Consider the following 115343-nt stretch of genomic DNA (forward strand, 5'->3'; position numbering starts at 1 on the left):
GACCAGGTTGCCGATCAGCGCGAAGGTGTCGGCGTTGCCGGCCCGCTCGCCGTAGCCGTTGGCGGTGCCCTGCACGTGGGTCACGCCCGCCTCCACCGCGGCGAGGGTGTTGGCGACCGCGCAGCCGGTGTCGTCCTGGCAGTGGATGCCCAGCTTCCCGGTGGTCCGCGCCCGGACGTCGGCGACCACCCGGCCCACGCCCATCGGCAGCATCCCGCCGTTGGTGTCGCACAGCACGCCCACCTCGGCGCCGGCGGCGAACGCGGTCTGCAGCACCTGGACGCCGTAGTCGGGGTCGGCGGCGTGGCCGTCGAAGAAGTGCTCGCAGTCGAGGAAGACCCGCCGTCCGTGACCGACCAGGTACGCGACCGTGTCGGCGACCATCGCCAGGTTCTCCTCCAGCGTGGTGCGCAGCGCCTCGCGCACGTGCCGGACGTCGGACTTCGCGACCAGGCACACCACCGGGGTCTGCGCGTCCAGCAGCGCCTGCACCTGCGGGTCCTCGGCCACCGCCACCCCCGCCTTGCGGGTCGCGCCGAACGCCACCAGCTGGGCGTGCCGCAGCTGCAGCTCGGTGCGGGCCCGGGCGAAGAACTCGGTGTCCTTGGGCAGCGCACCGGGCCAGCCGCCCTCGATGAAGCCGACCCCGATCTCGTCGAGCAGCCGCGCGACGGCCAGCTTGTCGGCGACGGAGTAGCTCACACCCTCGCGCTGGGCGCCGTCGCGCAGCGTGGTGTCGAAGACGTGGAAGTCGGCGGTGGTCTCGGTGGCCACGGGTCCTCCCGGGGAGTCGATTCTGGGCCCGGACACGAAAAAACCTCCCGGGGTACGGGAGGTTGCGCGCAGTCGGGGAGGTGGCTGCGCGCTAGCTGATGATGATCGTGCGGGTGGCGTCCATCACCGCTAGTCAAGCACAGCGCAGCCGCCGCGCGGGAGACCACCGCCGCGGGAAACCAGGTGACCGGGCTGCTCCCGGCGGTGCACCATCCGGGCCGACCGAGAGAGGAGGCCCGGTGACCACCAGCTGGGAGGTCGTCCACCGCACGGACGACGGCGAGCGCGTCGGGTACCTCGCGCCCGCGGCGGACGGCGTCGACCTCGTCGTCCCGATGACGCTGGCCGGCACCCCGGCCGGCGGGCCGCTGCCGGCGGACGAGGCGACCGCGCTGCTCACCGCCACCGGGCTGGCGCTGCTGGCCCGGCGCTGGTGGTGCCGGCTGCCCAGCCCGCTCCCCCGCGGCGTGACCGACGCCCGGCAGCCGGACGACGGGTGGTCGTGGCAGCCCACCCTGCTGGTCGAGGTCTCCCCGCACGAGCTGCGGGTGCGCCCCGAGTGGCCGGCCCCCGAGGAGACCGGCGCCCTGGCGGTGCTCCCCGTCCCGGCCGGCCGCCTGCTGCGCAGCGCGCCCCCGTGAGCTCGCGGTCGGCCCGTCCTGCGGACGGGCCGGCCGTCATCCGCCGGAGAGCGCCGCGAGGCGGTCGCCGACCTCGGCGGTGCGGATGGTGGCCTTCGGGTCGCGGGTGGAGAGGTCGAAGGCGACCGCGGCGTTGACCCGCTTGGCCAGCTCCGGGCGGCCGAGGTGCTCCAGCAGCAGCCCGACCGACAGCACGGTCGCGGTGGGGTCGGCGATGCCCTGCCCGGCGATGTCGGGCGCGGAGCCGTGCACCGGCTCGAACATGCTCGGGTTGGTGCCCGAGACGTCGAGGTTGCCGCTGGCGGCCAGCCCGATGCCACCGGTGACCGCGGCGGCCACGTCGGTGACGATGTCGCCGAAGAGGTTGTCGGTGACGATCACGTCGTAGCGGGCCGGGTCGGTGATGAAGAACATCGCCGCGGCGTCGACGTGCTGGTAGGCGACGGTGACCTCGGGGAACTCGGCCGAGACCTCCTCCACCGTCCGCGACCACAGCGAGCCGGCGAAGGTGAGCACGTTGGTCTTGTGGATCAGCGTGAGGTGCTTGCGGGGCCGGGCGACGGCCCGCTCGAACGCGTACCGCACCACCCGCTCCACCCCGAAGGCGGTGTTCAGGCTGACCTCGGTGGCGATCTCGTGCGGGGTGTCCCGGCGCAGCACGCCGCCGTTGCCGACGTAGGGGCCCTCGGTGCCCTCGCGCACGCAGAGCATGTCGATCTCGCCCGGGGCGGCCAGCGGGCTGCGCACGCCGTCGAAGAGCTTGGCCGGGCGGAGGTTGACGTGGTGGTCGAGCTCGAAGCGCAGCTTGAGCAGCAGGCCGCGCTCGAGGATGCCGCTGGGCACGCCGGGGTCGCCGACCGCGCCGAGCAGGATCGCGTCGTGCTGGCGCAGCTCGTCGAGCACCGAGTCCGGCAGCAGCTCACCGGTGCGGTGCCAGCGCGCCGCCCCCAGGTCGTAGGGGGTGCTCTCGATGTCCGGGGCGACCGCGCCGAGGACCTTCAGGCCCTCCGCCACGACCTCGGGACCGATGCCGTCTCCAGGGACCACTGCCAGGCGCATGAGGCCAGAGGTTAGTGGGCGGGGGGTGCCCGGCCTGCACCCGCACACGCCGGACGCCCTCCGCGGGTGCTGCTCGCGGAGGGCGTCCGGGTGGTGCGGCCCCCTCAGGGGGCGGTGCGGTGGTGCGTCCCGGTCAGCCGGCCGGGGTGGTGCCCGGTGCGGTGGTGCCCGGTGCCGCGGTGGCCGACGGCGTCCCGGGCGGGCTGCTCGCCGGGGCGCTGGGGGCCTCGGCCGGAGCCGGCGTCCCCGTCGGTGCGGCGCTGGTCGCCGGCGGCTCGCCCACACCTGCCGCCGGCTGGTCGCCGACCGGTGACGGCGGGGCGGACGTGCCGCTCGGCGTCCCGGTCGGCGTGCCGGCCGGCGTGCTGGTCGCGGCGGCCGACGGGACCGGCGCACCGGCGACCGGCACCGACTGCGCCCGCCCGGTGGCGCTGTCGTTCTGGTGCAGGACCACCAGCGCGCCCTTCTCCCCGCCGACCGCGGTGTCCGCGGCGTAGGCCGCCGGGTCCTGGGTGACGGTGATGGTGGTGCCGCCGTCCGCCGGGACCAGGAGGGCCGGCTCGCCCGCCAGGTCGAAGCTCAGGCCCGGCGCCGCCGGGTCGAAGCTCATCCGCTGCGCCGCGAGCTCCGGGGAGCCCGCGACCGTGGTCGTGCCGACGTCGTCGACCGTGCCGTACGCGCTGACCGCCTGGACGCCGAAGCCGATCCGGCCGGTCACCAGCGGCATCACCGACAGCGGCGCGGCCAGCACCTGGACGTCGGAGTAGAACGCGTTGGTGTCGACCGTCCCGTCGGCCACGTTCAGGAACCCGACGTAGGGGTCACCGGCCGGCAGGAGGGTGAACTCCCGGTCGGTGACGACGACCAGCGGCGCGTCGAAGTCCGCCACCCGGGTGGTGGTCACCTGGTAGTCCCAGGCGCCGTCACCGGTGGCGTCGATGAACACCCCGTAGTTGACGGCGGTCTCCGGGGAGGTGGACCGGCCGTGGGCCGACACCCCGAAGTACAGACCGCCCGCACCGTCGGAGGCGACCCCGACGCGGGCCAGGTCGACCGAGCGCTCCAGCTCCGACTTGTAGCAGGTCGGGGCCGGCGTGGAGGTGCACCGCGGCAGCTGCGGGCTGGTGCCCAGCTGCTCGAACGCCGACACCAGCGAGGTGTAGGACGTCGGCTCGAACGCCGGGCCGTTGGCGATGCCCTCGCCGGCGAGGGTGATCGCCGAGCCGTCCGCGGCGGCCGACGCGGTCAGCGTGGAGGCCGGCTTGGGGTTGGCGTGCACCGGCACCCGCAGGGTCGGCGCCTTGGACAGCACCGGGCGGAGCACGACCCGGCCGCTGGCCTCGCCGAGGAACTGCCGGCCCTCGTTCTCACCGTCGACGACCACCGTCGGGTCCGGCGTCTTGCGGAGCTGGTCCTGGGTGGCGGTCAGGGTGACCGTCACGTTCCGGCTCTGGCCGGGCAGCAGGACCAGCAGCGGCTGGCTGACCGTGTACCGCACGCCCGGCTGGCTGACCACCGCGTCGTAGCGGACCGTGTAGACCGCGATCCGCCGGCTGGTGTTCTGGACCTTGATGGTCTTGGTCTCGCGGACCTTCTCCGCGGCGACCTCGACCACGCCGAAGGACGCCGAGACGCCCCCCGACCCCGGCTCGGCGTAGGCGAGCACCTGGTTGCGCAGCGCCGCCTCGGCGTCGATGCGCCCGGCGCCGACCCGGTTGGGGCCGTAGACCTCGCCGGTCTGGCCCTGCTCGGTGTGCACGTCGTGGCCGGCGGTGTTCATCAGGTCGGCCTTGACCTGCTCGGTCGACCACTCCGGGTGCGCCGCGCGGATGAGCGCGGTGACGCCGGCGGTGGTCGGCGCCGCCATCGACGTCCCGGACTCGCTGACCCCCCGGCTGCCGGTGCCGACGGCCGCGGAGTACAGCGTGACCCCGGGAGCGGCGACGTCGGGCTTGACGCCGTTCTCCTGGCGGACGCCCCGGGAGCTGAACGAGGCGATCAGGTCGACCTGCTCGGGCGCCTCGAACACCGCGGCGTCCTTGAGGCTGGGCCCGAAGGTGACCGTGACGGTCTGACCGCCGGCGACGGCGCCCCGCAGGGCCGCCCCGTCGGTCGCGGTGACCAGGATGCCGGGGATCTGCGCGACGCCGGTGATCCCGGTCTCGAGCAGGTCGTCGTCCGCGATGATCATGAAACCGACCGCGCCGGCGTTGACCGCGTTGGTGCCCTTGGCGACCGACCCGCAGGCGAAGCCGTCGGCCTCGATCAGCAGGATGCGACCGGTGGCGTAGCCGGCCGGCAGCGGGGCGCACGCGTCCTCGTTGCCCGCCGGGGTGTTCACCAGCGCGCCGGTGACGTCGGGCTTGACGCTGCCGTCCGCGGCCCGGTCGCTGTAGGCGACCGACCGGAGCCCCGGGCGGGTGCCGTCGACCAGGCCGGCCGGGGAGGTGACCTGCCAGCCGTCGAAGACGCCGAAGCCGTCGTTGGTGGCCGCGACCCCGATGGCCCGCGGCGCGTTGCCCGGCGACCCGCCGATGTCGTAGCTGTCACCGGCGTTGCCGGCCGAGGCGACGGCGAGGACGCCCATCTTCATGGCCCGGTCCAGGGCGAGGGCGTCGGCGTCGTCGGCCAGGCCGTAGTCCGAGCCGAGGGACAGGTTGATGACGTCGAGGTGGTCCTTGGGGCTGCCGTCGCCGTTGGGGTCCAGCGCCCACTCGATCGCCTGCACGGTGACGTCGGTGGAGCCCTCGCAGCCGAACACCTTCAGCGCGTACAGCTCGGCCTCCGGGGCCATGCCCGGGCCGATCGACAGCGACCGCGGGTCCAGCCCCCGGTCGTAGCCGCCGGTGTAGGTGCTGCCGTCGGCGTTGACGCCGTAGCCGGCTGCGGTGCCCGCCACGTGGGTGCCGTGGCCGTTGCAGTCCAGCGGGTTGTCGTCCGGCCGGGCGACCGGGTCGTAGGCCGGGCTGGCCGGGTCGGCGTTGTAGGCGTCGCCGACGAAGTCCCGCCCGCCGAGCACCTTGGCGCTGGGGTAGACGCCCGCGGGGGCAGGTGCCGCCTCGGCGGCCTGCAGGGCGTCGAACTCGGCGACGCTCCCGCTGCCACCGAAGTCGGCGTGGGTGTAGTCGATGCCGGTGTCGATGATCCCGATCGAGACGCCCCGGCCGGTGTTGCCGAGGTCCTCCCAGGCCTGCACCGCCTCCACGACCGTGGCCGCGCCCGCGTTGCTGACCTCCTTGGGGCTGATCGGGTGGACGGCGGTGACGCCGGCCAGCTGGGTGAGCTGCTCGTAGTCGGCGGCGTCGGCGCGCACGGCGACACCGGGGAGCACGGTGCTGGTCTCGTAGAGGACCGCGGCCTCCGGCACGGCGGCCGGCAGCTGGTCGATCACCTGACCGGCCGCGGCCTCCACCTCGCCCTTGGCGGCGCTGGCCGCCGCGTCGGCAGCGGCCTCACCGGCCGGCAGCGCGTCCGCGTAGGCCTCCGAGCTGGCCTGCGGGGCCACCTCGATGAAGAACGACGTCGGGCCGCTCTCCGGCAGCCCGGCCGGTCGCTGCCCCTCGGAGCGGTCGGCGAGCTGGGTCTGCACCTGCTCCAGCTGCTCGCCGGTGAGCTCGGCCTGCGCCTGCCCGGTGGCCTGCCCGTCCAGCGGGCCGCCGGGGGCGGCACCGGCGACGCCGGCACCTGCCGCCGCGATCAGGGCCGTCGCTGCTGCGACGACCCCCGTCCGGACGGCGAGCCCTCGTCGCCCCGTCCGGGTCGTCCTCGATGTGGTCGGTCCCACGTGCACCCCTGTCAGCGATTTCGTGCGGGAGGCTCGCCCGGCCGCGGGGTGCCCCCACACCCACCGCCACGCCCGGTTTGGCAACGGAGCGTGTCCACTCGGTTGCCAATTGCGAGTCACGGTGAACGGTCGTCGTTGCTGCGACCAACGGCCAATAGGCCGTTCGGAGCAGTGCCGAGCGCCGTTCGGCGCAGTTGGCCCCGCTGTGCGGTCGCTGTGCCCCCGGTGCTGCGTCCAGCCCCGCCGACGCGCGCAGCCCGCGGCAGGTGGCCCAGTCCCGGTGGCGCGGATGCCACGGTGCTGCGCTGTTCAACCACCCGGGCGGCCGTCCAGCCCGTGGACGCGACGAGGCCGCGCCGTCCAGGGGACGGCGCGGCCTCGGGCCGGTGCGGTGGGTGCGGCGGGTGCGGTGGACCCGTCAGCTCGGCCGGAGGTCGGCGGCCTGGGCCTGGCCCGCGCCGATCCGGCCGGCGATGTCGGCCAGCAGCTCGCCGCTGACCGGGTTGTCGACGGTGACCGCCATGAGCGCGTCGCCGCCCTGGTTGGTCCGGCTGACCTGCGCACCGGCGATGTTGATGCCCGCCTCCCCCAGCGCCGCACCGACGGTGCCGACGATGCCCGGCCGGTCGGCGTAGACGAAGAAGAGCAGGTAGCCGTCGGCGGTGAGGTCGACGTCGAAGCCGGCGACCTCGGTGAGCTTGGGCACCTGGTTCTTGCCGTAGAGGGTGCCGGAGACGGTGACCGTGGTGCCGTCGGACATCGCCCCGCGCACGGTGATCAGGTTCCGGTAGTCGGGGCTCTCGGTGTTGCTGGACAGCGTGACGTCCAGCCCGCGCTGGTCGGCGAGCAGCGGGGCGTTGACGTAGGTGACCGCCTCCTCCACGACGTCGGTGAAGACCCCGCGCAGCACGGCCAGCTGGACCACCGAGACGTCGAACTCGGCGATCTTGCCCTGCACCTCGACGTGCACGGACTGGGCCAGGCCGCCGGCGAGCGCGGTGAAGACCCGGCCGAGCTTCTCCGCCAGCGGCAGGCCCGGGCGCACGTCCTCGGCGACGACCCCGCCGGCCTGCACGTTGACCGCGTCGGGGACGAACTCGCCCTGCAGCGCCAGCCGGACGCTGCGCGCCACCGCGGTGCCGGCCTTGTCCTGCGCCTCGGTCGTGGAGGCGCCCAGGTGCGGGGTGACGACGACGTTGGGCAGACCGAACAGCGGGCTGTCGGTGCAGGGCTCCTTGGCGTAGACGTCGATGCCGGCCGCGCCGACCTGGCCGGACTGCAGCGCCTCGGCCAGCGCGGCCTCGTCGACCAGCCCACCGCGGGCGGCGTTGACGATGATCACGCCGCGCTTGGTCGCCGCGAGCTGCTCGGCGCCGATCAGCCCGAGGGTCTCCGGGGTCTTGGGCAGGTGGATGGTGATGAAGTCGGCCTCGCGCAGCAGCTCGTCGAGCGAGACGAGCCGGACGCCCAGCTGGGCCGCCCGGCCCGGCTGGATGTAGGGGTCGTAGGCGATCAGCGTGACGCCGAAGGCGGCCAGCCGCTGGGCCACCAGCACCCCGATCCGGCCCAGGCCGACCACGCCGACGGTCTTCTCGGTGACCTCGACGCCGGTGAACTTCGACCGCGCCCACTTCCCCTCGCGCAGCGAGGCGTCGGCGGCGGGGATGTGCCGGGCCGCGGCCAGCAGCAGCGCGACGGCGTGCTCGGCGGCGCTGACGATGTTGGAGGTGGGTGCGTTGACCACCAGGACGCCGCGCTCGGTGGCGGCCGGCACGTCGACGTTGTCCAGCCCGATGCCGGCCCGCGCCACGACCTTGAGCAGCGGCGCCGCGGCGAGCGCCTCGGCGTCGATCTGGGTGGCCGAGCGGATCAGCACGGCCGAGGCCTCGGCCAGCGCCGGCAGCAGCGCCGCCCGGTCGGCGCCGTCGACGTGCCGGATCTCGACGTCGCCGCCGAGCACCTCCAGGACGCTGGGTGCCAGCTCTTCGGCGATCAGGACGACGGGCGTGGTCGTGGTCACGGGAGCACAGCGTAGGGACGCCGCCGCTCCGGTGGACCGCCGGTGCCCACCGGTCCCACTGGGTGGACTCCGCCGAGGTGGGGGCCTGCTTGCCCGCCCCCACCCGCACCGCCATCCTGAGGCCGAGCGCCGGTGCCACCGGCCCGTGCGGAGGAGATCATGAGCAACGACCGGGACGACGCCCAGGGCCGTCAGGAGACGACCCCCTTCGGCCAGCAGGCGAGCGGGCAGCCGGACCGGTGGCAGGCCCCGCCGGAGGGCAGCAGCTCCGGGACGGGGGCCACCGCCGCGGGGTCCTCCCCCGCCGTCCCGCCGGGTCAGGAGCCCTCCGGCGGGGAGGACGACCGGTACGGGCAGACCCGGTACGGGCAGCCGGCCCAGTACGGCCAGCAGCCGTACGGGCAGCAGCAGTACGGCCAGGAGCAGTACGGGCAGCCGCCGTACGGGCAGCAGCCGTACGACACCGCCCAGTACGGCCAGTACGGGCAGCAGCCCTACGGCCAGGCGCCCTACGGCCAGGAGCAGTACGGCCAGCCCGCGTACGGCCAGTCGCCCTACGGCGGCTCCCCCTACGGCGACGTGCAGCCCGCCCGGCCCGGCACGGTCATCACTGCGGCCGTCCTCGGGCTGGTCCACGCCGCCATGGGCCTGCTGGTGACCGTGGCCTTCCTGGCCGGTGGCGCGGTCATCGACGACCTCGTCGACGCCCTGGAGAACAGCGACCCGAGCTTCGACACCGGCGCCACCGAGTCCGGCATCAGCGACGTCCGCGCCGTGCTGGTGGTCCTCGCCCTGCTCGCGCTGGCCTGGACCGTGCTGATGGTCTGGGGCAGCGTGCTCGCGCTGCGCGGCCGCAGCCGGGTGCTGCTGCTCGTCGGCTCCTCGATCGCGGTGGCGGTGAGCGGGCTGTTCTTCCTCTTCGGGCTGATCGGCGCCGTCTCCGAGCCCGGCCAGTCCGGGCAGGCCGGCGGCATCGTGTTCCTGCTGGTGCTCTTCCTGGCCGCGCTGGCGATGCTCGTGCTGCTCTGCCTGCGCTCGTCGGCCCAGTACTTCGCCGCCCACCGGCAGCGGCGGGCCCTCACCGGCCGCTGAACGGGAACGGCCCCCGCAGCGAGCGCTGCGGGGGCCGTTCGCCGGAGTCCGCTGCTACCGGGCGGCGGTGCCGGTGTAGTCGTCGGTCGCGCTGACCCAGCTCATCAGGCCGCGCAGCTGACGGCCGGTGGCCTCGATCGGGTGCGCCTCGGCGGCGGCCCGCTTGGCCTTGAAGTCCGGGGCGCCGGCGTCCTGGTCGGCGATGAAGGCCGCAGCCCACGTGCCGTCCTGGATGGCGGTGAGGACGTCCTTCATCGACTCCTTGACGCGGGCGTCGACGACCTTCGGGCCGGAGGTGTAGTCGCCGTACTCAGCGGTGTCGGAGACCGACCAGCGCTGCTTGGCGATGCCGCCCTCGTACATCAGGTCGACGATCAGCTTGAGCTCGTGCAGGCACTCGAAGTAGGCGATCTCGGGCTGGTAGCCGGCCTCGGTGAGCGTCTCGAACCCGGCGGTGACCAGCGCGGACATGCCGCCGCAGAGAACGGCCTGCTCGCCGAACAGGTCGGTCTCGGTCTCCTCGGCGAACGTCGTCTTGATGACGCCGGCCCGGGTGCCGCCGATGCCCTTGGCGTAGGACAGCGCCAGGGACTGGGCCGCGCCGCTGGCGTCCTGCTCGACGGCGATCAGGCAGGGCACGCCCTTGCCGTCGCTGAACTCGCGGCGCACCAGGTGGCCCGGGCCCTTGGGGGCGACCATCGCCACGTCCACGCCGGCCGGGGGCTTGATGTAGCCGAAGCGGATGTTGAAGCCGTGGCCGAAGAACAGCGCGTCGCCGTCCTGCAGGTTCGGCTCGACCGACTCGGCGTACAGCTTCCGCTGCACGTGGTCCGGCGCCAGGATCATGATCAGGTCGGCCTCGGCGGACGCCTCGGCGGGGGTGACCACGCGCAGGCCCTCGGCCTCGGCCTTGGCCCGGCTCTTGGAGCCCTCGGGCAGGCCGACCCGGACGTCGACGCCGGAGTCGCGCAGCGACAGCGCGTGGGCGTGGCCCTGGCTGCCGTAGCCCAGGACGGCGACGGTGCGCCCCTGGATGATCGAGAGGTCGGCGTCGTCGTCGTAGAAGATCTCGGCGGCCATGCGGTGGTGATCCCTTCGGTGGAGCGTGCTTTATCGCGATAAAGCGCGGGGTGGGGGTGGAACGGTCTCGGGTTACGCGGAGCGCTGGTCGACCGGGCGCAAGGTACCGGCGCCGCTCATCGACCGGGGTCCGCGGCCCAGCGCGACGGTGCCGGACTGGGCCATCTCCTTGATGCCCAGCGGGGCGAGGACGGCCAGCAGCGCCTGCAGCTTGTCCGGGGTACCGGTCGCCTCGAGGGTCACGGTGTCGACGTTGACGTCGATCACCCGGGCGCGGAACAGCTCGGCGGTCTGCAGCACCTGCTGCCGGTCGGCCAGCGGGGCGCGGACCTTGACCAGCAGCAGCTCGCGCTGCACCGCGGCGCCGCCGTCCAGCTCGACGATCTTGATGACCTCGATCAGCTTGTTCAGCTGCTTGGTGATCTGCTCCAGCGGCGCGGACTCCGCGTCGGCGACGATCGTCATCCGGGACAGGTCGGGGTTCTCCGTCGGGCCGACGGCGAGGGACTCGATGTTGAACCCGCGCCGGCTGAACAGCGCCGAGACCCGGGCCAGCACACCGGACTTGTTCTCGACCAGGACCGAGAGCGTGTGGCGAGTCATTGTCCTACACCTGTCCCTCTCCGAAGACCGGGCGGACGTCGCGCGCGGCCAGGATCTCGTCGTTGCTGGCACCGGCGGCCACCATCGGCCACACCTGGGCGTCGGAGCCGACGATGAAGTCGATGACCACCGGGGCGTCGTTGATGGCCATCGCCTTCTCGATCACCGCGTCCACGTCGTCCTTGCTCTCGCAGCGCAGGCCGACGCAGCCGAGCGCCTCGGCCAGGGCGACGAAGTCGGGGATCCGGACCTGCTTGGCCGCCCCCGCGCCACCGCCGTGGGTGTTGAGGTGGGTGTTGGAGTAGCGGCCCTCGTAGAAGAGGGTCTGCCACTGCCGGACCATGCCCAGGTTGCCGTTGTTGATGACCGCGACCTTGATCGGGATGCCCTCGATCGCGCAGGTGGCGAGCTCCTGGTTGGTCATCTGGAAGCAGCCGTCGCCGTCGATCGCCCACACCGTGGTGCCCGGCATGCCGTACTTGGCGCCCATCGCCGCGGGGACGGCGTAGCCCATCGTGCCCAGCCCGCCGCTGTTCAGCCAGGTGCCCGGCTTCTCGTAGCGGATGAACTGGGCGGCCCACATCTGGTGCTGCCCGACCCCGGAGGCGTAGATCGCGTCCGGCCCGGCGATCTCGCCGAGCCGCTCGATGACGTACTGCGGCGACAGGGCGCCGTCCTCGGGCCAGTCGTAGCCCAGCGGGTAACGGGCGCGCCAGTCCTCGAGCTGCTCCCACCAGGCCGCGAGGTCGGGGGTGCGCCCGGCCTCGTGCTCGGCGCGCAGCGCGGTGACCAGCTCGGCGATCGTCGCCTTGGCGTCGCCCACGATCGGGACGTCGGCCCGGCGGTTCTTGCCGATCTCGGCGGGGTCGATGTCGGCGTGGACCACCGCGGCGTTCGGCGCGAAGCTGGACAGCTCGCCGGTGACCCGGTCGTCGAAGCGGGCGCCCAGGGCGACCAGCAGGTCGGCCTTCTGCAGCGCGGTGACCGCGGTGACGTTGCCGTGCATGCCTGGCATGCCCAGGTTCAGCGGGTGGCTGTCCGGGAAGGCGCCGCGGGCCATCAGCGTGGTGACGACGGGCGCGCCGGTGAGCTCCGCCAGCTCGGCGAGCTCCTCGCTGGCACCGGCCTTGAGCACGCCGCCGCCGACGTAGAGCACCGGCTGGCGGGCACCGGCGATCAGCGCCGCGGCCTCGCGCACCTGCTTGCCGTGCGGGCGGGTGGTCGGCTTGTAGCCGGGCAGGTCGAGCCGTGGCGGCCAGGAGAAGTCGGTGGTCGCCTGCAGCACGTCCTTGGGAACGTCGACGAGCACCGGTCCGGGCCGGCCGGTGCTGGCCAGGTGGAACGCCTCGGCGATGCGCTGCGGGATCTCGTCGGCCGAGGTGACCAGGAAGCTGTGCTTGGTGACCGGCATCGTGATGCCGCGGATGTCGGCCTCCTGGAAGGCGTCGGTCCCGATGTAGCCGGTGGAGACCTGGCCGGTGATCGCGACGACCGGGACGGAGTCCATGTACGCGTCGGCCAGCGGGGTGACCAGGTTGGTCGCCCCGGGGCCCGAGGTCGCCATGCAGACGCCGACCCGACCGGTGGCCTGGGCGTAGCCGGTGGCGGCGTGCCCGGCGCCCTGCTCGTGGCGCACCAGCACGTGCCGGATGCCGGAGTCGAACAGAGGGTCGTAGAGCGGCAGGATCGCGCCGCCGGGGATGCCGAAGGCGACCTCCACCCCGACCGCCTCGAGCGAGCGGACCAGGCTCTGCGCGCCGGTGATGCCGGCGGCCGGCTCCGCGGCCGCCTCGGCCATCGACCGGGCGGTGGTCTCGACGCCGAGGGTCGCCGCGGCGGCGGCCTCGGTCGGGCTGACCGGGGTGGCCGGTGCCGGACCGGCTCCCGGCGCGGCGGTGGGGCCGGGAGCCGCTGCGGTGCGGCCGGCGCTGCTGGTGGTGGTGCTCATCTCGACGATCTCCCTGGGCGCGGGGTGGGGTGCTGCGGCGGACGCCTGCCGCTGGTCCGGTGGGTCGGCCGGACGGTGCCCGGCCAACAAAAAACCCCTCGTGCCCATGGCACGGAGGGGTGGCGCGTCGGTCGGGGGGACCGGCGCGCTAGCGGATCGCTACGAGCAGACGAGTGCGGGGCACGGTCACACTGTGCGCCCCCGCGCGTCCGCCGTCAACCGACCCGTTCCACACAGTGGGACGGGGTCACTCACCCACTGGGACGGCGACCTCGACCGGGGCGAGCGGGCCGTCCAGCAGCCCGGCGTCGAACGCGTCGATGACCGCGGCCAGCTGCGCCGGTGCCGTCGGCCGCCCGAGCAGGAAGCCCTGCAGGTACCGGCAGCCCAGCTCCTGCAGCCGGGCGAGCTGGCCCGGGGTCTCGACGCCCTCGGCGACGACGTCGATGGACAGCCGGCGGCCCAGCTCGATGACGCTGTGCACCAGGGCGGCGCTGCGCTCGTCGTCCTCGATGCCGGCCAGGAACTCCCGGTCCATCTTGAGCACGTCGACCGGCAGCCGGGCGAGGTAGGCGAAGGTCGAGTAGCCGCGGCCGAAGTCGTCCAGGGAGATGACGCAGCCCATGTCGTGCAGCGTCTGCAGGTCGCCGTCGGCGCGGTCGGGCTCGCCGATGAACAGCGACTCGGTGACCTCGAGCATCAGCCGCCCGGCGGGCACCCCGGACCGGGCCAGCGCGGCCGCGACGTCGGGCACCAGGCTCCCGGACTGCAGGTGCCGGACGCTGATGTTCACCCCGAGCTGCAGGTCGCGGTCCTCGGCGAGCAGGCCGGCCAGCTCGGCGGTGGCCTGCTCGAGCACCCAGCGCTGCAGCGGCACGATGAGGCCGTCGTCCTCGGCCAGCGGCACGAACTCGTCCGGCGAGACCTCGCCGAGCACCGGGTGGTCCCAGCGGACGAGCGCCTCCAGGCCGAGCACCCGGCGCTCCACCGTCCCGACGACGGGCTGGTAGACCAGCCGCAGCTGGCCGCGGGACAGCGCGTCGGGCAGGTCCCGGGCGAGCCGGGTGCGGCGCACGGTCGCGCTGTCGGCGGTCTCGCCGTGCCGGCGGACGCAGTTCTTGCCGGCCGCCTTCGCCGCGCGGAGCGCCAGGTCGGCGTTGCGCACGGCCACCGGCACCTCGTCGGCCGGGTGCAGCTCGGTGACGCCGATGCTGCAGGAGACGTCGAAGACCAGGTCCGGGTCGGCCCCGGGGGTGGGCACCGAGCGGTGCACCCCGGCCAGCTCGACGAGGATCCGCTCGGCCAGCGCGGTGGACTCGTCGAGCCCGGCGCGCACGACGACGGCGAACTCGTCGCCGCCCAGCCGTCCGACCAGGTCCCGGTCGCGCACGGTGGCGCGCAGCCGGTCGGCCACCTCGACGAGCAGCAGGTCGCCGGCCTCGTGCCCGGCGATGTCGTTGACCGCCTTGAACCCGTCGAGGTCCAGCAGCAGCAGGCAGGACTGCTCGCCCTCGCCGGCGCGGCTGCGGGCGTTGCCCAGCGCCGCCATCAGCCGGGCCCGGTTGGGCAGCCCGGTCAGGTAGTCGGTGTAGGCCATCCGCTCGAGCTCGAGCTCGGTCTCCCGGCGGTCGTCGACGTCGCGCAGGTGCAGCACCAGCCCGGCGCTGCCGGCGGTCACGTCGGCGCCGCGGACCGGGCCGAGGAGCGCACCGGAGGCCACCACCCGCACGGTCTCGTAGCGCGGCCAGCGGCCGTCCCGGGAGCGGAGCCGGAAGGTCCGCCCGCGCCCCTGGTCGGGGTCGGCGCCGGCCGCGAGGGCCGCCGCCAGCTCGGTGCTGTCGTCCTGGTGCACGAACTCGGTGAGCCGGCGGCCCTCCAGCTCGCGCGCCGTCCAGCCGTGCGAGTGGCTGCCGGCGCCGGAGTCCCAGGTGATCCGCCCGTGCTGGTCGAGCACGATGGTGATGTCGGCGGCGCTGTGCACCAGCGTGCGGAAGTAGGCCTCGGTGCGCAGCACCTGGCGGGTCAGCCGGGCGCCGTCCGCGGCCCAGACCAGGCTGCGGACGAACGTCAGCACCAGCAGCAGCGAGGCGGCGACCGCCTCGAACGGCTCGATCGGCCGCCCGGCGATCCGACCGCCCAGCAGCAGCAGGACGACGCCGAAGGCCGCGCAGTAGCTGATGACGACGCCCAGCAGCGGCACGGCGGCGACCTCGTCGTCCGGGTCGGTCGACTGCCCCGGGTCGGCGGCGATCGCCAGCGTGCCGAAGGCCAGCATCGCCATCCAGGCGGTGCCGGTGACGACGTCCGCGGCGGCGGAGGGGCTGACCGCGGCGATGGCGCCGCTGACGGTCACCACCCCCACGGAGGCGAAGCAGGCCAGCAGCCAGCCGGCGGCGATGCGGCGGGCCTCGCCCACGCCGGCGAAGGTGACCAGGCCGACCGTGCAGAGCACCGCCCCGAGGGCGGGGTAGCCCAGCGCCATCAGGTCGTCGACGGAGCCGACGGCCCGGCCGAGGACCGCGTCGAGCAGCACGTCGAGCAGCACACCCAGCGCCACCAGGGCGACCAGGGCGTCCAGCACCACCCGCGCGCTGATGCCGGTGGCGGCGGAGCGCACCAGCCGGGCGCAGCCCAGCAGCGCGAAGGGGATGGCGGCCAGCAGCGGCAGGTCCTGCCACCCGGCGGAGGTGGCGTTCACCCCGACCCCGCGGAGGGCGGCGATGGCCTCGCCCAGCGCCAGCAGCAGGGCGAGCACGGCGAAGGCCCGCCACGGCGCGGCGGACACCCGGTCCAGGCGCCGCTCGTGCCGGACGACGAGCACGCAGATCGCCAGCGACGCGGCCGCGAGGACCGCGGGGGCCAGGTGCGCGGAGGCCTCCGGCCACACCGCCTCGGCGGCGGCCAGACCGACGGCGACCGCGGCCAGCAGGGACAGCACCGTGGCGCGCGGCCAGGCGATGACCGGGACGAGCGGGGTGGCCCCGGGCACCGGCCGGGAGATCGAGGTGGCGGTCACGAGGCCTCGACCCGGCCGACGAGCCCGGGCCAGAGCCGGCCGTCGTGCGCGTCCAGCAGCTGCGTCAGCCCGACCAGGCCGACCGGCCGGGACAGCAGGAAGCCCTGCGCGAACCCGCAGCCCAGAGCGGAGAGCACGCCCAGCTGGCTGGCGGTCTCCACGCCCTCCGCGACGACGTCGATGTGCAGGACGGTGCCCAGCGCGACGACGGCCTCGCACACCGCGCGGGTGTACGGGTCGCGGTCGACGCGGGACAGCAGCGCCCGGTCCAGCTTGATGATGTCGACCGGCAGCCGGCCCAGCCCGGGCAGCGACGAGCTGCCCCGGCCGAAGTCGTCCAGGGCCAGGTGCACGCCCATCAACCGCAGCGCGGTGACGTCGTCGGCGACGTGCTCGCCCATCAGCGCCGACTCGGTGATCTCCACGACCAGCCGCTCCGGGGACAGCCCGCTCGCCCGCAGCGCCGAGGTGACGTCGCCGACGAGGGTGCCGGCCGCCAGGTGCTGGGCGGAGACGTTGACCCCGAGCTTGAGCTCGACGCCGTGCCCGGGCAGCGCGACAGCGGCGGCGGTGGCCGTGTGCAGCACCCAGCGCTGCAGCTCGACGACCAGCCCGGCGCGCTCGGCGACGGGCAGGAACTCGTCCGGGGGCACGTCGCCGTAGAGCGGGTGCTGCCAGCGCAGCAGCGCCTCGACGCCGGTGACCCGGTGGTCGGCCAGCGAGACGATCGGCTGCCAGACCAGGGCCAGCTCGCCGCGCTCGCGGGCGCCGACCAGGTCCCGGCGCAGCTGCTCGCGGCGGTCCCGGGCAGCGGTCAGCTCGGCGCGGTAGCGGCGCACCGAGCCCGCGCCGGCGCTCTTGGCGTCGAGCAGGGCGAGCTCGGCGCGGTCGACCGCCGCGCGGTCGGTGAGGCCGGCGACCAGCGGGGCCAGCCCGACCGCGGCGGTGAGGTCGACGATGCCGGCCTCGGTGGTGATCGGCGCCTCGATGACCGACAGGCAGCGCGCGGCCACCCGGTCCGGCTCGTCGCCGGTGCCGTGGGCCAGCACGCTGAACAGCTCCGCGCCGATCCGGGCCACCTGGTCCTCGGCGCGCACGGTGGCGCGCAGCCGGCGGGCCACCTCGACCAGGGCGACGTCCACGACCGCCCGGCCGGCGTGCTCGCCGGCCTCGCGGAGACCCTGGACCTCGATCAGCAGCAGGGCGACGTCCTCGGCCGCGTCTCCGGCCGGGGCCGCCAGCTCGCCGAGCAGCCCGTCCAGCACCACCCGCTGTGCGGCCCGGTTGGGCAGCCCGGTCAGGGGGTCGGTGAAGGCCAGCGAGCTGAGCTCGTGCTCGCGGTCCAGCCGGGCGGTGACGTCGCGGCAGTGCAGCACCAGGGCCCGCACGTCGGCGTCGCCGCGCAGGTCGCTGACGCCGGCCTCGAGCACCCGCCAGCCGCCGGAGACGGCCCGCAGCCGGAACTCGCGCAGGCCGATCGGGGCGGCACCGGCCGACCCGGCGACCCCGCCGGCCAGCCACACCCGGACCGCCTCGGCGTCCTCGGGGTGCACCGCCTCGACGAGCGGGCGGCCGGTCAGCGGCGGCGCGTCGACCGGGGGCTGCAGGCTCGGTGCGGCCCAGGTGACGCGCAGCTCGCTGTCCAGGATGAGCACGGCGTCGCTGCTGGAGCGCACCAGGGAGCGGAAGTAGGCCTCGCTGCGGCGGAGCCGCCCGGCGACCCGCGACTCGTCGCGGGCGGCGACGGCGCGCTGGGCGGCGGTGAGGGCCAGGCAGCAGAGCAGGGCGACCCCGGCCGCCCGGGACGGGTCGGCGCCGGCGAGCGGCGCACCGAGGTAGACCCCGGCCGCCACGACCATGACGACGTGCGGCAGGAGCTGGCCGGCCAGGCTGAGCCGGGCGGTGGTGCGGGTCGGCGGGGCGACGACGTGGGCGCCCGGGTCACGCAGCGCGGCCAGGCAGAGCAGCAGCAGGGCGCCCAGCTGGGCGCCGGTGACCCCGCTGACCAGCAGCGGCAGGTCCAGGTCCTCCCCCGCGACGGCGAACCCGTGCGCGGCGGCCCAGGTGCCGGCGGCCAGCAGCAGCAGCGCGCCGCTGGCCCGGCGGGCCCCGGCGGACAGCGTGATGAGCACCAGGACGGCGGACAGGATCGCGGCGGTGAGCACGCAGGCGAGCTCGAGGACCTGGCGGTCCGGGGCGGTGAGCGGCTGGCCGCCCAGCGCGGGACCGACGACGAGCACCTGCGCGAGCACCATCGAGGCGCTGAAGAACAGCGCGGTCTCGGTGAGCAGCCGGGCACCGCCGGAGCGGAGCTGCTCGCGGGTGAGGAGGGTCAGCACCGCGATCAGGGCGAGGCCGACGGCGGGCAGCGGGGCCAGCTGGCCGACCGGGTCGAAGAGGCCGGCCCGCGGGGCGCCGCTCACGACCGCGACGGCCACGCTGCTGGCCACGCCGAGGACCACGGCGACGGCTAGCAGCCGCCAGCCGCGCAGGCTGCGCCAGCCGTGCACGCCGGGTGACACCCGGGCACCGCTGCGCCAGAGCACCACGACGGTGACCAGCGCGGCAGCCATCAGCACCAGGTCGGCAGCCATCGGGGCAGCACCGCCCGCGGCCCCGGTCAGCACCGGGACGGCGAGCAGCCACCCTGCGGATGCCCGCCTGCGCTTCTGCTGCACCTCAGGAAGGTCGGCGTCCTGCGGCCCGCACTCCAGTGCGGCGGGGAGCGCCTCACCCGTCCGGGCGATGCCCGGACGGGTGCGACGTCAGCTGGTGATGGCGCCCCGGGCCGCCGAGCCGACCAGCTTCGCGTACTTCCCGAGCACGCCCCGGGTGTAGCGGGGGGCCGGCGGCGCCCAGCCCTCTCGGCGGCGGGCCAGCTCCTCGTCGTCCACCAGCAGCTCGAGCGTGCGGGCGGCGAGGTCCAGCCGGATCGCGTCGCCGTCGCGGACGAAGGCGATCGGCCCGCCGTCGGTGGCCTCGGGGGCGATGTGCCCGACGCAGAGCCCGGTGGTGCCACCGGAGAACCGGCCGTCGGTGAGCAGCAGGACGTCCTTGCCGAGGCCGGCGCCCTTGATCGCACCGGTGACGGCGAGCATCTCGCGCATGCCCGGGCCGCCCTTGGGGCCCTCGTAGCGGATGACCACGACGTCGTTGGCCTGCAGCGTGCCCTCGGTGACGGCGTCCATCGCGCCCTGCTCGCCGTCGAACACCCGGGCGGTGCCCTCGAAGACGTCGGCGTCGAAGCCGGCGGACTTGACCACCGCGCCCTCCGGGGCCAGCGAGCCGCGCAGGATCGTCAGGCCACCGGTCTTGTGGATCGGGTCGCTCATCGCGTGGATGATCGCGCCGTCGGGGTCCGGCGGGGTGATCTCGGCCAGGTTCTCGGCCAGCGTGCGGCCGGTGACGGTGAGGACGTCGCCGTGCAGCAGCCCGGCGTCCAGCAGCGCCCGCATGACCACCGGGACGCCGCCGATCCGGTCGACGTCGGTCATCACGTAGCGGCCGAAGGGCTTCACGTCGGCGAGGTGCGGGGTGCGGTCGCCGATCCGGTTGAAGTCGTCGAGGTCGAGGTCGACGTCGGCCTCGTGGGCGATCGCCATCAGGTGCAGGACGGCGTTGGTCGAGCCGCCGAGCGCCATGGCCACGGTGATGGCGTTCTCGAACGCCTCCTTGGTCATGATCTGGCGCGCGGTGATGCCCTTGCGGAGCAGCTCGACCACGGCCTCGCCGGAGGCGATCGCGATGGCGTCGCGGCGGGCGTCGGGCGCCGGCGGGGCGGCGCTGCCCGGCAGCGCCATGCCCAGCGCCTCGGCCACGCTGGCCATGGTGTTGGCGGTGTACATGCCGCCGCAGGAGCCCATGCCCGGGCAGGCGGCCTTCTCGATGGCGGTCAGCTCGTCGCGGGTGATCTTCCCGGCGGCGCAGGCGCCGACGCCCTCGAAGACGTCGATCAGCGTCAGGTCCCGGTCGCCGAGCTTCCCGGGGAGGGTGGAGCCGGAGTAGACGAAGACGCTGGCCAGGTCGAGCCGGGCGGCGGCCATCAGCATGCCGGGCAGCGACTTGTCGCAGCCGGCCAGCAGCACCGAGCCGTCGAGCCGCTCGGCGAACATGACGGTCTCGACCGAGTCGGCGATGACCTCGCGGGAGACCAGCGAGGCGCGCATCCCCTCGTGGCCCATCGAGATGCCGTCGGAGACCGAGATGGTGCCGAACTCCAGCGGGTAGCCGCCGGCGGCGTGCACGCCCTCCTTGGCCCGCTTGGCCAGCCGGTCCAGCGAGAGGTTGCAGGGGGTGATCTCGTTCCAGGACGACGCCACCCCGATCTGCGGCTTCACCCAGTCGTCGTCGCCCATGCCCACGGCGCGCAGCATCGCCCGGGCGGGCGCCTTGGCGTCGCCGTCGGTCACCTCGCGGCTGCGGGGCTTGACGTCGACGGTGCTGTCAGCGGTGGGGCGGTCCTCGACGGTCGTCACGACCGGCGATGGTAGGCCGGTGCCGGCCGGCGGTGACGCGCCTGGTCGTCGCCGTCCCACGGTCTGGGATGATCCGCGTCGTGGCGGTCGCTCGGTTGCGGATGAGCAGGACAGCGCTGCTCCCCGTCGTCTTCCTGTGCTTCTGCGTGCTGCCGCTGGCCGCCGCGTCGCCGTGGCTGCTCCTGCTGCTGGCCGTGCCCGCCGCGCTGGCCGCGTGGGTGCTGCGGGTCGGCGTCGACGTGGCCGAGGGCGGGATGACCGTGCGGTCCCTGGTCGGGGCGCGCACCGTGCCGTGGGCCGAGCTGGCTGGCATCCGGGTCGGCGGGCGCGGCGACCTGTGGCTGGTGACGACCGGCGACACCCAGGTGCGGCTGCCGGTGCTGCGGGCCCGCGACCTGCCCCGGCTCTCCACGCTCTCCGGCGGCCGGATCCCCGCCCCCTAGCGACGTGCTGGAACGGCCCCCTCGCAGGGGCCCGCCGCGAGCGTGCGAGCGGTGGGGGGCGAGGGGGTCCTCCTAGTACATGGCCACCACGTTCTGCAGCGGCTCGCCGGCCAGGACGCGCTCGAGCTGCTCCGTGACCGCCGCGGCCGCCCGGGCGTTGGTGTCGGGCACCGCCCCGGCCACGTGCGGCGTCAGCAGCAGGCCCGGCGCCGACCACAGCGGGTGGCCCTCGGGCAGCGGCTCGGGCTCGGTGACGTCCACGGCAGCCCGCAGCCGGCCCGACCGGAGCTCGGCCAGCAGCGCGTCGCTGTCGACGACCACCCCGCGGGCGGCGTTGACCAGCAGCGCGTCGTCCTTCATGGCGGCCAGGAACGCGGCGTCGACCATGCCGGTGGTCTGCGGGGTGACGGGCACCAGGAGCACGACCACGTCGGCGTGCGGCAGCAGCTCGGGCAGCTCCTCGAACGCGTGCACGCCGTCCCGCGCGGTGCGGGCCACCCAGGTGAGGTCGACGTCGAAGCCGGCCAGCATGTGGCCGACGGTGCGGCCGATGTCGCCGGCGCCGACCATCAGCACCCGGGCGCCGACGACCGAGTGCTCGGTGCCCGGCGTCCAGCGGCCGGCGTCCTGCTCGCGGGTGAAGTGCGGGATGCCGCGCTGCGCGGCCAGCAGGGCGGTGACCGTCCACTCGGCGGTCGCCGGCGTGTGGGCCCCGCGGGCGTTGCACAGCGTGACCCGCTCGGGCAGCCGGCCGACGAACTTCTCCGCCCCGGCGCTGAGCAGCTGGACCAGCCGCAGCTCCGGCAGCGCGTCGAGCACCTCGGGCGCCACGTCGTCGCCGCCCCGCGGCACCATCACCTGGGCGCGGGTGGCCTCGCCGGTGGGCACGCCCTCGGCCGGGTCGAAGCGGTGCGCGCGGACCCGCGGGGACAGGGCCTCCACCGCCTCGCCGAGTGCGCGGGAGGGGACGAGGACGTGCAGCGTCTCCTCGGGACCGAGCGGCAGGACGGGTGCGGCGGCGGTGTCTGGCACGGGTCCCGACCCTAGGCCCGGCGCACCGGGGCCCGCAGTGCGGGCGGCGGTGCTCGCCCGCCGTCCGCCGTACTGTTGCTGGCGTGGCACGGCGGACGGCAGCACCCGGCGCGCGGCGACTGGCTGCGGTGGCCCTCGGCTGCCTGCTGCTGGCCGGCTGCGGTGGCGGCTACGTGCCCTCCGGGCCGTTCCGCGAGGTGCCGCAGGGCCAGCCCCCGCAGGTCGCCCCGCCCCCGCCGAGCGGCCCGGTGCCCGCGCCGGCCGACCCGTCGACGCCGGGCACCGACGACCAGCAGGACGGCGACCCGAACGTGGTGGCCACCGGGCTCACCGTGCCGACCGGCCTGGTGGTGCTGCCCGACGGCACCGCGGTGGTCGGCGAGCGCGACTCCGGGCGGTTGCTGCAGGTCTTCCCGGACCGCTCCCCCGCGCGCGAGCTGATGACGCTCCCGGGCGTCGACGCGGCCGGCGACGGCGGCCTGCTCGGGCTCGCGCTGTCGCCGACGTACGCCGAGGACGGCCTGGTCTACGCCTACCTCTCCACCGCCACCGACAACCGGGTGGTCCGCTTCCCGCTCGGCGGAACGCCCAACCCGGTGCTCACCGGCATCCCCCGCGGCGAGGTCGGCAACGGCGGGGGCCTGCTGTTCGGCATCGACGGCACGCTGTACGTGGGCACCGGCGACACCGGCAACGCGGCGCTGGCGGCCGATCCCGCGTCGCTGGCCGGCAAGGTGCTCGCGGTCGACGTCTTCGGCCAGCCGGTGGCCCCCGGTGGTCCGGTGTTCAGCCGGGGGCACCGCAACGTGACCGCGCTCTGCCAGGGCGCCGAGCAGCTCTACGCCACCGACGAGGGGCAGACCGGTGCCGATGCCCTGGACGCCCTGACGGCGGGCGGGGACGTCGGGCTCGGCGGGGCCGACCCGGTGCTCGAGGTGCCGGCCGCCGACGGCGGGCTGGGTGGCTGCGCCGTCACCGGCCCGTACGTGTTCCTCGGCGCGATGGACGGCCGGGAGGTGCGGGTCGTCGAGCTCGACGGCACCGGCGCCCCGGTGGGTGAGCCCGAGTCGTTCCTGCCCGACGAGTACGGGCGGCTGCGCACGGTGGTGCTCGACCCGCAGGGCGCGCTGTGGATCACCACCTCCAACCGGGACGGCATCGGCACCCCGGAGGCCGACGACGACCGGGTGCTGCGGGTCGTGCCCCCCGCGTCGGGCTCCGACTCCCCGCTCTGAGAACGACCCTCCGGCCCCCCGCCCCTGCAGGAGGGCCGTCACCGCACGAAGCGGTGGACGACGTGGTCCGGCGGGTCGACCGGGTTGTCCGGCTCCAGCTCGCCCTCGGCGTACCAGGTGGCACCGGCCCGGAGCAGCGCCCGCCAGGACGCCGTGTTGCCCACCGCCACCGGCACCAGCACGTCGGAGGCGTCCGGGTGGTCGGCGAAGCCGCGGGCCACGGCGGCCGCGATCATCCCCGCGCCCAGCCCCCGGCCGCGGGCCTCCGGCTCCCCGACCAGGTAGTCGATGCTCAGCGACCCCGGCGGCACCGGGCACACCGGCGCCAGCTCGGCGACGTACTCCGGGTAGGCCTCGATCGGGTAGACCTGGACCAGGCCGAACGGCTCGCCGTCGTGCATGCCCAGGTACAGCGCGGTGACGTCGTCCCCGTCGATGCTGGGGCCGAAGTCCCGCTCGACCGCCTCGGGTGAGCTGTCGTGGTGCCACCAGCGGGCGACCAGCGGCTCGGCCAGCCACCGGCACACCAGCGGGAGGTCCGCCCGCCGCAGCGGGCGGAGCTCGACCGGCGGCAGCCCCACCCGGGACAGGCTAGGAGCTGAGGACCCGCTCCTCGAGCATCCGCTTCACGGTGGCGGCGTCGGCCTTGCCACGGGTGGTCTTCATGACCGCCCCGACCAGCGCGCCGAGCGCCTGGACCTTGCCCGACTGCACCTTGGCCACCACGTCGGGTGCCCCGGCGATCGCGGCGTCGACGGCGGCGACGAGCTCGTCGCTCTCCCCCATCACCGCCAGGCCCTGGGCCTCGACGACCTCCGCCGGGCTGCCCTGGCCGGCCAGCACGCCGTCGAGCACCTGCCGGGCGAGCTTGTCGTTGATGGTGCCGGCGGTGATCAGGCCGGCCAGCTCGGCGACCTGGGCCGGGGTCACGCCCAGCTCGCCCAGCTCGGTGCCGGCCTCGTTGGCCCGGCGCGCGAGGTCGCCGAGCCACCACTTGCGAGCCTCGGCCGGGCTGGCACCGGCGGCGACGGTCTCCTCGACCAGGCCGAGGGCGCCGGCGTTGGCCAGCCAGGTCATCTCGGTGCCCGAGATCCCCCACTCGCCCTGCAGCCGGGTGCGGCGGGCCGCCGGGAGCTCGGGCAGCTGGGCCCGCAGCTCCTCGATCCAGGCGGCGTCCGGGGCCAGCGGCACCAGGTCGGGCTCGGGGAAGTACCGGTAGTCGGTCGCCTCCTCCTTGCTCCGGCCGGAGGAGGTGCTGCCGGTGTCCTCGTGGAAGTGCCGGGTCTCCTGCACCACCCGGGCACCGTCGTCCAGGACGGCGGCCTGGCGGCGCATCTCGAAGCGGACGGCGCGCTCCACCGACCGCAGCGAGTTCACGTTCTTGGTCTCGGTGCGGGTGCCCCACTCCGGGGCGCCGACCGGGTTGAGCGAGATGTTGACGTCGCAGCGCAGGCTGCCCTGCTCCATCCGGACGTCGGAGACGCCGAGGGCCTGGACGATCTCGCGCAGCTCGGTGACGTAGGCGCGGGCGACCTCGGGGGCGAGCACCCCGGCGCCGGGCACCGGCCGGGTGACGATCTCGACCAGCGGGATGCCGGCCCGGTTGAAGTCGATGAGCGAGTGGTCGGCGCCGTGGATGCGGCCGGTGGCGCCACCGACGTGCAGGTTCTTGCCGGTGTCCTCCTCCAGGTGCACGCGCTCGATCTCCACCCGGTACGTGCGCCCGTCGACCTCGACGTCGAGGTGGCCGTCGACGCACAGCGGCTCGTCGTACTGGCTGGTCTGGAAGCCCTTGGGGATGTCCGGGTAGAAGTAGTTCTTCCGGGCGAACCGCGACCAGGGGGCGATGCGGCAGCCCAGCGCGAGGCCGATCTTGATGGTCGCCTCGACCGCGGCGGCGTTGGCCACCGGGAGCGAGCCGGGCATGCCCAGGCACACCGGGCAGGTGTGGGTGTTGGGCTCCGCGCCGAAGGTGGTGGCGCAGCCGCAGAACATCTTCGACGCGGTGCCGAGCTCGACGTGGGTCTCCAGGCCGATGACCGGCTCGTAGCGGGTCAGCAGCTCGTCGTAGTCGACCAGTCGGTCACCGGCGGTCACAGCGGTGGTCACTTGCTCTCCTCGGGAGAGGACGGGGTGGGCCGGCCGGTGGCCGGCGGGGTGCGGAAGGCGAACAGCGCGGCCAGGCCGGTCAGCACCCCGAGCGCGATGAAGACGGCGAAGACCGGGCGCCCGCTGGTGGCCCAGCCGATGATGCCGGCGAGGACGACGAAGACGGTCAGCGCCCAGGCGGCCTTGAGGGCGCCGTTCACGAGGCACCCGCCAGTGCGGGGAGCTCGTCGAGCAGCCGGTGGCCGCGGGTGGCGTCCTGGGCGGCCTCCAGCGCGGCGGCGACCCGGTAGCAGCGGTCGTCGGCGAGCGCCGGCGCCATGATCTGCAGACCGACCGGCAGCCCCTCGGACAGCCCGCTGGGGACCGAGATCGCCGGCAGGCCGGCCAGGCTGGCCGGCAGCGTGCACAGGTCGGCGGCGTACATCGCGATCGGGTCGTCGACCCGGGCGCCGAGCGGGAAGGCCACGGTCGGCATGGTGGGGCTGACCAGGACGTCGACGTCGGCGAAGGCAGCGGTGAACTCGCGGGTGATCAGCGTGCGGACCTTCTGCGCCTGCCCGTAGTAGGCCTCGTAGTAGCCGCTGGACAGCGCGTAGGTGCCCAGGATGATCCGCCGCTTGACCTCGGGCCCGAACCCCTGCTCGCGGGTGAGCGCCATGACCTCGTCCAGGTCGTGGTCGCCGTCGTCGCCGACCCGCAGGCCGAAGCGGACGCCCTCGTAGCGGGCCAGGTTCGACGAGGCCTCGCTGGGCGCGATCAGGTAGTACGCCGGCAGCGCCAGGTCGAAGGACGGGCAGGAGACCTCGACGACCTCGGCACCCAGACCGGCGAGCACCTCGACGGCCTCCCGGGTGCGGGCGAGCACGCCGGGGTCGTAGCCGTCGGTGTGGCCGTCGCCGCCGAGCTCGCGGACCACGCCGACCCGGACGCCGCGCAGGTCACCGGCGGCACCGGCGCGGGCGGCGGCGGCCAGGCCCGTGAGCGGCTGCTCGATGCTGGTGGAGTCGCGCGGGTCGTGGCCGCCGATGACCTCGTGCATCAGCGCGGCGTCCAGCACGGTGCGGGCCATCGGGCCGGCCTGGTCGAGGCTGGAGGAGAACGCGATCAGGCCGTAGCGGGAGACCGAGCCGTACGTGGGCTTGTGCCCGACCAGGCCGGTGACCGCCGCGGGCTGGCGGATCGAGCCGCCGGTGTCGGTGCCGATCGCCCAGGGGGCGAGGTGGCCGGCGACCGCGGCGCTGGAGCCGCCCGAGGAGCCGCCGGGGATCCGGCTGAGGTCCCAGGGGTTGCGGCTCACCTGGTAGGCGGAGTTCTCGGTGGAGGAGCCCATCGCGAACTCGTCCATGTTGGTCTTGCCCAGCATCACCGTGCCGGCGTCGGCCAGCCGGGTGGCGATGGTGGCGCTGTAGGGCGGGCGCCAGCCCTGGAGGATCTTCGAGCCGCTGGTGGTGGGCACGCCCTCGGTGACGACGAGGTCCTTGAGCGCGACCGGCACACCGGCGAGCGGGCCGAGCGCGGCGCCGCTGGAGCGGGCCTCGTCGACCGCCGTCGCGGCGGCCAGCGCGGAGTCGTGCTCGACGTGCAGGTAGGCGCCGAGCTGGTCGTCCTCGGCGGCGATCCGGTCCAGGTGGGCGCGGGTCACCTCGACGGCGCTCACCTCACCGGCGGCCAGCAGCCGGGACAGCTCGGCGACGTCGACCGTCGTCAGCTCGGTGCTCGGCGTGGTCACTCCTCCTCCTGCAGGATGCGGGGCACGCGGAAGCGGTCGTCCTCGGCGGCGGGTGCGCCGGCGAGGACCGCGTCGCGCGGCAGGCTCGGGGTGACCACGTCGGGGCGCAGCACGTTGGTCAGCGGCACGGCGTGCGACATCGGCGGGACGTCGGCGACGGCGGCCTCCCCGACCCGCGCGACGGCGGCGAGCACCTGCTCGAGCTGGCCGGCGAACCGGTCCAGCTCCTCGTCGGTCACCGCGAGGCGCGACAGCCGCGCGAGGTGCGCGACGTCGTCCCGGGAGATGGTGCTCATGCTGTGCCGTCCATGCTGGGTCAGGACCCTCTTCCGTATCGCTCCAGGACCCTGCCACTGTACGTGGGGGCCCGATCTCCCCCGATCGCGAGCCGGGCTGGATACCGGGGCCCGGATGCGGGAGGCTGGCGGTCGTTCACGATCGACGACGATCGGCCGCGCAGCACGGCACCGGAGGGATCCGTGTCCTACCTCTTGCGGCTGGTCGTCCCCGACCGGCCCGGCATCCTCGGCGCGGTCGCGACCGCGCTGGGCGCCGCCGGGATCGACATCGTCTCCGTCGACGTCCTCGAGCGCGGCAACGGCGTGGCCGTCGACGACATCGTCGTGGAGCTGCCCGCCGACCGGGTCGCCGACAGCCTGATCACCGCCGCCACCGCCGTGCCGGGGGTGCAGGTGGAGTCGCTGCGCCCGTTCGCCGGCCCGCTGGACACCCACCGGGAGCTCGACCTGCTCGAGGCCCTGGCCCCGGCCGGGGAGGGCACCGCCAAGGTGCTCGCCGCCGAGCTGCCCCGGGTGTTCCGCAGCGGCTGGGCGGTCGTGCTCAGCGGGTCCGGCTCCGACGTCACCCTGCTCGCCGCGTCCGACGCCGCCCCCTCGCTGGACGGCCTGACGCTGCCGTGGCTGCCCCTGCGCTCGCCGTTGCTGCTGCCCAGCGACGCGGACTGGGTGCCGCAACGCTGGCAGGAGATGGCGGTGGAGATGATGGCCGCGCCGCTGGACCCGGAGGGCACCGCGGTGCTGCTCGGCCGCTCCGGCGGGCCGGCCTTCCGCCGCTCGGAGCTGCTGCGGCTGGCGCACCTCACCGGGCTGGCGGCCACCGTCGCCCGGCTGCCACCGGCCTAGTCGCAGGACCCCGCTGCCCCCATCCTGGGGCGGGGCCGATCAGCCCTCGGCCGTCGCGTCGCCGATGGTGGCCACCTCGCGGGCCGCCTCGGGGCCCTGCTCCAGCAGCACGGCGAACCCGTCGTCGTCCAGGATCGGCGCCTTCACCGAGACCGCCTTGTCGTACTTGCTGCCCGGGTCGGCACCGACCACGACGAAGCCGGTCTTCTTCGACACCGAGCCGGTCACCTTGCCGCCGCGCTCCTGGATCGCGGCGATGGCGGAGTCCCGGCTGTGGTCGCGCAGCGACCCGGTGACGACGACGGTCACGCCGGTGAGCGGGCCGGGGCCGTCGTCGGACTCCGGGTCGGCCATCCGGACGCCGGCCTGGCGCCACTTCTCCACGACGTCGCGGTGCCAGTCGACGGCGAACCAGTCACGGACCGCGGCGGCGATGGTGGGGCCGACGCCCTCCGCGGCGGCGAGCTCGTCCTCCCCCGCCTCCTGCAGCCGGTCCAGCGAGCGGAACTCGCGGGCCAGCGCCTGGGCGGCGGTCGGGCCGACGTGCCGGATGGACAGCGCGACCAGCACGCGCCAGAGCGGGACGTCCTTGCGGGTCTGCAGGTTCGCCAGCAGCTTCTGCCCGTTGGCCGAGAGGGTGCCGTCCTTCTTGGTGAAGAAGTCGGTGCGGCGGAGGGCCTCCTCGTCGAGGGAGAAGACGTCGCCCTCGTCGGTGAGCAGCCGGCTCTCCAGGAGCGCGATGGCTGCCTCGTAGCCGAGCACCTCGATGTCGAAGGCGCCGCGGCCGGCGACGTGGAAGACCCGCTCCCGCAGCTGCGCGGGGCAGGACCGGGCGTTGGGGCAGCGGATGTCGGCGTCGCCCTCCTTCTCCGGGCGCAGCTCGGTGCCGCACTCGGGGCAGTGCGTGGGCATCTCGAACTCGTGCTCGGACCCGTCGCGGGCGGCGACGACCGGGCCGAGCACCTCCGGGATGACGTCGCCGGCCTTGCGGATGACCACGGTGTCGCCGATCAGCACGCCCTTGCGCTTGACCTCGCTGGCGTTGTGCAGCGTGGCCAGCTGCACCGTGGAGCCGGCGACCTTGACCGGCTCCATGTAGGCGAACGGGGTGACCCGGCCGGTGCGCCCGACGTTGACCTTGATGTCGAGGAGCTTGGTGGTCGCCTCCTCCGGCGGGTACTTGAAGGCGATGGCCCAGCGCGGCGCCCGGCTGGTCGAGCCGAGCCGGCGCTGCAGCGAGACCTGGTCGATCTTGACCACGACCCCGTCGATCTCGTGCTCGACGGAGTGCCGCTGCTCGCGGTAGCGCTCGATGAAGGCCCAGACGCCCTCGAGGTCGTCGACGACGGCGTAGCGCGAGCTGACCGGCAGTCCCCACGCCTTGAGCTGCTCGTAGGCCTCGGACTGGCGCTGCGGCTCGAAGCCGCGGCGGGCACCGATGCCGTGCACGACCATGCTCAGCGGGCGCTTGGCGGTCTCGCGGGCGTCCTTCTGCCGGAGCGAGCCGGCGGCGGCGTTGCGCGGGTTGGCGAAGGGCGCCTTGCCCGCCTCGACCAGCCCGGCGTTGACCTCGGCGAACGCCGCGACCGGGAAGTAGACCTCGCCGCGCACCTCGAGGAACTCGGGGACGTCGTCGCCGGCCAGCTGCTGCGGGACGACCGCCATGGTGCGCACGTTGGCGGTGACGTCCTCGCCGGTGACGCCGTCGCCGCGGGTGGCCGCGCCGACCAGCCGGCCGCGCTCGTACACCAGGTCGATGGCCAGGCCGTCGACCTTCAGCTCGCAGAGCCAGCCGGCGCCGGTGGCGCCGTCGCGCTCGGCGCGGGCGGCCCAGGCGGAGAGCTCGTCGGAGCTGAACACGTTGTCCAGGCTCTGCATCCGCTCCGGGTGGGTGACCGGGGCGAAGGTGGCACCGAAGCCGCCGTTGACCTTCTGGCTCGGCGACTCCGGGGTGACCAGCGCCGGGTGGGCGGCCTCGAGCGCCTTCAGCTCGGCCATCAGCTCGTCGTACTGGCCGTCGCTGACCAGCGGGGCGTCCTGCACGTAGTAGGCGAAGGCGTACCGGTCGAGCTCCTCGGAGATGTCGCGGTGCCGGGTGCGCGCGTCGTCGGGGACCTCGGTGAGGTCCTCCCGCTCGACGGCGGCCTCGACCGACGGCTGATCGGGCCTGTCGACCGCTTCCTGCTCCACCTCTGCCTCGGTGCTCACGGAGCAGACCGTAACCGGCCGGTCCGACGGGAAACCGACGGCGACGCACGGTCACCCGAGGGGGTCACCGGGCCAGGGCGCGCACCGACCAGGATCCGCACGGGGTCCGGACCGAGGCGGATCTCGGTGCCGTCGGGTCGCCAGGTGCGCCACCGCCCGCCGGGATCCCGTTCGACGCGGAAGCCGTGGTGGACCTTGGTGTGGTGCCGCTCGCACAGCAGCGCTGAGTTGTGCAGCGAGGTGTCGCCGCCGTGCAGCCAGTGCACCAGGTGGTGCACGTCGCACCAGTGGGTGGGGGCGGTGCAGCCGGTGAACACGCAGTGCCCGTCGCGCTGCTCCACCGCCCGCCGGATGTGCGCGGGCACCACGCGCTGCGTGCGCCCGACGTCGAGTGGGAGCCCGTCCGGGCCCATGACGATGCGCGAGACGGTGCCGTCGCAGGCCAGCCAGCGCGCCCGGGCGGCGGAGATCCGGGCACCGAACCCGGTCGCCGCCGCACCGGGGCCGGTGGCCGAGTCAGCGAAGTCGTCCATGTCCAGGGTCACCACGACGTGCGGCTTCACCGTCCGCAGCGTCGGCAGGCTGCCGGCGGCCAATTGGTTGTCGCAGAGCTGGACGAGGGCGTCGGCGTTCCGCTGCCCGCGGGTCCGGTCATCCCCCTTCGGGCGGGAGGCCTGCACGATCGACTCGATCGCCGCCTGCACCTTCTCCCCACCCACCGCGTCCAGGTCGAACCGGCCGGTGACACTGCCGTCGGTGTGCCGCGCAATGGTCAGCCGGCGTCCCTCGGTCGGGTCCGGCTCCACACCATCGGGGTCCAGGGCGGCCCCGAACGCCTGCACCGCGGTGACCAGCATCGCGTGCGGCGCACCCTCGGCCACCGCCGTCCACGCCTGGTCGAACGGCGCGAGATCCACCCCCTGCTCGGCCGCCTGACCGCGCTCACGCTCGCCAACCACCGAGGCGACCACATCGACCTGCGCCGCGGTCACCGCACCCTCGGCGAACCCCGCGGCCAGCGCCGGGAAGTGCTCCAACGCTCGCCCCGACCGCACCACCCGCGACGCCTCCGCCGGCGCCAGCCGGGCATGGCCGATCAGCCACGACCGCATGCTCTTCAGCCCGTCGTGCTCCGCCGCCTGCGTCGTCTCCGCGTGCCGCACCGTGCGGGTCAGCTCCGCAGCGACCCGGTTCCCGACCGCGACCAGCAGGGCGACCCGATCCAACACCTCACCGTCGGTGAGGTCGTGCAGGTCGTCGCCAGCGAGCGCGTCCAGGACCGACCGCAACTCGCTCACGACACCTCCCGACCGACTCGAACACGTGTACGAAGTCTAGCCGAACAGGTGAGCCGCGACCACCCGTATCCCCAGGTCAGAAGCCCGTCCACAGATGCACAACGCCCGTTGACACCGCGCCGAGGGAGCCAACTCGGTTGCGGTCACCTGCAGGCTCGTCGGGTGGACCCGCAGCTGGAGACAGCTCTCGTGCCGGTGCTGCGCGACCTCCGCCGCACCGGGGCACCGCTGCCCGCCCGGCTCGAGGACAGCGACTGGGACCAGAGCACCGACTCCGCCACGGCGATGCTCTGGAGCGCGGGCGGCAGCGGCGTCGGGATCCGGGTGTTCCGCGATGCCTCCCTCGTCGACCAGGTCGTCGACGTGACCGACCAGGTGCAGGAGTGGGCGGTCGAGGAGCTGGCCGTCAGCGGGCGGACCGACTGGCCACCCTGCCCGAAGCACCCGGGCACGCACCCGCTCCGGGCCGAGCGGCACGACGGCGCAGCGTGGTGGGCGTGCCCGCGCGACGGGACGCCCGTCGCCGAGGTCGGCACCGTCGGCTGAGGGTCACTCCGGCAGCAGGTACCTCGCCGCCTCGCGCACGTGCGCCATGGCCGCCCGGGCGTGCGCCGGGCTCGCGCCGGCCAGACCGCAGGCCGGGGTCAGGGTGACGGCGGTGTGCAGCTGCTCGGCCGGGAAGCCCAGCTCTCGCCACCAGCCGCCCAGCCGGCTGGCGGTCGCCTTGGGGCTCGGCAGCGTGGCGTCGGTGCCCGGGACGACGCCCACGAGCAGGTGCGTGCCGGCCTCCACGGCGGTGCCGACGGCGTCCAGGTCCTGCACCGTGCCCAGGTCGAAGGAGAGCCCGGCGGCGCCCGCGGCCCGGAACAGGTCCAGCGGCGCGCGCTGGGCGCAGCAGTGCACGACCACCGGCGCGGGCACCCGGTCGACCAGCGCGGTGAGCTGCTCCTCGACGACGTGCGACTCGACCGCCGGCAGCTTGCCGAAGCCGCTGGCCGTCGGCAGTCCGCCGATCAGCACGGCCGGCACCGACGGCTCGTCGAGCTGGACGACGACCTGCGCGCCGGGCACCCGGGCGGACACGTCGGCGACGTGCGCGGCGATGCCCTCGACGAGCGACTGCGCCAGGTCGCGACGGGCGCCGGGGTCGACGACCGCCCGGTCGCCGCGGGTGCGCTCCAGCCCGGCGGCGAGCGTCCACGGGCCGGCCACCTGCAGCTTCAGCGGGCCGGTGTACCGCTCGGCGACCTCGAACAGCGCGTCGACGTCACGGGCCAGCATCTCGCGGGCCCGGCGCAGGTCGGCGCCCGGCCGGGAGACCAGCCGCCAGCCGGCCGGGGTCAGGTCGACGTAGAGGTCGACCAGCAGCGCGGCGGTGCGGCCGATCATGTCGGCCCCGGCACCGCGCCCCGGCAGCTCGGGCAGGTGCGGGAAGTCCGGCAGCTCGCCGGCCACCAGCCGCATCGCCTCGACGGGGTCGGTGCCGGGGAGCGAACCGACGCCGGAGGCCGGCCCCCAGCTGAGGGGGACTGGCCTCCGGTCGTTCTCGTCGAGCTCGCTGCCCGGCGCGCTGCGGTCGTCGGGGAGGTCGGTCGGCGGGGTCACGGTCACGACCGTAGCCCGCTCGACCGACGCTCCCCGAGACGGTCAGCGTCCCCGGCAGCGGGTGGGGCTCAGCGGCCGAGCAGCTCGGCCAGCCGCTTCAGCAGCTCCCGCCACACCGGGTCGAGGGTGAACGTGTCGCTCGCCGTCTCCCCCGTGGCGGAGCCGGTCAGCGTCACCGTGTACGTGCCGGCCGGCAGGACCACCGGCACGCGCTTGGTGACGACGACCGTGCCGTCGGCGCGGACGGTGGCCGTGCCGAGCACCGCGCCGGTGTTCAGCGTCGCGGTGACCTTCTCCCCCGGGGCGAACGCCGTCCCGGTGACCGTCAGCTTGTCGCCGCGGAACGGGGTGTCGTCGCTGATGACGGCGGCGGCGTCGCAGTTCGGGCCGACGCCCTCCGGGCCGGTGAGCCCGCTGGTGCCCGCGACCGTGCCCACCTCGGCCGGCGGCGCCGTCGTGCCGCCCAGACCGGTGGCCGGGGCCGGCGCGGTGGTGAAGGTGACCGCCGTGCCGTGGTCGGGCGCCGGCGGCGACACCGGCGAGTTCGCCTCGAAGTAGGCGACCGCGGTGTCGACGTCGACCGGGCCGGTCGCCGGGTCGGTGCCCCGGGTGAAGGCGGTGAAGCTGTCGCCGCCGCCGATCAGGAAGGAGTTCGCCGCGACCCGGTACTCGGCGGCCGGGTCGATGACCACCTCGTCCAGGGTGATCGTGGCCGGGTCGACCCGCTGCCCGTAGGGCTGGCTGAGGTCGTACTCGTAGGCGAAGCCCTGCGAGGTGCCCAGCTGCAGCCGGCTGCCCCGCGGCCCCCCGGCCTGGAACTGCTGCTCCAGCACGGCGCGGATGTCGGCACCGGTCAGCGTGACGACGTTGACGGTGTTGCCGAACGGCTGCACGTTGAACAGCTCGCTGTAGGTGACCTCACCGGCGAGGACGTCGGTCCGCAGCCCGCCCGGGTTCATGAAGGCGATGGCCGGGTCACCGAAGCTCGGGTCCTGCCGGAGCGCCTGCAGCTGCATCTCCGCGACCAGGTTGCCCAGGCTGGACTCGCCGTCCCGGACCGCCGTGAACGTTCCGTCGGGGTTGAAGAAGCCGGCCCGGCGGATGTCCGCGGTGGCCTCGCCGACCACCCGGTTGCCCGCCTCCGCGGCCTGCGCGGTCCAGAAGCCGACGATCCCGGCGATGCCGGCGTCCTCGCCGTCCCGGACCACCAGGGTGTTCGCCGCCCGGTAGTCGGCGCAGTACCGCTCGACGTCACCGGTGGTGCCGTCGATGGTGAGCCGGATGTCGGTGAACATGCGGCCGTAGTACTCGGCCTGGGTCACCAGCCGGGGCTGACCGGCCGGGTCCTCGAGCAGGCAGTTGTAGGCCTGGTGGCTGTGCGCGGTGACGATGAGGTCGACGGCCGCGGACGCGTCCTCGTTGATGCCCACCACGTCGCCGCTGAGCTGGTCGCAGCCGTTCGGGTCGGCACCGTTGGCGCCGGTGTTGTCCCCGCCCTCGTGCACCAGGGCCACGATCGCCTCGACGCCCTCGGCCTGCAGCTCGGGCACGTACCGGTTGATCGCCTCGGCCTCGTCGAGGAAGTCGACGTCGGCGATCCCACCCGGGGAGACGATGGTCGGCGTCGTGTCGGTCACGACACCGATGAAGCCGATGCGCTGGCCGCCGCCGACCTCGATGACCTCGTACGCGGGGAGCATCGGCTCCCCGGTCTCCTTCGAGACCACGTTGGCCGCGAGGTACGGGAAGTCGGTGCCGCCGAACTGCTCGCCGGTGCTGTCGGTGAAGCACCCGGTCACGCCGGGGTCCACGCCCTCGCAGGCGGTGACGTCGTCGGTCGCCTGGCCGTCGGTCGCCCCGGAGATGCGGCGCAGTTCCTCGGTGCCGCGGTCGAACTCGTGGTTGCCGACGACCGACACGTCCATGCCCATCGCGTTCACGACCTCGAGCGTGGACTCGTCGCGGAAGACGCTGGACTCGAACGGCGAGGCACCGACCACGTCGCCGAGCCCGACCAGCAGGGACGAGCTCTCGGTGCCGCCGGCGGCGACGAACGCTGCCGTCGCCTCGTCGACGGTGGCCGCGAGGGTGGCCGCGCCGCCGACCGGGACGGCGACGTCGTCGGCGGTGCCGTAGGCGCCGTCCACACCGGGCTGGATGCCCTGGCCGTCGGCACCGGTGGGCTGGTTGATCCGGCCGTGGAAGTCGTTCACGGTCATCAGCTGGACCGGGACGTCGGCGGCCGGCGCCGCCGGCTTGCCGGGACCGGCGGGGCTGGCAGAGGCCACCGCGGGCAGGCCCACGACGGCGGCTGCGGCCACCGTCAGGGCCGCCACGGAGAGGCGCGTTCGGCGCAAGGAGTCCTCCACTGGACAGGCAGGACAGACCACCCGACGGGCGGCCTGGGCATGCGGGTTCGCTAGGACAGCTCAGTAGCGGGGCGAACGACCACGGCCGTTTCGCGCTGCACAGCGAAGCTAGCTGCTGGCTGTCAGTCAGCCAAGAGCGAGCCGGAACTCGCCCGGCGCCGTTCACCTGCGCGCAACACGGCGCCCTGGCCCAGCACCCGGTCGCCCCGCTCGGCGTCCGGCGCGTAGAGCACCGCGGACTGCCCCGGGGCCACCCCGCGCTGCCGCGAGCCGAGGGCGATCCGCAGCCCGCCGTCCTCGGCCGCCGACACCTCGCACGGCACCGGGGCGCCGTGCGCGCGCAGCTGCACGGAGGCACGGAACGGCAGGTCGGGCACCGGGCCGGTCCAGCTCGGCGTGCCGGTGAGCACCTCGTCGACCTCGGCCTGCTCGGCGGTGCCGATGGTGACCGTGCGGCTGACCGGCTCGATGCCCAGCACGTACCGGGGCCGCTGGTCACCGGCGCTGACGCCCAGCCCGCGGCGCTGCCCGATCGTGAAGCCGTAGGCGCCGGCGTGCGTGCCCACGGTCGCCCCGGTGGCGGCGTCGACCACCGGCCCGGGCTGCTCGCCCAGCCGGCGGGCCAGGAAGCCGCGGGTGTCGCCGTCGGAGATGAAGCAGATGTCGTGCGAGTCGGGCTTGGTGGCCACCGCGTAGCCGCGCTCGGCGGCCAGCTCGCGCACCCGCTCCTTGGTCATCGAGCCCAGCGGGAAGACAGCGCCGGCGAGCTGGTCGGCGGTCAGCACGCCCAGCACGTAGGACTGGTCCTTGGCGGCGTCGACCGAGCGGCGCAGCTCGCCGTCGGCCAGCCGGGCGTGGTGGCCGGTGACGACGGCGTCGAAGCCGAGCGCCCGGGCCCGGTCCAGCACCGCGGAGAACTTGATCTTCTCGTTGCAGCGCAGGCACGGGTTGGGCGTGCGGCCGGCGGCGTACTCGGCCACGAAGTCCTCGACGACGTCCTCGCGGAACCGGTCGGCGAGGTCCCAGACGTAGAACGGGATGCCCAGCTCGTCGGCGACCCGGCGGGCGTCGTGCGCGTCCTCGACGCTGCAGCAGCCCCGGGCGCCGCTGCGCAGCGTCTGCCGGTCCGGCGACAGCGCCAGGTGGACGCCGGTGACGTCGTGCCCGGCCTCCACGGCCAGCGCGGCGGCGACCGCGGAGTCCACTCCCCCGCTCATCGCGGCGATCAGGCGCACGGTCAGTGCCCGCCCATGCCGGCGCGGCGGGCGCGCTCGACGACCGGGGCGATGACCTCCAGGACGGCGTCGACGTCGGCGCCGGTGGAGGTGTGGCCGAGGCTGAACCGCAGCGAGCTGCGCGCCCGGGCCGGGTCGGCGCCGGCGGCGAGCAGCACGTGGCTGGGCCGCGCCACGCCGGCGCTGCAGGCCGAGCCGGTGGAGCACTCGATGCCGCGGGCGTCGAGCAGCATCAGCAGCGCGTCGCCCTCGGCGCCGGGGAAGGACAGGTGGGCGTTGCCGGGCAGTCGCCCCGGGCCGCCGGCGACGACGTCGTCCAGGGCGGGGCCGTTGAGCTGGGCGTCGGGCACCTGCGCCACCACACCGGCCACCAGCCGGTCGCGCAGCGCGCTGACCCGCGCGGCCCGCTCGACGCGGTCGTCGACGGCGCTCCGGGTGGCGGCGGCGAGCCCGACGATCGCGGCGACGTCCAGCGTGCCCGAGCGGACGTCGCGCTCCTGGCCACCCCCGTGCAGCAGCGGGGTGCACTCGGCGTCGCGGCGCAGCAGCAGCGCGCCGGCGCCCATCGGGCCGCCGAGCTTGTGCCCGGTCATCGTCAGCGCGTCGACGCCGCTCGCGGCGAAGTCGACCGGCAGTTGGCCGATGGCCTGGACGGCGTCGGTGTGCAGCGGCACCCCGACCTCGTGGGCGACCGCCGCGAGCGCGGCCAGGTCGCTGACCGCACCGATCTCGTTGTTGGCCCACATGACGCTGGCCACCGCGACGTCGCGGCCGTCGCCGAGGGCGTCGGCGAGCGCCGCGGGGGTTATCCGGCCGCTGGGCTCGACGTGCAGCCAGGTGACCTCGGCGCCGTCGTGCTTCTCCAGCCACTCGACGCTGTCGAGCACCGCGTGGTGCTCGGCCGGGCTGGCCACGATCCGCCGGCGCCCCTGGTCGGCGGCCCGCCGGGCCCAGTACAGGCCCTTGACCGCCAGGTTGTCGCCCTCGGTGCCGCCGCCGGTGAACAGCACCTCCGAGGGCCGCGCGCCCAGGGCGGCGGCCAGCCGCTCGCGGGACTGCTCGGCCACCCGGCGGGCCTCCCGGCCGCTCGCGTGCAGCGAGGAGGCGTTGCCCACCCGGGCCAGCTGCTCGGTCATCGCCGCCAGGGCCGACGGCAGCATCGGCGTCGTCGCGGCGTGGTCCAGGTAGGTCATGGCCCCGCCAGGGTAGTCGCGTCGGCTGCGGGGCCCGGCGCCCCGACCGGTGCCGCCGCCCGGGACGCGACCAGCGCCCCGGTGACGGCGAGCGCGGTGAAGACGCCCGCCACCGCCAGCACCACGCCGCGCAGCGGCAGCAGCCCGGCGGTCGCCGCGGCCACCAGCACGCCGCTGAGCCCGATGCACAGCGCCGAGGCGGTGACGTCGGCGATGTTGAGCGCTGCGGAGTCCGCGCCCCGGCGGTGCTCGGGCGACTGCGCCAGCAGCAGCACCCCCACGCTCGGCATGCCCAGTCCCATGCCCAGTCCGGCCAGCGCCCATGTCAGGTAGGCCGGCCAACCGCCGACGCCGGGCACGGCGGTCACCGCGGTGCCGGCCAGCCCGACCGCCAGCAGCAGGAAGCCCAGCCGGAGCAGCCGCACGCGCGAGGCACCCGGGTGCCGGCCCTGCAGCTGGGAGGCGGCCGCCCAGCCCACCGCGCCGGTGGTCAGCGGGATGCCGGCCGCCGTCGGGCTGTAGCCGTGCACCGCGCCCAGGGTGAGCGGCAGCAGGGCGTCCATGCCGAAGAACGAGCCCGCCAGCAGGCCGCGGGCGGCGACGACGGTGGCCAGCCCCCGCCGGGCCCGGACCGTGCCGGCCGGCAGCAGCGGGCGGAGCCCGGCCACCAGCGCCAGCAGCCCCGCGACGGCGACCACCGCGCCGACGGGGTCCAGCCGCTGGCCGGCGACCTGCAGGGCGCCCACCCCGAGGCCGGCGAGCGCCGCCCACCAGCGCCGGGCCACCCGCGCCGGCGGCGGGTCGGCGGGGACGGCGAGACCGCGCAGCGTGGGCAGCACCAGGGCCAGCCCGGCCAGGACCAGCGGCAGCAGCCCGGTGAACACCCAGCGCCACCCCACCGACGTGGTCAGCGCGCCGGCCACCAGGGGGCCGACCAGGGCGGGCAGCACCCAGGCGGCCGCCGTCGCGCCGAACAACCGGGGCCGCAGCCCCGCCTCGTAGGCCTGCCCGATGACGACGTACAGCGCGACCGAGATCAGCCCGCCGCCGAAGCCCTGCACCGCGCGGCCGACGACGAACAGCGCCATGTCGGCCGCCACCCCGCAGGCGAGCAGGCCAGCGGCGAACACCGCCACGCCCCACAGCAGACCGGCGCGGGCACCCTGCCGGTCACCGACGTCACCGCCGACCACCATCCCGACGACCTGGGCGACCAGGAAGGCGGTGAACGGCCACCCGAACCAGGCCAGCCCGTCGAGCTCGGTGACCGCGGTGGGCATCGCCGTCGACACCGCCATCGACTCGAAGGCCACCAGGGTGACCAGCAGGAGCAGGCCGACCGTGGTCAGCCGGTGGCGGGCGTCCAGCAGCCCCGGTGCTCCGTCGTCCACACCGGCCGCAACCCGCACCCCGCGCCGTCCCTTCCCCCGTGACGCGACGAGCGCCGGCCCCCACGGGGACCGGCGCTCGCCGCAACCGTCTCCACGGCCTCGCTCAGAGGCTCACCCCGAGCCTGCGAGGGGTGAGGAGAGCGAGGTCCTTCACTTGCGGGCGGTGATCTGCTCGGTCGCGGCCGGGACGACGGTGTTCAGGTCGCCCACCACACCGAAGTCGGCGAGCTCGAAGATCGGCGCCTCCGGGTCCTTGTTGATCGCCACGATCGTCTTCGAGGTCTGCATGCCGGCCCGGTGCTGGATCGCCCCGGAGATGCCCACCGCGATGTAGAGCTGCGGGGACACCGTCTTGCCGGTCTGGCCGACCTGGAAGGAGTGCGGGTAGAAGCCGGAGTCGACGGCGGCGCGCGAGGCGCCGACGGCGGCGCCGAGGGAGTCGGCGAGCCCCTCGATGATCGAGAAGTTCTCCGCGCTGGCCACGCCGCGACCGCCGGAGACGACGATCGAGGCCTCGGTCAGCTCGGGCCGGTTGCTCTTCTGCTCGACCACGCGGTCGACCACGCGGGTGGCCTTGGCGGCGTCGGAGACGGTGACCTGCACCGTCTCCTCGGTCGCGGCGGCCGGGGCCGGCTCGGGGGTGACCGAGTTGCCGCGGAGCGTGTAGATCGGCGTCCCGACGGTGACCTGCGAGTGCACGATGGTCGCGCCGGCGAACGCCACCTGGGTGGCGGTGCCGTCGGGGGCGATCTCGGTGACGTCGGTGAGGAAGCCGCTGCCGGTCTTGATGGCCAGCCGGCCGGCGATCTCCTTGCCCTCGGGCGACGACGGGATGACGACCGCGGCCGGCTGCTTCTCGGCGACCAGCTGCGCCAGGACCTCCGCCTTCGGCGCGACCAGGTACTCGTCGACCTCGGGCGACTCGGCCACGTAGACCTTCGTCGCGCCGTACTCGGCGAGCGCGTCCTTCAGCGACGCCGCGGTGCCGGGCGCGCCGATGACGACGGCGGCGGGCTCACCGAGGGCGCGGGCGGCGGTCAGCGCCTCCAGCGTCGTCTTGCGCGGCCCACCCGCGGCGGGGTTGAGCTCGACCAGGACCAGGACCTCTGCCATGACTGCTCTGTCTCCTCTTCGCTTCGGCCGGTCAGACGATCTTCTGGGCGGCGAGGTAGCCGACGAGCTTCTCGGCGCCGTCGCCCTCGTCGGGCACCTTGACGCCCTCGCCCTTGGGCGGGCGGCCGGCGAAGTCGACGACCTTGCTGGTGGCGGTGGCCAGGCCCACGGTCGCCGGGTCGATGCCCAGGTCGGCCAGCGTCAGGGTCTGCACCGGCTTCTTCTTGGCGGCCATGATCCCCTTGAAGGAGGGGTAGCGCGGCTCGTTGATCGTGTCCCAGGTGGAGACGATCGCCGGCAGCGGCGCCTCGAGCTGCCAGTAGCCGCCGTCGGTCTGCCGCTCGACCTTCGCGACCCCGCCCTCGACGGTGAGCTTGCGCGCACCGGACAGCTGCGGGATGCCCAGCCGCTCGGCCACCAGCGCCGGCATCACCGACAGCTGCGCGTCGGTGGCCTCGGCGCCGCACAGCACCAGGTCGTACTCCAGCTGCGACAGCGCCGCGGCGATCACCGCCGAGGTCTGCACGGCGCACGAGCCGTGGATGGCCGGGTCGGAGACGTGCACGGCCTTGTCCGCGCCCATCGACAGGGCCTTGCGGATGGCGTCGGTGGCGGAGTCGGGGCCGACGGTCAGCACCGTGACCTCGCCGCCCTGCGCCTCCTTGACGGTGAGCGCCTCCTCGATGGCGTACTCGTCCATCTCGTTGATCACGTTGTCGGCGGTGGCCCGCGCGACGGTGTTGTCCGACGGGTCCAGCTTCCGCTCGCTGCCGGAGTCGGGGACCTGCTTGACCAGAACGACGATGTTCATCGTCAGACCAACCTCCGTGTCGTCTCGTGGCACGGGCGGCGCCCGCCTCGCTGCCGATCATCGAGGTTACTTCCGGGTAACACCCGGTGGGCAGGGCGGGTCCCGGTGACCCCCGTCACCCGGCTGCCGGCCACTCGCCGGTGCGGGTGAAGTGCTCGAGCGTGGCGGTGTGCGGGGCCAGGTCGAGCCCCTGCGCGGCCACCCACCCGTCGTCGTAGTACGTGCAGGCGTAGCGCTCGCCGCCGTCGCACAGGAGGGTCACCACGCTGCCGGTGCGCCCGGCGGCGAGCATCTCCGCGATGAGGGCGAAGGCACCCCACAGGTTGGTGCCGGTCGAGCCGCCGGCCCGCCGCCCGGTCACCCGCTCCAGGTGCCGCATCGCCGCGAGCGAGGCGGCGTCGGGCACGCACACCATCCGATCGACGATCGTCGGCACGAACGACGGCTCGACCCGGGGCCGGCCGATGCCCTCGATCCGGGAGCCGCGGCCGGTGGTCGCCGGGTCCGCGTCACGCCAGCCGGGGAAGAACGCCGAGCCCTCCGGGTCGACGACCGCCAGCCGGGTGGGCAGCCGGCGGTAGCGCAGGTACCGGCCGATGGTCGCGCTGGTGCCGCCGGTGCCGGCGCCGACGACGACCCACTCCGGCACCGGGTGCCGCTCGCGGGCCAGCTGGTCGAACACCGACTCGGCGATGTTGTTGTTGCCGCGCCAGTCGGTGGCCCGCTCGGCGTTGGTGAACTGGTCCAGGTAGTGCCCGCCGGTCTCGGCGGCGATCCGCCGGGCCTCGTCGTAGACGCTGCCGGCATCGGCGACCAGGTGGCAGCGCCCGCCGTGGAACTCGATCAGCGCGACCTTCTCCGCGCTGGTCGTGGCCGGCATCACCGCCACGAACGGCAGCCCGAGCATCCGGGCGAAGTAGGCCTCACTCACCGCGGTCGACCCGCTGGAGGCCTCGACCACGGTGCTGCCCTCGTGCAGCTGGCCCGAGCACAGCGCGTAGAGGAACAGCGAGCGGGCCAGCCGGTGCTTGAGGCTGCCGGTCGGGTGGGTCGACTCGTCCTTGAGGTAGAGGTCGATGCCCCACTCGGCGGGCAGCGGGTGCACGAGCAGGTGGGTGTCGGCGGAGCGGTGGGCGTCGGCCTCGACCAGCGCGACCGCGCGCTCGAGCCACGCCCGGCCGGCGAGGTCGGAACGGTCGATGTCGGAGGGGGCGGCGATCACCGGGGCATGATCCCCCACCGCCCGCGCCACCCGTGGGCCACGGCAGCCCTCAGCGACCGGAGAAGGTCGCCTTGCCCGGGCCGCTCTCCAGGAACGAGGCCATCCCGGTCTTCTGGTCCTCGGTGTCGAACAGCTCGGCGAACAGCCGGCTCTCCAGCTCCAGCCCGGCGGCCAGCGGCCCGTCCAGGCCCTCGTCGATCGCCCGCTTGGCCGCGGCCAGCGCCAGCGGCGGGCCGGCGGCGAACTTGCGGGCCATCGCGACGGCGGTCGGGTACACCTCGTCGTCCGGGACGACGGCGTCGGCGAGCCCCATCTCCAGCGCCTCCTCCGCGGCCACGTGCCGGCCGGTGAAGACCAGGTCCTTGGCCTTCGCGGGGCCGACCAGCCGGGCCAGCCGCTGGGTGCCGCCGGCGCCGGGGATGACGCCGAGCTGGATCTCCGGCTGGCCGATCCGGGCGTTGGTGCCCAGCACCCGGAAGTCCGCGCACAGCGCCAGCTCGTACCCGCCGCCCAGCGCGTAGCCGGTGACCGCGGCGATGACCGGCTTGGGGATGCGGGCGACCGCGGTGAACGACGCGGTGAGCTCGCGGCCCCAGGCGACCATGCTCGCCCCGGTCAGCTGGGACATCGCCTTGATGTCGGCGCCGGCGGCGAACACCCGCTCACCGCCGTACAGCACGACGGCGCGCACCGCGGCGTCCTCGGTGGCCTGCAGGGCGGCGGCCCGCACCTCGCGGTGCAGCTGCTCGTCGATCGCGTTCATCTTCGGGCGGTCCAGCCGGATCGTGCCGACCCCGTCCTCGACCTGCAGGGTGACGAACTCGGGCGCTGCCATGCCGGGCCTCCGTGAACTCGGGTGGGACGTCGGTGTCCGGCTGCTGACCTTAGGCGGCGCGCCGGGCGCTGAACCGGCCGCGCTCGCGCTGGACCTCCAGCGGGACGCCGAAGGCGTCGGAGAGCAGCGGTGCGGTCAGCACCTCGTCGGCCGGCCCCGCGGCCACCACCTCACCGCCGCGCAGCAGCAGCGCGTGGGTGTAGGCCGGGGGGATCTCCTCGACGTGGTGGGTGACCAGCACCTGGGCCGGGGCGTAGCGGTCGCGGGCCAGGTCGGACAGCCGGGTGACCAGGTCCTCGCGGCCGCCGAGGTCCAGCCCGGCGCCGGGCTCGTCGAGCAGCAGCAGCTCCGGGTCGGTCATCAGCGCGCGGGCGATCTGGGTGCGCTTGCGCTCGCCCTCCGACAGCGTGCCGAACGGGCGGTGGGCCATCCGGGCCACGCCCCACTGCTGCATGAGCACCGCCGCGCGGGTGAGGTCGTGGACGTCGTAGCGCTCCCGCCACCGGCCGACGACGGCGTACCCGGCGCTGACCACGATGTCGCCGACCCGCTCGCTGGGGTTGATCCGCTGGGCGAGCGCGGCGCTGGTCAGCCCGATCCGCGGGCGCAGCTCGAACACGTCGACCGCGCCGAGGGTCTCCCCCAGGATCCGGACCTCGCCCCGGGTGGGGTGCATCTGCGCCGACGCCAGCTGCAGCAGCGTCGTCTTGCCCGCGCCGTTGGGACCGAGCAGCACCCACCGCTCGTCGGGCCGGACCGTCCAGTCGACGCCGCGCAGCAGGTGCGCCTCGCCCCGGACGACGTCCACACCGCGGATCTCGACGACCGGCTCTGTCCACACGCCGCCCATCCAACCAACCCGCCGGGCGTCACGGGCGGCGGGCTGCAGGACGGCGCGCCGCCGGTCGGGCACGATGCCCGGGTGGAGTCATCGAGGAGCAGCCGGCCGGTCGAGGTGTGGCCCGGGCACGCGGCGCCGCTGGGCGCGCACTGGGACGGCACCGGCACCAACTTCGCGCTCTGGTCGGCCGGCGCGTCGGCCGTCGACCTGTGCCTGTTCGACGCCGACGGCACCGAGCACCGGGAGCGGCTGCAGGAGACGACGCACCAGGTGTGGCACGGCCGGCTGCCCGGCGTCGGCCCCGGCGAGCGCTACGGCTACCGGGTGCACGGCCCCTACGACCCGGCCTCGGGCGCCCGGTACAACCCGGCGAAGCTGCTGCTGGACCCCTACGCCCGCGCGGTCGACGGCGAGCTGGTGCTCGACGAGGCGCTGTTCGGCTGGGACCCCCGCGACCCGAGCTCCCCCGACCCGGCCGACTCGGCGCCGTTCGTGCCGCGCGGGGTGGTCATCCACGACTCGTTCCCGTGGGGCGGCGACGAGCTGCTGCGCACCCCCTGGTCGGACACCGTCATCTACGAGGTGCACGTCAAGGGCGCGACGATGCGCCACCCCGACGTCCCGCCGGCGCTGCGTGGCACCTACGCCGGGCTGGCCCACCCGGCGTTCGTCGAGCACCTGATCTCCCTCGGCGTGACCGCCGTCGAGCTGCTGCCGGTGCACCACTTCGTGAGCGAGCCACACCTGCTCCGCCGCGACCTGACCAACTACTGGGGCTACAACACGCTGGGCTACTTCGCCCCGCACGCCGCCTACAGCTCGGCCGGGTCGCGCGGCGGGCAGGTCACCGAGTTCAAGGCGATGGTCAAGGCGCTGCACGCCGCGGGCATCGAGGTGATCCTCGACGTCGTCTACAACCACACGGCCGAGGGCGACCACACCGGGCCCACGCTGTCGTTCAAGGGCATCGACAACGGCGGCTACTACCGGCTCGGCGGCGGCGACCGCTCCCGGTACACCGACTACACCGGCTGCGGGAACACCCTCGACGTCCGCCGCCCGCCGGTGCTCGCGCTGCTGATGGACTCGCTGCGGTACTGGGTCACCGAGATGCACGTCGACGGGTTCCGCTTCGACCTCGCCTCCGCCCTGGCCCGCTCCTTCCACGACGTCGACCGGCTGTCGGCGTTCTTCGACGTGGTGCACCAGGACCCGGTGGTCAGCACGGTGAAGCTGATCGCCGAGCCCTGGGACGTCGGCGAGGGCGGCTACCAGGTCGGCAACTTCCCGCCGCCGTGGACGGAGTGGAACGGCAAGTACCGCGACACCGTGCGCGACGTGTGGTCCGGCGCCAAGGTCGGCGTCCGGGACCTCGCCTACCGGCTGACCGGCTCCTCGGACCTCTACCGCTCCGACGGCCGCCGCCCGTTCGCCTCGGTCAACTTCGTCACCGCCCACGACGGCTTCACCATGGCCGACCTGGTCGCCTACGAGCGCAAGCGCAACGAGGCCAACGGCGAGGAGAACCGGGACGGCGAGAGCCACAACCGGAACTGGAACAGCGGGGTCGAGGGCCCGACCGACGACCCCGCGGTGCAGGAGCTGCGCGCCCGCCAGGTGCGCAACCACCTGGCCACGCTGCTGCTGTCCACCGGCGTCCCGATGCTCACCGCCGGCGACGAGCTGGGCCGCACCCAGGGCGGCAACAACAACGCCTACTGCCAGGACAACGAGGTCTCCTGGCTGGACTGGGCCGCGATCGACGCCGACCTGTGGACCTTCGTCTCGCGGGCGGTGGCGCTGCGCCGCAGCTCCCCCGCGCTGCGCCAGGAGGCGTTCTTCGAGGGCACCGAGATCCCCGGCACCGAGGTGCCCGGGTCCGGCCGGACCAAGGACCTGGCCTGGTTCGCCCCGGACGGCGAGCAGCTGACCAACCGCGACTGGTTCGACACCGACCTGCAGACGATCGGCATGTACCTCGACGGGCGGGGACTGAGGCACCGCGACGAGCGCGGCCGGCCGGTCGCCGGCGACTCGTGGCTGGTCTGGCTGCACGCCGGCCCGGACGCGGTGGACGTCGTCCTGCCGGGCGCCCCCTGGGGTGACGGCTACGAGCTGGTGCTGGCCACCGAGTACCCGACCGGCGCTCCGCCGCAGCCCACCGCCCTCCCGCCGGGCGCGGTGCAGCTGCCCGGCCGGTCGGTCTGGGCGATGCGCGTGCTGCGCACCCCGGTCCCCGTCCCGCACGCCGACTGAGACGACGCGACCCCCGTGCCGTCGGCACGGGGGTCGCTCAGGTGACGTGCTGGAACGGCCCCCTCTCAGGGACCCACCCCGAGCTCGCGAGGGGTGGGGGGAGAGGGGGTCCTTCTCGTTACTCGGGCGTCTGCTCGAAGGTGATGACGGTCCAGCCCAGCAGCAGGCGGTCGCCGTCGGCGAGCGGGTGCGGGACACCCGGCTCGAGCTGGGTCCACTCGGTGGCCTCCGGGCCGGCGACGTGGGTGCCGTTGAGCGAGCCGAGGTCGGTCAGCGAGACCTCCCGGCCGGCGCGCTGGATCGCGGCGTGGGCCGACGACAGCACGTTCTGGGTGTCGGCGATCGGGACCGGGCGCGCGTTGCCGCTGGTCACCAGGTCGTGGCCGTCGGGACGGCGGCCGAGCACCAGGTCCTCGTCGACGGTGACGACCATGCCGTCGTCGAAGCGCAGCACCGGCGCGGCCGGCGGCTCGGGCCGCCAGAACGCGGTCTGCTCGCCACCCTGGCCGACCGGCTGGTCGGAGATCCGCCCGGAGTTGCCGAAGCCCGCGTCGGAACCGGCGGTGAAGGACTCACCGCTGGGCAGCGAGGTGGCCGGCGGGACGGCGACGGACGGGGAGGCGGCCGCGGCAGCCAGCTGGAGCAGCGCGCCCGAGCCGGGCACGGTGCCCTCGACGAGGTCGAGGGCGACGCCCGGCGGCATCGCGGCAGCGGGCTGGCCGGGGCCGACGTAGAGGGTCTGGCCGAGGGAGAAGCCGGAGGCGAGCGTGCAGCCGTCGACCGCCGAGCCGGACACCGGGACGCCGTCGACGGCGGGCTGGCCCTTGCCGGACCACAGCGCGACACCGGCTCCGGTGCCCCCCGCGGTGTCGGCGAGCACCAGCGCGAAGGACGCCGGGCCGTCGGCGAGCCGGGTCACCGAGCCGGCGACAGCGGCCAGCACGCGGTCGGCGCCGGGGCCGGTGACGCCCAGGCAGGCGTGCAGGGCCGCCACCAGCGCCGGCGACCCGGGGGCGTCGACCCACAGCAGGCCGCCGCCACGTCGGGCGACGACAGAGTCTCCGGGGAGCACCTCACAGCGGTCGGGCATGACGGCCAGCCTAATGACGTGCAGGCACATCCGGTGCCCTGCGGACGGCGTGGCACGCCACGACATCAGCCTGTTGCGCACGACCTGTACCAGCCGTCACACCCGACGCAGCCGTTCCGCGACCGACGGGCGTCGTCCGTGCGCGGAGCGTCACCGGCCGGCACACTCGCCTCATCCGTCCCAGAGGGCTGGACGGCTCCTCCATCAGGCGTTGACGACGACCCCCAGCTCGGCCGGCACTGCCGCGTTCGCCGAGTGCGGCAGCACCCGGACGGTGTAGCCGAAGGCCCCGGTGCGGGTCAGCGGCACGGTGGCGGTGAACCAGTGGCGGGAGCCCTCGGTGCCGTCGTGCTGCATCGGCACGGTGGTCACCTGGTGCAGCCCGTCGGCGTCGTCCACCCGGCCGAAGGCGGCCTCGACGAGGACGTCGGCCGGCGACAGCCCGGGCAGTTCCACCTCCGCCCGCAGGTCGATGCCGCCACCGATCTCCGGGGTCTCGCCCACCCCGGTCGCCTCGACGTGCGCCACCCGCACCCCGTGCCAGTGGTCGAGCAGGTGCGCGCGCCAGGTCGCCTCGTGGCACGCCGCCTCGTACCCGCCGGCGGCCATGGTGCGGGCCGAGCCGGCCGCGGGGACGTAGAGCTGCTCCACGTAGTCGCGCACCATCCGGGTGGCGAGCACCTTGGGGCCGGTCTCGCGCAGGGTGTCCCGGACCATCTCCACCCAGCGGGTGGGTATGCCGTCGTGGTCGACCTCGTAGAAGCGCGGCAGCACCTGGCGGTCCAGCAGCTCGTAGATCGCCTGGGCCTCGACCTCGTCCCGCCGGTCGGGGTCGGCCACGCCGTCGGCGGTCGGGATCGCCCAGCCGTTCTGGCCGTCGAACCACTCGTCCCACCAGCCGTCGCGGATGGAGAGGTTCAGCCCGCCGTTGAGCGCGGACTTCATCCCCGACGTGCCGCACGCCTCCAGCGGCCGCAGCGGGTTGTTCAGCCACACGTCGCAGCCCCAGTACAGGTAGCGCGCCATGCCGATGTCGTAGTTGGGCAGGAACGCGATGCGGTGCCGGATCGCCGGGTCGTCGGCAAACTTCACCATCTGCTGGATCAGCTGCTTGCCGCCGTCGTCGGCCGGGTGGCTCTTGCCGGCGATGACCAGCTGGATCGGCCGCTCGTCGTCCAGCAGCAGCGCCCTGAGCCGGTCGGGGTCGCGGAGCATCAGCGTCAGCCGCTTGTAGGACGGCACCCGCCGGGCGAACCCGATGGTGAGGACGTCGGGGTCGAACGCGCTCTCGGTCCAGCCCAGCTCGGCCTCGGCCGCGCCGCGGGACAGCGCCGTGGCCCGCACCCGGCGCCGGACCTCCTCGACCAGCCGGCCGCGCAGCAGCCGGCGGGTGCGCCACAGCTCGCCGGCGTCGATCCGGTCGACGCCGTCGAAGTGGACGTCGCCCTGCACGGTGGCCGGGTCGCCCTGGCTGGTGGTCTGGGTGCCCAGCTCGACCAGCTCGCGCGCCGTCCAGGTCGGGGCGTGCACACCGTTGGTGATCGAGCCGATCGGGACGTCGTCGGGGTCGAAGCCCGGCCACAGGGCGCCGAACATGTCGCGGCTGACGTGGCCGTGCAGCTGGCTCACGCCGTTGGCCCGCTGCCCCAGCCGCAGGCCCATGTGCGCCATGTTGAACTTGCTCGGGTCCTCCTCGGCGCCCAGCGGCAGCAGCTGGTCGACCGGGACGCCGAACCCGGCGAAGTAGCGCTCGATGAGGGCCCGGGGGAACCGGTCGATGCCGGCCGGCACCGGCGTGTGGGTGGTGAACACCGTGCCACCGCGCACCGCCTGCAGCGCCTCGGCGAAGGACAGCCCGTGCGACTCGGTGAGCTCGCGGATCCGCTCCACGCCCTGGAACCCGGCGTGCCCCTCGTTGGCGTGGAAGACCTCCGGCTGCGGGGTGCCGGTGAGCGAGCAGTACGCCCGCAGCGCCCGCACGCCGCCGATGCCCAGCAGCATCTCCTGGCGGAGCCGGTGGTCCTCGCCGCCGCCGTAGAGCCGGTCGGTGACCAGCCGCTCGGCGGGGGCGTTCTCCTCGATGTCGCTGTCGAGCAGCAGCAGCTGCACCCGGCCGACCTGGGCGCGGTAGACGTGCGCGGAGAGGGTGCGGCCCTCGGGCAGCGGGACGGTGATCACCACGGCGTTGCGGTCGGCGTCGCGCAGCAGCTTCAGCGGCAGGCCGTGCGGGTCGAGCGCCGGGTAGTGCTCGAGCTGCCAGCCGTCGGGCGACAGGCTCTGGGAGAAGTAGCCCGCGCGGTAGAGCAGCCCGACCCCCACCAGCGGGACGCCGAGGTCGGAGGCGGCCTTGAGGTGGTCGCCGGCCAGGATGCCCAGCCCGCCCGAGTACTGCGGGAGCACCTCGGTGATGCCGAACTCGGCGGAGAAGTAGGCGATCGTGGCCGGCGCCTCCTCCCCCAGCGACTGGTACCAGTGCGGGGCGTCGAGGTAGGTGTTCAGGTCGTCGGCGACCGCCTGGAGCCGCTGCAGGAAGGCCGGGTCGTCGGCCAGCATGGCCAGCCGCTCGGCGGACACCTCCCCCAGCACCGTCACCGGGTCGCCGCCGCAGCTGTCCCACAGCTCGGGGTCCAGCGCCTCGAAGAGGTCACGGGTCTCCGGGTGCCACGACCAGCGCAGGTTGGTGACCAGCTGCGACAGCGGCCGCAGGGCCTCGGGGAGGGACGCTCGGACGGTGAGTCTGCGGAGGGCTCGCACCTCCCGGACCCTATCCGTGACCGCGCTCACGTCCAGGGCCGGCGGAGGGCTCCTGTGGACCCACGCCGGGTCCCTCCCGCCCCAGCCGCCACTCCCCCTCCCGGTTGAGCGCTTCCCCCGCCGACGTGTGCGCAGCTGGCGATCTGGATAGCGTTGCCGCGATGACTGGCCGCCCTGACCTCCGCCTCGGCATCTCCGATGTCGCCCCCGTCGTGTCGTGCGGGTCGTTCTCGACCCGCGCCGTGGTCGGCGAGCACCTGCCGATCACCGCCACCGTCTTCCGCGAGGGCCACGACGCCGTCAACGCCGACGTCGTGCTCACCCCGCCCGCCGGGCCCGGTGGCGAGGCCGCCACCCCGCAGCTGGTGCGGATGGCCAAGTTCGGGCCGGAGCCCGACCGCTGGGCCGCGACCGTGGTCCCCGACCGCGAGGGCCTGTGGACCTACCGCGTCGAGGCCTGGGACGACCCGCTGGGCACCTGGCACCACGACGTGGAGGTCAAGGTGGAGGCCGGCCAGGGCCCCGAGGAGCTGGCCAACGACCTGGAGTCCGGCGCCCGGCTGCTGGAGGAGGTCGCCGGCTCCGCGCCCGAGGAGCACCGCGAGGCGCTCACCGCCGCGGCCGCCGCGCTGCGCGACACCGACCGCGAGCTCACCGCCCGGATCGCCCCGGCGCTGTCCCCCGCGCTGCAGCAGGTGCTCACCGCGCACCCGGTGCGCCGCCTGGTCACCGGCTCGCCGGAGGTGGAGCTGTGGGTCGACCGGCCGCGCGCGCTGTACGGCTCCTGGTACGAGTTCTTCCCCCGCTCGGAGGGGCCGGTCGTCGGTGGCACGCCCACCCACGGCACCTTCGCGCAGGCCGCCGAGCGGCTCCCCGCGATCGCCGGGATGGGCTTCGACGTCGTCTACCTGCCGCCGATCCACCCGATCGGCCACACCAACCGCAAGGGCAAGAACAACACCCTGGTGGCCCACCCCGACGACGTCGGCTCACCGTGGGCGATCGGCAGCGAGGAGGGCGGGCACGACGCCGTCCACCCGCAGCTGGGCACGCTGGAGGACTTCCGCGCCTTCGTCGACCGCACCCGCGAGCTCGGCATGGAGGTCGCCCTCGACCTCGCGCTGCAGGCGACCCCGGACCACCCGTGGGTCCGCGAGCACCCGGAGTGGTTCACCACCAAGCCCGACGGCACGATCGCCTACGCGGAGAACCCGCCGAAGAAGTACCAGGACATCTACCCGATCAACTTCGACAACGACCCCGAGGGCCTCTACGCCGAGGTGCTGCGGGTCGTGCGGCACTGGACCGCCGCCGGGGTGCGCATCTTCCGGGTCGACAACCCGCACACCAAGCCGCTGAACTTCTGGCACTGGCTGATCTGGGAGGTCAAGAAGACCGAGCCGGACGTGCTCTTCCTGGCCGAGGCGTTCACCCGGCCGGCGATGATGCACCAGCTCGCCCGGGTCGGCTTCACCCAGAGCTACACCTACTTCACCTGGCGCACGGAGAAGTGGGAGCTGGAGGAGTACGGCCGCGAGCTGGTCGCCGCCTCGCACTACATGCGGCCCAACTTCTTCGTGAACACCCCGGACATCCTGCACGAGTCGCTGCAGGTCGGCGGCCCGCCGATGTTCAAGATCCGCGCGGTGCTCGCCTCGATGATGAGCCCCACCTGGGGCGTCTACTCCGGCTACGAGCTTTTCGAGCACGTGGGCCTGCGGCCGGGCAGCGAGGAGTACCTGGACACCGAGAAGTTCCAGCTGCGGCCGCGCGACTGGGCTGCCGCCGATGCCTCGGGCCGCACGCTGGCGCCGTACCTGCGCCGGCTCAACGAGGTCCGCCGGGCGCACCCGGCGCTGCAGCAGCTGCGCACGCTGCGGTTCCACGCGGTCGACAACCCCAACCTGCTCGTCTTCTCCAAGACCGACCCGGCCTCGGACGACGCCGTGCTCGTGGTGGTCTCGCTGAACAGCAGCTACACCCAGATCGGGACGACGGCGCTGGACATGCCGGCCCTCGGGCTGGACTGGTCGGACCGGTTCGCCGTCACCGACGAGATCACCGGCGCCCGCTACGACTGGGGCCAGCAGAACTACGTCGAGCTGGACCCCTACCGGGAGCCGGCCCACGTGTTCACCGTGCACCGCAGCCGGCACACCCCGATCCCGCCGGCCGCGTAGACGAAGGGCCTGCCTGCCCCCCACCACTCGCACGCTCGCGGCGGGGCCCTGCAGGCAGGCCGCGGGACACACCACCCAAGCCCAGTGAGCGAGGACCCTTCCCCATGACCCTCCCCGTCCCCGCCCAGTCGACCGCCGGCGCGGGCGAGCAGTCGACGCTGCCCCCTCCGGGCAGCGACCCCGAGTGGTTCAAGCGCGCCGTCTTCTACGAGGTGCTCGTCCGCGGCTTCGCCGACAGCAACGCCGACGGCATCGGCGACCTGCGCGGCATGATCGGGAAGCTCGACTACCTGCAGTGGCTGGGCGTCGACTGCCTCTGGCTGCCGCCGTTCTTCGCCTCGCCGCTGCGCGACGGCGGCTACGACGTCAGCGACTACACCGCGGTGCTGCCGGAGTTCGGCGACATCGAGGACTTCAAGGAGCTGATCGCCGAGAGCCACGCGCGGGGCATGCGGATGATCATCGACTTCGTCATGAACCACACCTCGGACCAGCACCCCTGGTTCCAGGCCAGCCGCAGCGACCCCGACGGCCCCTACGGCGACTTCTACGTGTGGGCCGACGACGACACCGGCTACGCCGACGCGCGGATCATCTTCGTCGACACCGAGAGCTCGAACTGGACCTTCGACCCGGTGCGCAAGCAGTACTTCTGGCACCGGTTCTTCAGCCACCAGCCCGACCTGAACTTCGAGAACCCGAAGGTGCAGGAGGCGATCATCGACGCCCTGCGCTTCTGGCTGGACCTCGGCATCGACGGCTTCCGGCTCGACGCCGTCCCGTACCTGTTCGAGGAGGAGGGGACCAACTGCGAGAACCTCCCCCGCACCCACGAGTTCCTCAAGAAGGTCCGCAAGGTCGTCGACGCCGAGTACCCGGACCGGGTGCTGCTGTGCGAGGCGAACCAGTGGCCGGCCGACGTCGTCGAGTACTTCGGCGAGGACGGCGACGAGTGCCAGATGGCCTTCCACTTCCCCGTGATGCCGCGCCTGTTCATGGCCGTGCGGCGGGAGCAGCGCTTCCCGATCTCGGAGATCATGGCCCAGACGCCGGCCATCCCGGAGAACTGCCAGTGGGGCGTCTTCCTCCGCAACCACGACGAGCTGACCCTGGAGATGGTCACCGACGAGGAGCGGGACTACATGTGGGGGGAGTACGCCAAGGACCCCCGGATGAAGGCCAACATCGGCATCCGCCGGCGGCTGGCCCCGCTGCTGGACAACGACATCGACACCCTCGAGCTGTTCACCGCGCTGCTGCTGTCGCTGCCGGGCTCGCCGGTCATGTACTACGGCGACGAGATCGGCATGGGCGACAACATCTGGCTCGGTGACCGGGACGGCGTCCGCACCCCGATGCAGTGGACGCCGGACCGCAACGGCGGGTTCTCCACGGCCGACCCGCAGCGCATGCACCTGCCGCTGATCGCCGACCCGGTCTACGGGTTCCAGGTGACCAACGTCGAGGCGCAGCTGCGCAACTCCAACTCGATGCTGCACTGGATCCGCACGATGATCGCGGTCCGCAAGCAGCACCCGACCTTCGGTGTCGGCAGCTTCACCGAGATCGGGTCGCGGAACCCGACGGTGCTGTCGTTCGTGCGCGAGTTCGGCGACGACGTCGTGCTCTGCGTGAACAACCTGTCCCGGTTCCCGCAGCCGGTGGAGCTGGACCTGCGCCGCTTCGAGGGCTACACGCCGGTCGAGCTGACCGGCCGGGTGCAGTTCCCGCAGATCGGCGTCCTCCCCTACATGCTCACCCTCGGCGGGCACGGCTTCTACTGGTTCGAGCTCTCCAAGCCGGCCGCCCCGGCGGCCGACGAGGACGAGGGCTGGGAGACGACGGTCAGCAGCAGCGTGGCGCAGTCCCTGCTCGACGCCGGCGTGGTCGGGGCGACCGACGCCCCCGCCGGCAGCGGAGGCCTCGGCGCCGAGGCCCCGACGACCGGCACCCCGACCCAGACCCACGGAGAAGCCTGATGACTGCCTTGACCGACATGCTCGCCGACTGGATGCCCGGTCAGCGGTGGTTCGGCGGGAAGGGCCGCGAGTGGGCCGGGGTGGCCGAGGAGGGCTTCTTCCTGGACCAGTCCGACCCCGCGCTGTCGGTGCACCGGGTCCGGGTCAGCTACGCCGACGGCGCGACCGAGACCTACCTGGTGCCGCTGTCCTGGCGGAACGCCCCGGCCGAGGAGCTCTCCTCGGCGTTCGTCGGCGCGGTGCCCGGCACCCACGGTGAGAACTACGCCTACGACGCGATGCGCGACCGGGACGCGACCGTCCCGTGGCTCACCCACCTGGTCGCCGCCTCCACCGTCGGCCCGATGCACTTCCACCCGGCCGGGGTCGCCTACATCCCCGAGGGGCTGCCCGGCGACGTCATCTCGACCGAGCAGAGCAACACCTCGCTGGTCTACGGCGAGACCGCGATCATGAAGCTCTTCCGCCGGCTCGAGCCCGGGCTGAACCCGGACGTCGAGATCCACGACGCGCTGCGGCGCACCGAGAACAAGCACATCGCGCCGCTGCTCGGGCACATCGAGATCGACGACCCGGCCGGCGGCGAGCCGGCCACCGTCGCGATGCTGCAGACCTTCGTGCCCAACGCCAGCGACGGCTGGCGGCTGGCCACCTCCAGCGTGCGCGACCTCTACGCCGAGGCCGACCTGCACGCCGACGAGGTGGGCGGCGACTTCGCCGGGGAGAGCGAGCGGCTGGGCGAGGCCACCGCCTCGGTGCACGCCGACCTCGCCCAGGTGCTGCCCACCGAGACCGCCGACCGCGACTGGTACGCCGCGCTGGCCGGGCAGATGACCGAGCGGCTGGAGGCGGCGCTCGCCGTCGTCCCCGACCTGGCCGAGCACGCCGACGCCCTGCGGGCGCTCTACGCCGCGGTGGCCGGCACCGACGAGCCGGTGGTCCGCCAGCGGGTGCACGGCGACCTGCACCTGGGCCAGGTGCTGCGCACCACGACCGGCTGGATCGTGCTGGACTTCGAGGGTGAGCCGGCCCGGCCGCTGGCCGCGCGCCGCGAGCTGGACACCCCGCTGCGCGACGTCGCCGGGATGCTGCGGTCCTTCGACTACGCCGCCCGGCACATGCTCGTCGAGCAGCCCGGCGACCCGCAGCGCGCCTACCGCGCGCAGGAGTGGGCCGAGCGCAACCGGACGGCGTTCTGCGAGGGCTACTCGGCCGCCGCCGGAGGCGTCACACTGTCGAGCGAATCCGCGCTGCTGCGGGCCTTCGAGGCCGACAAGGCGGTGTACGAGTGCGTCTACGAGGCGCGCAATCGCCCGCACTGGCTGATGATCCCGCTGAGCTCGTTGTCCCGGTTGACCTCCGGCGACTGAAGAAGGACCCGGTGCCCCCACCCCGCACCGCGGCCCGACCGACCCGGACGACCGAAGTACCTGGAGGGACCCCATGACGATCGACGACACCCAGCCGCCGGGCACCGACACCCCCGAGCAGCCGGCCGACAAGGCCGAGCTCACCCGCCGCGTCGAGGAGAAGACCGCCGCGGTGCAGGCCGCGGCCGACGGCGACGCGGCGCCCCCCATGAAGGCGACCCGCAAGGCAGCTGCCAGGAAGGCCCCGGCGAAGAAGGCCGCCGCAGCACCGGGCGAGGCGGCGACCACGGCCGACGCCCCCGCGCCGGCCAAGCGCACCCGCAAGGCCGCGGCTGCGAAGGCCGCCCCGCCGCAGGGCGACGCGGTCGTCGAGGCGGCCACCGAGGCGCCGGCCAAGCGCACCCGCAAGGCCGCCGCGAAGAAGGCAGCCCCGGCCGCCACCGACGCGACGGCAGAGGCACCGGCTCCCCCCGCCAAGCGCACCCGCAAGGCGGCCAAGAAGGTGACCGCCACCCCGGTGGTGGCGCCCGCGCCGATCGCCGAGCCCGGCAACCCGTCGGCCCCCTCGGCGCCGCAGCCCGAGCCGCCGAGCCCCGACCCGGCCGAGCCGAACACCCCGCAGGTCCCGGCCGACGGCCAGCACGCCGGCACCGGCGGCAGCTCCCCCGCCGAGACCGCCTCCAACCCCGGTGACGAGCTGGCGCCCGACACGGTGCCGGTCGACGTGCCGTCGGAGGACGCCGCCCCGGCCGCGGACACCGCTCCGGCTGAGGACACCAGCCCGGCCGCGGACACCGCCCCCGGCGAGGTCTCCGGCGAGGTCTCCGGCGCGGCCACCGGTGCCGCGGTCACCACCGCCGACCTGGTCACCAGCGAGGTCACCGACCTGCCGCCGGCACCGGAGCAGGCTCCCGAGCCGGCCGCGACCGAACTCGTCGAGGCGCTCCCCGAGGGCGAGACCCCGGTGAGCACCTCGGTGCCGGCCGAGGCCACCCCGGCCGGCCAGGAGGTCGACCACGAGGCGCTGGCCGCCGTCGTCGACGGGTGGTCCTTCGACCCGCACGGCGTGCTCGGCGCCCACCGGCTGCCCGAGGGCTGGGCCGTGCGCACGCTGCGGCCCGACGCCGTCGCGGTCGCCGTCGTCGACCAGGACGGCACCCGCTACGAGGCCCGGCAGGTGTTCCGCGGCGGGGTGTACGAGGCCCGGCTCCCGCAGCAGCCCGGCGACTACCGGATCGAGGTCGTCTACCCCGACGGTGCCGGCGGCACCGACACCTACCTGGTCGACGACCCCTACCGCTGGCTGCCCACCCTCGGCCAGCTCGACCAGCACCTCCTCCGCGAGGGCCGGCACGAGAAGCTCTGGACCGTGCTGGGCGCGCACGTGCGCGGCTACGACACCCCGGGCGGCCGCGTGGACGGCGTCTCCTTCGCCGTCTGGGCGCCCAACGCGCGCGGCGTGAAGGTCACCGGCGACTTCGACTACTGGGAGGCCCGCGCCTACCCGATGCGGTCGCTGGGCTCCTCCGGCGTCTGGGAGATCTTCGTGCCCGGCGCCCAGGTGGGCACCCGGTACCGCTTCCACGTGCTCGGCGCCGACGGTCAGTGGCGGGTGAAGAGCGACCCGCTGGCGTTCGCCACCGAGGTGCCGCCGTCCAACGCGTCGGTGGTCACCGCCTCCACCCACGAGTGGGGCGACGACGAGTGGCTCGCCGGCCGCGCCCAGGGCAGCTGGCACGAGCGCCCGATGAGCGTCTACGAGGTGCACGCCGGCTCGTGGCGGCAGGGTCTGTCCTACCGCGAGATGGCTGACGAGCTCGTCGCCTACGTCAAGGACGCCGGGTTCACCCACCTGGAGTTCATGCCGCTGGCCGAGCACCCGTTCGGCGGCTCGTGGGGCTACCAGGTGACCTCCTACTACGCCCCGACCTCGCGCTTCGGCTCGCCCGACGACCTGCGCTACCTCATCGACACCGCCCACCAGGCCGGCATCGGCGTCATCGTCGACTGGGTGCCGGCGCACTTCCCCAAGGACGAGTGGGCGCTGGCCCGCTTCGACGGCACCCCGCTGTACGAGCACCCGGACCCGCGCCGCGGCGAGCAGCCCGACTGGGGCACCTACGTGTTCGACTTCGGCCGCCCCGAGGTGCGCAACTTCCTGGTCGCGAACGCGCTGTTCTGGGCCCAGGAGTTCCACGTCGACGGCATCCGGGTCGACGCGGTCGCCTCGATGCTCTACCTGGACTACTCCCGCAACGACGGGGAGTGGACGCCGAACCAGTACGGCGGCCGGGAGAACCTGGAGGCCGTCGCGTTCCTGCAGGAGATGAACGCCACGCTCTACCGCGAGGTGCCCGGCGTGGTCTCCATCGCCGAGGAGTCGACCGCCTGGCCGGGCGTCACCCGGCCCACGTACCTGGGCGGGCTGGGCTTCGGCTTCAAGTGGAACATGGGCTGGATGCACGACTCGCTGGGCTACATGGCCAAGCAGCCGGTGTACCGCAGCTTCCACCACAGCCAGCTCACGTTCTCCCTGGTCTACGCCTTCTCCGAGAACTACGTGCTGCCGATCAGCCACGACGAGGTCGTCTACGGCAAGGGCTCGCTGATCCGGAAGATGCCCGGTGACCGCTGGCAGCAGCTGGCGAACCTGCGCGCCTACCTGGCCTACATGTGGGCGCACCCGGGCAAGCAGCTGCTGTTCATGGGCTCGGAGTTCGGCCAGCTGTCGGAGTGGGCGGAGAGCCGCTCGCTGGACTGGTGGCACCTCGACGACCCGGCGCACCGCGGGGTCCTGGACCTGGTCCGCGACCTGAACACGGTCTACAAGGACACCGAGGCGCTGTGGAGCCAGGACGTCGACCCGGCCGGCTTCCAGTGGATCGACGCCAACGACGCCGGCGGGAACACGCTGACCTTCCTGCGCTACGGCAAGGGCGGTCAGGTGCTGGCGTGCGTCGCCAACTTCTCCGGGCAGCCGCACGTCGACTACCGGATCGGGCTGCCCCGCGGCGGCCGGTGGCGTGAGCTGGTCAACACCGACTTCCAGGGCTACGGCGGCTCGGGGGTGGGCAACCTGGGCGGCGTCGACGCCGTCGCGGAGAGCTGGCACGGCCAGCCGTGGTCGGCGACGCTGACCGCGCCGCCGCTGGCGACCGTGTGGTTCGTGCACGAGGGCCCCGAGCCCGAGCTGCCCGACGACGGGGAGCCCAGCGACCCCGCGCACACCGCGGCGGCCGAGGCCTCCGGGCTCGCCGAGGGCCCGGGCTCCGGGCTCCAGCCCGCCGAGGTCGACACCTCCACCGAGCACTGACCGCCGAACGGGGCGGGGCCCACCGGCCCCGCCCCGTTCGCCGTCCTCCCCGGCCGGGGCTCCGCTGCCCCGGGCCGGACCCGTCGCCGGTCCGCCCCGGGTCCGGCAGGATGGAGACCCTGCCGCCGGGAACGGCGGCCCGACCGATCGGGAGCCCATGTCCGCCTCGCCCCGCCGGGCCCTGCTGCGTGCCGCCGTGGGCGTCGTCGTCGGCTCCACCCTGCTCACCGGGTGCGCGGTCACGCTCATCGACGGCGACGGGAGCCCGGCGTCCGGCATCGCCGGCGACGTCACGCCCGAGGAGTTCCCGATCGCCGGTGCGTCCGACGGCGACGTCGACCGGATCGCCCGCAACGCCCTCGCCGACCTGAACACCTACTGGGACGAGCAGTTCCCGCCGACGTTCGACCAGGACTTCACCCCGCTGGCCGGCGGCTACTACTCCGTCGACCCGGCCGACGTCGACCCCGCGCAGTACCCCAACGGGCAGATCGGCTGCGGCGAGCCACCGGAGTCGGTGGAGGACAACGCCTTCTACTGCAGCGCCAGCGGCGACTACCCCAACGGCGACGCCATCCAGTACGACCGGGCCTTCCTCGACGAGCTGGCCTTCGGCGACGGGAGCAGCGAGGGCTACGGCCGGTTCATCCCGGCGCTGGTGATGGCCCACGAGTTCGGGCACGCCGTGCAGGGCCGGGTCGGCTACCCGTTCCAGGCGTCGATCGCCATCGAGACCCAGGCGGACTGCTTCGCCGGCACCTGGACCCGGTGGGTCGCCGACGGCAACGCCCCGCACAACACCATCCGCCCGGCCGAGCTGGACGACGTGCTGCGCGGCTACCTGCTGCTCCGCGACCCGGTCGGCACCGGGCTCAACGAGGGCGAGGCGCACGGCTCGTACTTCGACCGCGTGTCGGCCTTCCAGCAGGGCTTCGACGACGGCCCGACGGCGTGCCGCGACGAGTTCGGCCAGGACCGCCCCTACACCCAGGGCGAGTTCAGCGACGCCGACATCGCCACCGGCGGCAACGCGCCCTACGAGCAGACGGTCGACCTGTTCGCCCCGGACGGGTTCGCGGAGTTCTTCCAGGCCGCGCTCGACCAGCTCGGCGAGGAGTTCCAGGCCCCGACGCTGGAGCCGTTCGAGGGCGAGGCCCCGGAGTGCGGTGGCGAGCAGCCCGAGACCGACCTCGTGTACTGCCCCGACGACCGCACGGTCGCCTTCGACCAGACCGACCTGACCGAGCCGGTGTACGCCAGCGAGGCCGGCGGTGACTACGCGGTCATGACGGCGATCGGCATCCCCTACGGGCTGGCCGTCCGCGACCAGCTCGGGCTGTCGACCGACGACGAGGACGCCATCCGCTCCGCCGTCTGCCTGGTCGGCGCGTTCACCGCCGGGGTGCTCAACGGGCAGAGCACGGTGCTGAGCATCTCCCCCGGCGACGCCGACGAGAGCGTGTCGTTCCTGCTGGAGTACAGCGACGACCCCGAGGTCCTCGCCGACAGCGGGCTCACCGGCTTCCAGCTGGTCGACGTGTTCCGCAGCGGCGTGTTCGAAGGCCTCGCCGCCTGCGACATCGGGGCCTGATCCTCCGACGGCCGGGCCTCGCAACGGACCCGGCCGTCGGTGGACGGTCCTCTCAGAACAGGGCGGTCATCAGGGCGCGGCGGGCGGGGCCGACCCGGGGGTCGTCCTCGCCGACGACGTCGAACAGCTCCACCAGGTGCTTGCGGGCGGTGTCCCGGTCCTCGCCGGCGGTGCGGCGCACCACGTCGAGCAGGAGCGCGAAGGCACCGTCGACGTCGCCGGTGCCGAGCAGGAAGTCCGCGGCGCGGGTCTGGGCGGTGACGTCGTCCGGCGCGGCCTGCGCAGCGGCGAGGGCGTCGGGCCCGGCCTCCTCGGCGCGGCGGAACAGCTGCACCTGGCGCAGCGCCAGGCCGGCGACCGGGTGGTCGGGCTCGGCGTCCAGGATGCCGCGGTAGGCGGCCTCGGCGGCGGCCAGGTCACCGCGGTCCAGCGCGGCCTCCGCCTCGTCCAGCCGGGGGTCCTCCGCCTCGGCGGCCTCCCCGGCCTCGCCGTCGGCCCCGGGCACGGCACCGCCGGAGGTGGCGGCGACGAGCTCGGTGACGAACTGGCGGGCCTGCTCCTCGGGGATCGCGCCGGTGAACTCGGCGACCAGCTGCCCCTGCCAGACGGCCTTGACCGCGGGGATGCCCTGCACGCGCAGGCCCTGGGCCAGCGCCGGGTTGGCGTCGACGTCGACCTTGGCCAGCACCCAGGAGCCGGCGCCCTCGGTGGCCAGCCGCTCGAGCACCGGCGAGAGCTGCTTGCACGGGCCGCACCACTCGGCCCACAGGTCGAGCACGACGGGCACCTGGAAGGAGCGGTCGAGCACCTCGGACTGGAAGGTCGCCTCGGTGACGTCGACGACGGCGCTGCCCGGTGCACCAGCGGGGGCCGCGGCGCTCGGCGGCGGGGCGGCCGCGGCGCGGGCCGCCGCCTCGTTGCGCGCCTGGACCGCGGCGAGGTCGACCGCACCGGCCAGCGACGCCGCCATCCGGGCCTGCTGGGCAGCGGCGCGGGGATCGGTACGAGCGGGTCGGTTGGGCTGCATGACCTCGATCATCCCACCGCCCGTCCGGGCGCGTCGCCGGGCCGCCCGAGCGGCCTCAGGCGGGCGACCAGACCCCCAGCTCGTTGCCGCTCGGGTCGCTGAAGTGGAACCGCCGTCCACCCGGGAAGCCGTAGGGCCCCTGGACGACGCGGCCACCGGCGGACTCGACGGCCGCGAGGGTGCGGTCGAGGTCCGCGGACCAGAGCAGCACCAGCGGGCCGCCCGGGCGCACGTCGGTGCCCAGGGCCAGGCCGCCCACCTCGCCGTCGCCGGACCGGCTGCGGATCCCGGCGTAGGAGTCGCCGTACGCGGTGAACTCCCAGCCGAAGGCGTCGGCGTAGAACCGCTGGGCCTCGGCGAGGTCGAGCACGGTCAGCTCGACGTAGTCGATGGCGTGGTGCCGCTGGGCGGCGAGGTCGGTCATGCCGGGCAGGGTGCCCGACGGGTACGTCAGAACCGGGCGGGCTCGGTGTAGGTGCCCCACTCCGCGCGCAGGGCGTCGCAGATCTCGCCCAGCGTCGCCTCGGCCCGGGCGGCGTCCAGCATCGCCGGCACCATGTTCTCCCCGGTCCGGGCGACCTCGACCATCCGGGCCACCGCCGCCCGGGCCGCGTCGTCGTCCCGCGCCGCCCGCCGGGCGGACAGCTCGGCCCGCTGGTCGGCCTCGACCTGGTGGCTCACCCGGAGGATCTCCAGCTGCCCGTCGACCGAGCCGGTCAGCGTGTTGACCCCGACGACCTTCTTCTCGCCCTTCTCCACCGCCCGCTGGTAGGTGAACGCGGCCTCGGCGATCTCGCCGGTGAACCAGCCGTCCTCGATGCCGCGCAGGATGCCGCCGGTCATGGTGCCGTCGGGCCCCATCTCCCGGATCCGGGTGAAGGTCTCCTCGGCCTGGGCCTCGAGCGCGTCGGTGAGCGCCTCGACGTACCAGGAGCCCCCGAGCGGGTCTGCGACGTTGGCCACCCCGGTCTCCTCGGCGATCACCTGCTGCGTGCGCAGCGCGATCTGGGCGGCCTTGGCGCTGGGCAGGGCGAGCACCTCGTCGAGGGCGTTGGTGTGCAGCGAGTTGGTGCCACCCAGCACCGCGGCCAGCGCCTCGACCGTCGTCCGGACGATGTTGTTGTCCGGCTGCTGGGCGGTCAGCGAGACCCCGGCGGTCTGGGTGTGGAAGCGCAGCTGCTGGGCCTTCTCGGTGCGCGCGCCGTAGACGTCGCGCAGCCACCGGGCCCAGATCCGCCGGGCGGCGCGGAACTTGGCGATCTCCTCGAAGAAGTCGATGTGCGCGTCGAAGAAGAACGACAGCCCGGGGGCGAAGACGTCGACGTCCAGGCCGCGGGAGAGCCCCAGCTCGACGTAGGCGAAGCCGTCGGCCAGCGTGTAGGCGAGCTCCTGCGCGGCGGTCGAGCCGGCCTCCCGGATGTGGTAGCCGGACACCGAGATCGGCTTGTAGGCCGGGATCTCCGCGGCGCAGTACTCCATCAGGTCACCGATCAGGCGCAGGTGCGGCTCGGGGGCGAACAGCCACTCCTTCTGCGCGATGTACTCCTTGAAGATGTCGGTCTGCAGCGTGCCGTTGAGCTCCGACAGGTCCGCCCCCTGGCGCTCGGCGGCGACGAGGTACATGCAGAACACCGGGACGGCAGGCCCGCTGATGGTCATCGACGTCGTGGTGTCCTGCAGCGGGATGCCGGCGAACAGCTCGTCCATGTCGGCAGCGGAGTCGATCGCCACCCCGCAGTGCCCGACCTCGCCCAGCGCCCGCGGGTCGTCGGAGTCGCGGCCCATCAGCGTGGGCATGTCGAAGGCCACCGACAGCCCGCCGCCGCCCTCGGCCAGCAGCGAGCGGAAGCGCTCGTTGGTCTGCTGGGCGTTGCCGAAGCCGGCGAACTGCCGGATGGTCCAAGCCCGGCCGCGGTAACCGGTCGCGTGCAGCCCACGGGTGAACGGGAACTCCCCCGGCCAGCCGATCCGGTCGAAGCCGGGTACGCCCCCCTCGTCGGCCGGCCCGTAGGCGGGCTCGACCTCCAGCCCGGAGAGGGTGGTGAAGTCGGCGTCGCGCACCCGCCCGGCGGCCAGCGCCGCGTCGTAGCGCTGCTGCCACCGGCTGCGGGCGTCGGTGCCCGGGGTCTGGGTCATGCCCAGATACTAGGACGTCCAACTATCTCTGGCCACGACTCCGACGGGTCAGTCGTCGGCCACGTCACCGGCGCCCAGCCGGACCTTCTTGAGGATGTCGAACAGGGTGTCCAGCTCGCCCTCGCCGACGTCGGCCAGGCCGAAGTCCTGACCGGTGAGCGCCTCGGTGGCCAGCGGGACGACGTCCCGGCCGGCGTCGGTGATCGCCGCGAGCACGCCGCGGCCGTCGGCCGGGTTGGGCCGCCGCTCCACGTAGCCGGCGCCCACCAGCCGCTCGATGGCGTTGGTGACGCTCGTCGGGTGCACCATCAGCCGGCTGCCGATCACCTTCAGCGGCAGCTGCCCGGTGCGGGAGAACGTGAGCAGCACCAGCACCTCGTACCGGGCGAAGGTCAGCCGGTGCGGCTTGAGCGCCTCGTCGAAGCGGGCGAGCAGGATCTGCTGCACCCGGAACACGCTCGTGGCCGCCCGCATCGAGGCGGCCGGGCCGAAGCGCTGCTCCCAGGTCCGGGCGGCGCGCTCGATCGGGTCGAAGGGCAGGCCCAGCGGTCGCACCATGGCCCCAGAGGCTAGTGGCCGCCCGGTCCCGCCCCCGCCGACCGCCGCCCGGTCCCGCCCCCGCCGACCGCCGCCCGGCGAGATGCGCCCGGTCGCGGTGTCCGCCCTCGTGGTCACCGCGATCCGCCGCGTCTCGCCGCAGGCCTGTGGACGACGCCCGCGCGCACCCCGGTCGGCGCGGCACGCTGCGCCGGTGCCACCGCAGCCCACCCGACCCGCCGCCCTGCACGGGCGCCTGTTCCGCGGGTCGGCGGCGGTGCGCGACGGCCACCTGACCCAGGCCCAGCTGCGCACCCGTGCCTGGGTGCGGCTCTTCCCCGACGTCTACGCCTGCGCGTCCCTGCCGGTGACGCACGCACTGCGGGCCACGGCGGCGGCTCGCCTGCTGCTGCCCGGCTCGGTCGTCTCGGGTCGCAGCGCCGCCACCTGCTGGAGCGTCGCCGTGGCCGAGCCGGACGACGACGTCGAGCTCCTGGTGCCGACGACGTGCCGCGCCGGTGCGGCGCACGGCCTCCGGGTGCGGCGGGCTGCGCTGGACCCGGCGGAGGTGCGCAGGCTGCGGGGCACCCCGGTGACGTCACCGGTGCGCACGGCCCTCGACCTGGCGCGGACCCGCCCGCTCGTCGAGGCGGTGGTGCTCGTCGACCAGCTGACGCAGGGCGGGGTCGCCGACCTGACCGCCGTCCGCAGCGCCGCCACGCTGCTCGCGGGCCGGGACTGCCGCTGGGTCCGCCGGGTCGTCGCCCTGGCCGACGGCCTCGCCGGGTCGCCCCAGGAGACCCGCCTGCGCCTGCTGATCGGCGACTCGGACCTGCCCGCACCGGTGGCGCAGCACACCGTGCGCAGCGGAGGGCGCTTCGTCGCCCGTGTCGACCTCGCCTGGCCGGAGCACCGGCTGGGGCTGGAGTACGACGGGCTGTGGCACGCCGAGCCGGGCCGGTTCGCCGCTGACCGGCAGCGGCTGAACCGCCTGCTCGCCGCCGGCTGGCGCGTGCTCTTCGTGACCGCGGGCGACCTGCGCCGACCTGAGGCGCTGCTCGGCCGCATCGCCGCCGCCCTGGCCGGGTGACGTCGAGGTACGCCGGATCGCGGTGTCGACCTCCGCGGACACCGCGACCGGACGTGTCTCAGCGGGAGACCCCGCCGAGCGGCTCAGCTGCGGGGCGCGGGGCGCAGCGGCGGGGCCTTGCGGATGCCGAAGACGTCCCGGAGCGCGACCCGGGCGGCGTTGTCGCCGCAGTGCCCGTGCACGGCCGGCCCGGGCGGGGTGGCCGCCGAGGCGAGGTAGGTGCCGGTGATCGGCGTCCGGTAGGTGTTCCACCGCGGCACCGGCCGGGCGAGCATCTGCCGCAGCGACGCCTCCCCGTTGGAGATGTCCCCGCCGACGTCGTTGGGGTTCCAGTGCTCCATCTCCGCGGCGTGCATGGTGTGCCGCCCGACGATGGTGTCCCGGAAACCGGGGGCGAACCGCTCGACCTGCGCCTCGATCGCCTCGGTCATGTCGACCGTCGAGCCGTGCGGCACGTGCACGTACGCCCAGAAGATGTGCCCGCCCGCCGGTGCCCGGGTCGGGTCGACGACGGTCGGCTGGACGGCGAGCACGTAGGGCCTGTCGGCCAGCCGCCCGTGCGCCGGGGCCGACTCCCCCGCGATCGTCTCCTCGATCGTGCCGGCGACGTGGATCGTGCCGGCCCGGCGCACGTCGGCGTTCGCCCACGGCACCGGCTCGGAGAGCACCCAGTCGATCTTGAAGACGCCGGGGCCGTGGTGGTAGCGCCGCACCCACCGCCGGTAGCCCTCGGGCAGCTGGTTGCCGGCCATCGCGACGAAGGCCCCGGGCGAGGTGTCCAGCAGGACGGCGGGCACCCCGGCGAGCTCGCGCAGGTCGGTCACCTCGTGCCCGGTGACGACCTCCCCGCCCTGCTGCTCCAGCGCGGTGACCATCGCGTCGGCCAGCTTCTGCGAGCCGCCCTCGATCAGCGGCCAGCCCTGGTGGTGGCTCATCATGCCCAGGAACATGCCCAGCGCCGCGGTCAGGGGGCGGGTGAGGTCGAGCATCCCGTGCGCGGCGGCGCCGGCGACCAGCGCCTTGCCGGCGTCGGTCTCGAAGTAGCGGTCGGCCAGCCAGGTGATGTTGGGCAGCCCCTGCAGCCCGAAGCCGGCGATCGCCGGCGCACCGCGCACCGGCAGCCGCCGGAACGCCGAGGTGAGGAAGAAGTCGGTGATCTCGTCGGCGTGCCGCAGCAGCGGGGCGAACAGCCGCCGGTAGCCCGCGCCGTCGGCGCCCAGCCCGTCCGCGGTGCGCTCCAGCGAGGGGAACGACAGCGCCGCCCGGCCGCCGTCCAGCGGGTGGGCGAAGCTGATCTCCGGGTGCACCAGCCGGACCCCGCGCGAGGCCAGGTCGAACTCGCGGAAGAACGGCGCGGCCGCGGCCATCGGGTGCACCGTCGAGCAGATGTCGTGCCAGTGACCGGGCCGGATGTGCTCCTCGGTGCGCAGACCACCGCCCGCGCGGTCACCCCGCTCCAGCACCCGCACCGACAGGCCGGCAGCGGCCAGCCGCAGCGCGGCCGCCAGCCCGTTCGGTCCGGCTCCGACGACGACGGCGTCCGGGGTCCCGTTCACCCCGTCATCCTGCCCCGCGGAGGGTCAGAGCTGCGCGACGAGCTGGTCGGCCGCCCGGTACGGGTCGGTCTCCCCCGCGACCACCTGCTCGGCCAGCGCACCGAGGGCGGCCGAGCCGTGCACGTCGCCCAGCCGCTCGCGCAGCCCCGCGACGGCGATCGCCTCGACCTCCCGGGCCGCGCGCTCGACCCGGCGCCGGTGGCCCTCGCCCGAGGAGGCCAGCCAGTCGGCGTGCTCGGCGATCCGCGCCACCACGTCCTCGACCCCGTTGTCGGCGTCCCGGGAGGCGACGGTCTTCACGATCGGCGGGCGCCACGCGCCGGCCTCGGTGTGCCGGCCGCCGAGGGAGAGCATCGCCCGCAGGTCGCGCACGGTCTGGTCGGCGCCGTCCCGGTCGGCCTTGTTCACCACGAACACGTCGGCCACCTCGAGGATCCCGGCCTTGGCCGCCTGGATGCCGTCGCCCATCCCCGGCGCGAGCAGCACCAGCGTGGTGTCGGCCAGCGAGGCCACCTCGAGCTCGGACTGCCCGACCCCGACGGTCTCGACCAGCACGACGTCGCAGCCGGCCGCGTCCAGCACCCGCAGCGCCTGCGGGGTCGCCCAGGCCAGCCCGCCCAGGTGCCCGCGGGAGGCCATCGAGCGGATGTAGACCCCGCTGTCGCCGGCGTGGTCCTGCATCCGCACCCGGTCACCGAGCAGCGCCCCGCCGGAGAACGGCGACGACGGGTCGACCGCGAGCACGCCGACCCGCTGACCGGCCGCGCGGAAGGCCCGCACCAGCGCGGTCGTCGTCGTCGACTTGCCCACCCCGGGCGGGCCGGTCAGGCCGAGCACCCGGGCGCGGCCGGTGTGCGGCGAGAGCGCCGCGGCGACCTCGCGCAGCAGCGGGCTGGCGTCCTCGACCAGCGAGATCAGCCGGGCCACCGACCGGGCGTCGCCCTCGCGGGCCCGCTCGACCAGGGTGCTGACGTCGGCCGACCGCCGCCCCCGCCGTCCGGTGGGGACGGCGGCAGCGGCGGTCTGGACGGCGGTGCCGTCCGCGGTCACGCGCCGACGGGCTGGTCCGCGAGCGCCCGGCCGGGCACGTGCAGGATCAGCGCGTCGCCCTGGCCGCCACCGCCGCAGAGCGCGGCCGCGCCGACCCCGCCACCGCGGCGGCCGAGCTCGAGGGCGAGGTCCAGCACGATCCGGGCGCCGCTCATCCCGACCGGGTGGCCCAGCGCGATGGCGCCGCCGTTGGGGTTGACCTTCTCCGGGTCGATGCCGAGCTCGCGGGTGGAGACGATGGCGACGGCGGCGAAGGCCTCGTTGAACTCGACCAGGTCGAGGTCCTTCGGGTCGATGCCCTCCCGCGCGCAGGCCTTCTGGACGGCGCGCGACGGCTGGGTCTGCAGGGTCGCGTCCGGGCCGGCGACGACACCGTGGGCGCCGATCTCGGCCAGCACGGTCAGCCCGAGCTCCCCGGCCTTGGCCGCGGACATGACGACCACCGCACAGGCGCCGTCGGAGATCTGCGAGGCCGAGGCCGCGGTGATGGTGCCGTCGGAGGCGAAGGCCGGCTTGAGCTTGGCCAGGCCCTCCGCGGTGGTGTCCGGCCGGATGCCCTCGTCCTCGCGGAACTCGATCGGGTCGCCCTTGCGCTGCGGGATGAGCACCGGGGTGATCTCGGCGTCGAAGATCCCGTCCTTGGCCGCCCGGGCCGCCTTCTGGTGGCTCTCCGCGGCGTAGGCGTCCTGCTCCTCGCGGGTCAGCCCGTAGCGGCTGTTGGACTCCTCGGTGAGCTTGCCCATGGCGACCTGGTCGAAGGTGTCGGTGAGGCCGTCGTGGGCCATCGAGTCGACCAGCGTGGCGTCGCCGAACTTGGTGCCGGTGCGCGAGCGTGGGAGCAGGTGCGGCGCCTGGGTCATCGACTCCATGCCACCGGCGACGACGACCTCGAACTCCCCGGCCCGGATCAGCTGGTCGGCCAGCGCGATCGCGTCGAGCCCGGAGAGGCAGACCTTGTTGAGGGTGAAGGAGGGCACCGACATCGGGATGCCGCCGGCCACGGCCGCGGGTCGGGCGGGGTTCTGGCCGGCGCCGGCCTGGATGACGTGGCCCATGATCACGTAGTCGACCTGGTCGCCGGTGATGCCGGCCCGCTCGAGGGCGGCCTTGATGGCGATGCCGCCGAGGTCGGCCGCGGAGAAGTCCTTCAGCGAGCCGAGCAGGCGGCCCATCGGGGTGCGGGCACCGCCGACGATGACGGAACGGTTCTGTGCGGGCTGGCTCATCGGGGCTCCAGTGGCTCCGGTCGCCGCCGTTGGCGACCGCTTTGACAGGGCGCCGCGCAGGCCTGAGCGGCGCCGCGGGCTGCGGCCAGGATAGGGCGAACGGCCGGCGACGACCCCGGTCGGTGATCCAGGTCACCTGTGCGCCGGAGCGGGTGCCGCGGGCCGGCCGGCGGCGGCAGGATGCCCGCCATGACGAACGCCGTGCCCGACGACGCGCACACCGGCCTGCCCGCCGACCTGCTCACCACGATCGACCACGTCGGGATCGCCGTGCCCGACCTGCGGGAGGCGATCGCCTTCTACGAGCTGGCCTTCGGCATCACCTCCGTGCACGAGGAGGTGAACGAGGAGCAGGGCGTCCACGAGGCGATGCTGGCCGTGGGTGACGGCGGCACCCGCATCCAGCTCCTCGCCCCGCTGACCCCCGAGTCGACGATCGCGAAGTTCATCGGCCGGTCCGGCCCGGGGCTGCAGCAGCTGGCGTTCCGGGTCACCGACGTCGAGGCGGTCAGCGCCACGCTGCGCGCACGCGGGCTGCGGCTGCTCTACGACGAGCCGCGCCGGGGCACCGCGGGCAGCCGGGTCAACTTCGTGCACCCCAAGGACGCCGGCGGCGTCCTGGTCGAGCTGGTGGAGCCGGCGGCGCGCTGATCGTCAGCTGGGTCACACGGGCTGGCCAGCGTTGGCTACCCGTCAGTAACATCCCGCAGCACCGCACCTGCACCCTCCGAGCCAACGACGACCCGGGAGAGCACGCATGGACGAGATCAGGGACGCCATCCTCGCCGACGACCTCGAGGCGATCGGGGGCCTGCCGACGCCCGCCTCCTACCGCGCCGTGCTGGTGCGCAAGGACGAGCAGGAGATGTTCGAGGGCCTCCCCACCAGGGAGAAGGACCCGCGCAAGTCGCTGCACGTCGAGGAGGTGCCCACCCCCGAGCTCGGCCCCGGCGAGGCGCTGGTCGCGGTGATGGCGTCCTCGGTCAACTACAACACCGTCTGGACGTCGATCTTCGAGCCGGTGTCGACGTTCGGCTTCCTGGCCCGCTACGGCCGGCTGCACGGCCTGGCCAAGCGGCACGACCTGCCCTACCACGTCATCGGGTCGGACCTGTCCGGCGTCGTCGTCGCGGTCGGCAGCGGGGTGAACCGGTGGAAGCCCGGCGACGAGGTGGTCGCGCACTGCCTGTCGGTGGAGCTCGAGGACCCGGCCGGGCACGACGACACGATGATGGACCCGCAGCAGCGGATCTGGGGCTTCGAGACCAACTTCGGCGGGCTGGCCGAGATGTCCCTGGTCAAGAGCAACCAGCTGATGCCCAAGCCCGCGCACCTCACCTGGGAGGAGGCGGCCGCCCCCGGGCTGGTCAACTCCACGGCCTACCGCCAGCTGGTGAGCCGCAACGGCGCCGACATGAAGCAGGGCGACGTCGTCCTGGTCTGGGGCGCCTCCGGCGGTCTGGGCTCCTACGCCACCCAGCTGGCCCTCAACGGCGGCGCCATCCCGGTGTGCGTGGTCAGCAGCCCGGAGAAGGCCGAGATCGTCCGCTCCATGGGTGCTGAGCTGGTCATCGACCGCTCGGCCGAGGGGTACCGGTTCTGGAAGGACGAGGAGACCCAGGACCCCAAGGAGTGGCAGCGGCTGGGCGCGCGGATCCGCGAGCTCACCGGCGGCGAGGACCCCGACATCGTCTTCGAGCACCCCGGCCGGGAGACCTTCGGCGCCAGCGTCTACGTCGCGAAGAAGGGCGGCACGATCGTCACCTGCGCCTCGACCAGCGGCTTCCTGCACCAGTACGACAACCGCTACCTCTGGATGAACCTCAAGCGGATCGTCGGCTCGCACTTCGCCAACTACAAGGAGGCGTGGGAGGCCAACCGGCTCATCGACCGCGGGCTGGTCCACCCCACGCTGTCCAAGACCTACGCCATGGACGACGTCGGGCAGGCCGCCTACGACGTCCACCGGAACCTGCACCAGGGCAAGGTCGGCGTGCTCACCCTCTCCCCCGCGGAGGGGCTGGGGGTCCGGGACACCGCCAAGCGCGAGCAGCACCTGACCGCGATCAACCGCTTCCGCGACGTCTGAGCGGACGGCGCTGGGAGTTCGCTGGGAGAGGTCCCGGACACGCTGACTCCTCCCGGGGTTCTCTGCGAGGATGGGGCTCATGACCGACCCCCGCGACGACGTGCTCGCCTACCGCGACGGCGGCCCGACCTTCGACGTGGTGCGCAAGGGGTACGACCGGGAACAGGTGGCCGAGACCCTGGCCGGCCTGGACGCCGACCTGCGGGTGGCGCTGGCCGACCGGGACGCCGCGGTGTCCCGGTCGGCCGACCTCGCCCGCCAGCTGCAGGCCCTGCACGGGGAGGTGGAGGCGCTGCGCCGGCGTGCGGCCAGCGCCAGCGCGCCCACGTTCGAGAACATGGGCGAGCGCATCTCCAACATGCTCCAGCTGGCCGAGGACGAGGCCGCCGAGATCCGCCGCTCGGCGCACGAGGAGGCCGCCGCGCTGCAGGCCTCGGTGGCCGCCGAGGCCGAGGCGATCCGCGAGCGGGTCGCCGGCGAGGAGCGGGCGCTCGGTGAGCGGTCCGCCGCCAGCCAGGCCGAGGCCGAGCGGCTGGTCGTGGAGGCCCGGCAGCACGCCGAGCAGATCATGGCCGTGGCCCAGGCCCGCGCCGATGAGCTGGTCACCAAGGCCCAGGAGCGGGTGGCCCGGCTGGACGCCGACTCGCAGGCCCGCCGGGCCAAGGTCGAGGAGGACTTCGAGATCGCCCAGCGGGCCCGCCGCACCGAGGCCGCCCGGCTGGAGGAGGAGCGCGAGCGCGCCTCCGTCGCCGCGGCCCAGCACCGGGTCGCCACCGCCGACGAGCAGGCGCACCGCACGGTGGCCGAGGCGGAGGCCTCCGCGGCCGCGATCCGCGCCGTCCGCGACGACCTGACCCGCCGGCTCACCGAGGTCCGCAGCCTTCTCGGCCAGCTGCCCGACCTCACCGACCGCGAGCCGCAGCGCGGCGGTACCGCCCGGCAGGAGCAGGTCACCGCGCAGCCCGAGCCGGCTGCCGAGCCCGCCCCGGCGCCGTCCGGTGCCCCGCAGACCGAGCCGGCGCTGGTCGCGCCGGTGCAGCAGGGCCAGCCGGCACAGGCCCAGCCGGCCGCGCAGCCCGCGGAGCCGAGGACCGAGGTGGCCACCGTCAGCACCGGGGCGACCGCCGCCGCGGCTGCCCAGCAGCAGACCGCCCAGCCGCAGACCGCCCAGCCGCCGGCAGCTCAGACCCAGGAGGTCCGGGTGCCGGCCGACCCGCGGACCGGCGAGCAGGGCGCGGTGCAGCCGCCGCGGCAGGCCGCCCGCACGGCCACCCCGGCGCACCCCACCCAGACGCAGCCCGCCCAGGCGCCGGCCACGCAGCAGACGCCCGCCCAGCAGGCGCCCACCCAGCAGACGGCACCAGCGCAGCAGGCGCCCGCCCAGCGCCCGCAGCCGGGCCCCCGGCAGACCCCGCCGGTCCCGGCCCGGTCGACCCGCGGGCAGGCCCCCGCCACCCCGCCGGTGCCCGCCGGCCAGGGCGGCGGGCCGGCCACCCCCGGCCGGGGCTGACCGCACCCCGCAGCGCAGCACCGCCCGTCCCGACGGCCCCCCGGCACCGCGCCGGCGGGGCCGTCGGCCTGTCCGGTGGCCGCTGACCGGCGGCCGTGCCAGGGTCGGAGGCACGCCGTCCACGCCGCCCCCGGGCGACCAGCACCCGTGCCCGGCGCGGACCGGCCGGTGGGTGCTAGGGCCCTCGCAGGACGGCGGCGACGCAGCCGCGACCAGGGAGCACGCCGAGCGCCGGGAGGAGCAACCCCGTGTCCGAGCCGACTCCCCGGGCACCGGCCGAGGGCCCCGCTCCTGCCGCCGGGCCGGCCACCGTCCCGGGCCGGCACCGGGCGGGCGCGCAGGCCCCGGCCCGCCGCCTCCGGGCCGGTCTGCTCTGGCCGCTCGCGGCGCTCGTCGTCGTCGGGCTCGTCGCCGCCCGCACGCTCCGCGGCACGCCGTTGCCCCAGGACGGCGCCCTCGCCGGCCCGGCCTTCGCCGTCCTGCGCGGGGAGAGCGAGCTGGCCCTGCTCTCCCCCGAGGGCCTGGGCGCCGCGCACACGGCGGTGTACGCCACGGCGACCCGGGCGTTCCAGCGCCACGGGATGCTCGCCGGGGCCGAGCGCGAGCTGCTGCTGGTGCTGCTGCTGGTCAGCGCCGTCCTGCTGTGGCGCACCGCCCGCCGCCTGGACGTCCCGGACCCCGCGTGCGCCGTCGCGGTGCTGGTGCTCGGCGGGGTCGGCCTGCTGAGCCCGCTGCACGCCGCCGCCACCCCCGCGGCGTTCGCGGTGTGCTGGCTGCTGCTGGCCGGGTGGCTGGCCACCTGGGTGGTGGGCAGCGCGCGGCCCTCGGCGGCGGTGGTCGTGCTGGTCGTGCTGGCCGCCGCGCTGGCCGTGCTGCTCGCCCCGGACACGGTGCTGCTGCTGGTGGCGGGGGCCGCCGCCGCGGTCGCCCTGCGCCGCGCCCCGGTGCGGCACCGGGTCGCCGGCGCGCTGGCCGGTGCCCTGCTGCTCGGGGCGACCCGGCTGCTCGTGCAGCGCTGGGACCCGCAGCCCGACGCCCCGGGCCGCTGGGGCGGCACCGCCGCGGAGCTGGTGGCGCTGACCGCCGCGCTCGTGGTCGTCGGCGCGCTCGCCGCCTGGCGCCTCCCCCGCTTCCGGGTGGTCGGGGTGGCGCTCGTCGCGGCGGCGGTGCTGGCGGTCGCCCCGCCCTCGGGACGGCTGCCGGCGCTGCTCCTCTGCCTGCCGGTGGGTGCGCTGCTGGTCGGCGCGCTGACCGCCGCGGCGACCGAGGGCGCCACCCGGCCGGTCCTGCTCCGGCGCCCGCGGGCGCTGCTCGCCGCGGGGCTGGCCGCCGCCCTGGTGCTGGTCGGGCTGGGCTCGGCGGCGGCTGCCGGGCTGGCCGGTGACCAGCGGAGCGACTTCGGTGCCGCGGCCGCCGGCGAGCTGGTCGGCTGGGCCGAGGAGCAGCTGCCCGACGACGCCGTCCTGCTGGCCTCCCCGGTGCTCGCCGCCGAGCTGGCGCACGCGGGCGCCGACCCCGCCCGGCTGCGCAGCGCCGCCGACGCGCCGGTCCCTGCCGCCACCGGCACCCCCGCTCCGGTGCTGCGGGTCACCAGCGGAGCCCCGCCGGCGGGCTCGGTGGTGGTGGCCCGGTTCGGTGGGCTGTCCGTGGTCGACCCGGGCCCGGTGCAGCCGACCGCGGACCAGGTGGCCGCGCGGCGCGAGCTGGCCGCGGCGCTGCTGGCCAACCCGATGACCGGGCTGCCCGCCGCCGATGCCGAGGTGCTGGCCGCCGGGCAGGTCGACCCGCGGCTGCTGTCCCTGCTGGCCGGGCTCGCGGCCCGGTTCGGGGTCGGGCTGCAGGCCCTCCCCGCCGTCGCCGGGGAGCCGGCCGGGGCGCTGGTGCGGCAGGCCGTCGTCGGCTCGATCGGGGGGCGGTCGCTCGCCGAGGACCCGGCCGGGGCGGACCGGCTGCGCAGCTACCTGGCCGCCCAGCAGGAGCCCTACCTGCCGGACCGGGTGACCGACGTCGACGGCGGCCTGCTGCTGGGCTACGGCCTCGTCCCGGACCCCGACGCGCTGATCGCGACCCCCGGGGGAGGATGACCCGGCTCCAGGGTGCGGCCGGCCGCGCAGGCGGGTACACCCGAGCTGTCGCACACCCGATCCAGGAGGCCCTGATGCACCGGTCGACCCGAGGGGCACTGCTCGCCCTGCTCGTGGCAGGTCTGTGCGCGCTGGGCCTGCCGGCCGCGGCCGCGGCGCCCGACCCGGCGAGCGGGACGGGGCTGCTGCGGATGATGCACCTGTCCCCGGACACCCCGTCGGTCGACGCCTACATCGACTCGGTCTCCTCCCCCGGCGTCGGGGTGGTGCTGCCCGCGGTCAGCTACGGCGACGTGTCGCCGTACCAGACCGTGCCGGCCGGCACGTACACCGTGAGCGCCCGCGGCGCGGGCGCCGACCCGGCGAGCCCGCCGGTGCTCGCCACCACGGTCACGGTCGCCGCCGGCACGGCCACCACCATCGCCGGCGTCGGCTACTTCGCCGACCTGGGCTTCGCCGTGCTCTCCGACGACCTCACGCTGCCGCCGGCCGGCCAGGCACGCGCCCGGGTCATCAACGCCGCGGCCACCGGCTCGCCGCTCGACCTGGCCCTCGCCGGGGGCAGCCAGTTGGCCAGCAAGCTCGCCTTCGCCGCCAACACCGAGTACGTCGACGTCCCCGGCGGTGCGGGCACGCTGACCGTCACCCCCAGCTCGGCCGGCCCGGCCGACCTGCCAGTCCAGCTGGAGGCGGGCTCGGTCTACACCGTCCTGGTGCTCGACCGGAGCGGCGGCGGGCTGACCGTCACGACCGCGCTGGACGCCGCGAGCCCCGGCGTCGTGCCGGTGGGCGGGGTCGAGGCCGGCGCCGGCGGCGCGGTGGCCTCCGCCGGGCTGCCCGCCGGTCCGCTCGCGCTGGCCGGGCTCGCCCTGGCCGGGCTGCTGCTGACCGTCCGCGCCCGGCTGCCCCGCGGGAGGCGGCCGGCGCGGCACGCAGCCCGCTGAGCCCGCTCCTGCCGGCCCGGCGGGCCACCCCCGCCGGGCGGCACCACCGCCCCCGTCGCCGGGCGCTCACCGCGCTGCGGTGGGCGCTGGCCGCGGTCGCGGTGACGGCGGGCCTGGTCGCGCTGCTGACCCCGGCCCCGGCGCCCGACGTCCCGGTGCGGGAGGTCGTCACGTCGCCGCCGGCGCCGGTGGTCGCCGGGGTGCTCCCGGCCACCCGCGCGGTCACCGTGCCCGCCCGGGTCGCCATCCCCGCGATCGGCGTCGACACCCCGCTCACCGAGATCGGCGTCGACGGCGCCGGCGCGCTGGTGCCGCCGGCGGACTACCGCGTCGCGGGCTGGTTCGCCGCCGGTCCGGCGCCCGGCGAGACCGGCCCCGCGGTGCTGGCCGGGCACGTCGACGACCGCACCGGACCGGCCGTGTTCTTCCGGCTCGAGGAGCTGACCGCCGGCGACGAGGTGCGGGTCACCGGCGCGGACGGGCAGCTGGTCACCTTCACCGTCACCCGGGTGGCCAGCTACCCCAAGGACGCCTTCGCGACGGCCGAGGTCTACGGCCCGACGACCGGCGCGGAGCTGCGGCTGATCACCTGCGGCGGCACGTTCGACCGCTCCCGCCGCAGCTACACCGACAACGTCGTGGTCTTCGCGACCGCGAGGTGAGGGAGCGGGGCCCTCCGGTCAGCGGCGGCGGTCGCGGGCCCGCCAGCAGGCGGTGTGCCAGTGCCGGCGCCAGTCCGCTGCCGACTCGGTGTCCCAGGGGTCCAGGTCGGAGTCGCGGGCGTAGGCGGGCCAGGCGACCACGTGCGGGGTGCCGGGCCGGATCTCCTGGTCGCACCCCGGGCACCGGTAGACCTTGTCGGTGGCCGACCCGGTGAGCGGGCGCACCGCCCAGTCGCCGTCCGCGGCCTCCTCCACCGGCGTGGCAGGGCCGCCGCGGGAGGGCCCAGCGCCCCCGGTCGGCCCGGTCCTGCCGCGGCGGTTGCCGCCTCGCCGGGGCACCGCTACCGGTGGGAGTGGTCGCGGAACCCACGGCCGGCCTTGCGGCCGAGGTAGCCGGCGGTGACCAGGTGCTCGAGCAGCGGCGCCGGGGCGAACCCGGGCTCGCGGAACTCGGTGTAGAGCTCCCGCTCGATCGCCAGCGAGACGTCGAGCCCGACGACGTCCAGCAGCTCGAAGGGGCCCATCGGGTAGCCGCAGCCGACCTTCATCGCGGCGTCGATGTCGTCGGCGGTCGCGTAGTGCGCCTCGAGCATCTTCACCGCGTCGTTGAGGTAGGGGAACAGCAGCGCGTTGACGATGAACCCGGCCCGGTCGGTGCAGGAGACGGCGTGCTTGCCGATCTGCGCGCAGACCGCGTGCGCGGTGGCCGCGACATCGGGCTCGGTGGCGATCGTCGAGACCACCTCGACCAGCTTCATCACCGGCGCGGGGTTGAAGAAGTGCAGGCCGACGACGTCGCCGGCCCGGCCGCTGGCGGTGGCGCACTCGATGACCGGCAGGCTGGACGTCGTGGTGGCCAGCACCGCGCCGGGCTTGACGATCTCGCCGAGCGCGCCGAACAGCGCCTGCTTGACGCCCAGGTGCTCGACCACGGCCTCGATCACCAGGTCGGCGCCGGCCAGGTCGTCGAGCTGCGCGGAGCCGGTGACCCGGCCGAGCACGGCGTCCCGCTCGGCCTGCTCCAGCCGGCCCCGGGCCACCTGCTTGTCCAGGCTGCGGGAGAGGGCCTGCTGCACCGCCTCGACCTTGTCCAGCGTGCGGGCGACGAACGTGACGTCGTAGCCGCCCTTGGCGACCACCTCGACGATCCCGGTCGCCATCGTCCCGGAGCCGACGACGCCGACGCTGCGCACCGGGCGGGCGCCCTCGGCCGCGCCGGTCGCCGACGGGGTCTGCGCGTCGGGCACGACCTCGGCGGAGTCGCGGCCGGCGTAGGTGTAGAAGCCGCGGCCGACCTTCCGGCCCAGCAGCCCCGCCGTCATCATCTGCTTGATGACCGGGCTCGGGGCGTGCAGCCGGTTGCGCGACTGCTGGTACATCGTCACGAGGATCTCGTAGGCGGTGTCGATGCCGATGAGGTCCATCAGCGCCAGCGGGCCCATCGGCAGGCCGCAGCCCAGCCGCATCGCCGCGTCGATGTCCTCGCGGCTGGCGTAGCGGTTCTCGTACATCGACACGGCGTGGTTGAGGTAGCCGAACAGCAGCGCGTTGGCGATGAACCCGGCCTTGTCGCCGATCGTCACGTCGACCTTGCCCAGCCGGGCGGCCAGCGCCTCGACGTCCTCGACGACCGCGGGCTCGGTGACCACGGTGCGCACGATCTCGACCAGCTTCATCACCGGCGCCGGGTTGAAGAAGTGCATCCCGATGACCTTGCCGGGGCGGCCGGTGGTGACCGACAGCTCGGTGACCGACAGGCTCGAGGTGTTGGTGGCCAGGATGGTGTCCGGCGGGCAGATCGCGTCGAGCTTGGCGAAGACCTGGGCCTTGAGCTCCATCCGCTCCGGGATCGCCTCGACCACGAGCTCGGCGGCCGCGAGGTCCTCCATGGCGGTGGTGAAGCGGATCCGGGACAGGATCTCGTCGCGCTCGCCCGTCCCGAGCTTGCCGCGGGCGACGGCCTTGCCGGTGGACTGCTCCACGTGCTCCCGGCCGCGCTGCACCGCCTCGCCGGTCACGTCGACGGCGGTGACCGACAGCCCGGCCCGGGCGAGCACCTCGGCGATGCCGGCGCCCATGGTGCCCAGCCCGACGACGCCGACCTCGGTCAGTTCTCTGGCCACGCTGCCAACCTCCTGCGCCTCGGGGGGATCGCCCGAAGTGTCCCACTTGCCGAGCCCGACGTTCTGGCCGGGTTACCGACGGGTAACCGCGGTCAGAACAAGCGGGCGGAGGGGTCGTCGGTGCCCTTGAGCACGGCGTAGTCGACGGTCACGCACTCGATGCCGCGGTCGGCGGCGAGCACCCGCGCCTGCGGTTTGATCTCCTGCGCGGCGAAGACGCCCTTCACCGGGGCCAGCAGCGGGTCGCGGTTGAGCAGCTCCAGGTACCGGGTCAGCTGCTCGACGCCGTCGATCTCCCCGCGCCGCTTGATCTCCACCGCCACGGTGGTGCCGCCGGCGTCCCGGCACAGCAGGTCGACCGGGCCGATGGCGGTCGGGTACTCGCGGCGGACCAGCGACCAGCCCTCGCCGAAGGTCTCCACGTGCAGCGCGAGCAGCCGCTGCAGCTCGGCCTCGACGCCGTCCTTCTGCAGCCCCGGGTCGACGCCCAGCTCGTGCCGGTGGTCGTGCTCCACGGACTCGATGGTGATGACCAGCTGCTCACCGGCCTTGTTGGTGACCGTCCAGGTGCCGGCCCCGTCGACCAGCTCCTCCTTGAGCGAGCACGGCGGGCTCATCCAGTTCAGCGGCTTGTAGGCGCGGTCGTCGGCGTGGATCGACACCGAGCCGTCGGCCTTGACCAGCAGCAGCCGGGTGGCGAGCGGGAGATGGGCGGTGAGCCGTCCGATGTAGTCCACGGAGCAGCGGGCGATGACCAGACGCACGGACGGCGACGCTACCGGGTGGAACCAGCCTGCCCACCGGCGCGTCTTGAGAGCGTGACCCGCATGCACGCCGTCCCGGCGACCGCCCTCGGCCTGGCCCTGCTGCTGTCCGCCTGCGCGGAGCAGGGCGGCGCCGGCGCCGCACCGCCCACCTCGGCACCGGCCGGCGTGACGCTGCCCGACGACCCCGACGTGCCCGTGCTCCAGGTCGAGTACACCGGCGGGTTCGTCACCCCCGAGACGATCGCCGGGCGGCTGCCGCTGCTCAGCGTGCACGCCGACGGCCGGGTGTTCAGCCAGGGCCCGGTGCCGGCGATCTACCCGGGGCCGGCGTGGCCCAACGTGCTGGTGCACCAGGCCGACCCGGCCGACGTGGCCGAGCTGGTCCGGCACGCCCTGGACGCCGGGGTCGCCGGCACCGCCGACCTGGGCATGCCGGGGATCGCCGACGCCCCGTCGACCCGGTTCACCGTCACCACGGCCGAGGGCACCACCGTGCGCGAGGTGTACGCGCTGCAGGAGGGCGCCGGGGCCACCGCCGGGCTCACCGACGAGCAGCAGGCCGAGCGCGCCGAGCTGGCCGAGCTGTTCGCCGAGCTGACCGACCTGCCGTTCACCCTGGATCCGCAGGGCGGGGCGGCGAGCTCCTACGAGCCGACCGCGGTGGCCGCGCTCGTCCGCCCGTGGACGGCGCCCGAGGCCGACCCGGTGGTCGACCTGCCGCTGGAGCAGCCCGCGGTGGCGTGGCCGGGGCCCGCGCTGCCCGGCGAGCCGCTGAACCCGCTGCTGCACTGCGCACTGGCCACCGGGGAGCAGGCGCAGGCGGTCACCGCTGCGGCCCGGGCCGCCACCGGGCTCACCCCGTGGACCACCGCTGACGGCGCCCGCTGGGCGATCAGCTTCCGGCCGCTGCTGCCGCACGAGACCGGCTGCTCCGACCTCACCGGCCGGGGCTGACCGGGCTGACCTGGGCCGGCCGGTCTCTCAGTCGGTCCAGACCGCCGGGCGCTTTTCCAGGAAGGACGCCATCCCCTCGCGGGCCCCGGGCAGCTGGCTGGCCGACGCCATCACCTCGACCGCCACCCCGTAGGCGTCGCGCTCGGGGCGGTCGAGCTGGGCGTACATCGTCGCCTTGCCCCACGCCTTGCTCGCCCGGGAGCCGCGGGTGGCCCGCGCCATCAGGTCGGCGACCGCGTCGTCCAGCTCGTCGTCGGGCACCACCCGGTTCACCAGCCCCCAGTCCAGCGCCGTCCGGGCGTCGATGACGTCGCCGGTCAGCGCCAGCTCCATGGCGCGCTTGCGGCCGACGTTCCGGGCGATCGCCACCATCGGCGTGTGGCAGAACCAGCCGCCCTTGCCGCCCGGCGCCGCGAAGCCGGCCGACTCCGCGGCGACGGCGAGGTCGCAGGAGGCGACCAGCTGGCAGCCGGCCGCCGTGGCCAGGGCGTGCACCCGGGCGATCACGACCTGGGGCACGGACTGCAGCGTCCCCATCAGCTCGGTGCACAGCGCCAGCAGGCTGCGCACCTCGGTGACCGGGCGGCCGGCCACGTCGGCGAAGTCGTGCCCGGCGCTGAAGACCGGCCCCTCCCCCGCCAGCACGATGCCGGTGGCGTCGCTCTCCCCGGCCGCGGTGACCGCGGCGAGCAGCTGGGCCAGGTGCTCGCGGGACAACGCGTTCCGCCTCGCGGGGCGGGTCATCGTGATGCGCACGGTGTCGCCGTCGCGCTCGGTCCGGGGGGCGCCGTTGCCGTCCATGCCCGACCCCACCACGCCCGGGCGGCCGACGGCAACGCCCTCCGTACGTCCCCGGGCGTACACGTGGGTGCGCCCTGGGGTGGATGTGCTGGTCACCCGGGCCGAGCAGGCTCGGGGGCATGCCACCCGGGAGCCGACCGTGACCGACGCCGTCCTGCAGTGGGTGCAGGACCTGATGTCCTCCCCGTGGGTCTACCTGGTCGTGCTCGCGCTGGCCGCGCTGGACGGCTTCCTGCCGGTGGTGCCCAGCGAGAGCGTGGTGATCACCGCCGGCGTCTTCGCCGCGACCGGGCAGCCCGACCTGGCCGCGGTCGTCGCGGTGGCGGCCCTGGGCGCCTTCGCCGGTGACCACACCTCCTACCTCTTCGGGCACCTGGCCGGCCCGCGGCTGCGGCACCGGGCCCGGCCGGGCACCCGCCGGCGCCGGGCGCTGGACCGGGCGGAGCTGCTGCTGGACACCCGCGGCGGGGTCCTGCTGGTGACCGCGCGCTACGTGCCGGGAGCCCGGACGGCGCTGACCCTCACCGCGGGCGCGGTCGGCTGGCCGCTGCGCCGGTTCACCCCCTTCGCCGCGCTGGCCGCGCTCACCTGGGCCCTCTGGTCGGCGGTCATCGGCTACGTCGGCGGCATGGCGTTCGAGGAGGACCCGCTGCGCGGGCTGCTGCTCGGCCTCGGCCTGGCGCTGGCGCTGGCCGGGCTGGGCGAGCTCGTCCGCGCGCTGGTGCACCGCCGCCGCGCGGCGCGCGCGCCGGAGCCGGAGCGGGCGCTGGCGGAGGCACCGGTCTGCTGACCCGTCCGGCGCGGACGGACCACACTGGGCCGGTGCCCGCGCCCGAGCCCGTCAGCCCGCTCTCCCCCCGCCCGGTCCGCCGCACGGTCTTCACCCAGGGGTGGCGGGAGGCGACGTTCCTGCACTGGGCCGTCGACCCGGCGCTCGTCGCGCCGCTGCTGCCGGCCGGTGCCCGGCCCGACGAGCTGGACGGCGCCACCTACGTCGGGCTGATCCCCTTCCGGATGCGCCGGATCGGCCTGCTCGGCGCCCCGGGGCTGCCCTACCTGGGGTCGTTCGCCGAGACCAACGTCCGGCTGTACTCGGTGGACGACGAGGGCCGGCGCGGCGTCGTCTTCCGGTCGCTGGAGGCCGACCGGCTGCTGCCGGTGCTCGCCGCCCGCTGGGTCGCCCACCTGCCCTACCTGTGGTCCCGGATGCGGATCGAGCGGGACGGCGACCGGATCACCTACCGCGCGTCGCGGCGCTGGCCCGGCCCGCGCGGCGCGGGCGGCACGATCACCGTGCGGGTCGGCGAGCGGCTGGCCGAGCCCGGCCCGCTGCCGCTGTTCCTGACCAGCCGCTGGGGGCTGCACCAGACCGCCTTCGGGAAGCTCGCCTACTGGCCCAACGAGCACCCCGAGTGGCCGCTGCACAGCGCCGAGCTGCTCGCCCTGGACGACGACCTGGTGGCGCACGCCGGGCTGCCCTCGGTCGGCGGTGCCCCGGACAGCGTGCTGTTCTCCCCCGGGGTCGACGTCCGGTTCGGCCCCCGGCTGGCGGCACCGGGCAGGATCGCGGGGACGACCGACGACGTGAGGAGCACGGACTGATGGAGCCCGTCCGGTTCGGCCTGGTGGGGTACGGCTTCGGTGGCCGGTACTTCCACGCCCCGCTGCTGGCCGCTGCGCCCGAGTGCGCGTTCGTGGGCGTGGTGACGACGTCGCCCGACCGCCGCGAGCTGCTCGGCCGGGAGCACCCCGGGGTCGCGGCCTTCGGGTCGCTGCAGGAGCTGGCCGCGGCCGGCGCCGAGGCGGTGGCGATCTCCACCCCGGCCGACACCCACACCCCGCTCACCGACCAGGCCCTGGACCTCGGCCTGGCGGTCGTCTGCGACAAGCCGTTCGCGCTGGACGCCCCGACCGCCCGGGCCAGCGTCGAGCGCGCCGAGCGGGCGGGCGTGCTGCTGTCGCCCTACCAGAACCGCCGCTGGGACTCCGACTTCCTGACCGTGCGCTCGCTGGTCGACCGCGGCGAGCTGGGCACCGTCACCCGGTTCGAGTCGCGGTTCGAGCGGTTCACCCCCGACCCCGGCCCGGGGGCCTCCGGCGGCGGCACGCTGCTGGACTTCGGTGCGCACCTGGTCGACCAGGCGCTGGTGCTGCTCGGCCCGGTGGCGACCGTCTACGCCGAGTGGCGGGTCCGGGAGAGCGGCTTGGACGACGACGTCTTCGTCGCGCTGACCCACACCTCCGGCGCCCGGTCGCACCTGTCCGGCAGCTGGAGCGAGGGCGCGCCGGGCGACCGGTTCCGGGTGAGCGGCACGACCGGCAGCTACGTGGTCGGCGGCCCGATGGACGGGCAGGAGGCGGCGCTGGTCGCCGGCCAGACCCCAGCGACCCTGGGCGCGGGCTGGGGTGTCGAGCCGCCGGAGCGGTACGGCCGGGTGCAGCGCGGCGACGCGAGCGAGACGGTGCCGACCGTGCCCGGCGCCTGGTCGACGTTCTACCCGGCGTTCGCCACCGCCGTCCGCGGCGCCGGCGCCGTCCCGGTCGACCCCTGGGACGCCGTCGCCAGCCTCACCGTGCTCGACGCCGCCCGGCGCAGCGCGACCGAGGGCGTCGTCGTCCGGCTGTAGCCGGGCCGGGACCGGCACCGCCGGTCGGGTCGCGTGTCGCGACCGGGCGGGCCAGCAGCTGCCGGACACTGTCCCCTCGTGGAGAGCCCGGAGTTCCTGCTCGACGGTTCACGCCGGGAGGGCCGGCTCGTCCTCTCCGTCTGCGCCCTGCTCGTGCTCACCGCGACCGCGATGGTCCTGCTGCGCCTCACGTTCGGCGCCGAGGGCGACGTCGACGTGGCAGCCGTCGTGCTCACCGCGGTCTCCGTCATGGCCACGGCCGTCGCGCTCTTCGTCGCCTACGTCTCGGCGGTCAACTCCCACCGGCAGGTCATCGCGTCGGCACGACGCGCCGAGCAGGACCGCCTGGACGCGGCCGCACCGCTGGTGTCGGTCACCGTCGACGACGTCCTCTCGACCCCCGCGGCCGGATCGGCGGCGGACGCCGAGCCGGGGACCGTCGACGTCCAGCTGCGCGCGACGGTGTGCCTGGAGAACCTCGGCGACCGGCCCGCGCTGGTCGGCCTCGCCTGCGGCCGGACCGGCGGTTCGCCGGACCGCGGGCTGTCCTGGCTCCCGGCCCGTGGCACCGGGGACGAGCACCTGCTCCGCCAGGAGGTCACCGGCCGGGTCCCCGTCGCCGACCTCCTGCCGCGGGTCCGCGACCGCGCCTGGGACGGCCACCACGACTGGGCGGTCACCGTCCTGGTCCACGACGCCCACCGGACGGTGACCGACCGGCTCACCGCCACCTGCCGGGTGCGGCTCTTCGCCTACCGTGCCGGCGGATGGACGTGGCCGGACGCTGCCGCTCCGGTCGCCGACCGCTGGGCCCGCCTGCTCGACCGCCGGCCCTTCGACGGCTGATCGCCGTTCAGGCCGGCACGGGTGCCGCGAGGCCGTTGGCCTCGCGGACCACCGCCACCACCTCGGCCATGATGTCGGTGATCCCGAAGTCCTTGGGCGTGAACACCCGAGCGACGCCGAGCTCGCGCAGCCGGCGCGCGTCGGCGTCCGGGACGATCCCGCCGACCACCACCGGGACGTCGTCCAGCCCGGCGGCGCGCAGGCCGTCGAGCACCGCGGGCACCACCTGCAGGTGCGAGCCGGAGAGCACCGACAGCCCGACGACGTGCACGTCCTCCTCGACGGCGGCCGACACGATCTGCGCGGGGGTCAGCCGGATGCCCTGGTAGACGACCTCGAAGCCGGCGTCCCGGGCCCGGACGGCGATCTGCTCGGCGCCGTTGGAGTGCCCGTCCAGGCCCGGCTTGCCAACCAGGAAGCGCAGCCGCCCGCCCAGCTCGGCGGCGGTCGCGCGGACCATCTCCCGCACCTCGGTGAGGCTGCTGTCGCCCGCCCCCGCGCTGGCGGCGGCGACCCCGGTGGGTGCGCGGTACTCGCCGAACACCTCGCGCAGCACGCCGGCCCACTCCCCCGTCGTCACGCCGGCGCGGGCGCACCGCAGGGTCGCGGCCATCAGGTTCTCGTCCGTGCCGGCCGCGGCGCGCAGCGCGTCCAGCGCCTCCTGGACCGGACCGGGCGCCCGCTGGGCACGCCACTCCCGGACGGCCGCCTGCGCGGCGGCCTCCACGGCCGGGTCGACGGTCTGGATGGCGGTGTCCAGGTCGGCCAGCAGCGGGTTGGGCTCGGTGGTCCGGAACCGGTTGACCCCGACGACGACGTCCTCGCCGCTCTCCATCCGGCGCCGGCGCTCGGCCAGCGAGGCGACCAGCTGCCCCTTCATGTAGCCGGACTCGACCGCGGTCACCGCGCCGCCCAGCTCCTGCACCCGGGCGATCTCGGCGCGCGCGCCCTCGACCAGCTCGGCGACCTTGCGCTCCACCACGACCGACCCGGTGAACAGGTCCTCGTACTCGAGCAGGTCGGTCTCGAAGGCGAGCACCTGCTGCAGCCGCAGCGACCACTGCTGGTCCCAGGGCCGGGGCAGCCCGAGCGCCTCGTTCCAGGCCGGCAGCTGCACGGCCCGGGCGCGGGCGTCGCGGGACAGGGTGACCGCCAGCATCTCCAGCACGATCCGCTGGACGTTGTTCTCCGGCTGCGCCTCGGTGAGCCCGAGGGAGTTGACCTGCACGCCGTAGCGGAAGCGCCGCCGCTTCGCGTCCTGGACGCCGTACCGCTCCAGGGTCAGCTCGTCCCAGAGCTGGCCGAAGGCGCGCATCTTGCACATCTCCTCGACGAACCGGACCCCGGCGTTGACGAAGAAGCTGATCCGGGCGACGACGTCGCCGAACCGCTCCGGCGGCACCTGGCCGGAGTCGCGCACCGAGTCCAGGACGGCGATGGCCGTGCTCATCGCGTAGGCGATCTCCTGCACCGGCGTCGCCCCGGCCTCCTGCAGGTGGTAGCTGCAGATGTTGATCGGGTTCCACCGCGGCAGGGCGGTCACCGTGTAGGCGACCATGTCGGTGATCAGCCGCATGCTCTGCGCCGGCGGGAAGACGTAGGTCCCGCGGGACAGGTACTCCTTGATGATGTCGTTCTGCGTCGTCCCGGCGAGCTGCGTGACGTCGTGCCCGTGCTCCTCGGCGACCGCCTGGTACAGCGCCAGCAGCCACATCGCCGGGGCGTTGATCGTCATCGACGTGTTCATCTCGTCGAGCGGGATGCCGTCGAAGAGCGCACGCATGTCACCGAGGTGGCTGACCGGCACCCCGACCTTGCCGACCTCACCGACGGCGAGCTCGTCGTCGGGGTCGTAACCGGTCTGGGTGGGCAGGTCGAAGGCGACCGACAGGCCGGTCTGCCCCTTCGCGAGGTTCCGGCGGTAGAGCGCGTTGGACTCCGCGGGCGAGGAGTGGCCGGCGTAGGTGCGCATGACCCAGGGGCGGTCGCGGTCCTTCGACGCTGAAGGGAACGGCATGCCAGCGGAGCGTAGGGCGGTTACTCGTCAGTAGCAACGGGGGTCGCGCGCCGGTGGCACACTCGGTCGCAGGGGCACGGGCCGCTCGGCCGCCCCACCCGCGGGAGGTCAGCTGTGCCGATCGACGCCGGGAGCCTGCACTTCCTCGTGGGTCCTGCCATCGCCCTGATCGCCATCGCGCTGATCGGGCTCTTCCTGCGCTGGGCCTTCGCGTCGGAGTCCTCGGCCCCGCGCTCGCGCGAGGAGCTGCTCACCCCGGTGGCCACGCTCACCCGCAAGGAGTCGGCGCTGGCGCTGCGCGCGGTGCTCTCCGACGCCGGCATCCGCTCGACGATCCGGGAGCCGGCCGCGCACCGGGCCGACGTGCTGGTCTTCCCCGAGGACCTCGACCGCGCGCGGGCGCTGGCGCTCTCCTTCGGCGGCAAGTAGGAGGACCCTCCTGCCCCCCAGACCTCGCTCCGCTCGGCCCGGGCCCCTGCACGAGGGCGGAACAGCCGGTCGGAGGAGTTCAATCGGGCCGTTCGGTCCGCTCGATCTGCACGCCCACGCCCCGCAGCTGCTCGATGAAGTCCGGGTAGCCGCGGTCGACGTGCCGCACGTCCTGCACCTCGGTGACGCCGTCGGTGAGCAGGCCGGCGAGCACCAGCCCGGCCCCCGCGCGGATGTCGGTGGCCAGCACCGGAGCGCTGGACAGCCGCTCGCGCCCGCGCACCACCGCGTGGTGGCCGTCGATGCGCACGTCGGCGCCGAGCCGGACCAGCTCGTTGACGAACATGAACCGGCCCTCGAACACGTTCTCGGTGATCAGCGCGGTGCCGGTCGAGACGGCGGCCAGCGCGACCGCCATCGGCTGCAGGTCGGTGGGGAACCCGGGGAACGGCAGGGTGACGACGTCGACGCCCACCGGCCGCTCGGTCATCGCCACCCGGACGCCGTCGGGCAGCGGCTCGACCGTCGCACCGGCGGTGACCAGCTTCTGCAGCGGCACGGAGAGGTGCTCGGCGACCGCCCGCTCGATGACCAGGTCGCCGCGGGTCATCACCGCACCGATCGCCCAGGTGCCGGCGACGATGCGGTCGGGCACCGTCGTGTACGCCACCGGCCGCAGCTCCCGCACGCCCTCCACGGTGATCGTGGAGGTGCCGGCGCCCTCGATCACGGCGCCCATCGCGACCAGCATCCGGCACAGGTCGACGATCTCCGGCTCGCGCGCGGCGTTGTCGACGATGGTGGTGCCCTCGGCCAGCGCCGCGGCCATCACCAGGTTCTCGGTGGCGCCCACCGACGGGAAGTCCAGCCAGATCGAGGTGCCGACCAGCTTGGGGGCGGTCGCGATCAGGAAGCCGTGCTCGTTGACGACGGTCGCGCCGAGCCGCTCGAGCCCGGCGACGTGCATGTCCAGGCCGCGGGAGCCGATGGCGTCCCCGCCGGGCAGGGCGACCTTGGCGGTGCCCAGCCGGGCGACCAGCGGGCCGAGGACGCTGATCGAGGCGCGCATCCGGCGGACCAGGTCGTAGTCGGTCTCGCTGGAGGGCTGCTCCGGGACGTCGATCAGCACCCGGCCGCCGCCGCTCGGGCTGCCGCCGGGTTCGAGCGGGTAGCGCTCGAAGGTCACGCCGCAGCCCAGCCGGCGCAGCACCTCGCTCATGATCTCGACGTCGAGGATGTCGGGCACCTCGTCCAGCGTCGTCCGCCCCGGCGCGAGCAGGGCGGCCGCCATGAGCTTCAGCGCGCTGTTCTTGGCGCCCGTGACCCGGACGCGCCCGCGCAGCGGCGAGCCACCGGTCACCTCGAAGCAGTCCACGGGACCCAGCCTAGTTGCGTGCCCGTCACCTGCCCTGCCGGCGGGCGAGCAGCGGAGCCGCACGCGCGCCGCCGCCTAGGCTCGGAGCATGACCGTCCGGCTGACCCGCATCTACACCCGCACCGGTGACGCCGGGCAGACCCACCTGGGCGACATGTCCCGGGTCGCGAAGACCGACCCGCGGCTGGTGGCCTACGCCGACGTCGACGAGACCAACAGCTCCCTCGGCGTGGCCCTGGCGCTGGGCTCCCCCACCCCGGAGCTGACCGAGCTGCTGCGCAGCGTGCAGAACGACCTGTTCGACGTCGGCGCGGACCTGTCCACGCCGGTGGTCGAGGCGCCCGAGCACCCGCCGCTGCGGATCACCCCGGCCTACACCGAGCGGCTGGAGGCGGCCTGCGACGCCGCCAACGCCGAGCTGCCGGCGCTCACCTCGTTCGTGCTGCCCGGCGGCACCCCGCTGGCCGCGCTGCTGCACACCTCGCGGACCGTCGCCCGGCGCGCCGAGCGCAGCGTGTGGGCGCTGCTGGAGGTCGACGCGGAGCACACCAACGCGGAGACGGCGCGCTACCTGAACCGGCTGTCCGACCTGCTGTTCATCCTGGCCCGCGCGGCCAACCCGGACGGCGACGTCCTCTGGGAGCCCGGTGCGCACAGCGGCGTGCACGCCCAACGCCAGGCGAGGAACGCCCGCCACACGGAGTGACCCGGCTCCACCGTCAGTCTGGAACGGGCTCCGTACAGGGCCCCGACGGGGGGCACGGGGGTCCTTCGACTTCACCGATCGATCGGCGGGGCGGACTCGATCCAGGACAGGAACCCGGTGACCGCCGAGGACTCCATCGCCAGCTCCTGCTGACCGGCGTCGGTGCGCACGGTGAGGATCACGCTCTCGCAGGGCAGGGAGAGGTCCTCGGTGGTCGGGCCGCGCCGGGCCTCGACCTGGAACTGGGAGCGGATCAGCCGCCGGTTGGGGCGCACCGACAGCGACAGCGCGCGGTACCAGAGCAGGGTGTCGCCGGAGTACCAGGCCACACCCACGGCCCACCGCGGGGCTCCCGGCGGGCGCAGCCACATGGTCACCGCCCCGAGGCCGGAGAGCAGGAACCGCCGGCGGAGCAGGAAGGCCGCGACCAGGGCGACGAGCAGCAGTCCCAGCAGGACGAGGACGACCGTGGTCACCAGCGGGCGGTCAGCGCGGCGGGGACGGTGCGGGCCTCGGGCGTCTGCTCAGTCCGCGTTCAGGCGTCCTGGCCGACGGCGCGGAGCCGGGACTGCGCGCGACGGGCGGCGGCGAGGGCCTCCGGGTCGTCACCGTCGGACTCGGCGCGGCGCAGCGCCTCGCGGGCGCGCTCGGCGTCGATCTCGGTGGAGAGCTCGGCGGTCTCGGCGAGGATCGACACCCCGCGCTCGGTGACCGACAGGAAGCCACCGTGGGCGGCCACGACCAGGTCCTCGCCGGAGTCGGTGCGGATCGTCACGACGCCACCGGGCGCGAGCTCACCGAGCAGCGGGGCGTGCCCGGGCAGGACACCGAGCTCACCCTCGGTCGTGCGGGCGATGACCATGCTGGCCTCACCGGACCAGATCATCCGCTCCACGGCCACGAGCTCGACCTGCAGGGTCGCCACGACACTCCTCGGGGTCCACCGGCCGGCCGGTCAGGCCGACGGTGCGGGGTCGCCGGGCGGACGTGCCCCGGCGACGGGGTCACCCCACTGTAGCGGCGCGCCCGGGGACGTTCCCCTGCAGCCCTGCCGACGGCCGGTGCCCGGCGTCCGCGCGCCGCGACCGGGGGGCGTCGATCAGCGGCGGTAGACGACGGTCCAGCGACCGACCCGCAGCTGCGGGTGCCAGACCACCGAGGACGGCGCCCACTCGACGGTGTCGAACGGCTCGTCGTCGGTCTCGACGGGGGCGTACGGCGGCCAGCTCCACTCGAGAGCGTCGGCAGGCAGCTCGGGGCGCTCCAGGGTGGCGGACGGGCTCGCCGTCGCACCCCCGCGTCGCAGCACCGCTGCCAGGTCCAGCTTCTGCACCGTCGTACTCCCGCGCGTGGCGTCCGCCGCTCGGACGCGCTGACCAGATGATCGACCCGGAGCGGTCGATCCTTGAGCGTTCATGCGCACGACCACCCGATCGGATGGCGGTCGCGCTGCCGCGCCCTGCTCAGGAGGGCCCGGCATCCTTCGGTGGTACACCCCACCTACGACAACGGCCGGGCCCCCGCGAGGGGACCCGGCCGTCGGCGACTGCGGAGGTGCTCCTAGCTCTTCTTCAGCTTGTCGAAGTTGCGCTCGAGGTCCTCGAGGCCACCGCACATGAAGAACGCCTGCTCCGGCACGTGGTCGTACTCGCCGGCCGCGACGGCCTTGAAGGCCTGCAGCGTCTCGCTGAGCGGCACGTACGAGCCCGGCTGACCGGTGAAGGCCTCGGCCACGAACATGTTCTGCGACAGGAACCGCTCGATGCGACGGGCCCGGTTGACGGTGACCTTGTCCTCTTCACCGAGCTCGTCGATGCCGAGGATGGCGATGATGTCCTGCAGCTCCTGGTAGCGCTGCAGGATCCGCTGCACCTCGCGGGCGGTGTCGTAGTGCTCCTGCCCGACGTACTGGGCGTCGAGGATCCGGCTGGTGGAGTCCAGCGGGTCGACGGCCGGGTAGATGCCCTTCTCCGAGATCGGCCGGGAGAGCACCGTCGTCGCGTCGAGGTGGGCGAAGGTGGTGTGCGGCGCCGGGTCGGTGATGTCGTCGGCGGGCACGTAGATCGCCTGCAGCGAGGTGATCGACCGGCCGCGGGTGGAGGTGATCCGCTCCTGCAGCTCGCCCATCTCGTCGGCCAGGGTCGGCTGGTACCCCACGGCGGAGGGCATGCGGCCCAGCAGCGTGGAGACCTCCGAGCCGGCCTGGGTGAACCGGAAGATGTTGTCGATGAACAGCAGCACGTCCTGCTGAATCTCGTCGCGGAAGTACTCCGCCATCGTCAGCGCCGAGAGCGCCACGCGCAGCCGGGTGCCCGGCGGCTCGTCCATCTGGCCGAAGACCAGCGCGGTCGAGTTGATGACGCCGGACTCGGTCATCTCGGTGATGAGGTCGTTGCCCTCGCGGGTGCGCTCGCCGACGCCGGCGAACACCGAGACGCCACCGAACTCCTGCGCGACGCGGCGGATCATCTCCTGGATCAGCACGGTCTTGCCCACGCCGGCCCCACCGAACAGGCCGATCTTCCCGCCCTTGACGTACGGGGTCAGCAGGTCGATGACCTTGATGCCGGTCTCGAGCAGCTCGGTGCGGCCCTCGAGCTGGTCGAACTTCGGCGCGTGCCGGTGGATCGTCCAGTGCGGGGCGTCCTCGCCGTAGCCGGGGGTGTCCAGGCACTCGCCGAGGGCGTTGAACACGTGCCCGGTGACGGCCTCGCCGACGGGCACGGAGATGGCCGACCCGGTGTCCCGGACCTCGGCACCGCGGACCAGGCCGTCGGTGGGGGCCATCGAGATGGTGCGGACCACGTTGTCACCCAGGTGCTGGGCGACCTCGAGGGTCAGCGTCTTGCCCAGGTCGGCCAGGGTGACGTCGACCTTCAGGGCGTTGAACAGGTCGGGCATCGCGTCGCGGGGGAACTCGACGTCGACGACCGGCCCGGTGACCCGGACGACCCGGCCGCTGCCGGTGGTCTCCTGGGTGCTCGGACGGTCCTCGGTGACGGTCATCTGTGCTGCTCTCCTGCCCTCGGGCTCGGTCGATCTGTGTCTTCAGTGTCCCCGGTGGCGGCGTGTCCCGCCGCCACCGGGGCGGTGCTCAGTCGTGCGTGCTCAGTCGTTGCTGCCTGCGGACACCAGCGCGTCGGCGCCGCCGACGATCTCGCTGATCTCCTGGGTGATCTCCGCCTGGCGGGCCTGGTTGGCCTGCCGGGACAGGTTCTTCGCCAGCTCCTCGGCGTTGTCGGACGCCGACTTCATCGCCCGCCGCCGCGAGGCCGACTCCGAGGCAGCCGCCTCGAGCATCGCCGCGTAGATGCGGGTGGTGACGTACTTCGGCAGCAGCGCGTCCAGCAGCGCCTCGGCCGACGGCTCGAACTCGTAGGAGGTGGGCACCTCGCTGGTGCGCTGAGCCTCCCCGCCCCGCCCGGCCCCGTCCGCCTCGTCGCGGAACTCGTCGACCTCCTCGACGACCAGCGGGGCCATCCGCCGGGCGACGGGCACCTGGGAGAGCAGCGAGCGGAACTCGGTGTAGACGATGTGCAGCTCGTCCACGCCGAGGATGCCGTCGGCACCCGCGCCGCCGTCCTCGTCGTCCTCACCGGCGGTGAAGGCGTCGATGAGCGTGCGGCCCACCGCCTGCGCGTCCTCGTAGCCGGGCTGCTCGGAGAAGCCGGTCCAGGAGTCGGCGAACTCGCGGTCACGGAACCGGTAATACGTCTCGCCCTTGCGGCCGACCACGTAGAGCACCGGCTCCTTGCCCTCGTTGCGCAGCAGGCCGAGGAGCTCCTCGGTGCGGCGCAGCACGTTGACGTTGTAGGAGCCCGCGAAGCCGCGGTCCGAGGTGATGATCAGGACCGCGGCCCGCTTGGCGTCGGGGCGCTCGGTGAGCAGCGGGTGGTCCAGGCTGGCCGAGCCGGCCAGCGCGGACAGCACCCGGGTGATCTCCCGGGCGTAGGGCTTGGAGGCCTCCACCCGGTTCTGGGCACGCACGATGCGGGCACCGGCGATCAGCTCCTGGGCCGAGAAGATCTTCTTCGTCGACTGGGTGGAGCGGATCCGGCGCCGCAGCGCGCGGAGTGAGCCGGCCACGTCAGGCGCTCCGCTTGACCTGGACGGTCTCCTGGCCACGGTCCTTGGCGTCCATCGCCTCGACGGCCTCGTCCCTGACCTGCAGGGACTCGCCGTCGGAGGTGGTGAACTGGCCGTAGAAGGTCTCGACGGCCCGCTCCAGGCTGCCCACCGTGTCGTCGTCCAGCTTCTTCGACTCGCGGATGGTGTCGAAGATCGGGTTGTCGCCGCGGCCGATGAACTCGAGGAACTCGGACTCGAAGCGACGCACGTCGGGGACCGGGACCCGGTCCAGCTTGCCGGTGGTGCCCAGCCACAGCGAGACGACCTCGCGCTCGACCGGGAACGGCGAGTACTGGCCCTGCTTGAGCAGCTCGACCAGGCGCTGGCCGCGGTCCAGGGTGGCCCGGCTGGAGGCGTCCAGGTCCGAGGAGAAGGAGGCGAAGGCCTCGAGCTCGCGGAACTGGGCCAGGTCCAGGCGGAGCCGGCCGGCGACGGACTTCATCGCCTTGATCTGCGCCGAGCCACCGACCCGGGACACCGAGACGCCGACGTTGATCGCCGGGCGGACACCGGAGTTGAACAGACCGGTCTCGAGGAAGATCTGCCCGTCGGTGATCGAGATGACGTTGGTCGGGATGTAGGCCGAGACGTCGTTGCCCTTGGTCTCGATGAGCGGCAGACCGGTCATCGAGCCCGCGCCCAGCTCGTCGGAGAGCTTCGCGCAGCGCTCCAGCAGGCGGGAGTGCAAGTAGAAGACGTCGCCCGGGTAGGCCTCGCGGCCCGGCGGGCGGCGCAGCAGCAGGGAGACGGCGCGGTAGGCCTCGGCCTGCTTGGACAGGTCGTCGAAGACGATGAGGACGTGCTTGCCCTCGTACATCCAGTGCTGGCCGATGGCCGAGCCGGTGTAGGGGGCGATGTACTTGAAGCCGGCCGGTTCGGAGGCCGGGGCGGCGACGATGGTCGTGTACTCCATCGCGCCGGCGTCCTCGAGGGCGGCCCGGGTGGCGGCGATGGTGGAGCCCTTCTGGCCCACCGCCACGTATATGCAGCGCACCTGCTGGGACGGGTCGCCCGTCGCCCAGGCCTGCTTCTGGTTGATGATCGTGTCCAGCGCGATGGCCGACTTGCCGGTCTGCCGGTCGCCGATGATCAGCTGGCGCTGACCGCGACCGATCGGGGTCATGGCGTCGATCGCCTTGATGCCGGTCTGCATCGGCTCGTGCACCGACTGGCGCTGCACCACGGTGGGCGCCTGCAGCTCGAGGGCGCGGCGGCTGGTGGTCTCGATCGGGCCTGCGCCGTCGATCGGGTTGCCCAGCGGGTCGACGACCCGGCCGAGGTACCCGTCGCCGACGGCGACCGAGAGGACCTCACCGGTGCGGCGGACCGTCTGGCCCTCCTCGATCCCGGCGAAGTCGCCCAGGATGACCACGCCGACCTCGCGCACGTCGAGGTTCAGCGCCAGGCCGCGCACGCCACCCTCGAACTCGAGGAGCTCGTTGGTCATGACCGAGGGCAGGCCCTCGACCCGGGCGATGCCGTCGCCGGCCTCGGTGACGACACCGACCTCCTCACGGGAGACGTCCGGGGTGTAGTCGGTGACGTAGTTCTGGATGGCACTGCGGATCTCGTCCGCGGAGATCGTCAGCTCGGCCATGGCGTCGCGTCCTCTTCTGCTGGTGTGGAACTGGTGCGTGGGGTCGGGCGGGTGGCTGCTGGCGGTGCCGTCAGCCGGCCAGCCGCCGGCCGGCGGCCTCGAGCCGGTGGGCGATGCTGCCGTCGATGACCTCGTCGTCGACGCGGATCACCAGACCGCCGAGCACCGACGGGTCGACCTGGACCTGCAGGCCCATGGTCCGCCCGTAGAGGCGCTCGAGCGTGGCGACCAGACGCTGCTCCTGCGTGGCGGTGAGCGGGACCGCGCTGACCACGTGGGCCACCGCCTGACCGCGCCGGCGGGCCGCCGCGGTGGACAGCCGCTCGATCTCGTTCTCCGCGCTGTGCACGTGCGAGCTGGTCAGCGAGTTCCGGACCAGCCGCTCGGTGACCGGGCTGACCTTGCCGGTCAGCAGCCGGTCGAGCAGCGCGGCCTTGCCCTCGCGCGGCGCCGACCGGTTGCCCAGGATCCGCGCGAGGTCGTCGTCGCCGGCCACGATGCGGCTGAACCGGAAGAGCTCGTCCTCGACGCTGTCGAGCTCACCGCGCGCGTCGGCGGCGTCGAGGGCTGCCTCGGTGGCCAGCGTCTCGGTCGCCTCGACCAGGTCCAGCGGCCGCGACCAGCGCTGCCGGGCCACCGCCTCGAGCACCTGCAGGGTGTTCTCGCCGACCTTGGCCGACAGCAGCCGGCGGACCAGCCCGGCACGGTCGTCGGGGCGGACCGAGGCGTCCGAGAGCGCCCGGCGCAGCGAGAGCGTGCCGTCGAGCACGTGCGCCACGGAGAACAGCTCGTCGGCCAGGGTCAGCAGCGCCTCGCCGCGGTTGCGGCTGCGGGCACCGGAGGTCTGCGCCTGGAGCGCTTCCCGCGATGCCTCCATCGCGGCCCGGCTGGAGGCGTGCATCAGCGGACGTCCTGCGGGACGTACGCCGAGCTGCCACCGTCACCGGTGGTGGCGGTCATGCCGTCGAGGGAGTCGAGGAACCGGTCGACGGTGCCGCTGCGGCGCGCGTCGTCGGCCAGCGACTCACCGACCACGCGCCCGGCCAGGTCGACCGCGAGCGTGCCGATCTGGCCGCGCAGCTCGGTGACCACCTGCTGGCGCGAGGCGTTCAGCTGCTCCTCGCCACGGGCGACGATGCGGGCCGACTCCTCCTGCGCCTGGGCGCGGAGCTCCTCGATGATCTGCTGCCCCTCGGCGCGCGCGGCGTCACGGATCTGCGCCGCCTCGGTGCGCGCCTCGGCGAGCTGCGCGCGGTACTGCTCCAGGGCGGCCTTGGCCTCGGCCTGCATGGCCTCGGCTCGCTCGATGCCGCCCTCGATCGCCTCGCGGCGGGCCACGAACGTCTTCTCCATCTGCGGGAAGACGAACTTGACCAGCACCGCCAGCAGGATCCCGAAGGTGATCAGACCGACGATGATCTCGGCGACGGGTGGCAGGAGCGGATTGGCGCTCTCCGCGGCCAGGATGTCCATGCTCTGCAGGCTCCCTGAAGTCAGTGGGAAGGGACCGGGCAGGTCAGTAGATGAAGGGGACGACCAGGCCGATGAGCGCGAGCGCCTCGGAGAGGGCGGCACCCAGGAAGGCGTAGGTCCGGGTCAGGCCGGCCGACTCGGGCTGACGCGCGGTGGCCTGGATGTAGGCCGCCCACACGACACCGACACCGATGCCGGGGCCGATCGCGGCGAGGCCGTAACCGACGGTGCCGATGTTGCCCTCGAGCTCTGCGAGAACCTCGATCATGGGGTGGTGCTCCTCCTGTGTCGGTCGCCCGGGGTCATCCCGGGCGGCTGGCTGGGTCGTGCTGGTGGTGCGGTCTGCGGGGGGTGGATCAGTGTGCGGGCTCGACGGCGCCGTTCAGGTAGGTCGCCATCAGCACGGTGAAGACGTAGGCCTGCAGGACGATCACCAGCAGCTCGAAGAACGTCATGAGCAGGGCCATGAGGAACGAGAACGGCGCGAAGATGACCGAGAAGTTGCCCACGAAGAGCAGGTAGGACGTGCCGAGCGCGAACACCGCCAGCAGCATGTGGCCGGCGAACATGTTCGCGAAGAGCCGGACGGCGAGGGTGAAGGGCCGGATCACGAAGACCTGGAGCAGCTCGATCGGCGTGACCAGGATCAGCGCCAGCTTGGGCACACCCGGCGGGATCGCGGCGTCCTTGAAGTACTTGGCCGCACCCTGCTCGCGGATGCCGATCCAGTTGTAGAGCACCCAGCAGATGAGGGCGAGGACCAGCGGGATCGCGAACTTCGAGTTCGGGGAGATCTGCGCGAACGGGATGATGCTCATCGCGTTGTTCGCGAGGATGAAGAAGAACAGCGACGCGAGGAACGGCGCGAACGGCAGGCCCTTGGGGCCGATGACGTCGCGGGCGATGCCGTCGCGGACCACCGAGTAGCCGCTCTCCGCCAGCCACTGCATGCGGCCGGGCACGATGGTCGGCTTGCGGACCGCCGCGACGAGGAGAGCCCCGATCGCGAGGGTCGCGATCCACATGATCAGCGTGATGCGGGTGATCTCGAAGTCGAGGCCCAGCAGCGAGAACGACGCGATCGGCTCGGGGTAGAACTCCTCGATCGTCGGGGCTTCGAACCCCTCGCCGTTGGCCGCGAGCACGTCGCTGAGCGCGAGGGCGCCTGAGGTCACCGTTGTCCCTTCTGCGTCCTGGGCTGACCGCGTCGGCCACCCGGGGTTGTCCCGTGTGCTGCCCTGCCGACCGGCGGCACGGGCGGGGCGTACTTGATCACGATGATGTAGATGGCCACACCGAGGCCGAGGAGGACACCGACCAGGACGAGGAACCTCGTGCCCAGCCAGCGGTCGAGCGCCAACCCGGCGCCACCCCAGACGATGATCCCCGACAGCATCGTGCCGGTGATCCCCCAGCCGACGTCGGCCCCACTGGGCTGGTGGTCGGCGGAGTTCTCGGGTGACGGTCGGGTTCTCCCAGGTGCGGGAGTGTCCTCGGCCATCGGATCGGACACTATCAGCCGCGTGTCGTGGGAGTTTCCGGGTCTTCCGCCGGGGGGTCGACGGACCCGTGGCCGCTCACCGGCGAGGGTTCCGGCGGCGCTGGCGGCGTGACGTAATAGAGCGGCTTCGTCCACACCCAGCGGGCCTGGACGACGCTCCAGAGCAGCGCCCCGACCACCACCGTCCAGCCCAGCACCCGGCGGTCCACCCAGCCGTCCTCGGGCAGCGCCTTGAGCACCGCGACGAGGACCAGCATCTTGACCAGGAACGTGCCGAGCGCGGCCGGCAGCGTGTAGCTGTCGTGCACCCGCCCGGCCCAGGTGACGACCAGCCCGGAGACGCCGAAGAAGCTGGTGACGACGGCCGCGCCCACGAGCACGCTGAGCCCGTCCGCCCAGCTCAGCAGCGCGCCCACCAGCACGACGGCGACCGCGGTGAGGGGCAGCGTGACCAGCAGCCCGACCCGCAGGAAGGCGAGGTCCCACGGGGCGTCGCTGGGCTGTCGCGCGGGTGGCGCGCTCATCGCCGCACCCCCGCCGTCCGGCTGGTCGGCACCGGCCCCGGGGGCTGCGGGCCACCCACCGGCGCGGTCGGGCCACCCGGGCGGCCCCGGGTCACCCGGCTGGCCGGGTGCGCGGCCCGGCTGCGCTCCTTGAGCGCCGCCAGCTCGGCCTGCCGGGCCGCGATCGCGGCGCGGCGGGCCCGCGGGCTGAGCACGACCACGACACCGACGACCAGCAGGGCCCCGATGATGACCAGCACCTCCACCGTGCCCCCGGTGATCGACAGCGCGACCGCGCCGAAGCTCAGCAGCGCCGCCCAGAAGTACATGATCAGCACCGCCCGGCGGTGGGAGTGCCCGATCGACAGCAGCCGGTGGTGCAGGTGCATCTTGTCCGGCGCGAACGGCGACTGCCCGCGCAGGCTGCGCCGGACGATCGCCATCACCAGGTCGATGAAGGGGATGAAGAGCACCGCGACCGGCACCAGCAGCGGCAGGGTCAGCGGCAGCAGGCTGGCCGCGGAGCCGAGGGTCTGCGAGTCGGTCTGCCCGGTGGCCGAGACCGCGGCCGCCGACAGCATCAGCCCGACCAGCATCGAGCCCGAGTCGCCCATGAAGATCCGCGCCGGGCTGAAGTTGTGCGGCAGGAAGCCCAGGCACGCACCGGCCAGCACGGCGGTGATCAGCGCGGGGGCGCTGGCGACGTCGTCGTAGCCGACCAGCCCGAGGTGGTAGCTGTAGGCGAAGAAGGCCAGCGCGGCGATCGCTGACACCCCGGCCGCCAGCCCGTCGAGGCCGTCGATGAAGTTCAGCGCGTTCACGGTGAGGACGGTCAGCAGGATGGTCGCCGGCACCCCGACGTCCGAGCCCAGCGACAGCGTGCCGATGTCGGCGACCGGCAGGAACAGGAACGCCAGCTGGACGCCGAGCAGCACCATCACCCCGGCTGCCGCGATCTGCCCGGTGAGCTTGGTGAGCGCGTCGAGGCCGAACCGGTCGTCCAGGACGCCGAGCAGGCAGATCAGCCCACCGGCGACCAGCACCGCGATGGTCTGGGTGCTGAACTCGAAGCTCCGCTGCAGCGAGGGCAGCTGGGAGGCGACCAGCACCCCGGCCGCGACCCCGAGGTACATCGCCACGCCCCCGCCCCGGGGGGTGGGGATGACGTGCACGTCGCGGTCCCGGACCGCCGCCATCACCCGGAAGCGGACCGCCGCGACCCGCACCACCGGGGTGGCCAGGAACGTGACCATCGCGGCGGCGAGGAGGACGACGGCGTACTCGCGCATCGGGTCAGGCGGTGCGCGTCGGCTCGGGGTAGGCCGGATGGGCCCCGACCAGCTCGCGGACGCCGGCGGCGACCTCGGCCGTCCGGGAGCCGTCGGCGTCCCGGATGGCCGTCCCGATGAGCGAGGCGATCTCCTTCATGTCGGTCTCGACCATGCCCTGGGTGGTGACCGAGGGGCTGCCGACCCGGATGCCCGAGGCGACCGACGCCGGCTGCGGGTCGAAGGGGATGGCGTTCTTGTTCAGCACGATGCCGGCCGCGTCGCAGCGGGCCTCGGCGACCTTGCCGGTGACGAGCTCGCCGGCGGTGTCGGTGACCTCGCGCAGGTCCAGCAGCGCCAGGTGGGTGTCGGTGCCGCCGGCGACCGGCCGCAGCCCCTCGGCGGCCAGGCCCTCGGTGAGCGCCTGGGCGTTGGTGACCACCTGCCGGGCGTAGGCCTGGTACTCCGGCTGCAGGCACTCCTTGAGGTTCACCGCCTTGGCCGCGATGGCGTGCATGAGCGGGCCGCCCTGCATCATCGGGAAGGCCGACTTGTCGATCGCCTTGGCGTGCTCGGCCCGGCAGACGATGGCGCCGCCGCGCGGACCGCGCAGCACCTTGTGCGTGGTGAAGGTGACGACGTCGGCGTACGGGACCGGCGAGGGGATCGCCTTGCCGGCCACCAGGCCGATGAAGTGCGCCGCGTCGACCATGAAGATCGCGCCGACCTCGTCGGCGATCTCCCGGAAGGCGGCGAAGTCGATGAGCCGCGGGATCGCCGAGCCACCGGCGACGATGAGCTTGGGGCGGTGCTCGCGCGCCAGGTCGCGCACCTGGTCGTAGTCGATGTGCTCGGTGGCCGGGTCGACGCCGTACTGCACCGCGTTGAACCACTTGCCGGAGAAGGAGACCGCGGTGCCGTGGGTCAGGTGCCCGCCGTGCGGCAGCGCCATGCCCATCAGGGTGTCCCCGGGCTGGAGGAAGGCGCCGTAGGCGGCCAGGTTGGCGCTCGCGCCGGAGTGCGGCTGCAGGTTGGCGTGCTCGGCGCCGAACAGCTCCTTGGCCCGGGAGATGCCCAGCTCCTCGGCCCGGTCGACGACCTCGCAGCCGCCGTAGTAGCGGCGGCCCGGGTAGCCCTCGGCGTACTTGTTCGACAGCGTGCTGCCCAGCGCGGCCAGCACCGCGGGGCTGGTGAAGTTCTCGCTCGCGATCAGCTGCAGCCCGTTGCGGAGGCGGTCCAGCTCGTCGACGACCACGCCGGAGATCTCCGGGTCGAAGGCCGCCAGGGCGTCGAAGTCGGGCCCCCAGTAGGGGGTCGTGGCGGGGGTGCTCATCGCGGGTGCACTCCTGCTGTTCGGTGCGGGCGCCCGCGAGCACCGGGGTGCGGGGCGCGCGGCTGTCGCACCACGGTATCCCTCCGGCAGCACGGTTCCCCGAAACGCACCGCGGCCAGGCGCCGTGGCCCCGCTGCAGGGGCCCGCCGCGAGCGTGCGAGTGGTGGGGGGCAGCGGGGTCCTTCGTCAGTCGGTGATGCCGGGGACGACCTCGCGGAGCCGGTCGACGTCGATCGCACCGAACCGCAGCACCCGCGGGGTGGGGGCGGTGCAGTCGACGATCGTGCTCGCCGCCGAGCCGGTGCGCGGGCCGCCGTCGAGCACCACGGCGGCGTGCTCCCCCAGCTGGTACCCCGCCTCGGCCGCCGTGGTCGCCGCCGGGCGGCCGGAGCGGTTGGCGCTGGAGACGGCCAGCGGGCCGGTGCGCCGCAGCAGGTCGCGGGCGACGTCGTCGTCGGGCAGCCGGACGGCGACGGTCCCCTCGGCCTCCCCCAGGTCCCAGGCCAGCGAGGGCGCGTGCTCGACGACGAGGGTGAGACCACCGGGCCAGAACGCCTCGGCGAGCTGGTGGGCCACCGGCGGGATGGTGACCACCAGCCCGGCCAGCGTGGAGGCCTCGCCGATCAGCACCGGCACCGGCATGCTGCGGCCCCGGTTCTTGGCGGCCAGCAGGCTGGTGACGGCGGCGGGGGTGAACGCGTCGGCGGCCACTCCGTAGACGGTGTCGGTGGGCAGGAGGACCAGCTCACCGCGGGCGAGCGCGGAGGTCGCGGCGATGAGCCCGGCCTCGCGCTGGTCGGGGTCGCTGCAGTCGAAGACGTCGGCCACGGGTCCGGAGTCTCCCCCACCTAGGGTCGGCGCCGTGCGGGGGTGGGGTGCAACGGCGGTGGCGGTGCTCCTCGTCGTGCTGCCCGGCTGCGCCGCCGACCCCGCCGCGCCGGCTGGTCCGGGCCTCGGGCCGCTGCCCGCCGGTGCGGTGGTCGACTACCAGCTGGGCGGGGCGTACCCACCGGCCGACGGGGTCGCCGGGGTGGTCCGCGACCGCACGGACTCCCCCGCCGCGGACCTGTGGTCGGCCTGCTACGTCAACGCCTTCCAGACCCAGCCCGGTGCCCGGTGGCCCGAGGACCTGCTGCTGCACGACGCCTCCGGGGCGCGGGTGGAGGACCCGGACTGGCCGGGTGAGTTCCTGCTCGACGTCTCCACGGCGGAGCGGCGGGAGGCGGTGCTGGCCGTCGTCGGCCCCTGGTTCGACGGCTGCGCCGACGCCGGCTTCGACGCCGTCGAGCCGGACAACCTGGACAGCTGGACCCGGTCGGAGGGGCTGCTCACCGCCGACGACGCCGCCGCGACGGCGCGGCTGCTGGTGGCCCGGGCGCACGACGCGGGGCTCGACGTCGCGCAGAAGAACGCCCCGGAGCTGACCGGCGAGGACCTCGGCTTCGACTACGCGGTCGCGGAGGACTGCCAGCTGTTCGAGGAGTGCACCGCCTACACCGACGCCTACGGCGGCGCGGTGCTCGAGGTGGAGTACACCGACGAGGGGTTCGAGGAGGCGTGCCGGCTGCGCGGGAGCACGGTGAGCGTGGTGCGGCGGGACCTCGGGGTGGCCCGGCCCGACGACCCGGGCTACGTCGCGGCCTGGTGCCCCGAGCGCTGAGCCGTCGTGTAGCGCGGGCGGCCGGCCAGGTCGGGGTGGTCGGCGACGGCGGTCCAGCCGCCCGAGCCGCGCACCAGCACCGGCAGCGAGTCCCCCTGCTGGTCGGCGTGCTCGATGCCCAGCCACCCGCCGGGCCGCAGCAGCCGGGCGGCGGTGCCCAGCAGCCCCCGGACGACGTCCAGCCCGTCCGGGCCGCCCCACAGCGCCAGCGGCGGGTCGTGGTCGGCCACCTCGCGGGGCAGCCGGGCGCCGTCGGGCACGTAGGGCGGGTTGGAGACGACGACGTCGACGGTGCCGTCGAGCTCGCGCAGCAGCTGCGGGTCGGTCATGTCGCCGGCGAGCACCTCGACCGGGGTGTCGCCGGCCGCCGCGCGCGCCGCGGCGTTGTGCCGGGTCCACTCGATGGCGCCGGCGTCCCGCTCGACCGCGAGCACCCGGGCACCCGGGTGCTCGGCGGCGACCGACAGGGCGATGGCCCCCGAGCCGGCGCCCAGGTCGACCACGGTCGGGGCGGCCAGCCCGGCGATCCGCTCCAGCACCCAGCCGGCGATCTGCTCGGTCTCCGGCCGCGGCACGAAGACGCCCGGCCCCACGGCCAGCTCGACGTGCCGGAAGGGCGCGGTGCCGGTGAGGTGCTGCAGCGGCACCCGGGAGGCCCGCTGGTCGACCCAGGCGGCGAACCGGGCGGTCGGCTCCGGCGGGACGTCGTCGAGGGTGAGCAGCCGCCCCCGGGGCAGGCCGAGCACCGCGGCGAGCAGCAGCTCGGCGTCCACCCGCGGGGACTCGACGCCGGCGTCGGCGAGCCGCTGGGCGGCCTCGGCCAGCAGCGAGCGGGCGTTCAGGACCCGACCGCCAGCAGCTCGGCGGTGTGCGCCGCGGTGAGCGCGTCGAGCACCGGGTCCAGGTCGCCGTCCAGGACGGCGTCCAGGTTGTGCGCCTTGAAGCCGACCCGGTGGTCGGAGATCCGGTTCTCCGGGTAGTTGTAGGTGCGCACCCGCTCGCTGCGGTCGACCGTGCGCACCTGGCTGCGGCGCTGGTCGGAGGCGGTCGCGGCGGCCTCCTCGCGGGCGGCGGCCAGCAACCGGGAGCGGAGCACCCGCAGCGCGGACTCGCGGTTCTGCAGCTGGCTCTTCTCGTTCTGCGAGCTGACCACGATGCCGGTGGGCAGGTGGGTGATCCGGACGGCGGAGTCGGTGGTGTTCACGCTCTGCCCGCCGGGGCCGGAGGAGCGGAAGACGTCGATCCGCAGGTCGTTGGGGTCGACCTGCACGTCGACCTCCTCGGCCTCCGGCAGCACGAGCACGCCCGCCGCGGAGGTGTGGATCCGGCCCTGGGACTCCGTGGCCGGCACCCGCTGCACCCGGTGGACGCCGGCCTCGAACTTCAGCCGCGCGAAGATGCCCTCGTCGGTGCGGGACTTGATGGCCACCGCGACGTCCTTGTAGCCACCCAGCTCGGCCTCGACGGCGTCCAGCACCTCGGTCGACCAGCCGCGCCGCTCGGCGTAGCGCAGGTACATCCGCAGCAGGTCACCGGCGAACAGCGCGGACTCCGCCCCGCCCTCCCCCGCCTTGATCTCGAGGATGACGTCCTTCTCGTCGTCGGGGTCCTTGGGCAGCAGCAGCTCGGTCAGCCGGGCGGTGAGCCCGGTGACGGTGGTCTCCAGCTGCTCGGCCTCGCGGGCGAACGAGGCGTCCTCGCCGGCCAGCTCGCGGGCGGTGCCCAGGTCGTCGCGGGCGGCGTCCAGCGCTCGCGCCGTCTCGACGACCGGCGCCAGCGCGGCGTACCGGCGGCCCAGCCGGCGGGCCCGGGCGGCGTCGGCGTGCACCGCCGGGTCGGCGAGCTGGGCCTCCAGGTCGCGGTGTTCGGCGAGCAGGCCGGCGAGCCGGTCGCTGCCGGTCTCGGCGCTGCTCACGGGACCTCCTCGGGTGGTCTCACGGTCGGGGCGGGTGCGGACATGACGACGGCGCCCGCGCCGCCCCGGTGCAGGGCGGCGCGGGCGCCGTCGGGAGTGCTACTTGTCGGCGGGAGCGCCGGCGTTGCGCTTGCCGAAGCGCTTCTCGAACCGGGCGACGCGGCCGCCGGTGTCGAGGATGCGCTGCTTGCCCGTGTAGAACGGGTGGCAGGCGGAGCAGGTCTCGACGGTCATCGTGCCGCCGGCCGCCGTGCTCTTGGTGGTGAACGTGTTACCGCAACCGCAGGTCACCTGGGTGACGTGGTAGTCCGGGTGGATGTCGGCCTTCATGCCGCTGCACCCTCTCTCTCTGGTCTCGTGGTCCGGTGGTTCGCACGCCGCCGGTGGAGGCGGCAGAGGCTCGATGGGCCAGTGTACGGGCTCCCTGCCGGGGCCCGCCGCGAGCCTGCGAGCGGTGGGGGGCAGGGAGGTCCTCCGTCAGTCCTTCTCGCCGACGCCCAGCGTCGTCTTCTGGACCTGCATCAGGAACTCGATGTTGTTGCGGGTCTTCCGCATCCGGTCGAGCAGCAGCTCCAGCGCCTGCTGGGGCTCCAGCGCCGACAGCACCCGGCGGAGCTTGATGACGATGGCCAGCTCGTCGGGCGAGAGGAGGATCTCCTCCTTGCGGGTGCTGGAGGCGTTCACGTCGACGGCGGGGAAGACCCGCTTGTCGGCGAGGCGCCGGTCCAGCTTCAGCTCCGCGTTACCGGTGCCCTTGAACTCCTCGAAGATGACCGTGTCCATCGTGGAGCCGGTCTCGACCAGCGCCGAGGCGATGATCGTCAGCGAGCCGCCGTTCTCGATGTTGCGGGCCGCACCGAGGAAGCGCTTGGGCGGGTACAGCGCCGTGGAGTCGACACCACCGGAGAGGATGCGCCCGCTGGCGGGGGCCGCCAGGTTGTAGGCGCGGCCCAGCCGGGTGATCGAATCCAGCAGGACGACGACGTCGTGGCCCATCTCGACCAGGCGCTTGGCCCGCTCGATGGACAGCTCGGCGACCGTCGTGTGGTCGGCCGGCGGCCGGTCGAAGGTCGAGGCGATGACCTCGCCCTTCACCGAGCGCTGCATGTCGGTGACCTCCTCGGGCCGCTCGTCGACGAGCACGACCATGAGGTGGACCTCGGGGTTGTTCGTCGAGATCGCGTTGGCGATCGACTGCAGCACCATCGTCTTGCCGGCCTTCGGCGGGCTGACGATGAGCGCGCGCTGGCCCTTCCCGATGGGCATGACCAGGTCCATGATCCGTGTCGTCATCAGGTGCGACTCGGTCTCCAGCCGCAGGCGGTCCTGCGGGTAGAGCGGGGTCAGCTTGGTGAACTCCGGGCGGTTGCGCGCCTGCTCGGGGTCCAGCCCGTTGACCGAGTCCAGCCGCACCAGCGCGTTGTACTTGTCCTTGCGCTCGCCCTCGCGGGGCTGGCGGACCGCACCGGTGATGGCGTCGCCGCGGCGCAGGCCGTAGCGGCGCACCTGCGACAGCGAGACGTAGACGTCGTTCGGGCCGGTCAGGTAGCCGGAGGTGCGGACGAACGCGTAGCTGTCCAGCACGTCCAGGATGCCGGCGACCGGCAGCAGGACGTCGTCCTCGCTGACCGTGGGCTCGGCCTGGTCGAAGCGCTCGCGGCCCCCGCCGGCGTTGCCGCCACGGCGGTTGCGGTCGCGGTAGCGCCGGCCACGGCGGCCGCGGCCGCCGCCCTCGAAGTCGTCGTCGTCCTCGTCGCCGCGGGGCTCGTTGCGCTCCGCGCCGCGGGGCTCGTTCCGGGCGTCGCCGCGGGGCTCGTTCCGGGGCTCGTTGCGGGGCTCGTTGCGGTTGCCGCCCTCGGGACGGTTGCCGTCGCGGGCGCCCTCGGTGCGGTTGCGGCCGGAGCGGCCGGTGTCGCCGTCGGCCCGGTTGCGGCCGCCGCGCTCCTCGCCGTCGCGAGCCGTGCCCCCGTCGCGGGTCTCGGTGCGCTCGGCGTTGCGGGTCTCGGCCCGCTCGGCGTTGCGGCCGCCACCCTCACGCTCGGCGGTGCGGCCGCCGCTGTCGCGGGTCTCGACGCGCTCGGTGGTGCGGGCGCCGCCGTCGCGGTCGCGGTCGTCGCGGGGCGTGCGCTCACCGCGGTCACGGTTGCGGCTGCGCTGCGGGCGCTCGCCCTCGGTGCGCACCTCGGCGGGCGCGGCCTGGGTGGCGGTGGCCTCGGCCGAGGTGGCCGGGGTCTCGGCGCCCGCGGCGTCGGCGGTCGGCGCGCCGGCCGGACGGCTCGCGCCGCGGCGACGACGACCGGCCGGGGCGGCCGCGTCGGTGGGGGTCTCGACGGGGGTGTCGGCGGTGCTGGTGGCCGGCGGGGTGACCGGCGTGCCGTTGGCGCCACCGGAGACCGGGGCCTCCAGCGGGGCGGCGGTCGCGGCGGCGTCGGAGCGCGGCGCCGGGACGGTCGTGGTGGTCTCGGCGGGCGTGCCCGCGTCACCGGTGGCGCCCACCTGGCGCTCGGAGATGGCGGCGACGAGGTCGCTCTTGCGCATCTTCCCGGTGCCGGGGATGCCGAGTTCGCCGGCCAGGCGCTGCAGCTCGGGCAGCAGCATCCCGGACAGCCCGCTGCCACGGCGGCGGGAACGGGCGGCCGTCCCGGCGCCGGCAGCTGCCTCGTCGGACGGGGCGGCGTCGCGCGCGCCGTCGAGGAGGTCGGTGCTTTCGCTCACGTACAGGTCCTTCCCTGCGGTGACCTGCGCCTACCAGCGCAGGAGGTGACCCGCTCCCGGACGGCGAGAGCCCTGACGTGGACCCGGCGCGTCGATCGGGAGGTGCGGTCTGTGGATGCGGGGCGGGTCGGCGGCGACGGATCGCGGCCGAGACCCCGCGTGGAGCAACGCCCGGAGGCGGCTACGTCGTCAGCCTAGGCACGGGCTGACGTCGTCCACAACACGATGCATCACGGTCGTGTTCCAGACGAGCCGAACGATACCGCATCGTGATCAGCGGCCAGCGGGGTGACGACCGCGCCGGTGTGGTCGACCCGCAGCGGCAGGCACTCCCAGCCCTCGGGGGTGAGGCCGCGGAGCTCCCGGACCTGGGCGGCCGAGGCCGGGTCGCCGACGTGCTCGTCGTGCCCGAGCACGGCCAGGGTCAGCACGCACGGACCCGCGCCGGAGACGACGGCGGCGTGCCCGTCGGCGCGCAGCGCGGCGAGCAGCGCCGCGCTCTCCGGCATCGCCGGGGCGCGCTGCGCCTGGTGCAGCCGGTCCTCGGTGCCCTCCAGCAGCAGCGCGGGGTCGCGGGTGAGCGCGTGCACCAGCAGCGCCGCACGACCGGCGGCGTGCGCGGCGTCGGCGTGCGGCACGGTGGCCGGCAGCAGCCCGCGCGCGACGTGGGTGGCCAGCGTCCCGCGCGGCACGAAGAGCACCGGTGCCACCCGGGGGTCGACCGCCAGCCGGGCGGCGCGGGCCCCGGCGTCGGTGGTCCAGGACAGCGTGGCCCCGCCGAGCAGGCAGGGCGCGACGTTGTCCGGGTGGCCCTCGATCTCCGAGCACAGCCGCAGCACCGCCGCGTCGTCGACGCCGGCGACGTCCGGGCACAGCGCCCAGGCGGCGAGCACCCCGGCGGTCACCGCGGCGGCCGACGAGCCCATCCCCCGCCCCTGCGGGATCCCGTTGCGCGCGTCGAGCCGCAGCCCGGCCGGGGTCCAGCCCAGCTCGGCGCAGGCCGCCCGGAACGCCTGCACGACCAGGTGCGACTCGTCGGTGGGCAGCTCGCCGGCGCCGGCGCCGCTGACCGAGACCGCCAGGCCGCCGTCGGTGACCGCGACGTCCAGGTCGTCCCAGCAGGACAGCGCGAGCCCCGCGGAGTCGAAGGCCGGACCGAGGTTCGCGCTGGTGGCCGGCACCCGGATGCGGACGGCGGGACCCGCGTTCGGCACCCTCAGAGCCCCAGCTGCGCCGCGGCGGCCGCCGAGTCGACCGGGATGGTGACCGGCGCCGGTGCGCCGGAGATGGCCCACTCCGGGTCCTTGAGGCCGTTGCCGGTGACGGTGCAGACGACCCGCTGGCCGCGCTCCAGGCCACCGGCCTCGGCGACCTGCAGCAGCCCGGCCACCGACGCCGCGGACGCCGGCTCGACGAAGACCGCCTCGGTGCGGGCCAGCAGCCGGTAGGCGGCCAGGATCGCCCGGTCGGTGACGGCGTCGATCCGGCCACCGGACTCGTCGCGGGCGGCCAGCGCCTTGGTCCAGGACGCCGGGTTGCCGATCCGGATGGCGGTGGCGATGGTCTCCGGCCGCTCGACGACCGCGCCGCGGACGATCGGGGCGGCACCGGCGGCCTGGAAGCCCCACATCCGCGGGGTCCTGGTGGCCGGGCCGTCGGCGGCGTACTCGCGGTAGCCCTGCCAGTAGGCGGTGATGTTGCCGGCGTTGCCGACCGGCAGGCAGTGGACGTCGGGGGCGTCGCCGAGCACGTCGACGATCTCGAACGACGCGGTCTTCTGGCCCTCGATGCGGTACTGGTTGACGCTGTTGACCAGGCTCACCGGGTAGTCGATCGCGAGCTTGCTGGCCAGCGCCAGGCAGTCGTCGAAGTTGCCCTGCACCTGCAGCAGCGTGGCGCCGTGCACCAGCGCCTGGGCGAGCTTGCCGGTGGCGATCTTGCCCTGCGGCACCAGGACCGCGCAGGTGAGGCCGGCCCGGGCCGCGTAGGCGGCGGCGCTGGCACTGGTGTTGCCCGTCGACGCGCAGATGACCGCCTTGGCACCCTCCTCCAGGGCCTTGGTGATCGCCATCGTCATGCCGCGGTCCTTGAACGACCCGGTCGGGTTGGCGCCCTCGACCTTGAGCCAGACGTCGCAGCCGGTGCGGCGGGACAGCTCGGGCGCCGGCACCAGCGGGGTGGCGCCCTCCTGCAGCGTCACCACCGGCGTCGACGGGCTGACCGGCAGCCGGTGCCGGTAGGCCTCGATCAGCCCCGGCCAGTACGGCGAGACGGCGCCACGCAGGGTCGTGCCGGTCATGAGAGCCCCTCGACTCGTAGGACGCTGGTGACGCCGCGGACAGCGGACATCTCCCGCAGCCGGGACACGGTGGCGGCCAGCGCCGAGTCCGGTGCCCGGTGGGTGACGATCACCAGCGTGGCGGCGTCGCCGTGCCCGTCCTGGCGGACGGTGGCGATGCTGACGCCGTGCGCGGCGAACTCCTGCGCGACGGTGGCCAGCACGCCCGGCACGTCGGCGACGTCGAGGCTCACGTGGTAGCGGGTGGGCGTGTCGGCCATCGGGCGGACGGTGAGCCCGGCGTAGCCGGTCGTCCCCGGCCCGGCCGCACCGGCCAGCCGGTTGCGGGCCACCGCGACCAGGTCGCCGAGGACGGCGCTGGCGGTCGGCTCCCCGCCGGCGCCGCGGCCGTAGAACATCAGCTCGCCGGCGGCCTCGGCCTCGACGAAGACGGCGTTGAAGGCCCCGCCCACGGCGGCCAGCGGGTGGGTCGTCGGGATCATCGCCGGGTGCACCCGGACGGCGACCCCGTCGTCGGCGCCGTCGGCCCCGGTGACCCGCTCGCAGATGGCCAGCAGCTTGACGGTGCAGCCGATCTCGGCGGCGCGGGCCACGTCGGTCGCGGAGACCGCGGAGATCCCCTCGCGGTGGACGTCGGCGGCGGTGACCGGCGAGTGGAAGGCCAGCGAGGCGAGGATGGCGGCCTTCGCGGCGGCGTCGAACCCGTCGACGTCGGCGGTGGGGTCGGCCTCGGCGTACCCGAGCTCGGTCGCCTCGGCCAGCGCCTCGCCGAAGCCGGCGCCGGTCTCGGCCATCCGGGACAGGATGTAGTTCGTCGTCCCGTTCACGATGCCGACGACCCGGCGCAGCTGGTCACCGGCGAGCGACTCGCGCAGCGGCCGCAGCAGCGGGATCGCCCCGGCCACCGCCGCCTCGTAGTACAGGTCGACCCCCGCCTCGCTCGCCGCGGCGTGCAGCGCGACGCCGTCGTCGGCCAGCAGCGCCTTGTTGGCGCTGACCACCGACTTGCCGGCGCCGATCGCGGCCAGCAGCAGGCTGCGGGCCGGCTCGATGCCGCCGATCACCTCGACCACCAGGTCGACGTCGGGGCGGGTCACCAGCGCGTGCGCGTCGGTGGTGAGCAGGTCGGCGGGCACCTCGGGGTGCCGGTCGGGCCGGCGGACGGCGACACCGGCCACCTCGATCCGGCGGCCGACCCGGGCGGCCAGGTCGTCGGACTGCTCGGACAGCAGCCGCAGCACCGCCCCGCCGACCGTGCCGCAGCCGAGCAGGGCGACCTTCAGCGCATCACTCATGACCGGGCTCCTGCGGCGTGCTCGGGTGCCGGCTGGTCGATCGCCGGGCTGGGGGCGGGCACGTCGGCGAGGACGGCGTCGAGGGCGAACACGTCGGACAGTGTCTGCCTCCGGACGATCTCGGTGGCCACGCCGTCCCGCACGGCGACCACCGGCGGCTTGAGCAGGTAGTTGTAGTTGCTCGCCATCGACCAGCAGTAGGCGCCGGTGGCGGCCACCGCCAGCAGGTCGCCGGGCTGCACGTCCGAGGGCAGCCACAGGTCGCGGACCAGCACGTCGCCGCTCTCGCAGTGCTTGCCGACCACCCGGCACAGCGCGGGCGGGGCGTCGGAGCTGCGGTTGGCCAGCACGCAGGTGTAGCTGGCGTCGTACAGGGCGGTGCGGATGTTGTCGCTCATCCCGCCGTCGACCGACACGTAGTTGCGCACCAGCGGCGCGCCCGGGGAGCCGCCGGCGCCGAGCCGGACCGGCTTGATGGTGCCGATCTCGTACAGGGTGACCGTGCCCGGGCCGGCGATGGCGCGGCCGGGCTCGACCGCCAGCCGGGGCACCGGCAGCCCGAGCGCGGCGCACTCCGCGGCGACCACCGACCGCAGCCGGACGGCGACGTCCGCGGCACCGACCGGGTCGTCCTCGGCGAGGTAGGCGATGCCGAAGCCACCGCCCAGGTTCAGCTCGCCGAGCAGCTCGCCGGTGGCCTGGTGGACCTGGCCGAGCAGTCCGACGACCCGGTGCGCGGCGGCCTCGAACCCGGCGGTGTCGAAGATCTGCGACCCGATGTGGCTGTGCAGCCCGGCCAGGTGCAGCGCCGGCTCGCGGATGACCCGGACGGCGGCGGTCAGCGCGTCGCCGGTGGCCAGCGAGAAGCCGAACTTCTGGTCCTCGTGGGCGGTGGCGATGAACTCGTGGGTGTGCGCCTCGATGCCGACGGTCGACCGGATGAGCACCGGCACCGGCGCTCCCCCGGAGGCCACCCGCGCCTCGGCCAGCGGCACCAGCCGCTCGATCTCGTCGAAGGAGTCCAGCACCACGTGGCCGATGCCGGCGTCGACGGCCAGCTGGAGCTCGACGAGGGACTTGTTGTTGCCGTGCAGCGCGATCCGCCCGGCCGGGAACCCGGCGGCCAGCGCCACCGCGAGCTCGTTGCCCGAGCAGGCGTCCAGGTGCAGCCCGTCCTCGGCGATCCAGCGGGCCACCTGGCCGCAGAGGAACGCCTTGGACGCGTAGTGCACGTCGGCGTCGGTGAAGGCGTCGGCGAAGTCCGCGGCCCGGCTGCGGAAGTCGGCCTCGTCCAGCACGAACAGCGGGGTGCCGTGCTCGCGGGCCAGCTCGGTCACCGGCCGGCCGGCCAGGTGCAGCTCGCCGTCGACCCGCCGCGCCGAGCGCGGCCAGACCTGCGGGTCGAGCGCGCCGAGGTCGGCGGGGGCCGGCCCGGCCGCCGGCGGCGGGGAGATGCCGGCGTGCAGCGGGCCCGCCGGGTGCGCCCTCACATCCGCTCCGGCGCGGACACGCCGAGCACGGCCAGGCCGTTGCGCAGCACCGTGGCGGTCGCGGCGCAGAGCCAGAGCCGGGGCGTCGTCACCGGGGTGACCTCCTCGTCGCCGCGCGGCAGCACCCGGCAGGAGTCGTAGAACCGGTGGTAGGTGCCGGCCAGCTCCTCCAGGTAGCGGGCCACCCGGTGCGGCGCGCGCAGCTCGGCCGCCGCGGCGACCACCCGCGGGAACTCACCGATCGCCCGCAGCAGGTCGCCCTCCCGCGGGTGCTCGAGCAGCGCGGTGTCGACGTCGGCGGCCTCGCCCAGCTGCAGCCCGAGGTCGGCGGCGCCGCGGAGCAGCGAGGAGATCCGGGCGTGCGCGTACTGGACGTAGAAGACCGGGTTGTCGTTGGTCTGCCGGCTCCACAGGTCGGCGTCGATGTCGATCTGCTGGTCGACCGACGCCCGGGCCAGCGCGTACCGGGCGGCGTCCTGCCCGACGGCGTCCACCAGGTCGGTGAGCAGCACGAAGTTGCCCTTGCGCTTGCTCATCCGGACCGGCTCACCGTTGCGCACCAGGTTGACCAGCTGGCCGATCAGGATCTCCAGGTTCGCCGCCGGGTCGTCCCCGAACGCCGCGACCAGGGCCTTGTAGCGACCCACGTAGCCGGAGTGGTCGGCGCCGAGCATGATCACGGCCCGGTCGAAGCCGCGCTGCCGCTTGTCCAGGTAGTAGGCGCAGTCGGCGGCGAAGTAGGTCGGCTCCCCGTCGGCCTTGACCAGCACCCGGTCCTTGTCGTCGCCGAACGTCGTCGTCCGGAGCCACACCGCACCGTCGGTCTCGAAGACGTGCCCCTGCTCGCGCAGCCGGGCCACCGCCTTCTCCAGCGCACCGGACGCGTGCAGCGTCCGCTCGGAGAAGAAGGTGTCGAAGTGGACGCCGAAGCCGTCGAGCGTGCTGCGGATGTCGGCGACCATCGCCGCGACACCCTCCTCGGCGAAGACCGGCACCTGCTGGTCCTCCGGCAGTTCGAGCAGACCGGGGTGCGCCTCGACGACCCGGGCGGCGACCGGCTCGACGTAGTCGCCCTGGTAGCCGTCCTCGGGCACCTCGCGGCCCAGCGCCACCGCCTGGAGGCTGCGACCGAACCGCTCGATCTGCGAGCCGGCGTCGTTGACGTAGTACTCCCGGCTGACCTCGGCACCGCTGGCCTCGAGCAGCCGGGCCAGCGCGTCGCCCACGGCGGCCCACCGGGTCGACCCCAGGGTGACCGGCCCCGTCGGGTTGGCCGAGACGAACTCCAGGTTCAGCCGCTGCCCGGCGAGGGTGTCGGTGCGGCCGTAGGCATCCCCGGCGACGACCGCCCGGACGGCGAGCTGGCCCAGCGCGTCCTTGGCCAGGGTGATGTTCAGGAAGCCCGGGCCGGCGACGTCGACCCGGGAGACGCCGTCGACGCCGCGCAGCTCGCCGGCCAGCGCCTCGGCGACCTCGCGGGGCGGCCGGCCGGCACCCTTGGCCAGCCGCAGGGCCACGTTGGTGGCGTAGTCGCCGTGCTCGGGGTTCTTCGGGCGCTCGATGACGACCTCGTCGGGGACGGCGCCGGCGAGCACGCCGCGCTCCACGGCGGCCGCGACCGCGGACCGGACGACGTCACTGAGCTGCTCGGGTGTCACCGCACGAGCGTACTGAGCGGTGCAGCTGTGATCTCCGCCTCGTCTGCACGCCCCGGCCGTCCCGCCTGCCCCACCCGGGCCGGGGGGCCGGGTCAAGGCCCTGGTCCGCACAGGAGCCCGACCTACACTCGCTGCCGCCGGCCAGGTGGACCGGCCCGGTCCCGGGACGTCGAGTCCCCGGCCCGGCAGCGCAGCGAGGAGCGGTAGTGGCCAAGGACCCCAAGCCCGAGAACGGCCGCGCGTCAGGCGGCACGTCCCGTGGGGGTACCGGCTCCAGCCGGGCGTCCGGGCAGCGCCCCTCGGGGCAGCGCGGTGGCGCCCAGGCCGGCAAGGGCCGCACCCGCCCGCCGGTGAACGTGGTCACCCAGCAGCGGCCCTGGGGGCTCATCGCCGCCGCGGTCGCGGTCGTCGTCTTCGCCGCCGCCGTCATCACCTACGCCGTGGTCCAGGTCAACGAGGCGAACGCGGACAAGGTCACCTCGGCCGACCAGATCGCCGGGCTGCAGAGCTACGAGTACGAGGGCGGCCTGCACGTCACCACGTCCGTCGACTACACCGAGAGCCCGCCGGTGGGCGGCGAGCACGACAACGAGTGGGCCGACTGCACCGGCACCGTCTACGACGTCGACATCCGGCACGAGAACGCGGTGCACAGCCTCGAGCACGGCGCCGTCTGGATCACCTACGACCCCGACGCGGTCAGCGACGACGACCTGGGCACCCTCGAGGACCTGGTCGACGGCCGCTCGGGCCTGATGCTCTCCCCCTACGCCGGGCAGTCCGCGCCGATCAGCCTGCAGTCGTGGGGCCACCAGGTCACCGTCGACTCCGCGTCGGACGTGCGGGTGCAGCAGTTCGCCGACTTCATGGCCTTCAACGCCGACTTCACCCCCGAGCTCGGGGCGACCTGCGAGAACCCGGCGTTCATCACCGACCCGCTGGTCGTCGGCGACGTCACCCGGGCCGGCACCGGCGCCGCCACCGCGACCGACGCCCCGGTGGCCTCCGACGCCCCCGCCAGCTCCGCCCCGGCCGGCGAGAGCGGCACCACCACCCCGTGACCACCGCCGCCCCGACGACCGGCTCCCCGACCGAGGCCGCCCCGGCCCCGGCCGG

General features: G+C 74.6%; 96 protein-coding genes (2 of these 96 cut by a window edge). 29 read left to right on the forward strand and 67 right to left on the reverse strand.

Annotation, left to right across the window (positions count from 1 at the left end):
• Window positions 1-774: the 5' portion of a citramalate synthase gene (gene cimA, locus FHX36_RS21125; protein WP_110550330.1), read on the reverse strand. 807 nt of this gene lie to the left of the window's left edge; 774 of the gene's 1581 nt are visible here — the first part of the coding sequence; it begins with the start codon at window positions 772-774; its stop codon lies beyond the left edge, outside the window.
• Between the two features lie 239 nt (window positions 775-1013).
• On the opposite strand from cimA, the gene FHX36_RS21130 reads away from it, so the two are divergent.
• The gene (locus FHX36_RS21130) at window positions 1014-1415 is read left to right on the forward strand and encodes a hypothetical protein (RefSeq protein ID WP_110550332.1); all 402 of its coding nucleotides are present in this window, start codon (window positions 1014-1016) and stop codon (window positions 1413-1415) included.
• Between the two features lie 36 nt (window positions 1416-1451).
• On the opposite strand, the gene FHX36_RS21135 is transcribed toward FHX36_RS21130, so the two are convergent.
• From FHX36_RS21135 to serA, 3 genes are all read right to left on the reverse strand, one after another.
• Window positions 1452-2474, reverse strand: coding sequence for a 3-isopropylmalate dehydrogenase (locus FHX36_RS21135; RefSeq protein WP_110550334.1), 1023 nt, complete (start codon window positions 2472-2474; stop codon window positions 1452-1454).
• Window positions 2475-2607: 133 nt separating this feature from the next.
• Complete coding sequence (locus tag FHX36_RS21140) at window positions 2608-6258, reverse strand: S8 family serine peptidase (RefSeq protein WP_183514332.1); 3651 nt, start codon at window positions 6256-6258, stop codon at window positions 2608-2610.
• Between the two features lie 418 nt (window positions 6259-6676).
• Window positions 6677-8278, reverse strand: a complete 1602-nt coding sequence (serA, locus tag FHX36_RS21145; protein WP_110552395.1) for a phosphoglycerate dehydrogenase — start codon at window positions 8276-8278, stop codon at window positions 6677-6679.
• A gap of 159 nt (window positions 8279-8437) precedes the next feature.
• On the opposite strand from serA, the gene FHX36_RS21150 reads away from it, so the two are divergent.
• Window positions 8438-9370 (forward strand): hypothetical protein, encoded by a 933-nt coding sequence (locus tag FHX36_RS21150; RefSeq protein ID WP_110552394.1) that lies wholly within the window; start codon window positions 8438-8440, stop codon window positions 9368-9370.
• Window positions 9371-9424: 54 nt separating this feature from the next.
• Here the strand turns inward: FHX36_RS21150 and ilvC are convergent, their stop codons facing one another.
• The 6 genes from ilvC to ilvD all read right to left on the reverse strand — a co-directional run bounded on the left by ilvC (window position 9425) and on the right by ilvD (window position 20492).
• Window positions 9425-10450 carry a ketol-acid reductoisomerase gene (gene ilvC / locus FHX36_RS21155; RefSeq protein WP_110552393.1) on the reverse strand — a complete coding sequence of 342 codons (1026 nt, stop codon included), beginning with the start codon at window positions 10448-10450 and terminating at the stop codon, window positions 9425-9427.
• A gap of 72 nt (window positions 10451-10522) precedes the next feature.
• Window positions 10523-11053, reverse strand: coding sequence for an acetolactate synthase small subunit (ilvN, locus tag FHX36_RS21160; RefSeq protein ID WP_110552392.1), 531 nt, complete (start codon window positions 11051-11053; stop codon window positions 10523-10525).
• Window positions 11054-11057: 4 nt separating this feature from the next.
• Window positions 11058-13001 carry an acetolactate synthase large subunit gene (locus FHX36_RS21165; RefSeq protein ID WP_110552391.1) on the reverse strand — a complete coding sequence of 648 codons (1944 nt, stop codon included), beginning with the start codon at window positions 12999-13001 and terminating at the stop codon, window positions 11058-11060.
• A gap of 247 nt (window positions 13002-13248) precedes the next feature.
• Entirely contained in the window at window positions 13249-16017 is a 2769-nt protein-coding gene (locus FHX36_RS21170) for an EAL domain-containing protein (RefSeq protein ID WP_183514334.1), read from the reverse strand.
• Window positions 16014-18611, reverse strand: a complete 2598-nt coding sequence (locus FHX36_RS21175; RefSeq protein ID WP_183514336.1) for a putative bifunctional diguanylate cyclase/phosphodiesterase — start codon at window positions 18609-18611, stop codon at window positions 16014-16016. Before FHX36_RS21175 ends, FHX36_RS21170 begins: the two co-directional genes overlap by 4 nt.
• Before the next feature lie 171 nt (window positions 18612-18782).
• Window positions 18783-20492, reverse strand: coding sequence for a dihydroxy-acid dehydratase (ilvD, locus tag FHX36_RS21180; protein WP_110553840.1), 1710 nt, complete (start codon window positions 20490-20492; stop codon window positions 18783-18785).
• Window positions 20493-20572: 80 nt separating this feature from the next.
• On the opposite strand from ilvD, the gene FHX36_RS21185 reads away from it, so the two are divergent.
• A complete protein-coding gene (locus FHX36_RS21185; protein ID WP_110553841.1) occupies window positions 20573-20935 on the forward strand; it encodes a PH domain-containing protein in 363 nt (120 codons plus the stop codon).
• Between the two features lie 72 nt (window positions 20936-21007).
• Here FHX36_RS21185 and FHX36_RS21190 read toward each other — a convergent pair whose 3' ends face one another.
• A complete protein-coding gene (locus tag FHX36_RS21190; protein ID WP_110553838.1) occupies window positions 21008-21967 on the reverse strand; it encodes a 2-hydroxyacid dehydrogenase in 960 nt (319 codons plus the stop codon).
• Between the two features lie 83 nt (window positions 21968-22050).
• Here FHX36_RS21190 and FHX36_RS21195 point away from each other — a divergent pair, with 83 nt between their 5' ends.
• Window positions 22051-23202, forward strand: coding sequence for a PQQ-dependent sugar dehydrogenase (locus tag FHX36_RS21195; RefSeq protein ID WP_343056695.1), 1152 nt, complete (start codon window positions 22051-22053; stop codon window positions 23200-23202).
• A 38-nt stretch (window positions 23203-23240) separates the two neighbouring features.
• Here the strand turns inward: FHX36_RS21195 and FHX36_RS21200 are convergent, their stop codons facing one another.
• From FHX36_RS21200 to gatC, 5 genes are read right to left on the reverse strand one after another with little or no spacing between them, the layout of a single operon-like run.
• Window positions 23241-23783, reverse strand: coding sequence for a GNAT family N-acetyltransferase (locus tag FHX36_RS21200; protein ID WP_110552017.1), 543 nt, complete (start codon window positions 23781-23783; stop codon window positions 23241-23243).
• A gap of 10 nt (window positions 23784-23793) precedes the next feature.
• A complete protein-coding gene (gene gatB, locus FHX36_RS21205; RefSeq protein ID WP_258372692.1) occupies window positions 23794-25311 on the reverse strand; it encodes an Asp-tRNA(Asn)/Glu-tRNA(Gln) amidotransferase subunit GatB in 1518 nt (505 codons plus the stop codon).
• On the reverse strand, window positions 25308-25511 hold the full coding sequence (locus tag FHX36_RS21210) for a hypothetical protein (protein WP_110552018.1): 204 nt from the start codon (window positions 25509-25511) through the stop codon (window positions 25308-25310). The genes gatB and FHX36_RS21210 overlap by 4 nt, the downstream gene beginning before the upstream one ends.
• The gene (gene gatA / locus FHX36_RS21215) at window positions 25508-27040 is read right to left on the reverse strand and encodes an Asp-tRNA(Asn)/Glu-tRNA(Gln) amidotransferase subunit GatA (RefSeq protein WP_110552019.1); all 1533 of its coding nucleotides are present in this window, start codon (window positions 27038-27040) and stop codon (window positions 25508-25510) included. The genes FHX36_RS21210 and gatA overlap by 4 nt, the downstream gene beginning before the upstream one ends.
• Complete coding sequence (gatC, locus tag FHX36_RS21220; RefSeq protein WP_110552020.1) at window positions 27037-27336, reverse strand: Asp-tRNA(Asn)/Glu-tRNA(Gln) amidotransferase subunit GatC; 300 nt, start codon at window positions 27334-27336, stop codon at window positions 27037-27039. The genes gatA and gatC overlap by 4 nt, the downstream gene beginning before the upstream one ends.
• A gap of 183 nt (window positions 27337-27519) precedes the next feature.
• On the opposite strand from gatC, the gene FHX36_RS21225 reads away from it, so the two are divergent.
• Entirely contained in the window at window positions 27520-28182 is a 663-nt protein-coding gene (locus FHX36_RS21225) for an ACT domain-containing protein (protein WP_110552021.1), read from the forward strand.
• Between the two features lie 39 nt (window positions 28183-28221).
• Here FHX36_RS21225 and ligA read toward each other — a convergent pair whose 3' ends face one another.
• On the reverse strand, window positions 28222-30390 hold the full coding sequence (ligA, locus tag FHX36_RS21230; protein WP_181428748.1) for an NAD-dependent DNA ligase LigA: 2169 nt from the start codon (window positions 30388-30390) through the stop codon (window positions 28222-28224).
• Window positions 30387-31688: an HNH endonuclease signature motif containing protein gene (locus FHX36_RS21235; RefSeq protein ID WP_110552022.1), complete on the reverse strand. Its 1302-nt coding sequence runs from the start codon at window positions 31686-31688 to the stop codon at window positions 30387-30389. Before FHX36_RS21235 ends, ligA begins: the two co-directional genes overlap by 4 nt.
• 162 nt (window positions 31689-31850) lie before the next feature.
• On the opposite strand from FHX36_RS21235, the gene FHX36_RS21240 reads away from it, so the two are divergent.
• Window positions 31851-32234, forward strand: a complete 384-nt coding sequence (locus FHX36_RS21240) for a hypothetical protein (RefSeq protein ID WP_146251577.1) — start codon at window positions 31851-31853, stop codon at window positions 32232-32234.
• A 3-nt stretch (window positions 32235-32237) separates the two neighbouring features.
• Here the strand turns inward: FHX36_RS21240 and FHX36_RS21245 are convergent, their stop codons facing one another.
• The 10 genes from FHX36_RS21245 to FHX36_RS21290 all read right to left on the reverse strand — a co-directional run bounded on the left by FHX36_RS21245 (window position 32238) and on the right by FHX36_RS21290 (window position 44375).
• Window positions 32238-33293 (reverse strand): methionine synthase, encoded by a 1056-nt coding sequence (locus tag FHX36_RS21245; RefSeq protein ID WP_181428749.1) that lies wholly within the window; start codon window positions 33291-33293, stop codon window positions 32238-32240.
• Window positions 33294-33361: 68 nt separating this feature from the next.
• On the reverse strand, window positions 33362-35629 hold the full coding sequence (locus FHX36_RS21250) for a 5'-nucleotidase C-terminal domain-containing protein (protein ID WP_258372694.1): 2268 nt from the start codon (window positions 35627-35629) through the stop codon (window positions 33362-33364).
• Window positions 35630-35784: 155 nt separating this feature from the next.
• Window positions 35785-36897 carry a tRNA 2-thiouridine(34) synthase MnmA gene (mnmA, locus tag FHX36_RS21255; protein WP_110552025.1) on the reverse strand — a complete coding sequence of 371 codons (1113 nt, stop codon included), beginning with the start codon at window positions 36895-36897 and terminating at the stop codon, window positions 35785-35787.
• Window positions 36898-36899: 2 nt separating this feature from the next.
• Complete coding sequence (locus FHX36_RS21260) at window positions 36900-38090, reverse strand: cysteine desulfurase family protein (RefSeq protein WP_183514338.1); 1191 nt, start codon at window positions 38088-38090, stop codon at window positions 36900-36902.
• Window positions 38087-39481, reverse strand: a complete 1395-nt coding sequence (locus FHX36_RS21265; RefSeq protein WP_343056696.1) for an MFS transporter — start codon at window positions 39479-39481, stop codon at window positions 38087-38089. The genes FHX36_RS21260 and FHX36_RS21265 overlap by 4 nt, the downstream gene beginning before the upstream one ends.
• A 150-nt stretch (window positions 39482-39631) precedes the next feature.
• The gene (locus FHX36_RS21270) at window positions 39632-40594 is read right to left on the reverse strand and encodes an electron transfer flavoprotein subunit alpha/FixB family protein (RefSeq protein ID WP_110551827.1); all 963 of its coding nucleotides are present in this window, start codon (window positions 40592-40594) and stop codon (window positions 39632-39634) included.
• Window positions 40595-40625: 31 nt separating this feature from the next.
• Complete coding sequence (locus FHX36_RS21275; RefSeq protein ID WP_110551826.1) at window positions 40626-41405, reverse strand: electron transfer flavoprotein subunit beta/FixA family protein; 780 nt, start codon at window positions 41403-41405, stop codon at window positions 40626-40628.
• 115 nt (window positions 41406-41520) lie between these two features.
• Complete coding sequence (gene cds1, locus FHX36_RS21280; protein WP_309147303.1) at window positions 41521-42627, reverse strand: L-cysteine desulfhydrase Cds1; 1107 nt, start codon at window positions 42625-42627, stop codon at window positions 41521-41523.
• A 49-nt stretch (window positions 42628-42676) separates the two neighbouring features.
• On the reverse strand, window positions 42677-43462 hold the full coding sequence (locus FHX36_RS21285; RefSeq protein ID WP_110551825.1) for an enoyl-CoA hydratase/isomerase family protein: 786 nt from the start codon (window positions 43460-43462) through the stop codon (window positions 42677-42679).
• Window positions 43463-43511: 49 nt separating this feature from the next.
• On the reverse strand, window positions 43512-44375 hold the full coding sequence (locus tag FHX36_RS21290) for an ABC transporter ATP-binding protein (protein WP_258372665.1): 864 nt from the start codon (window positions 44373-44375) through the stop codon (window positions 43512-43514).
• A gap of 9 nt (window positions 44376-44384) precedes the next feature.
• Between FHX36_RS21290 and glgX the strand changes: the two genes are divergently transcribed.
• Window positions 44385-46559, forward strand: a complete 2175-nt coding sequence (gene glgX, locus FHX36_RS21295; RefSeq protein ID WP_110551824.1) for a glycogen debranching protein GlgX — start codon at window positions 44385-44387, stop codon at window positions 46557-46559.
• 118 nt (window positions 46560-46677) lie between these two features.
• Here the strand turns inward: glgX and FHX36_RS21300 are convergent, their stop codons facing one another.
• A complete protein-coding gene (locus FHX36_RS21300; RefSeq protein ID WP_110551823.1) occupies window positions 46678-47649 on the reverse strand; it encodes an FHA domain-containing protein in 972 nt (323 codons plus the stop codon).
• A gap of 204 nt (window positions 47650-47853) precedes the next feature.
• Window positions 47854-50403 carry an alpha-glucan family phosphorylase gene (gene glgP / locus FHX36_RS21305; protein WP_110551822.1) on the reverse strand — a complete coding sequence of 850 codons (2550 nt, stop codon included), beginning with the start codon at window positions 50401-50403 and terminating at the stop codon, window positions 47854-47856.
• Between the two features lie 161 nt (window positions 50404-50564).
• Here glgP and FHX36_RS21310 point away from each other — a divergent pair, with 161 nt between their 5' ends.
• The 5 genes from FHX36_RS21310 to FHX36_RS21330 all read left to right on the forward strand — a co-directional run bounded on the left by FHX36_RS21310 (window position 50565) and on the right by FHX36_RS21330 (window position 60836).
• A complete protein-coding gene (locus FHX36_RS21310; RefSeq protein ID WP_110551821.1) occupies window positions 50565-52583 on the forward strand; it encodes an alpha-1,4-glucan--maltose-1-phosphate maltosyltransferase in 2019 nt (672 codons plus the stop codon).
• A gap of 104 nt (window positions 52584-52687) precedes the next feature.
• Window positions 52688-54562 (forward strand): maltose alpha-D-glucosyltransferase, encoded by a 1875-nt coding sequence (gene treS, locus FHX36_RS21315; RefSeq protein WP_110551820.1) that lies wholly within the window; start codon window positions 52688-52690, stop codon window positions 54560-54562.
• The gene (locus FHX36_RS21320) at window positions 54562-55932 is read left to right on the forward strand and encodes a maltokinase N-terminal cap-like domain-containing protein (protein WP_110551819.1); all 1371 of its coding nucleotides are present in this window, start codon (window positions 54562-54564) and stop codon (window positions 55930-55932) included. Before treS ends, FHX36_RS21320 begins: the two co-directional genes overlap by 1 nt.
• Before the next feature lie 73 nt (window positions 55933-56005).
• Window positions 56006-59245: a 1,4-alpha-glucan branching protein GlgB gene (glgB, locus tag FHX36_RS21325; protein WP_183514342.1), complete on the forward strand. Its 3240-nt coding sequence runs from the start codon at window positions 56006-56008 to the stop codon at window positions 59243-59245.
• Window positions 59246-59402: 157 nt separating this feature from the next.
• Entirely contained in the window at window positions 59403-60836 is a 1434-nt protein-coding gene (locus FHX36_RS21330; protein WP_110553930.1) for a neutral zinc metallopeptidase, read from the forward strand.
• Window positions 60837-60888: 52 nt separating this feature from the next.
• On the opposite strand, the gene FHX36_RS21335 is transcribed toward FHX36_RS21330, so the two are convergent.
• The 4 genes from FHX36_RS21335 to FHX36_RS21350 are packed head-to-tail and all read right to left on the reverse strand — an operon-like array spanning window position 60889 to window position 64557.
• Window positions 60889-61863, reverse strand: coding sequence for a tetratricopeptide repeat protein (locus FHX36_RS21335; RefSeq protein WP_183514344.1), 975 nt, complete (start codon window positions 61861-61863; stop codon window positions 60889-60891).
• Window positions 61864-61918: 55 nt separating this feature from the next.
• Window positions 61919-62287, reverse strand: a complete 369-nt coding sequence (locus FHX36_RS21340; RefSeq protein WP_110554246.1) for a VOC family protein — start codon at window positions 62285-62287, stop codon at window positions 61919-61921.
• A 26-nt stretch (window positions 62288-62313) separates the two neighbouring features.
• On the reverse strand, window positions 62314-63999 hold the full coding sequence (gene icmA / locus FHX36_RS21345; RefSeq protein ID WP_110554245.1) for a coenzyme B12-dependent isobutyryl-CoA mutase large subunit: 1686 nt from the start codon (window positions 63997-63999) through the stop codon (window positions 62314-62316).
• 48 nt (window positions 64000-64047) lie between these two features.
• The gene (locus FHX36_RS21350; RefSeq protein WP_110554244.1) at window positions 64048-64557 is read right to left on the reverse strand and encodes a MarR family winged helix-turn-helix transcriptional regulator; all 510 of its coding nucleotides are present in this window, start codon (window positions 64555-64557) and stop codon (window positions 64048-64050) included.
• Between the two features lie 193 nt (window positions 64558-64750).
• Between FHX36_RS21350 and FHX36_RS21355 the strand changes: the two genes are divergently transcribed.
• Window positions 64751-65626 (forward strand): hypothetical protein, encoded by an 876-nt coding sequence (locus FHX36_RS21355; RefSeq protein WP_181428842.1) that lies wholly within the window; start codon window positions 64751-64753, stop codon window positions 65624-65626.
• A gap of 83 nt (window positions 65627-65709) precedes the next feature.
• On the opposite strand, the gene FHX36_RS21360 is transcribed toward FHX36_RS21355, so the two are convergent.
• From FHX36_RS21360 to FHX36_RS21370, 3 genes are read right to left on the reverse strand one after another with little or no spacing between them, the layout of a single operon-like run.
• The gene (locus tag FHX36_RS21360) at window positions 65710-67182 is read right to left on the reverse strand and encodes a phytoene desaturase family protein (RefSeq protein ID WP_110553023.1); all 1473 of its coding nucleotides are present in this window, start codon (window positions 67180-67182) and stop codon (window positions 65710-65712) included.
• 24 nt (window positions 67183-67206) lie between these two features.
• A complete protein-coding gene (gene meaB, locus FHX36_RS21365; RefSeq protein ID WP_110553022.1) occupies window positions 67207-68232 on the reverse strand; it encodes a methylmalonyl Co-A mutase-associated GTPase MeaB in 1026 nt (341 codons plus the stop codon).
• Window positions 68229-69458: an acetyl-CoA C-acetyltransferase gene (locus tag FHX36_RS21370; protein ID WP_110553021.1), complete on the reverse strand. Its 1230-nt coding sequence runs from the start codon at window positions 69456-69458 to the stop codon at window positions 68229-68231. The genes meaB and FHX36_RS21370 overlap by 4 nt, the downstream gene beginning before the upstream one ends.
• A gap of 189 nt (window positions 69459-69647) precedes the next feature.
• Here FHX36_RS21370 and mce point away from each other — a divergent pair, with 189 nt between their 5' ends.
• From mce to FHX36_RS21400, 6 genes are all read left to right on the forward strand, one after another.
• Window positions 69648-70109: a methylmalonyl-CoA epimerase gene (mce, locus tag FHX36_RS21375; RefSeq protein WP_110553020.1), complete on the forward strand. Its 462-nt coding sequence runs from the start codon at window positions 69648-69650 to the stop codon at window positions 70107-70109.
• 106 nt (window positions 70110-70215) lie between these two features.
• A complete protein-coding gene (ccrA, locus tag FHX36_RS21380) occupies window positions 70216-71547 on the forward strand; it encodes a crotonyl-CoA carboxylase/reductase (RefSeq protein WP_110553019.1) in 1332 nt (443 codons plus the stop codon).
• 79 nt (window positions 71548-71626) lie between these two features.
• Window positions 71627-73057, forward strand: coding sequence for a coiled-coil domain-containing protein (locus FHX36_RS21385; protein ID WP_110553018.1), 1431 nt, complete (start codon window positions 71627-71629; stop codon window positions 73055-73057).
• Window positions 73058-73305: 248 nt separating this feature from the next.
• A complete protein-coding gene (locus tag FHX36_RS21390; RefSeq protein ID WP_183514346.1) occupies window positions 73306-75141 on the forward strand; it encodes a hypothetical protein in 1836 nt (611 codons plus the stop codon).
• A gap of 74 nt (window positions 75142-75215) precedes the next feature.
• Window positions 75216-76085 carry a DUF4397 domain-containing protein gene (locus tag FHX36_RS21395; RefSeq protein ID WP_183514349.1) on the forward strand — a complete coding sequence of 290 codons (870 nt, stop codon included), beginning with the start codon at window positions 75216-75218 and terminating at the stop codon, window positions 76083-76085.
• Window positions 76086-76186: 101 nt separating this feature from the next.
• Window positions 76187-76747: a class F sortase gene (locus FHX36_RS21400; protein ID WP_343056697.1), complete on the forward strand. Its 561-nt coding sequence runs from the start codon at window positions 76187-76189 to the stop codon at window positions 76745-76747.
• A gap of 18 nt (window positions 76748-76765) precedes the next feature.
• Here the strand turns inward: FHX36_RS21400 and FHX36_RS21405 are convergent, their stop codons facing one another.
• From FHX36_RS21405 to nucS, 3 genes are all read right to left on the reverse strand, one after another.
• Window positions 76766-77002, reverse strand: a complete 237-nt coding sequence (locus FHX36_RS21405; RefSeq protein ID WP_246407242.1) for a hypothetical protein — start codon at window positions 77000-77002, stop codon at window positions 76766-76768.
• A gap of 86 nt (window positions 77003-77088) precedes the next feature.
• A complete protein-coding gene (locus FHX36_RS21410; RefSeq protein WP_110551327.1) occupies window positions 77089-78870 on the reverse strand; it encodes a 3-hydroxyacyl-CoA dehydrogenase family protein in 1782 nt (593 codons plus the stop codon).
• Between the two features lie 92 nt (window positions 78871-78962).
• Window positions 78963-79634, reverse strand: coding sequence for an endonuclease NucS (gene nucS, locus FHX36_RS21415; protein WP_110551328.1), 672 nt, complete (start codon window positions 79632-79634; stop codon window positions 78963-78965).
• Between the two features lie 63 nt (window positions 79635-79697).
• Between nucS and FHX36_RS21420 the strand changes: the two genes are divergently transcribed.
• The gene (locus FHX36_RS21420) at window positions 79698-80591 is read left to right on the forward strand and encodes a hypothetical protein (RefSeq protein ID WP_146251536.1); all 894 of its coding nucleotides are present in this window, start codon (window positions 79698-79700) and stop codon (window positions 80589-80591) included.
• Between the two features lie 27 nt (window positions 80592-80618).
• Here FHX36_RS21420 and FHX36_RS21425 read toward each other — a convergent pair whose 3' ends face one another.
• Window positions 80619-81392: an enoyl-CoA hydratase-related protein gene (locus FHX36_RS21425; protein WP_110551330.1), complete on the reverse strand. Its 774-nt coding sequence runs from the start codon at window positions 81390-81392 to the stop codon at window positions 80619-80621.
• Window positions 81393-81531: 139 nt separating this feature from the next.
• Here FHX36_RS21425 and FHX36_RS21430 point away from each other — a divergent pair, with 139 nt between their 5' ends.
• The 4 genes from FHX36_RS21430 (at window position 81532) to FHX36_RS21445 (ending at window position 84865) form a co-directional block, all read left to right on the forward strand.
• Entirely contained in the window at window positions 81532-82182 is a 651-nt protein-coding gene (locus tag FHX36_RS21430) for a DedA family protein (protein ID WP_110551346.1), read from the forward strand.
• 32 nt (window positions 82183-82214) lie between these two features.
• Complete coding sequence (locus FHX36_RS21435; RefSeq protein ID WP_110551331.1) at window positions 82215-82994, forward strand: YqjF family protein; 780 nt, start codon at window positions 82215-82217, stop codon at window positions 82992-82994.
• On the forward strand, window positions 82994-84019 hold the full coding sequence (locus FHX36_RS21440; RefSeq protein WP_181428680.1) for a Gfo/Idh/MocA family protein: 1026 nt from the start codon (window positions 82994-82996) through the stop codon (window positions 84017-84019). Before FHX36_RS21435 ends, FHX36_RS21440 begins: the two co-directional genes overlap by 1 nt.
• 78 nt (window positions 84020-84097) lie before the next feature.
• On the forward strand, window positions 84098-84865 hold the full coding sequence (locus FHX36_RS21445; RefSeq protein WP_110551332.1) for a hypothetical protein: 768 nt from the start codon (window positions 84098-84100) through the stop codon (window positions 84863-84865).
• A gap of 7 nt (window positions 84866-84872) precedes the next feature.
• Here the strand turns inward: FHX36_RS21445 and FHX36_RS21450 are convergent, their stop codons facing one another.
• Complete coding sequence (locus FHX36_RS21450) at window positions 84873-86882, reverse strand: methylmalonyl-CoA mutase family protein (protein WP_110551333.1); 2010 nt, start codon at window positions 86880-86882, stop codon at window positions 84873-84875.
• A 114-nt stretch (window positions 86883-86996) separates the two neighbouring features.
• On the opposite strand from FHX36_RS21450, the gene FHX36_RS21455 reads away from it, so the two are divergent.
• Window positions 86997-87311 (forward strand): hypothetical protein, encoded by a 315-nt coding sequence (locus FHX36_RS21455; protein WP_110551334.1) that lies wholly within the window; start codon window positions 86997-86999, stop codon window positions 87309-87311.
• Between the two features lie 79 nt (window positions 87312-87390).
• Here the strand turns inward: FHX36_RS21455 and murA are convergent, their stop codons facing one another.
• Window positions 87391-88686 carry a UDP-N-acetylglucosamine 1-carboxyvinyltransferase gene (gene murA, locus FHX36_RS21460; protein ID WP_110551335.1) on the reverse strand — a complete coding sequence of 432 codons (1296 nt, stop codon included), beginning with the start codon at window positions 88684-88686 and terminating at the stop codon, window positions 87391-87393.
• A gap of 88 nt (window positions 88687-88774) precedes the next feature.
• Between murA and FHX36_RS21465 the strand changes: the two genes are divergently transcribed.
• Window positions 88775-89392 carry a cob(I)yrinic acid a,c-diamide adenosyltransferase gene (locus tag FHX36_RS21465; RefSeq protein ID WP_110551336.1) on the forward strand — a complete coding sequence of 206 codons (618 nt, stop codon included), beginning with the start codon at window positions 88775-88777 and terminating at the stop codon, window positions 89390-89392.
• A gap of 71 nt (window positions 89393-89463) precedes the next feature.
• Here FHX36_RS21465 and FHX36_RS21470 read toward each other — a convergent pair whose 3' ends face one another.
• From FHX36_RS21470 to FHX36_RS21540, 15 genes are all read right to left on the reverse strand, one after another.
• A complete protein-coding gene (locus FHX36_RS21470) occupies window positions 89464-89868 on the reverse strand; it encodes a DUF2550 domain-containing protein (protein ID WP_110551337.1) in 405 nt (134 codons plus the stop codon).
• Window positions 89869-89927: 59 nt separating this feature from the next.
• Entirely contained in the window at window positions 89928-90317 is a 390-nt protein-coding gene (locus tag FHX36_RS21475) for a F0F1 ATP synthase subunit epsilon (RefSeq protein WP_110551338.1), read from the reverse strand.
• Window positions 90318-90491: 174 nt separating this feature from the next.
• A complete protein-coding gene (locus FHX36_RS21480) occupies window positions 90492-90725 on the reverse strand; it encodes a hypothetical protein (RefSeq protein ID WP_110551339.1) in 234 nt (77 codons plus the stop codon).
• Window positions 90726-90952: 227 nt separating this feature from the next.
• A complete protein-coding gene (atpD, locus tag FHX36_RS21485) occupies window positions 90953-92398 on the reverse strand; it encodes a F0F1 ATP synthase subunit beta (protein WP_110551340.1) in 1446 nt (481 codons plus the stop codon).
• A 102-nt stretch (window positions 92399-92500) separates the two neighbouring features.
• Window positions 92501-93478, reverse strand: a complete 978-nt coding sequence (locus FHX36_RS21490; protein ID WP_110551341.1) for a F0F1 ATP synthase subunit gamma — start codon at window positions 93476-93478, stop codon at window positions 92501-92503.
• A 1-nt stretch (window position 93479) separates the two neighbouring features.
• Entirely contained in the window at window positions 93480-95117 is a 1638-nt protein-coding gene (gene atpA, locus FHX36_RS21495) for a F0F1 ATP synthase subunit alpha (RefSeq protein ID WP_110551342.1), read from the reverse strand.
• Window positions 95118-95187: 70 nt separating this feature from the next.
• Entirely contained in the window at window positions 95188-96018 is an 831-nt protein-coding gene (locus FHX36_RS21500; RefSeq protein WP_110551343.1) for a F0F1 ATP synthase subunit delta, read from the reverse strand.
• Entirely contained in the window at window positions 96018-96590 is a 573-nt protein-coding gene (locus FHX36_RS21505; RefSeq protein WP_110551344.1) for a F0F1 ATP synthase subunit B, read from the reverse strand. The genes FHX36_RS21500 and FHX36_RS21505 overlap by 1 nt, the downstream gene beginning before the upstream one ends.
• A 43-nt stretch (window positions 96591-96633) precedes the next feature.
• Window positions 96634-96858: an ATP synthase F0 subunit C gene (gene atpE, locus FHX36_RS21510; RefSeq protein WP_181428681.1), complete on the reverse strand. Its 225-nt coding sequence runs from the start codon at window positions 96856-96858 to the stop codon at window positions 96634-96636.
• Between the two features lie 88 nt (window positions 96859-96946).
• Window positions 96947-97765 (reverse strand): F0F1 ATP synthase subunit A, encoded by an 819-nt coding sequence (atpB, locus tag FHX36_RS21515; protein ID WP_110551345.1) that lies wholly within the window; start codon window positions 97763-97765, stop codon window positions 96947-96949.
• Entirely contained in the window at window positions 97762-98091 is a 330-nt protein-coding gene (locus tag FHX36_RS21520) for a hypothetical protein (protein WP_110551349.1), read from the reverse strand. Before FHX36_RS21520 ends, atpB begins: the two co-directional genes overlap by 4 nt.
• A gap of 14 nt (window positions 98092-98105) precedes the next feature.
• A complete protein-coding gene (locus tag FHX36_RS21525) occupies window positions 98106-98615 on the reverse strand; it encodes a Cg1360 family ATP-synthase-associated protein (RefSeq protein WP_181428682.1) in 510 nt (169 codons plus the stop codon).
• Entirely contained in the window at window positions 98612-99883 is a 1272-nt protein-coding gene (locus FHX36_RS21530; protein WP_183514351.1) for a glycosyltransferase family 4 protein, read from the reverse strand. Before FHX36_RS21530 ends, FHX36_RS21525 begins: the two co-directional genes overlap by 4 nt.
• 4 nt (window positions 99884-99887) lie before the next feature.
• The gene (locus FHX36_RS21535) at window positions 99888-101195 is read right to left on the reverse strand and encodes a serine hydroxymethyltransferase (protein WP_110553160.1); all 1308 of its coding nucleotides are present in this window, start codon (window positions 101193-101195) and stop codon (window positions 99888-99890) included.
• A gap of 186 nt (window positions 101196-101381) precedes the next feature.
• Entirely contained in the window at window positions 101382-102023 is a 642-nt protein-coding gene (locus FHX36_RS21540; RefSeq protein ID WP_110553165.1) for an L-threonylcarbamoyladenylate synthase, read from the reverse strand.
• A 58-nt stretch (window positions 102024-102081) separates the two neighbouring features.
• On the opposite strand from FHX36_RS21540, the gene FHX36_RS21545 reads away from it, so the two are divergent.
• Entirely contained in the window at window positions 102082-102855 is a 774-nt protein-coding gene (locus FHX36_RS21545; protein WP_220036012.1) for an endo alpha-1,4 polygalactosaminidase, read from the forward strand.
• Here FHX36_RS21545 and prmC read toward each other — a convergent pair.
• The 9 genes from prmC to argS form a co-directional block, all read right to left on the reverse strand.
• The gene (gene prmC / locus FHX36_RS21550; RefSeq protein ID WP_110553162.1) at window positions 102825-103697 is read right to left on the reverse strand and encodes a peptide chain release factor N(5)-glutamine methyltransferase; all 873 of its coding nucleotides are present in this window, start codon (window positions 103695-103697) and stop codon (window positions 102825-102827) included. The genes FHX36_RS21545 and prmC overlap by 31 nt on opposite strands.
• Window positions 103694-104770, reverse strand: coding sequence for a peptide chain release factor 1 (gene prfA / locus FHX36_RS21555; protein WP_110553163.1), 1077 nt, complete (start codon window positions 104768-104770; stop codon window positions 103694-103696). The genes prmC and prfA overlap by 4 nt, the downstream gene beginning before the upstream one ends.
• 99 nt (window positions 104771-104869) lie before the next feature.
• On the reverse strand, window positions 104870-105100 hold the full coding sequence (rpmE, locus tag FHX36_RS21560) for a 50S ribosomal protein L31 (RefSeq protein ID WP_110553164.1): 231 nt from the start codon (window positions 105098-105100) through the stop codon (window positions 104870-104872).
• A gap of 147 nt (window positions 105101-105247) precedes the next feature.
• The gene (gene rho, locus FHX36_RS21565; RefSeq protein ID WP_183514353.1) at window positions 105248-107485 is read right to left on the reverse strand and encodes a transcription termination factor Rho; all 2238 of its coding nucleotides are present in this window, start codon (window positions 107483-107485) and stop codon (window positions 105248-105250) included.
• Window positions 107486-107715: 230 nt separating this feature from the next.
• The gene (gene thrB / locus FHX36_RS21570) at window positions 107716-108699 is read right to left on the reverse strand and encodes a homoserine kinase (RefSeq protein WP_343056700.1); all 984 of its coding nucleotides are present in this window, start codon (window positions 108697-108699) and stop codon (window positions 107716-107718) included.
• Window positions 108700-108701: 2 nt separating this feature from the next.
• Window positions 108702-109784 carry a threonine synthase gene (thrC, locus tag FHX36_RS21575; RefSeq protein WP_110552113.1) on the reverse strand — a complete coding sequence of 361 codons (1083 nt, stop codon included), beginning with the start codon at window positions 109782-109784 and terminating at the stop codon, window positions 108702-108704.
• On the reverse strand, window positions 109781-111079 hold the full coding sequence (locus tag FHX36_RS21580) for a homoserine dehydrogenase (RefSeq protein WP_110552114.1): 1299 nt from the start codon (window positions 111077-111079) through the stop codon (window positions 109781-109783). Before FHX36_RS21580 ends, thrC begins: the two co-directional genes overlap by 4 nt.
• A complete protein-coding gene (lysA, locus tag FHX36_RS21585; protein ID WP_183514355.1) occupies window positions 111076-112569 on the reverse strand; it encodes a diaminopimelate decarboxylase in 1494 nt (497 codons plus the stop codon). Before lysA ends, FHX36_RS21580 begins: the two co-directional genes overlap by 4 nt.
• A complete protein-coding gene (argS, locus tag FHX36_RS21590) occupies window positions 112566-114227 on the reverse strand; it encodes an arginine--tRNA ligase (RefSeq protein ID WP_110552116.1) in 1662 nt (553 codons plus the stop codon). Before argS ends, lysA begins: the two co-directional genes overlap by 4 nt.
• Window positions 114228-114433: 206 nt before the next feature.
• Here argS and FHX36_RS24085 point away from each other — a divergent pair, with 206 nt between their 5' ends.
• Together FHX36_RS24085 and FHX36_RS21600 are read left to right on the forward strand one after the other, a co-directional pair.
• Window positions 114434-115288, forward strand: coding sequence for a thioredoxin-like domain-containing protein (locus FHX36_RS24085; protein ID WP_110552117.1), 855 nt, complete (start codon window positions 114434-114436; stop codon window positions 115286-115288).
• Window positions 115285-115343, forward strand: partial view of a DUF305 domain-containing protein gene (locus tag FHX36_RS21600; RefSeq protein ID WP_110552118.1) — the start only. The gene runs 661 nt beyond the window's last position; the window shows 59 of its 720 coding nt (coding positions 1-59); its start codon is at window positions 115285-115287; the stop codon falls past the right edge of the window. Before FHX36_RS24085 ends, FHX36_RS21600 begins: the two co-directional genes overlap by 4 nt.

Source organism: Modestobacter versicolor (assembly GCF_014195485.1).
In the GTDB taxonomy this organism is placed as follows: domain Bacteria; phylum Actinomycetota; class Actinomycetes; order Mycobacteriales; family Geodermatophilaceae; genus Modestobacter; species Modestobacter versicolor.

Bases quoted from the DNA above. Each gene is read 5' to 3' on its own strand.
- FHX36_RS21580 (WP_110552114.1), bottom strand. From the start codon at position 111,079: ATGAGTGATGCGCTGAAGGTCGCCCTGCTCGGCTGCGGCACGGTCGGC.
- FHX36_RS21135 (WP_110550334.1), bottom strand. From the start codon at position 2,474: ATGCGCCTGGCAGTGGTCCCTGGAGACGGCATCGGTCCCGAGGTCGTG.
- treS (WP_110551820.1), top strand. From the start codon at position 52,688: ATGACCCTCCCCGTCCCCGCCCAGTCGACCGCCGGCGCGGGCGAGCAG.
- FHX36_RS21330 (WP_110553930.1), top strand. From the start codon at position 59,403: ATGTCCGCCTCGCCCCGCCGGGCCCTGCTGCGTGCCGCCGTGGGCGTC.
- FHX36_RS21395 (WP_183514349.1), top strand. From the start codon at position 75,216: ATGCACCGGTCGACCCGAGGGGCACTGCTCGCCCTGCTCGTGGCAGGT.
- FHX36_RS21270 (WP_110551827.1), bottom strand. From the start codon at position 40,594: ATGGCAGAGGTCCTGGTCCTGGTCGAGCTCAACCCCGCCGCGGGTGGG.
- FHX36_RS21520 (WP_110551349.1), bottom strand. From the start codon at position 98,091: ATGGCCGAGGACACTCCCGCACCTGGGAGAACCCGACCGTCACCCGAG.
- FHX36_RS21505 (WP_110551344.1), bottom strand. From the start codon at position 96,590: ATGGACATCCTGGCCGCGGAGAGCGCCAATCCGCTCCTGCCACCCGTC.
- FHX36_RS21525 (WP_181428682.1), bottom strand. From the start codon at position 98,615: ATGAGCGCGCCACCCGCGCGACAGCCCAGCGACGCCCCGTGGGACCTC.
- FHX36_RS21340 (WP_110554246.1), bottom strand. From the start codon at position 62,287: ATGACCGACCTCGCCGCCCAGCGGCACCACGCCATCGACTACGTCGAG.
- FHX36_RS21465 (WP_110551336.1), top strand. From the start codon at position 88,775: ATGACCGTCCGGCTGACCCGCATCTACACCCGCACCGGTGACGCCGGG.
- FHX36_RS21320 (WP_110551819.1), top strand. From the start codon at position 54,562: ATGACTGCCTTGACCGACATGCTCGCCGACTGGATGCCCGGTCAGCGG.
- FHX36_RS21275 (WP_110551826.1), bottom strand. From the start codon at position 41,405: ATGAACATCGTCGTTCTGGTCAAGCAGGTCCCCGACTCCGGCAGCGAG.
- FHX36_RS21370 (WP_110553021.1), bottom strand. From the start codon at position 69,458: ATGAGCCAGCCCGCACAGAACCGTTCCGTCATCGTCGGCGGTGCCCGC.
- FHX36_RS21260 (WP_183514338.1), bottom strand. From the start codon at position 38,090: ATGACCTACCTGGACCACGCCGCGACGACGCCGATGCTGCCGTCGGCC.
- FHX36_RS21385 (WP_110553018.1), top strand. From the start codon at position 71,627: ATGACCGACCCCCGCGACGACGTGCTCGCCTACCGCGACGGCGGCCCG.
- FHX36_RS21450 (WP_110551333.1), bottom strand. From the start codon at position 86,882: ATGCCGTTCCCTTCAGCGTCGAAGGACCGCGACCGCCCCTGGGTCATG.
- FHX36_RS21285 (WP_110551825.1), bottom strand. From the start codon at position 43,462: ATGGCAGCGCCCGAGTTCGTCACCCTGCAGGTCGAGGACGGGGTCGGC.
- FHX36_RS21310 (WP_110551821.1), top strand. From the start codon at position 50,565: ATGACTGGCCGCCCTGACCTCCGCCTCGGCATCTCCGATGTCGCCCCC.
- thrC (WP_110552113.1), bottom strand. From the start codon at position 109,784: ATGACCGGCACGACCCTGCGTGGCGCCGTCTCGCCGTACTGGCCGGGG.
- mce (WP_110553020.1), top strand. From the start codon at position 69,648: ATGACGAACGCCGTGCCCGACGACGCGCACACCGGCCTGCCCGCCGAC.
- FHX36_RS21165 (WP_110552391.1), bottom strand. From the start codon at position 13,001: ATGAGCACCACCACCAGCAGCGCCGGCCGCACCGCAGCGGCTCCCGGC.
- FHX36_RS21150 (WP_110552394.1), top strand. From the start codon at position 8,438: ATGAGCAACGACCGGGACGACGCCCAGGGCCGTCAGGAGACGACCCCC.
- FHX36_RS21500 (WP_110551343.1), bottom strand. From the start codon at position 96,018: ATGCACGCCTCCAGCCGGGCCGCGATGGAGGCATCGCGGGAAGCGCTC.
- atpA (WP_110551342.1), bottom strand. From the start codon at position 95,117: ATGGCCGAGCTGACGATCTCCGCGGACGAGATCCGCAGTGCCATCCAG.
- FHX36_RS21420 (WP_146251536.1), top strand. From the start codon at position 79,698: ATGCACGCCGTCCCGGCGACCGCCCTCGGCCTGGCCCTGCTGCTGTCC.
- FHX36_RS21335 (WP_183514344.1), bottom strand. From the start codon at position 61,863: ATGCAGCCCAACCGACCCGCTCGTACCGATCCCCGCGCCGCTGCCCAG.
- rpmE (WP_110553164.1), bottom strand. From the start codon at position 105,100: ATGAAGGCCGACATCCACCCGGACTACCACGTCACCCAGGTGACCTGC.
- atpE (WP_181428681.1), bottom strand. From the start codon at position 96,858: ATGATCGAGGTTCTCGCAGAGCTCGAGGGCAACATCGGCACCGTCGGT.
- glgB (WP_183514342.1), top strand. From the start codon at position 56,006: ATGACGATCGACGACACCCAGCCGCCGGGCACCGACACCCCCGAGCAG.
- gatC (WP_110552020.1), bottom strand. From the start codon at position 27,336: ATGAGCACCATCTCCCGGGACGACGTCGCGCACCTCGCGCGGCTGTCG.
- FHX36_RS21425 (WP_110551330.1), bottom strand. From the start codon at position 81,392: ATGGACGGCAACGGCGCCCCCCGGACCGAGCGCGACGGCGACACCGTG.
- FHX36_RS21440 (WP_181428680.1), top strand. From the start codon at position 82,994: ATGGAGCCCGTCCGGTTCGGCCTGGTGGGGTACGGCTTCGGTGGCCGG.
- ccrA (WP_110553019.1), top strand. From the start codon at position 70,216: ATGGACGAGATCAGGGACGCCATCCTCGCCGACGACCTCGAGGCGATC.
- FHX36_RS21350 (WP_110554244.1), bottom strand. From the start codon at position 64,557: ATGGTGCGACCGCTGGGCCTGCCCTTCGACCCGATCGAGCGCGCCGCC.
- ilvC (WP_110552393.1), bottom strand. From the start codon at position 10,450: ATGGCCGCCGAGATCTTCTACGACGACGACGCCGACCTCTCGATCATC.
- FHX36_RS21175 (WP_183514336.1), bottom strand. From the start codon at position 18,611: ATGGCTGCCGACCTGGTGCTGATGGCTGCCGCGCTGGTCACCGTCGTG.
- FHX36_RS21535 (WP_110553160.1), bottom strand. From the start codon at position 101,195: ATGAGCACCCCCGCCACGACCCCCTACTGGGGGCCCGACTTCGACGCC.
- icmA (WP_110554245.1), bottom strand. From the start codon at position 63,999: ATGACCCAGACCCCGGGCACCGACGCCCGCAGCCGGTGGCAGCAGCGC.
- FHX36_RS21530 (WP_183514351.1), bottom strand. From the start codon at position 99,883: ATGCGCGAGTACGCCGTCGTCCTCCTCGCCGCCGCGATGGTCACGTTC.
- ilvN (WP_110552392.1), bottom strand. From the start codon at position 11,053: ATGACTCGCCACACGCTCTCGGTCCTGGTCGAGAACAAGTCCGGTGTG.
- FHX36_RS21300 (WP_110551823.1), bottom strand. From the start codon at position 47,649: ATGCCCGACCGCTGTGAGGTGCTCCCCGGAGACTCTGTCGTCGCCCGA.
- atpD (WP_110551340.1), bottom strand. From the start codon at position 92,398: ATGACCGTCACCGAGGACCGTCCGAGCACCCAGGAGACCACCGGCAGC.